This is a genomic window from Maribrevibacterium harenarium, assembly GCF_006385675.1.
Lineage (GTDB): Bacteria > Pseudomonadota > Gammaproteobacteria > Pseudomonadales > Marinomonadaceae > Marinomonas > Marinomonas harenarium.
The window spans coordinates 57672-173014 of record NZ_VFRR01000003.1 but is presented as its reverse complement, the minus strand read 5'-3'; the positions used below and the strand labels follow the sequence as shown (position 1 = coordinate 173014).

The 115343-nt window shown below is 47.4% G+C and carries 110 protein-coding genes, 2 tRNA genes and 1 riboswitch (2 of these 113 cut by a window edge); of the genes, 69 read left to right on the top strand and 43 right to left on the bottom strand.

Annotation, left to right across the window (positions count from 1 at the left end; genetic code table 11):
- The 4 genes from FJM67_RS03105 to traA form a co-directional block, all read left to right on the top strand.
- A protein-coding gene (locus FJM67_RS03105) for a TraK domain-containing protein (RefSeq protein WP_407943553.1) crosses the window boundary here: on the top strand, positions 1-470 show its 3' portion. It extends 430 nt beyond the left edge of the window; 470 of the gene's 900 nt are visible here — the last part of the coding sequence; its start codon lies off the left edge, out of view; it ends in the stop codon at positions 468-470.
- A 2-nt stretch (positions 471-472) separates the two neighbouring features.
- Positions 473-1762 (top strand): TraB/VirB10 family protein, encoded by a 1290-nt coding sequence (locus FJM67_RS03100; RefSeq protein WP_140587208.1) that lies wholly within the window; start codon positions 473-475, stop codon positions 1760-1762.
- A gap of 74 nt (positions 1763-1836) precedes the next feature.
- Positions 1837-2409, top strand: coding sequence for a type IV conjugative transfer system lipoprotein TraV (traV, locus tag FJM67_RS03095; RefSeq protein ID WP_140587207.1), 573 nt, complete (start codon positions 1837-1839; stop codon positions 2407-2409).
- Complete coding sequence (gene traA / locus FJM67_RS03090) at positions 2406-2792, top strand: TraA family conjugative transfer protein (protein WP_140587206.1); 387 nt, start codon at positions 2406-2408, stop codon at positions 2790-2792. The genes traV and traA overlap by 4 nt, the downstream gene beginning before the upstream one ends.
- Positions 2793-2832: 40 nt before the next feature.
- Here the strand turns inward: traA and FJM67_RS03085 are convergent, their stop codons facing one another.
- Both FJM67_RS03085 and FJM67_RS03080 read right to left on the bottom strand, forming a co-directional pair.
- Entirely contained in the window at positions 2833-3339 is a 507-nt protein-coding gene (locus FJM67_RS03085) for a GNAT family N-acetyltransferase (RefSeq protein WP_140587205.1), read from the bottom strand.
- Positions 3330-3596, bottom strand: a complete 267-nt coding sequence (locus tag FJM67_RS03080; protein ID WP_000212004.1) for a type II toxin-antitoxin system TacA family antitoxin — start codon at positions 3594-3596, stop codon at positions 3330-3332. Before FJM67_RS03080 ends, FJM67_RS03085 begins: the two co-directional genes overlap by 10 nt.
- Positions 3597-3964: 368 nt before the next feature.
- Between FJM67_RS03080 and FJM67_RS03075 the strand changes: the two genes are divergently transcribed.
- From FJM67_RS03075 to traN, 7 genes are read left to right on the top strand one after another with little or no spacing between them, the layout of a single operon-like run.
- Entirely contained in the window at positions 3965-4657 is a 693-nt protein-coding gene (locus tag FJM67_RS03075; RefSeq protein ID WP_001963897.1) for a DsbC family protein, read from the top strand.
- Positions 4657-7056: a type IV secretion system protein TraC gene (gene traC / locus FJM67_RS03070; RefSeq protein WP_140587204.1), complete on the top strand. Its 2400-nt coding sequence runs from the start codon at positions 4657-4659 to the stop codon at positions 7054-7056. Before FJM67_RS03075 ends, traC begins: the two co-directional genes overlap by 1 nt.
- Positions 7049-7396, top strand: coding sequence for a plasmid-related protein (locus tag FJM67_RS03065; RefSeq protein WP_140587203.1), 348 nt, complete (start codon positions 7049-7051; stop codon positions 7394-7396). The genes traC and FJM67_RS03065 overlap by 8 nt, the downstream gene beginning before the upstream one ends.
- A complete protein-coding gene (locus FJM67_RS03060; protein WP_181161419.1) occupies positions 7380-7892 on the top strand; it encodes a S26 family signal peptidase in 513 nt (170 codons plus the stop codon). Before FJM67_RS03065 ends, FJM67_RS03060 begins: the two co-directional genes overlap by 17 nt.
- Positions 7893-7899: 7 nt before the next feature.
- Positions 7900-9027, top strand: coding sequence for a TrbC family F-type conjugative pilus assembly protein (locus FJM67_RS03055; RefSeq protein ID WP_235889972.1), 1128 nt, complete (start codon positions 7900-7902; stop codon positions 9025-9027).
- Complete coding sequence (locus FJM67_RS03050; RefSeq protein WP_102887288.1) at positions 9011-10039, top strand: TraU family protein; 1029 nt, start codon at positions 9011-9013, stop codon at positions 10037-10039. Before FJM67_RS03055 ends, FJM67_RS03050 begins: the two co-directional genes overlap by 17 nt.
- Positions 10040-10041: 2 nt before the next feature.
- Positions 10042-13734 (top strand): conjugal transfer protein TraN, encoded by a 3693-nt coding sequence (traN, locus tag FJM67_RS03045; RefSeq protein WP_140587202.1) that lies wholly within the window; start codon positions 10042-10044, stop codon positions 13732-13734.
- A 206-nt stretch (positions 13735-13940) separates the two neighbouring features.
- Here traN and FJM67_RS03040 read toward each other — a convergent pair whose 3' ends face one another.
- Entirely contained in the window at positions 13941-14117 is a 177-nt protein-coding gene (locus tag FJM67_RS03040) for a transposase (protein WP_206975078.1), read from the bottom strand.
- A 260-nt stretch (positions 14118-14377) separates the two neighbouring features.
- Between FJM67_RS03040 and FJM67_RS03035 the strand changes: the two genes are divergently transcribed.
- The 3 genes from FJM67_RS03035 to FJM67_RS03025 are packed head-to-tail and all read left to right on the top strand — an operon-like array spanning position 14378 to position 20501.
- Positions 14378-15343 carry a DNA-processing protein DprA gene (locus FJM67_RS03035; protein WP_219845879.1) on the top strand — a complete coding sequence of 322 codons (966 nt, stop codon included), beginning with the start codon at positions 14378-14380 and terminating at the stop codon, positions 15341-15343.
- The gene (locus tag FJM67_RS03030) at positions 15340-20016 is read left to right on the top strand and encodes a RecQ family ATP-dependent DNA helicase (RefSeq protein ID WP_140587201.1); all 4677 of its coding nucleotides are present in this window, start codon (positions 15340-15342) and stop codon (positions 20014-20016) included. The genes FJM67_RS03035 and FJM67_RS03030 overlap by 4 nt, the downstream gene beginning before the upstream one ends.
- Positions 20013-20501: a hypothetical protein gene (locus tag FJM67_RS03025; protein WP_140587200.1), complete on the top strand. Its 489-nt coding sequence runs from the start codon at positions 20013-20015 to the stop codon at positions 20499-20501. The genes FJM67_RS03030 and FJM67_RS03025 overlap by 4 nt, the downstream gene beginning before the upstream one ends.
- Before the next feature lie 276 nt (positions 20502-20777).
- On the opposite strand, the gene FJM67_RS03015 is transcribed toward FJM67_RS03025, so the two are convergent.
- On the bottom strand, positions 20778-21455 hold the full coding sequence (locus tag FJM67_RS03015) for an endonuclease (protein WP_140587199.1): 678 nt from the start codon (positions 21453-21455) through the stop codon (positions 20778-20780).
- A gap of 116 nt (positions 21456-21571) precedes the next feature.
- Complete coding sequence (locus FJM67_RS03010; RefSeq protein ID WP_140587198.1) at positions 21572-22174, bottom strand: hypothetical protein; 603 nt, start codon at positions 22172-22174, stop codon at positions 21572-21574.
- 366 nt (positions 22175-22540) lie between these two features.
- On the opposite strand from FJM67_RS03010, the gene FJM67_RS03005 reads away from it, so the two are divergent.
- The 14 genes from FJM67_RS03005 (at position 22541) to FJM67_RS02945 (ending at position 33585) form a co-directional block, all read left to right on the top strand.
- Positions 22541-22867 carry a plasmid-related protein gene (locus FJM67_RS03005; protein ID WP_140587197.1) on the top strand — a complete coding sequence of 109 codons (327 nt, stop codon included), beginning with the start codon at positions 22541-22543 and terminating at the stop codon, positions 22865-22867.
- 15 nt (positions 22868-22882) lie between these two features.
- Complete coding sequence (locus FJM67_RS03000) at positions 22883-23302, top strand: single-stranded DNA-binding protein (RefSeq protein ID WP_000795986.1); 420 nt, start codon at positions 22883-22885, stop codon at positions 23300-23302.
- Between the two features lie 79 nt (positions 23303-23381).
- Positions 23382-24200, top strand: coding sequence for a phage recombination protein Bet (gene bet / locus FJM67_RS02995; RefSeq protein WP_000414662.1), 819 nt, complete (start codon positions 23382-23384; stop codon positions 24198-24200).
- Between the two features lie 82 nt (positions 24201-24282).
- A complete protein-coding gene (locus FJM67_RS17465; protein WP_181161418.1) occupies positions 24283-24426 on the top strand; it encodes a hypothetical protein in 144 nt (47 codons plus the stop codon).
- Between the two features lie 60 nt (positions 24427-24486).
- The gene (locus FJM67_RS02990) at positions 24487-25503 is read left to right on the top strand and encodes a YqaJ viral recombinase family nuclease (protein ID WP_140587196.1); all 1017 of its coding nucleotides are present in this window, start codon (positions 24487-24489) and stop codon (positions 25501-25503) included.
- A gap of 208 nt (positions 25504-25711) precedes the next feature.
- Entirely contained in the window at positions 25712-26671 is a 960-nt protein-coding gene (locus FJM67_RS02985) for an AAA family ATPase (RefSeq protein WP_140587195.1), read from the top strand.
- Positions 26671-27438, top strand: a complete 768-nt coding sequence (locus FJM67_RS02980) for a hypothetical protein (RefSeq protein ID WP_140587194.1) — start codon at positions 26671-26673, stop codon at positions 27436-27438. The genes FJM67_RS02985 and FJM67_RS02980 overlap by 1 nt, the downstream gene beginning before the upstream one ends.
- 98 nt (positions 27439-27536) lie before the next feature.
- Complete coding sequence (locus FJM67_RS02975) at positions 27537-28490, top strand: DUF3150 domain-containing protein (protein WP_085627050.1); 954 nt, start codon at positions 27537-27539, stop codon at positions 28488-28490.
- A gap of 61 nt (positions 28491-28551) precedes the next feature.
- Entirely contained in the window at positions 28552-28992 is a 441-nt protein-coding gene (locus tag FJM67_RS02970; RefSeq protein ID WP_032081049.1) for a hypothetical protein, read from the top strand.
- A 69-nt stretch (positions 28993-29061) separates the two neighbouring features.
- Positions 29062-30711 (top strand): VWA domain-containing protein, encoded by a 1650-nt coding sequence (locus FJM67_RS02965; RefSeq protein WP_140587193.1) that lies wholly within the window; start codon positions 29062-29064, stop codon positions 30709-30711.
- 82 nt (positions 30712-30793) lie between these two features.
- Positions 30794-31291 (top strand): RadC family protein, encoded by a 498-nt coding sequence (gene radC / locus FJM67_RS02960; RefSeq protein ID WP_140587192.1) that lies wholly within the window; start codon positions 30794-30796, stop codon positions 31289-31291.
- Positions 31291-31632, top strand: a complete 342-nt coding sequence (locus tag FJM67_RS02955) for a plasmid-related protein (protein WP_140587191.1) — start codon at positions 31291-31293, stop codon at positions 31630-31632. Before radC ends, FJM67_RS02955 begins: the two co-directional genes overlap by 1 nt.
- 91 nt (positions 31633-31723) lie before the next feature.
- A complete protein-coding gene (locus FJM67_RS02950) occupies positions 31724-32797 on the top strand; it encodes a DUF7146 domain-containing protein (protein ID WP_140587190.1) in 1074 nt (357 codons plus the stop codon).
- 89 nt (positions 32798-32886) lie between these two features.
- Positions 32887-33585 (top strand): hypothetical protein, encoded by a 699-nt coding sequence (locus FJM67_RS02945; protein WP_140587189.1) that lies wholly within the window; start codon positions 32887-32889, stop codon positions 33583-33585.
- A 151-nt stretch (positions 33586-33736) separates the two neighbouring features.
- Here the strand turns inward: FJM67_RS02945 and FJM67_RS02940 are convergent, their stop codons facing one another.
- The 3 genes from FJM67_RS02940 to FJM67_RS02930 are packed head-to-tail and all read right to left on the bottom strand — an operon-like array spanning position 33737 to position 37808.
- Complete coding sequence (locus FJM67_RS02940) at positions 33737-35476, bottom strand: GTPase (protein ID WP_140587188.1); 1740 nt, start codon at positions 35474-35476, stop codon at positions 33737-33739.
- Positions 35477-35494: 18 nt separating this feature from the next.
- The gene (locus FJM67_RS02935) at positions 35495-37603 is read right to left on the bottom strand and encodes a GTPase (protein WP_181161417.1); all 2109 of its coding nucleotides are present in this window, start codon (positions 37601-37603) and stop codon (positions 35495-35497) included.
- 4 nt (positions 37604-37607) lie between these two features.
- Positions 37608-37808, bottom strand: a complete 201-nt coding sequence (locus FJM67_RS02930) for a helix-turn-helix domain-containing protein (RefSeq protein ID WP_140587186.1) — start codon at positions 37806-37808, stop codon at positions 37608-37610.
- Between the two features lie 179 nt (positions 37809-37987).
- On the opposite strand from FJM67_RS02930, the gene FJM67_RS02925 reads away from it, so the two are divergent.
- From FJM67_RS02925 to FJM67_RS02915, 3 genes are read left to right on the top strand one after another with little or no spacing between them, the layout of a single operon-like run.
- Positions 37988-38932 (top strand): thioredoxin family protein, encoded by a 945-nt coding sequence (locus tag FJM67_RS02925; protein WP_140587185.1) that lies wholly within the window; start codon positions 37988-37990, stop codon positions 38930-38932.
- Positions 38933-38934: 2 nt separating this feature from the next.
- Positions 38935-40323, top strand: a complete 1389-nt coding sequence (locus tag FJM67_RS02920; protein ID WP_140587184.1) for a conjugal transfer protein TraH — start codon at positions 38935-38937, stop codon at positions 40321-40323.
- Between the two features lie 3 nt (positions 40324-40326).
- A complete protein-coding gene (locus FJM67_RS02915; protein WP_140587183.1) occupies positions 40327-43896 on the top strand; it encodes a conjugal transfer protein TraG N-terminal domain-containing protein in 3570 nt (1189 codons plus the stop codon).
- Between the two features lie 32 nt (positions 43897-43928).
- Here FJM67_RS02915 and eexS read toward each other — a convergent pair whose 3' ends face one another.
- From eexS to FJM67_RS02880, 7 genes are read right to left on the bottom strand one after another with little or no spacing between them, the layout of a single operon-like run.
- On the bottom strand, positions 43929-44360 hold the full coding sequence (gene eexS / locus FJM67_RS02910) for an entry exclusion protein EexS (RefSeq protein ID WP_008843240.1): 432 nt from the start codon (positions 44358-44360) through the stop codon (positions 43929-43931).
- Between the two features lie 57 nt (positions 44361-44417).
- Positions 44418-44951: a FlhC family transcriptional regulator gene (locus FJM67_RS02905; RefSeq protein ID WP_000566753.1), complete on the bottom strand. Its 534-nt coding sequence runs from the start codon at positions 44949-44951 to the stop codon at positions 44418-44420.
- Positions 44948-45247, bottom strand: a complete 300-nt coding sequence (locus FJM67_RS02900; RefSeq protein WP_000210563.1) for a flagellar transcriptional regulator FlhD — start codon at positions 45245-45247, stop codon at positions 44948-44950. Before FJM67_RS02900 ends, FJM67_RS02905 begins: the two co-directional genes overlap by 4 nt.
- Positions 45244-45792 carry a lytic transglycosylase domain-containing protein gene (locus tag FJM67_RS02895; protein ID WP_140587182.1) on the bottom strand — a complete coding sequence of 183 codons (549 nt, stop codon included), beginning with the start codon at positions 45790-45792 and terminating at the stop codon, positions 45244-45246. The genes FJM67_RS02900 and FJM67_RS02895 overlap by 4 nt, the downstream gene beginning before the upstream one ends.
- A complete protein-coding gene (locus tag FJM67_RS02890; protein ID WP_181161416.1) occupies positions 45779-46387 on the bottom strand; it encodes a DUF6475 domain-containing protein in 609 nt (202 codons plus the stop codon). The genes FJM67_RS02895 and FJM67_RS02890 overlap by 14 nt, the downstream gene beginning before the upstream one ends.
- Positions 46388-46427: 40 nt before the next feature.
- Positions 46428-47297, bottom strand: coding sequence for a hypothetical protein (locus tag FJM67_RS02885; RefSeq protein WP_140587181.1), 870 nt, complete (start codon positions 47295-47297; stop codon positions 46428-46430).
- Positions 47298-47352: 55 nt separating this feature from the next.
- The gene (locus FJM67_RS02880; protein ID WP_011788534.1) at positions 47353-47604 is read right to left on the bottom strand and encodes a transcriptional regulator; all 252 of its coding nucleotides are present in this window, start codon (positions 47602-47604) and stop codon (positions 47353-47355) included.
- Between the two features lie 117 nt (positions 47605-47721).
- Here FJM67_RS02880 and FJM67_RS02875 point away from each other — a divergent pair, with 117 nt between their 5' ends.
- From FJM67_RS02875 to FJM67_RS02860, 4 genes are all read left to right on the top strand, one after another.
- On the top strand, positions 47722-48369 hold the full coding sequence (locus FJM67_RS02875; protein WP_000854920.1) for a LexA family protein: 648 nt from the start codon (positions 47722-47724) through the stop codon (positions 48367-48369).
- Between the two features lie 256 nt (positions 48370-48625).
- Positions 48626-50215, top strand: a complete 1590-nt coding sequence (prfC, locus tag FJM67_RS02870; RefSeq protein WP_140587180.1) for a peptide chain release factor 3 — start codon at positions 48626-48628, stop codon at positions 50213-50215.
- Positions 50216-50294: 79 nt separating this feature from the next.
- The gene (erpA, locus tag FJM67_RS02865) at positions 50295-50636 is read left to right on the top strand and encodes an iron-sulfur cluster insertion protein ErpA (RefSeq protein ID WP_456237908.1); all 342 of its coding nucleotides are present in this window, start codon (positions 50295-50297) and stop codon (positions 50634-50636) included.
- Between the two features lie 53 nt (positions 50637-50689).
- Complete coding sequence (locus FJM67_RS02860; RefSeq protein ID WP_181161415.1) at positions 50690-51214, top strand: outer membrane beta-barrel protein; 525 nt, start codon at positions 50690-50692, stop codon at positions 51212-51214.
- Positions 51215-51223: 9 nt separating this feature from the next.
- Here FJM67_RS02860 and FJM67_RS02855 read toward each other — a convergent pair whose 3' ends face one another.
- A complete protein-coding gene (locus FJM67_RS02855; protein WP_140587177.1) occupies positions 51224-52027 on the bottom strand; it encodes a hypothetical protein in 804 nt (267 codons plus the stop codon).
- 64 nt (positions 52028-52091) lie between these two features.
- The gene (locus FJM67_RS02850) at positions 52092-52394 is read right to left on the bottom strand and encodes a YhbY family RNA-binding protein (protein ID WP_140587176.1); all 303 of its coding nucleotides are present in this window, start codon (positions 52392-52394) and stop codon (positions 52092-52094) included.
- Between the two features lie 356 nt (positions 52395-52750).
- Between FJM67_RS02850 and ftsH the strand changes: the two genes are divergently transcribed.
- The 14 genes from ftsH (at position 52751) to pnp (ending at position 67056) form a co-directional block, all read left to right on the top strand.
- A complete protein-coding gene (gene ftsH, locus FJM67_RS02845) occupies positions 52751-54733 on the top strand; it encodes an ATP-dependent zinc metalloprotease FtsH (protein ID WP_235889971.1) in 1983 nt (660 codons plus the stop codon).
- A gap of 34 nt (positions 54734-54767) precedes the next feature.
- Positions 54768-55601, top strand: a complete 834-nt coding sequence (gene folP, locus FJM67_RS02840) for a dihydropteroate synthase (protein ID WP_140587175.1) — start codon at positions 54768-54770, stop codon at positions 55599-55601.
- Positions 55598-56947 (top strand): phosphoglucosamine mutase, encoded by a 1350-nt coding sequence (glmM, locus tag FJM67_RS02835; protein WP_140587174.1) that lies wholly within the window; start codon positions 55598-55600, stop codon positions 56945-56947. The genes folP and glmM overlap by 4 nt, the downstream gene beginning before the upstream one ends.
- Before the next feature lie 99 nt (positions 56948-57046).
- Positions 57047-57787 carry a triose-phosphate isomerase gene (gene tpiA / locus FJM67_RS02830; RefSeq protein WP_140587173.1) on the top strand — a complete coding sequence of 247 codons (741 nt, stop codon included), beginning with the start codon at positions 57047-57049 and terminating at the stop codon, positions 57785-57787.
- A gap of 4 nt (positions 57788-57791) precedes the next feature.
- A complete protein-coding gene (gene secG / locus FJM67_RS02825; protein WP_140587172.1) occupies positions 57792-58151 on the top strand; it encodes a preprotein translocase subunit SecG in 360 nt (119 codons plus the stop codon).
- A gap of 21 nt (positions 58152-58172) precedes the next feature.
- A tRNA-Leu gene (locus FJM67_RS02820) sits at positions 58173-58258 on the top strand.
- Between the two features lie 44 nt (positions 58259-58302).
- Positions 58303-58379 (top strand) — tRNA-Met (locus FJM67_RS02815).
- Positions 58380-58532: 153 nt separating this feature from the next.
- Entirely contained in the window at positions 58533-58994 is a 462-nt protein-coding gene (gene rimP / locus FJM67_RS02810) for a ribosome maturation factor RimP (RefSeq protein WP_140587171.1), read from the top strand.
- Positions 58995-59023: 29 nt separating this feature from the next.
- Entirely contained in the window at positions 59024-60514 is a 1491-nt protein-coding gene (nusA, locus tag FJM67_RS02805; RefSeq protein WP_140587170.1) for a transcription termination factor NusA, read from the top strand.
- 25 nt (positions 60515-60539) lie between these two features.
- A complete protein-coding gene (gene infB / locus FJM67_RS02800) occupies positions 60540-63095 on the top strand; it encodes a translation initiation factor IF-2 (protein ID WP_140587169.1) in 2556 nt (851 codons plus the stop codon).
- Positions 63096-63104: 9 nt separating this feature from the next.
- The gene (gene rbfA / locus FJM67_RS02795) at positions 63105-63491 is read left to right on the top strand and encodes a 30S ribosome-binding factor RbfA (protein ID WP_140587168.1); all 387 of its coding nucleotides are present in this window, start codon (positions 63105-63107) and stop codon (positions 63489-63491) included.
- Between the two features lie 8 nt (positions 63492-63499).
- A complete protein-coding gene (gene truB, locus FJM67_RS02790; protein ID WP_140587167.1) occupies positions 63500-64429 on the top strand; it encodes a tRNA pseudouridine(55) synthase TruB in 930 nt (309 codons plus the stop codon).
- A gap of 87 nt (positions 64430-64516) precedes the next feature.
- On the top strand, positions 64517-64786 hold the full coding sequence (gene rpsO, locus FJM67_RS02785; RefSeq protein WP_140587166.1) for a 30S ribosomal protein S15: 270 nt from the start codon (positions 64517-64519) through the stop codon (positions 64784-64786).
- A 161-nt stretch (positions 64787-64947) separates the two neighbouring features.
- On the top strand, positions 64948-67056 hold the full coding sequence (pnp, locus tag FJM67_RS02780) for a polyribonucleotide nucleotidyltransferase (RefSeq protein WP_140587165.1): 2109 nt from the start codon (positions 64948-64950) through the stop codon (positions 67054-67056).
- Between the two features lie 139 nt (positions 67057-67195).
- Here pnp and FJM67_RS02775 read toward each other — a convergent pair whose 3' ends face one another.
- Positions 67196-68413, bottom strand: coding sequence for a phosphoribosyltransferase family protein (locus FJM67_RS02775; RefSeq protein ID WP_140587164.1), 1218 nt, complete (start codon positions 68411-68413; stop codon positions 67196-67198).
- Between the two features lie 92 nt (positions 68414-68505).
- Entirely contained in the window at positions 68506-70041 is a 1536-nt protein-coding gene (locus FJM67_RS02770; protein ID WP_140587163.1) for an ATP-binding cassette domain-containing protein, read from the bottom strand.
- 267 nt (positions 70042-70308) lie between these two features.
- Between FJM67_RS02770 and FJM67_RS02765 the strand changes: the two genes are divergently transcribed.
- A complete protein-coding gene (locus FJM67_RS02765) occupies positions 70309-71334 on the top strand; it encodes a DUF3080 family protein (protein ID WP_140587162.1) in 1026 nt (341 codons plus the stop codon).
- On the opposite strand, the gene FJM67_RS02760 is transcribed toward FJM67_RS02765, so the two are convergent.
- Positions 71331-71669, bottom strand: a complete 339-nt coding sequence (locus tag FJM67_RS02760) for a hypothetical protein (RefSeq protein ID WP_140587161.1) — start codon at positions 71667-71669, stop codon at positions 71331-71333. The genes FJM67_RS02765 and FJM67_RS02760 overlap by 4 nt on opposite strands.
- Before the next feature lie 215 nt (positions 71670-71884).
- Here FJM67_RS02760 and FJM67_RS02755 point away from each other — a divergent pair, with 215 nt between their 5' ends.
- The 4 genes from FJM67_RS02755 to FJM67_RS02740 all read left to right on the top strand — a co-directional run bounded on the left by FJM67_RS02755 (position 71885) and on the right by FJM67_RS02740 (position 76180).
- On the top strand, positions 71885-72949 hold the full coding sequence (locus FJM67_RS02755; protein WP_140587160.1) for a GGDEF domain-containing protein: 1065 nt from the start codon (positions 71885-71887) through the stop codon (positions 72947-72949).
- A 108-nt stretch (positions 72950-73057) separates the two neighbouring features.
- Entirely contained in the window at positions 73058-74032 is a 975-nt protein-coding gene (glk, locus tag FJM67_RS02750) for a glucokinase (protein ID WP_140587159.1), read from the top strand.
- Positions 74033-74050: 18 nt separating this feature from the next.
- Positions 74051-75526 (top strand): glucose-6-phosphate dehydrogenase, encoded by a 1476-nt coding sequence (zwf, locus tag FJM67_RS02745; RefSeq protein WP_140587158.1) that lies wholly within the window; start codon positions 74051-74053, stop codon positions 75524-75526.
- 33 nt (positions 75527-75559) lie between these two features.
- Complete coding sequence (locus tag FJM67_RS02740) at positions 75560-76180, top strand: bifunctional 4-hydroxy-2-oxoglutarate aldolase/2-dehydro-3-deoxy-phosphogluconate aldolase (RefSeq protein ID WP_140587157.1); 621 nt, start codon at positions 75560-75562, stop codon at positions 76178-76180.
- A 77-nt stretch (positions 76181-76257) separates the two neighbouring features.
- Here FJM67_RS02740 and FJM67_RS02735 read toward each other — a convergent pair whose 3' ends face one another.
- Entirely contained in the window at positions 76258-77163 is a 906-nt protein-coding gene (locus FJM67_RS02735; RefSeq protein WP_140587156.1) for a LysR family transcriptional regulator, read from the bottom strand.
- Positions 77164-77326: 163 nt separating this feature from the next.
- Between FJM67_RS02735 and FJM67_RS02730 the strand changes: the two genes are divergently transcribed.
- Positions 77327-77920 carry an FMN-dependent NADH-azoreductase gene (locus tag FJM67_RS02730; protein ID WP_140587155.1) on the top strand — a complete coding sequence of 198 codons (594 nt, stop codon included), beginning with the start codon at positions 77327-77329 and terminating at the stop codon, positions 77918-77920.
- An 82-nt stretch (positions 77921-78002) separates the two neighbouring features.
- Here FJM67_RS02730 and FJM67_RS02725 read toward each other — a convergent pair whose 3' ends face one another.
- Complete coding sequence (locus FJM67_RS02725; RefSeq protein WP_140587154.1) at positions 78003-80138, bottom strand: Tex family protein; 2136 nt, start codon at positions 80136-80138, stop codon at positions 78003-78005.
- Positions 80139-80325: 187 nt separating this feature from the next.
- Here FJM67_RS02725 and FJM67_RS02720 point away from each other — a divergent pair, with 187 nt between their 5' ends.
- Positions 80326-80724, top strand: coding sequence for an H-NS histone family protein (locus tag FJM67_RS02720; RefSeq protein WP_140587153.1), 399 nt, complete (start codon positions 80326-80328; stop codon positions 80722-80724).
- A 64-nt stretch (positions 80725-80788) separates the two neighbouring features.
- Here FJM67_RS02720 and trmB read toward each other — a convergent pair whose 3' ends face one another.
- Entirely contained in the window at positions 80789-81517 is a 729-nt protein-coding gene (gene trmB, locus FJM67_RS02715; RefSeq protein ID WP_140587152.1) for a tRNA (guanosine(46)-N7)-methyltransferase TrmB, read from the bottom strand.
- Between the two features lie 101 nt (positions 81518-81618).
- On the bottom strand, positions 81619-82044 hold the full coding sequence (locus FJM67_RS02710; RefSeq protein WP_140587151.1) for a flagellar basal body-associated FliL family protein: 426 nt from the start codon (positions 82042-82044) through the stop codon (positions 81619-81621).
- A 128-nt stretch (positions 82045-82172) separates the two neighbouring features.
- On the opposite strand from FJM67_RS02710, the gene FJM67_RS02705 reads away from it, so the two are divergent.
- The 4 genes from FJM67_RS02705 (at position 82173) to FJM67_RS02690 (ending at position 84616) form a co-directional block, all read left to right on the top strand.
- Positions 82173-82664, top strand: a complete 492-nt coding sequence (locus tag FJM67_RS02705) for a disulfide bond formation protein B (protein WP_140587150.1) — start codon at positions 82173-82175, stop codon at positions 82662-82664.
- A 134-nt stretch (positions 82665-82798) separates the two neighbouring features.
- Positions 82799-83269: a sigma D regulator gene (gene rsd, locus FJM67_RS02700; protein WP_140587149.1), complete on the top strand. Its 471-nt coding sequence runs from the start codon at positions 82799-82801 to the stop codon at positions 83267-83269.
- Positions 83241-84224 carry a WD40 repeat domain-containing protein gene (locus FJM67_RS02695; protein WP_140587148.1) on the top strand — a complete coding sequence of 328 codons (984 nt, stop codon included), beginning with the start codon at positions 83241-83243 and terminating at the stop codon, positions 84222-84224. The genes rsd and FJM67_RS02695 overlap by 29 nt, the downstream gene beginning before the upstream one ends.
- 2 nt (positions 84225-84226) lie before the next feature.
- Entirely contained in the window at positions 84227-84616 is a 390-nt protein-coding gene (locus FJM67_RS02690) for a DUF423 domain-containing protein (protein ID WP_235889970.1), read from the top strand.
- Positions 84617-84694: 78 nt separating this feature from the next.
- Here FJM67_RS02690 and tkt read toward each other — a convergent pair whose 3' ends face one another.
- The 6 genes from tkt to FJM67_RS02660 all read right to left on the bottom strand — a co-directional run bounded on the left by tkt (position 84695) and on the right by FJM67_RS02660 (position 92181).
- Entirely contained in the window at positions 84695-86716 is a 2022-nt protein-coding gene (gene tkt, locus FJM67_RS02685) for a transketolase (protein WP_407943548.1), read from the bottom strand.
- A 10-nt stretch (positions 86717-86726) separates the two neighbouring features.
- Complete coding sequence (gene tal / locus FJM67_RS02680; RefSeq protein WP_140587147.1) at positions 86727-87692, bottom strand: transaldolase; 966 nt, start codon at positions 87690-87692, stop codon at positions 86727-86729.
- Positions 87693-87860: 168 nt separating this feature from the next.
- Complete coding sequence (locus tag FJM67_RS02675; protein WP_140587146.1) at positions 87861-88811, bottom strand: D-ribose ABC transporter substrate-binding protein; 951 nt, start codon at positions 88809-88811, stop codon at positions 87861-87863.
- Between the two features lie 91 nt (positions 88812-88902).
- Positions 88903-89955: an ABC transporter permease gene (locus FJM67_RS02670; RefSeq protein WP_140587145.1), complete on the bottom strand. Its 1053-nt coding sequence runs from the start codon at positions 89953-89955 to the stop codon at positions 88903-88905.
- 28 nt (positions 89956-89983) lie between these two features.
- The gene (locus FJM67_RS02665) at positions 89984-91534 is read right to left on the bottom strand and encodes a sugar ABC transporter ATP-binding protein (protein ID WP_140587144.1); all 1551 of its coding nucleotides are present in this window, start codon (positions 91532-91534) and stop codon (positions 89984-89986) included.
- Positions 91531-92181 carry a DUF2291 family protein gene (locus tag FJM67_RS02660; RefSeq protein WP_140587143.1) on the bottom strand — a complete coding sequence of 217 codons (651 nt, stop codon included), beginning with the start codon at positions 92179-92181 and terminating at the stop codon, positions 91531-91533. Before FJM67_RS02660 ends, FJM67_RS02665 begins: the two co-directional genes overlap by 4 nt.
- Positions 92182-92891: 710 nt before the next feature.
- Here FJM67_RS02660 and FJM67_RS02655 point away from each other — a divergent pair.
- From FJM67_RS02655 to derI, 7 genes are all read left to right on the top strand, one after another.
- Positions 92892-94535, top strand: a complete 1644-nt coding sequence (locus tag FJM67_RS02655) for an FGGY-family carbohydrate kinase (protein WP_140587142.1) — start codon at positions 92892-92894, stop codon at positions 94533-94535.
- Positions 94536-94543: 8 nt separating this feature from the next.
- Positions 94544-96073 carry a glycerol-3-phosphate dehydrogenase gene (locus FJM67_RS02650; protein WP_140587141.1) on the top strand — a complete coding sequence of 510 codons (1530 nt, stop codon included), beginning with the start codon at positions 94544-94546 and terminating at the stop codon, positions 96071-96073.
- A gap of 10 nt (positions 96074-96083) precedes the next feature.
- On the top strand, positions 96084-97016 hold the full coding sequence (locus FJM67_RS02645; protein ID WP_140587140.1) for a sugar phosphate isomerase/epimerase family protein: 933 nt from the start codon (positions 96084-96086) through the stop codon (positions 97014-97016).
- A 103-nt stretch (positions 97017-97119) separates the two neighbouring features.
- On the top strand, positions 97120-98070 hold the full coding sequence (locus FJM67_RS02640) for a sugar-binding transcriptional regulator (RefSeq protein ID WP_140587139.1): 951 nt from the start codon (positions 97120-97122) through the stop codon (positions 98068-98070).
- A 490-nt stretch (positions 98071-98560) separates the two neighbouring features.
- Positions 98561-99331, top strand: a complete 771-nt coding sequence (locus FJM67_RS02635; RefSeq protein WP_140587138.1) for a DeoR/GlpR family DNA-binding transcription regulator — start codon at positions 98561-98563, stop codon at positions 99329-99331.
- 2 nt (positions 99332-99333) lie between these two features.
- Positions 99334-100113, top strand: coding sequence for a triose-phosphate isomerase (locus FJM67_RS02630; protein ID WP_140587137.1), 780 nt, complete (start codon positions 99334-99336; stop codon positions 100111-100113).
- A gap of 17 nt (positions 100114-100130) precedes the next feature.
- On the top strand, positions 100131-100586 hold the full coding sequence (gene derI, locus FJM67_RS02625) for a D-erythrulose-4-phosphate isomerase (RefSeq protein WP_140587136.1): 456 nt from the start codon (positions 100131-100133) through the stop codon (positions 100584-100586).
- A gap of 126 nt (positions 100587-100712) precedes the next feature.
- Here the strand turns inward: derI and FJM67_RS02620 are convergent, their stop codons facing one another.
- The 6 genes from FJM67_RS02620 to rpsU form a co-directional block, all read right to left on the bottom strand.
- Complete coding sequence (locus tag FJM67_RS02620; protein WP_140587135.1) at positions 100713-101198, bottom strand: 6,7-dimethyl-8-ribityllumazine synthase; 486 nt, start codon at positions 101196-101198, stop codon at positions 100713-100715.
- An 83-nt stretch (positions 101199-101281) separates the two neighbouring features.
- Positions 101282-101436, bottom strand: a riboswitch (FMN riboswitch).
- Positions 101437-101546: 110 nt separating this feature from the next.
- On the bottom strand, positions 101547-102950 hold the full coding sequence (locus FJM67_RS02615; protein ID WP_140587134.1) for a PhoH family protein: 1404 nt from the start codon (positions 102948-102950) through the stop codon (positions 101547-101549).
- A gap of 152 nt (positions 102951-103102) precedes the next feature.
- A complete protein-coding gene (rpoD, locus tag FJM67_RS02610; protein ID WP_140587133.1) occupies positions 103103-104944 on the bottom strand; it encodes an RNA polymerase sigma factor RpoD in 1842 nt (613 codons plus the stop codon).
- 115 nt (positions 104945-105059) lie between these two features.
- The gene (gene dnaG / locus FJM67_RS02605) at positions 105060-106997 is read right to left on the bottom strand and encodes a DNA primase (RefSeq protein WP_140587132.1); all 1938 of its coding nucleotides are present in this window, start codon (positions 106995-106997) and stop codon (positions 105060-105062) included.
- A gap of 6 nt (positions 106998-107003) precedes the next feature.
- Positions 107004-107450 carry a GatB/YqeY domain-containing protein gene (locus FJM67_RS02600; protein WP_140587131.1) on the bottom strand — a complete coding sequence of 149 codons (447 nt, stop codon included), beginning with the start codon at positions 107448-107450 and terminating at the stop codon, positions 107004-107006.
- Between the two features lie 179 nt (positions 107451-107629).
- Positions 107630-107845, bottom strand: coding sequence for a 30S ribosomal protein S21 (gene rpsU, locus FJM67_RS02595; RefSeq protein WP_055463821.1), 216 nt, complete (start codon positions 107843-107845; stop codon positions 107630-107632).
- 335 nt (positions 107846-108180) lie between these two features.
- Here rpsU and tsaD point away from each other — a divergent pair, with 335 nt between their 5' ends.
- Positions 108181-109224 carry a tRNA (adenosine(37)-N6)-threonylcarbamoyltransferase complex transferase subunit TsaD gene (gene tsaD, locus FJM67_RS02590; RefSeq protein WP_140587130.1) on the top strand — a complete coding sequence of 348 codons (1044 nt, stop codon included), beginning with the start codon at positions 108181-108183 and terminating at the stop codon, positions 109222-109224.
- Positions 109221-109577, top strand: coding sequence for a dihydroneopterin aldolase (gene folB, locus FJM67_RS02585; protein WP_140587129.1), 357 nt, complete (start codon positions 109221-109223; stop codon positions 109575-109577). Before tsaD ends, folB begins: the two co-directional genes overlap by 4 nt.
- Before the next feature lie 90 nt (positions 109578-109667).
- Here folB and FJM67_RS17885 read toward each other — a convergent pair whose 3' ends face one another.
- The 7 genes in view from FJM67_RS17885 to FJM67_RS02550 are tightly spaced (at most 21 nt apart) and all read right to left on the bottom strand, a layout consistent with a single transcriptional unit that may run on beyond the window.
- Entirely contained in the window at positions 109668-110753 is a 1086-nt protein-coding gene (locus FJM67_RS17885; protein ID WP_328591920.1) for a tRNA nucleotidyltransferase, read from the bottom strand.
- 6 nt (positions 110754-110759) lie between these two features.
- Complete coding sequence (gene glpE / locus FJM67_RS02575) at positions 110760-111080, bottom strand: thiosulfate sulfurtransferase GlpE (protein ID WP_140587128.1); 321 nt, start codon at positions 111078-111080, stop codon at positions 110760-110762.
- 11 nt (positions 111081-111091) lie between these two features.
- Complete coding sequence (locus FJM67_RS02570) at positions 111092-111904, bottom strand: symmetrical bis(5'-nucleosyl)-tetraphosphatase (protein WP_140587127.1); 813 nt, start codon at positions 111902-111904, stop codon at positions 111092-111094.
- 8 nt (positions 111905-111912) lie between these two features.
- The gene (gene apaG / locus FJM67_RS02565) at positions 111913-112287 is read right to left on the bottom strand and encodes a Co2+/Mg2+ efflux protein ApaG (protein ID WP_140587216.1); all 375 of its coding nucleotides are present in this window, start codon (positions 112285-112287) and stop codon (positions 111913-111915) included.
- A 21-nt stretch (positions 112288-112308) separates the two neighbouring features.
- Positions 112309-113115, bottom strand: coding sequence for a 16S rRNA (adenine(1518)-N(6)/adenine(1519)-N(6))-dimethyltransferase RsmA (rsmA, locus tag FJM67_RS02560; RefSeq protein WP_140587126.1), 807 nt, complete (start codon positions 113113-113115; stop codon positions 112309-112311).
- On the bottom strand, positions 113112-114113 hold the full coding sequence (gene pdxA / locus FJM67_RS02555) for a 4-hydroxythreonine-4-phosphate dehydrogenase PdxA (protein WP_140587125.1): 1002 nt from the start codon (positions 114111-114113) through the stop codon (positions 113112-113114). The genes rsmA and pdxA overlap by 4 nt, the downstream gene beginning before the upstream one ends.
- A 3-nt stretch (positions 114114-114116) precedes the next feature.
- Positions 114117-115343: the 3' portion of a peptidylprolyl isomerase gene (locus tag FJM67_RS02550; RefSeq protein ID WP_140587124.1), read on the bottom strand. It continues 24 nt past the right edge of the window; the window shows 1227 of its 1251 coding nt (coding positions 25-1251); the start codon falls outside the window, past its right edge; the stop codon is at positions 114117-114119.

Sequence of the window (115343 nt, the reverse complement as noted above, 5' to 3'; positions counted from 1 at the left end):
CGCGTGAAGTCACCTTAGCTATTAATGGTCAGCAGTGGCCTATTAAGGACGTCGTGAACCGAAAAGCCGCCACTTGGGAAACGGCTCAGCCATACGTCGATAGCTTACGTGATTTACTCAGACGCCTTGCACTAAATGAGTTACCACAAGGCTATGACATCCGTTTAGCTGGCCAAACTGACAAAAGCCCGAAATGTTTTCAGCCGGGCTTAAAGTTTGGTTTTAAGCAGGGGCAAATTGTGACGGGACATTACTTCACCGTCTATGTAGGACTGGTTGAAAGCTTTGCCGATGAGCCGATAGAAGCCAGAGAAATAGCCTGTTATGCACCAGATATAGTGGCAAGCGCCTACTGGCCTCGCAATATCTTGTTGCCGGGTGAAAAGACTGAGTTGTATGTGGTTGTTCGCAATCATCGTGAAGAAGCGGTGGAAAGTCTGCGACCTTCGCTTCTTGTGGGAGGTGAATAACGATGAAAGCACAATGGGAACAAATGAGCCCGAACATGAAGCGGGGTCTATCGGTTGCTGGTATTGCTGGTGGTCTCATCCTTATGGTGATGGTGTTTTCACCTAATTCTGACGATGGCTCAAGCAGTCGGAACCGGCAGGAAACGATCCGGCACATTCTTACGGATACCAATACTCGTGATGTTGGGGTCGATAGTTTGGCTGCGAACGTAAAACTACTCAGTGAGCGCAATGAACAGTTACGTCGTGAAGTTGAGCGCTTGCGTCGTGACGTCGATTCAGGACGGCTAAGCCCAGGTTCGCCTTCTATACCAAGTGAGGTCAATGCGGAGTTGGCTCGCCTTCGAGCGGAACTTGATGATGTTCGCGCTGGAGGTGATGCAGCAGTTGAAGGCACAAATAGCCGTTTTGAAGTGCCTTTATCTGCCATGGAATTGCCTAAAGACGAAAAGCCACTGCCGTCTAACCCAGACGACTATTTTGCCAATGCGCCGCTGCCTGATCCGCTCTATCAGCAGCCAGCCAATGGCCAAGGCACACGAGCTCGGGATGTTCCATTGCCGCCAATCACGATTCGTATGATTGAGCCTGAAGTGGTTGTCAAACCAGACGTTGTTGTGCAAGAAGCGCCGCCTTTGTATCTACCGGCGGGCAGCATCATCTCAGGTACTTTGATCACGGGTTTGGATGCCCCTACTCACGAGTCCGCAAGACGCGAGCCTTTTCCTGCATTGCTGAGGATTCAAAAGGAAGCCATTTTACCCAACCGATTTAGAGCGGATATCAAAGAGTGTTTCTTGATCGCCGCAGGTTACGGTGATTTGAGCTCTGAGCGTGCTTATTTGCGAGGCGAGACCATTTCATGTGTGAGAGAAGATGGTGGCGTCATTGAAACACGGCTGGATTCTTATGCCGTGGGTGAAGACGGCAAAGCCGGTATTCGTGGCCGATTAGTGTCGAAACAAGGCCAGCTGGTGGCCAGATCGATGATGGCCGGATTCCTTCAGGGCTTGGCAGGCGCATTTGATGTGAATCCTGTGCCGACGATTCAGACGGGTAATGCCGGTGATACTCAGCTGTACCAGAAAGTCATGAGCCAAGAAGCATTACAAGGCGCTGCGATTAAAGGCACAGGTAAAGCATTGGATCGAGTGGCCAAGTTCTATTTGGACATGGCTGAAAATATGTTCCCAGTCATAGAGGTAGACGCTGCAAGGAAAATTGAAGTCATAGTCACTCGTGGTGCCTCGTTGTCGTTGGCCACTTCGCAAGGGGGAGGTGCAAGAAGATGAAAAAATCCTGCATGTTGCTAACCGATCGAAGTCCGTTTCAGACAATAAGATGTGTATCCAGAGGAGAGTTAACCATGACGACATCAATGCAGAACAACCCAAAGCACCAGTCAAAACAGTGGTCTAAAGCTGGATTACTTTTATTGGCAGTCGGCTCAACCTTATTGTCTGGCTGTAGTTCATTGGGTCTTGGGAGTAGTGAATATGGATGCCCAGGTATGCCTGACGGTGTGCGCTGTTTATCCGCTCGTGAAGTCTATGATCTTACCAGTAATGGGGCAGCACCCAAGACGATTGATGCTGTGGCGACTCGAATTGGTTCTCACTCTGGGTATTCACAATCTGATTTAGAGACAGGACTGCTGAGCCATCCAGCATTACCTGAGACGCAGCAATCTGCACCTATTCGCATTCCTTCAAGGGTGATGCGAATTTGGATTGCGCCTTGGGAGGATGACCGTGGAGATCTGAATTTATCCAGCTACGTGTTTACCGAAATTGAACCGCGCCGGTGGGATATTGGGGTGTCAGCACCTCGAACGGTTTCGCCAGTGCTACGTCCACTTCAGACTCAAAGCGATTCAGCCTCAGCGGGAGCTGATGGTAAGCACGATAACTTGAGTATCTACGGAGAAACTAACGAATGACAAATGCAATTCGCAGCATTCAAACTCAGCGCCTAATGACCATTGGTGCGCTTGGTTTGATGGCGTTAATGATTTCGGAGCCCTCATTTGCGGGCACCGGTGGTGATGCTTTCACTGATGTGTGGGATACCCTAAAAGATTGGACCCAAGGTACTTTGGGACGGATCGTAGCGGGAGCCATGGTTCTGGTGGGTATTGTGGGCGGTATCGCTCGCCAAAGCTTGATGGCTTTTGCCTTGGGCATTGGTGGCGGTATGGGTCTCTACAATACGCCAACAGTCGTTGAAAGTGTCATGTCTGCAACTTTACCTGTTGTTGCCAGCTCTCAAGAAGTCATTGGCACAACAATTCCAGCAATCAGCGCCGTTTTACTGGGCACTTGATAATATAGACGGCTTCTCTTGTGCAAGGGGAGCCGTCATCTCAGTCTATCGACAATGATTTTTCGATATCGCAGATCCTTGCCATGAGTACTAAAGGATCAAACGTCGATTCTTTGAAGCCAAATTTCTTGTAGAACGTTTGCGCACTACCATCAATAGCATGGACTAAGATTCCTGCTCCACCGACAGCGTTCATTGCTTGTACTGAGCGAATGATACAATCTTTTAAAAGACCTGCCGCAATGCCTTGACCTTGATAGGCGTTATCTACTCCAAGCCTGGCTAGAATCACCATGGGAATGAGATCTGGACTATTTCTTCTTAATGAACTGAAAGCTTGCTCTCTGGAAACTGATCCCATGGCAATGGCATAGTACCCGACCACTTGATGGGCGTCAGTGTCATTGACCACATACACCCTCGCGGTTCCCCGCTTTTGACTCTTTAACGCCTGTTTTCTTAACCAAGTATCGAGCTCTTCAATGCCACATTGAAAGGCATTAAGCTGGTGCTCATCAGTGAGGAGGGTTGGTGCACTTATTCCCAAGGCGCTTTCCTCTTAAACAGATCTTTCATACCTTCAAGAGTCTGTGGCTCTGCACGAAGTTCGTTATCAAACGCTTCAAAAGCCTTTGCTTCTAGAACAAAATCCCGCTGTTCTGCCAGTATACTATGCGCTTCATTGAGCGCTGCTTGCTGAATGAACACGGTTCTATCAACTTTTTTTAAACTTGCTGCGGCATCGATGATGTCTCTTACCGATGGCAGTACTCGCATGTTGATTGGGGCTGTCTTTGTAGCCATGACACCATCCTCTGTATATCTATTTAATACACAGTTTAAATGACTTTTCCGTGTAGTCAATGGATATACGAATTGTTGGGCATGAAACTTTGAGAGTAGGTCAGTTTGATTTCGAGGGGATGTCACTCTTTCTGGTTTAAAACATTGCAAAAATTAACACCTAAGGTATGAAAAAAAGGAATCAGCTAAACCAGATGACTTGAGGGGAAGTCTGTAAGGCTGGCAGAATGAAAGCTATACCCTTACAAATAGTGCGTAACAACAAGTGGCACCCTAGCAAGGCATCCAATTCTTCAATCTATCTAACCGAGTCCACATAGGACAACTGCATAGACTGGAGCCTCGATTTACATTAACGAGGACTCCTCATGCGAAAACTATCTCCAATTATTCTGGCGCTTGCGCTGTCTCCTTTGGTTCAAGCTGAACCTGTGTCTGAAGTGTCGCCCGTTGGCAAAATTGACGGCATGGTTTCTTTACCTGTCACGGGTATGAAAGCGGTCGAAAGCAATGGCCGTATTGTTTTCATGTCAGACAGTGGCCGGTTCGTCATTGATGGCACGCTCTATGATGCCTGGTCGAAAAAGCCGCTTACCAGCCTTGAAGAAATTCGTGAAGCGGGTAACACGCTGGACTTAAGCCGCCTTGGCTTAAAAATGGATGATTTGAATCCACTGACGCTGGGTGAAGGCAAAAAGAAAGTGGTGGTCTTTGTTGACCCCCGGTGCCCGCACTGCCATGAGCTTTTGAAACAAGCCCTACCATTAACCAAAGAATACACCTTCCAAATACTCCCTGTGCCAGTGCTTGGTCCTGATTCAGAGCGTCAGGTTCGCCAGCTTGGCTGTGCGCGTGACAAGAAAGCGGCCACCGATGCATTGCTCAATGGTCGAATTAGTAACCTAGAACAGGATGATGCCTGCAACTTAGAACCAATGCAGCGTACTTTGGTGACGGCTCAAATCCTGGGCATTCAAGGTGTGCCTTTCATTGTCGCCAATGATGGTCGCATCAGCCGAGGCCGTCCTTATGACCTTTCTGTTTGGTTGGAGGGGCGTTAATGAAAGCCTCTTTGTATTCAGGGCAACGCGCTTCTGAGCTGTTGCCAGTATTGGCCTATTCCGACGATGAGCAACTGTTTTTCATGGAAGACCAGAGTGTTGGCTTTGGTTTTCTATGTGACCCATTGCCCGGTGGTGATGAGTCTGTTGCAGACAGGGTTAATGTTCTACTCAACAACGACTGGCCAAAAGACACTTTGCTGCAATTTGGCCTGTACGCCTCGCCTGATATTCAAACCGACATTCAGCGAATGATGGGCTTACGGCATCGTCAATCCGATCCATTGCTCAGGGCGTCTATTCGCAAACGTGCGGATTTCCTCGATGGGGGCACGGTTCAACCGATAGAAGAATCGACCCAGACTCAGGTACGCAACTTTCAACTGATCGTCACCTGCAAATTGCCTTTGGAAAATCCTATACCGACGGAGCGTGAGTTGAGTCGAGCATCCGCGCTTCGGGCTTCTTTCTCTCAAGCGCTGGCAACGGTTGGTTTTCGCGTTACTGAGATGACTGACCGAAACTGGCTCGCGGCATTAAGTGCGCAGCTTAACTGGGGAAAAGATGCTTCCTGGCGTAATCCATCACCAATCCGCAGTGAGGCAGATAAGCCACTTCGAGAGCAAGTGTTGGATTATGACCGGGCTATCAAAGTGGATAGTCAAGGTCTGATGCTGGGTGATTACCGAGTTAAAACACTATCGTTTAAGCGCCTGCCTGAGCGGATCTGGTTTGGTCATGCCGCAAGTTTTGCGGGCGATATGATGACGGGCAGTCGAGGTTTACGCGGCAGCTTTTTGCTAAATGTCACCATTCACTTTCCTTCAGCTGAGGCGATGCGATCTCGTTTAGAGACGAAGCGTCAATGGGCGGTCAATCAGGCCTATGGCCCGATGCTCAAGTTTGTGCCGGTGCTTGCAGCCAAGAAAAAGGGATTTGATGTTCTTTTTGAAGCCTTGCAAGAAGGTGATCGTCCTATTCGGGCAAATATGACTTTGACGCTGTTCTCACCAACGGAAGAGGCGTCCATCAGCTCGGTTTCAAATGCTCGAACCTATTTCAAAGAACTCGGATTTGAGCTGATGGAAGACAAGTACTTCTGTTTGCCCATTTTCCTGAATGCCTTGCCATTTGGTGCTGATCGCCAGGCGATGAACGACTTGTTTCGATTCAAGACCATGGCGACACGGCATGTGATCCCTCTGTTGCCTTTGTTTGCAGATTGGAAAGGTACAGGCACGCCAGTGATTAACTTTGTTTCCCGTAATGGCCAGATCATGAGTGTATCCCTTTATGACTCGGGCAGTAATTACAACTGTTGCATAGCGGCGCAATCGGGATCTGGCAAGTCATTCCTGGTGAACGAAATCATCTCCTCCTACCTATCAGAAGGCGGGCAATGCTGGGTGATTGATGTTGGCCGCTCTTATGAAAAACTGTGTGAAGTCTATGACGGTGAGTTCTTACAGTTCGGGCGGGACAGTGGTATTTGCTTAAATCCGTTTGAAATCGTTGAGGACTATGACGAAGAAGCGGATGTACTGGTTGGGTTATTGGCCGCAATGGCCGCACCTACGCAGTCATTAACCGATTTTCAGATGGCCAACCTAAAGCGTCAGACCCGTGAACTTTGGGAGAAAAAAGGTCGTGCCATGTTGGTTGATGATGTGGCAGAGGCCTTGAAAAATCACGAAGACCGACGTGTGCAAGACGTGGGTGAGCAGCTCTATCCGTTTACGACACAGGGCGAATATGGCCGCTTCTTTAATGGTCATAACAATATTCGCTTCAAAAACCGTTTCACCGTTCTGGAGTTAGAAGAGCTTAAGGGGCGTAAGCATCTACAACAAGTAGTGTTGCTTCAGCTTATCTACCAAATCCAACAAGAGATGTACTTAGGTGAGCGGGATCGTCGCAAGATTGTGTTCATTGACGAAGCCTGGGATCTGCTGACTCAAGGTGATGTCGGTAAGTTCATTGAGACGGGTTACCGTCGATTTCGAAAATATGGCGGCAGTGCTGTAACGGTAACGCAGTCGGTCAACGATTTGTATGACAGCCCAACAGGTAAAGCCATCGCTGAAAACTCGGCCAATATGTACCTGCTTGGCCAAAAAGCCGAAACCATCAACGCGCTCAAAAAAGAAGGCCGCTTGCCACTAGGTGAAGGCGGCTATGAATACCTGAAAACGGTTCATACCGTCACTGGTGTCTATTCCGAAATTTTCTTTATTACCGAAATGGGCACCGGGATTGGCCGCCTCATCGTCGATCCGTTTCACAAGCTGTTGTACTCGTCCCGTGCAGAAGATGTAAACGCGATTAAACAGTTAACGCACAAAGGCCTTTCTGTTGCTGATGCCATCTCTCAGTTGTTGAAGGAGCGAGGCTATGAATAAGTTCACGCTTTGGCCATTTATGGCCTCTATTACTTTGTCTATTGCTGGTAGCGGTTTAATGACCAGCTGGCTCTTAATGAAAACACTCGAACCCATCCACAGCCAATTGGCGCTAAGTACGCCCATTGCAGTCGTCGATTTTGGGGAGGCGGTGTTGTCACTGGGCCCCAATGCCAGCGAACAAGACATCGAATCTAGGTTGCTTCAGACCAATCAGCAAATTGAAAAGCTAAAAGCAGCCGGTTTTATCGTATTGGATGCCCAAGCGGTGGTGGGTGCTGATGATTCCGTATTTGTGCCAGTAGGCTCAAAGGAGGTGTCTCATGCAGATACTCCGTAAAAGAATGCCTTGGCGGCCATATCTCATCCGTTTGACCATTCTTGGGTTAATCATGGCCTTGGTAGGCACCTACGCCATGATGCGCTACCGAATAGGTATTGATACCCAGCAAGAGCGCTGCCTGCCTGATACCACGGTGTATCTGATTGACCTATGGAATAAAGAGCCCGTTAAGGATGGTTTGTATGCCTTCCACTCAAAAGGACTCGCTCCGTTATATAACGACGGTACTCGGATGCTGAAACGCCTAACAGGGATGCCTGGGGATGAAGTCAATGTGACGCCTGAGCATGTGCTGGTGAACGGTGCTGAAGTCTCTACCGGCATGGCATTAGCCCAGCGTCTTGGTGTGGCTGAAACAGAATTTAGCCGCTCATTGACGCTGCAAGAAAATGAATATTGGTTTTCCGGCGAGGCTGCAACGAGTTTCGACTCCCGCTATTGGAATGCCGTTAAGCGCGAGCAGATTGTCGGTCGCGCTTGGCCGCTTTGGTAGGAGGTAGATGATGCAAAGACTATGTCTCTTATTTTTGTTGGTTGCTCCATTGTCTTGGGTTCAAGTGTCCTGGGCACAAGAGCCTTTTCTGTTGTCTGACGAAGACAAAAAGATCGTCGAAATGAGCCGCAGCATTTTACAAAGTGCTGTGGATGGTTCATCTGAATTTATCGAGCCTTTTTCACCGATTGAACAACCTGCGTCGCTCAAACACAGCGATGAATGGTTGATATTTGCGTCGTCCTCACTGGGGGATTCCTCACTGAAGCAGCTATTTAAAGAGGCCAGTGCTACCGGCGCTATTGTGTTGTTTCGGGGAATTCCTGAAGGAAAGACCTTGGGGGCGGCTATCCGTGATTGGCATACGCTGATGACGGGGCTTGATCCTGTTCCTCAGGTTCGAATCGATCCGAAAGCCTTTGTGCACTGGCGGGTGACTAGCGTGCCTGCCATTTTCCGCATAGAAGATGACAAGGTGACTGCAAGTGCACTAGGGGTTTACAGCAAGGACTGGTTGCAGCGTCAAATTGAAACAGGCAATACCGGTTCATTGGGTCAACGCGGTCCTATTCATTCGATTTTAGAACCGGATTTGATGCAAGTGGCGATGCAGCGTTTACAGTCGATTGACCTGGGCGCATTAAAGAAAAAAGCCATTGAGCGTTTCTGGTCTCGCCAAACATTTACTGAGTTACCCAAAGCCAGGCAGTATCGGATAAGAATGGTTGATCCAACCATCGTCATGCAGCGGCCACTATTGGATGCCAATGGCCGAACATTGATCCCAGCAGGAACGCGTATTAACCCGCTAAAAGCCTTGCCGTTCACTCAGCAGCTTGTGGTGTTTAATGCGTCGAACGCTGAAGAAGTGGACGCAGTAGCGCATTGGCTTGAGACGCAAGATAGGACACTGCGCCGCATTACGCTTATCACCACGCAGCTCGACCGTGCCCAAGGCTGGAATCGCCTCAATGCGCTCGAAAAGACATTGGATAGTCCGGTTTACCTTCTCAATGACTCGCTAAAGCAGCGCTTTGATCTGCAAGTCACCCCATCGTTTGTTCAAGCAAAGGGGCTCGCGTTTGAAATAGAAGAAATTCCAGCAAAGGAGCTTGTTCATGAAAAAGCTCAATAATACGTATCGTCTGTTGCGGACTCTCGTTGTCATGTTTGTCCTTGGCGCATCTATTCCTGCAAAAGCCGAACTGACCTGCCCAGACGCGGGGTTATTGTCGGGCAAGTTGCTGACGGATGTTTGCTGGTCATGCATTTTTCCTATCCGGGTTGCAGGGCTTCCTCTTGGCTCCGGCAATGTCCCTAGCGGCGCATCAAACAAGTCATTTTGCTTATGTGAAGACAACTTAGGCGTGCCAAGGCCAGGTATTGTTACCAGCATGTGGGAGCCAGCGCGTCTGATTGAACTGGTCAGAACGCCGGGTTGTTCGCCTTCCCTGGGAGGGATTCGTTTACCGTTAGGTGATAGGCGACTGCAAGGTGGTCATGGCGAAGGTGAATACGATACCGGTGATCTCGCTTTCTACCATTACCATTATTACGCCTTTCCGCTTTTGGTCATGCTCGATTTGTTCATGGATGGCAATTGCAATGCTGATGGTTACATGGACTTTGACTTGATGTATTTGTCGGAATTGGACCCAACATGGCTGAACGATGAACTGGCCTTTTTTACTCAGCCTGAAGCGGCTGCCGTTGCCAATCCATTGGCTATTTCGGCTTGTACCGCTGACGCTGCTTCATCAACGCTTGGTAAACCCATCGACCAGTTGTTTTGGTGTGCTGGCAGTTGGGGCCATCTCTACCCGTTATCTGGCCACACCTTAGCCTTCGGCTCATTAGCAGAAAACACCAGCCATTTAGCCGCGCGTGCAATCGCGGCTCAACACAGGCGTGGTCTTGCTAGGCGAACAATGGGGAACAGTGCGCTATGCCGACCTGTTATCGAACCCATGCTGCCGAAATCCCAATACAAGATGAGTATGTTCTTCCCTGTGCCGGAAACTGAAAGTGCGCATGTCATCGGTGAAAGCACCATGAAATGGGGAGAGTGGCGAACAATCCCAGGTGCCGGTGAAGATGCGCTCTACATTTTGTGGCGCTGGCAAGACTGCTGTAACTCGGGAGGTTAACTATGAAACCAACACTTTTTACCCGAGTTTTAGCGGGTGTCTTATCAATCACTATGGCGTGCTTGCCCCTACATGGTGTCGCCGCTGATGTGCAGCGCCAATCCGGCTTAAGCGGACAACAAGAAGGTAAGCAATTGCTGCAAAACTGGACGATGCCCGCACTCAATGGCAATACATTGTCGGTGCCGAATGGCAGTGGTAATGAGACGATTAACTTGCAAGAGCTTTTCCCTGGTATGGATCAGGGCTCATTGGATGTCTTAACGGGCGTTTATGGCTCTGATGCCAGTATGAATCAATTGGGAACACAGCGCCAAGAGAGCATGGCATCCGAAAGTGGCGCTACGGGTGAAGCATTTCGTTCGCTACAGCAAATCAAAGACAGGTCTCGGCCAGATATGGTCAATGATCCGCTTTGGGCATTAACTGATGCGGTTCAAACTGACCCCAATCTATTAACGCAAAGCTTCCCAGGCTGTGAGTCTCAAGGTGAAGGCAGCCCAAATTACCAGCAATGTGACAGGCTCAATACAGCGGTTAACAGCTGCACTATTACTCACGATTACACGGCAGGCATCATTGAGCATGTTTCAGGGCCGATGAACCTTCGCTCTTGTGGTGAAGGGTGTCTTGAAGTTTGGATAGGACGTATTGGCGACAACTACTGGAGTGGCCGTTGTAAAGTGTTTGAACAGGCCATCACACTCAAAGTCGTGAACCCCGATGCGATTACCTCAGCTGTTCTTGAGTACGCCAAATGGGATGACTACATGCAAGTGTGGCTTGGCGACCAGAAAGTCTGGTCTGGGCCGAACAATAACTTTCCACCAGAAACGGCAGGTCGCTGCGAGCTTAGTACCAGTTGGGAACGCAATCCTAATACTGACCTCACCGCCAAGCTAAAAGCGGTAGAGCCCGGTTTAGAAGTGCCAGTAAAAATTCGCGTATCGGTCACGGGTAGTGGTGAGGGCTATGCACGCATTAAGGTGCGCTTTGATCCAACCAAGGTGGTGATGAATGATAGTTGGTCACCACAGTCCTGTATCGAACAAGCAGCGGATATCCCGGCTAAGTTTTCAGACTACAGCATTCAATGCACGGATCAGCCGTCTTCAACCAACGGATGTACGGTGGTCAATGGTGTTTCAGTTTGTGAATCCTACTTTGCCCCAAGCCCAGTGGCTGGCATATCGCCTTTGTGTCGGCGTGTACAAGTGAGTGTGGATGATGAAAGCTATAAGGGGATTGAAAATCAGGCCTGCCAAGTGCTTGAAGCGAATCCTTCCTGTGGATTCATGTCGTCAGAATGTGCCGAGACCAATGATAAAGGTGAATGCATTCGTTTTACCGATACTTATGACTGTGGATTACAAACCAGCGATCCAAAGTGTGTGGTATCCAACCTTATGCCAAGTAGTTTTGAGGCCTGTGAGCCTACTCAGACGATTACGCCATTTACTGAAACCAAGCATGTACCGGATTACCAGGTGTGCGAGAAGATCAGCACGCTTACTCAGTGTCAGTTAGAGCGACGTGTATCCGCTGAAACCCATCAACAAAGCTGGTCCATTGAGCGCGGTTGCTTTAGCTCTGAAACGCTCAGCTTTGTTCCACAGCACAGCGGCACTATGCAAACTGGAAACGCGACACTGAGGATTTTTGATAATCAAAATACTGAGATAAAAATCACCGAGTCGCCGTCCAAGGCAAATGGTTGGAAAACGACACTCTCACTGACGGGCAATAAGGAAACGGTGACTGAGACGAAACCCTCCATTAAATACCCTGAAATGACCTGTCCAAAAGGAACCTTGGTTGGTTCATTGTGTAAAGTCGTCAATGGGTCGATTATTTCGTGGCATGAACCCCAGGAAGTCACTCGTTCCAGATGTGAGTCCGGCTGGAAAAAAGTCGATTTCGATACTTGCAGCCGAGAAGTTCAGAAGTGTTTGGCTCCTGCAAAACTGAGCGCTTCATTGACCTTCTCTGGCAAATACTTAGAGCAAGACGTTGTTCATCAATCAAGTGATCCGGGCATAGACCAATGCTTGATGCAAACGGATCAGTTTACTGCGGTGCAGTGGCAATGTTTGGATACGGGCACAAAACGAATCGACGGGTTAACGGTTGGTAGTGGCGAGTTGGCCAATCTTGGAAGCCTTTATCCAGCGGTTGTTTCGTCTCCTGCTCATTTAACCAGTCGCGGCAGCTCTGATGGACAGGGACTCTCATGCTGGAGGGCAAGAGCAACCTACAATCCTTCGACTGCTCATCCAGAGTTCAACATGGGCAGCTCAGATAGCTGGGTAGATGCCAATGGTAATACGCAAACCATCGTCAATAACGGACAAAACACGACCACCAATACGTGTTCCGCGCTAGAGCAAAACCCAGCCTGCCAGTACGTCAGAACCGAATGCACTGAAGGTGGGGCTGGTCATGAAGGCTTCTGCTATATCCAAAGTTTGGTGTATGACTGTGGACAAAGCGTTGAAGTGCAAAATGCACGAATGGAAACTCAATACAACTGTGAGGGGCCAGTTCGCTGTATGGGCACAGATTGTTTAGAGCCAGAGTCAATCAAGCAGGCTAACTTTGCAGAAGCCGCAGCGATGCTTAATGCGGCGCAGTTTATGACCAATGATATGTCTTGTACGGGAGCTGATGGCCAAGATAACGTTGAGTGTACGGTTTTTAAAGGTAATGCTGGCCAGTGCAAAAAAGCCGTTGGCGGCATAGTGGATTGCTGTGAAAAGCCAAGTGGCGTGTCGTTATCGGATTACATCACGATGATAGTGGCGGTTAACAAGCTTGATACGGCAGTCATGGCCATGAATCCGTCGTCAGCTATCTATGGTTCGTGGAATACGCTCAGGGAGCCAATCACGAGCACTTGGAGTGCGGTCAAAGAGCCTTTTGTGTCAGCATGGGACTCTCTCATGGGAGCTGGGCCATCAACGGCTGCTGGCGCGGGAGCGGAGCAAGCTGCGACTGGCTTCATGCAGGTGTTGACCAACAAAACGGCTGAATGGGTAGGTACGACCTTTGGTTCGGGAGCGCAATCGGCACTGTTTAGCAACGTTGGTGGCGCGGTTGGAGCTGATGGTGTCGTTTCGGGTGGCAACTTTGCATTGGGTGGCGCTGCGGGCGCGGTTCTGAGTACGGTTATGACGGCCTACATGATTTATTCAGTCACTATGATCCTCATTCAGCTTATCTGGAAATGTGAGCAGAGCGAGTTTGAAATGAACGCCAAGCGGGTATTGAAGAGTTGCCACTATGTAGGTTCTTACTGCAAGTCTAAGTTCTTAGGTGCCTGTGTTGAGAAACGGCAATCATATTGCTGCTTTACTTCGCCGCTTTCACGGATCATTCAGGAACAAGTACGTCCGCAATTGGGCCTTGGCTGGGGCAGTGCCAAGTCACCAAACTGTGAAGGTTTGACCGCGAGTCAGTTAAACCAGGTGGATTGGAGCCAAGTCAATCTGGATGAATGGATAGGTATCTTATCGATCACGGGCAACCTACCCGAAGTACCGTCACTGGATCTGGAACGACTCACAGGCTCAGGAAGTACGCTAAACGTTGATGGAAGCCGTCAAAGTGCCGCAGACCGAGCTATTGAAAGGCTAAACGGAATGGATGCTCAGAAACTGCGTCAGGAGGCGACGGAAGAAATTTCGGGGAATAACTAAAAGAAATTACTCTATTAGCGCGATTTTCTAAATAGATGTTCCTAAATGTAGCTCACTGACCTACATTACCGCGAGGCTGCACATTTTCATGCAGTTTAGCTGCAACACCGATGGTACTGAGATGCAAGGCAGCATGATCACAATGCATTGTACCACGTTGATTCTCGCCATATATAGCACAATTAGGGGCACCTATTTAGAGCGTGTTAGTCTTTGCTGTACATATTTTGATCTGCCCGCATAGGGAACCACATGATTGAAAATGCCAAAGCAACGACACTTTCATAATTTATTGCTAATTTTTCATACCGTGTAGTCACTGCTCGGTATTTCTTAATTTTCAGGAAGGCATGTTCAACTAAATTGGGTATCGATATAAACACTAATTTATATCGTCATTGCCCCGACTGCTATTTTTCTCTCCTTGATCGCAGCTGATACCAAATGCAGATGGGATCAAAATACTCATTCCGACAATAATAAACTGCCAGCCCTGATCGAGCTACTAGGTATTTAGTTCAATTCAAAACGCTCTTGCCGTGGGGTATATCTACTTATAGAGATTGACTTTATTGTGTTTTCGGTCTACCACAAGTATATTTGTGGTTAATGGACTAGAATTTGTCGTGTTTTTGGAGTGGATGTGAACATTGTAGATGCTCTTGTTATCAAGAGGTTAATGAACGTTGGTGATGAAACTGTTCTGTCCATCTTAAAGTTTTCAGCGTATAGCGGAGTGGCAACACTCGAAGAACTGGCACAGCACTCCTCCAATCTAAAAATATCAAACGGTAAATCTCGAGCAGCTATCGAAAGCTTCTTAGATACTGCGAACTTCCAAGCTCTCAGGGTCGAAGTACAAGCTGAGATTGATTCGTTCAAAAATAAAGGTGTTGAGATTGTTCTCTTCGGTACGAAAACCTATCCAATTTCGTTATACGGTCTCCCGAAACCTCCTCCTTTTCTATACTGTAAAGGCAATCTGAACCTCTTAGATAATAGGCTTTCATTAGCAGTTGTAGGCACTCGTGAAAACACCCCCAAGGGGGAAACCATAACGATTAAAACTATTCAAAAGTTTGCGACTTATGGCTTCACGATAGTCAGTGGACTTGCACTGGGTATCGATACAATTGCTCATCGTGCGGCATTAGACGCCAAAACACCAACGATTTCTGTTCTTGTCGATGTGGAGTCTATTTCTCCCGCAAGTAATCGGGAACTCGCTAAGGAAATTTTGGACGAGGGCGGACTTCTAGTTGCAGAGAATGCACCAGGAACCAAAGCAATACCTGCGTTCTTTGCTAAGCGAGACAGGATACAAGCAGGTTTATCTACTGCCGTCTTTGCTATTGAAACTTCGATAGATGGTGGGACGATGCACGCAGTCAAATCTGCTATCTCTATGATGCGTCCTGTCTTCGTTCCTGACGCACATAAAGCTAAGTATTCAGATCTTACTATCAAGGCTATTTCAGGAACTCAACAGCTAGTTAACGAAGGGAGGGCGATACCCTACACGAGCGAATCTTATGAAGATATTCGTCTTCAATTAGAAAATATCGCGAGTTCATTTGGGTCGTTGAAAGCAAACGGTGGCCTGCTGTGATAAAGGTCATCGTCCTCGATCTTGATGACACGCTTATTGATACATCAAGCCTCGAACCTCTTCGGTCAGCTGGCCGATGGAGAGACATACCCAGGTACTTTAATGGATGTGTAATCTATCAGGACGTTGTCGGCCTTGTTACAACTGCTCGGTCGGTTGGAATCAAGGTTGCTATCTTCTCGAATGCGCCTTCGAACTACGTTCAGGGGCTACTCAAACACTTCAGTATCACTGTTGATTATGTAGTAGCCTACCATGATGTAACGCACCACAAGCCGAGCCCTGAGGGCGTTACTCGTATTCTCGAGTACTTCGGTGTTAGCGCCGACGAGTCAATTTATTTAGGAGATAGTAACCTAGATCGAGACGCTGCTTCCAATGCAGGAGTTGAGTTTTTCTCAGTAGATTGGGGTTCTGCCTCGGAGATCGATTCGTCACATAAGGGAGTAATCAGTCTCTCCGAGCTTATTGGAAAAAATTCGATGCTGAGCTCTGCAACAACGGGACGTTCTGAGTTAATACAATCTGGAAATAAACTTCATCTGGGATTCTATTTAGATGGCATCAAACAGGAAGTTTGGTCTTTCAAAGATAACAAGAATCCTTCTGTACGCCGCTGGGTTAACAAGACTGTTGAGCTAGCTCCTTCATTCCCAGCCATAGATATTGTTGTCCGAGCGTTAGGTCATGCTGAGCTTAGGGCTGAAGATGGCGATAAAGCATTAGATACATTGGGCAAATCGTTAGCTGTTGCTTTAGGGGCTTCTTACCAACCTAAGATATTAGAGAAAGATCACGTATTAGATAAATCGACTAATTGCACTGCAACACAAAGACTTCACCAGGTCAGAGGTGCCTATAAAGCCGATGTTGATTTAATAGAAGCTAATTCAAATCCGACATTTCTGATCATTGACGACGTATTAACTTCGGGGGCTACAACTGATGAGATAACACGTTGTCTATCTCAAGCTTTTCCGAATTCAAGTATTTACATTTTTACGTTGGTTAAAACTCTCTATAGATTGGAGCTAGGCACTGACAGCCAAGAACAACAACACAATAACCAACTGTTTTCAGATTTGTACAGCCCAATCATCGACTCGCTGGCGAATAAAAATGAGCAATCTGGATATGGCAATCCGAAGTCTAGTAGCAGGCTTGTAAGCAAGAAGTTTTCTGCTAACTACGCGAGAACCAACCATAACTTCATTTTCCATAATCTTCTCCAGTATTCGATCTCGTCTGAAGCAGCGTCTGGTCAGCTATTTGGTGCAATGCAAGTTCTTAAGAACATGCTCCAGAGAGGGAAGCCAACAATAGCCTCGCGGAAACTGAGGAAAGCATTTGGCATTGAACTGGAGCAGAACGTTCTTAATACGCCAGTTCAGGCTCTTGTGTCAGATAAGCCAGTTTTTTGGAATAGATTGATTCGAGGCCACAAAGAGTCTGGAAACTACCCAGCGAAAAGGTTTTTTGATGAGCTGATACCGAAGTATTTCGGTAAGTACATTTTTGTAAAACAACTAATGCTCCCTGAAGTCCAGATTCACGATATGACTCAGGTCTACGTTGAACAATTCCAGAACCGACAGGTAGATTTTTACATTCCTCAAGTTGGTTTAATTATTGAGATAGACGGTCAGCAGCACCAAAATTCTCAGCATTTAGATGAAATGAGGGATGCGTTTACTGAAAGCCTGGGACTGAAGACTGTTCGATTCACTGTTCAAGAACTGGCCTCTGAGAACCAGTCATTTATCAGTAAGATTAATTCGATTATTTCTCAAATTCAGATCGTTGATGGTCTAGAGCGAAATGGTGTCCTAATGCCTCCTAATGGTATTTCTTTATTGAATTACCAAGAGGCTTATGAAAATGGAGTCGATGTTACTGACTCGCGATTGAGGCTGACCTCGGCGTTGCGTTTCCAGATACTGTTATTAGAGCTTCTTGAACGCGGTCAGATCAGACTAGGGGAGTTGAAAAAACTATTCATAGTCAATCGTGATGGAACTGATTTTGCTGAAGCGGCACTGGACGACCTGAACGATTTGTTATCGAATCTCTTTCGTCTCATCGGCATTGAAGAAAAGCGAATTGAGGTTGCGCTGATCGAATCAGATGAGCTTCCGAGCGAACGGTCTGGTAAAAATATATTCATCGACTTCAGCATACTGGAGCGTTATGACGATTCCTTTCAAGTTAACCAAGACGTCATATATTCACGAACGGATTACTTCGATTTCTATCGATACTTCGAAGATTCTGATGCTGCTTCAATAGAAACCAGTCAATTGATTGACTATGACTTTTTCGAGCTTTCATGCAGAAATCCTATTACCTATAAACTAGACCTTAGCCCAGGCAGCGAGCAGCGAGAGTCTCTGAGATACTTCCTCAGCAACTTGTTTCTACCATACCTAGAGGATGTAGATTTCAGGGAAGGTCAGGTTGGTATCATAGGATCTGCACTTTCGAGAAACGGCACAATAGGATTGTTGCCTACAGGTTCGGGTAAGTCAATTTGTTACCAGTTGTCTGCGATTCTGCAACCAGCCGTTAGCTTTGTTGTATGTCCGATTAAGAGTTTGATGTATGACCAGAAAGCCGATTTGGATAGCATCGGTTTCACTCGAAGCAATTTTATTACCAGTGACTTGAAGGCAGGAGAGAAGGCCAAAGTTCAGAGAGATTTCGGACGTGGTAAGTACTTTTTCGTATTCATATCGCCTGAGCGATTCCAAACCCATGCGTTTAGAAAAGAGATGTTGGCTATAGGACTAGATCTCTCATTTGCCTACGCGGTGATCGATGAAGCTCACTGTTTGTCTGAGTGGGGGCATGATTTCAGGACTTCTTACCTGAACCTGGCAAATACAATCGAACGGTTTGCTCCCAGTGCAAGTTATATAGGCCTAACGGCAACAGCATCAGTTAACGTCTTAAAGGATATTCAAACAGAGTTTGATATCCCCGATGATTTTGTCCGTACCCCAATGGACTTCACTCGCGAGGAACTCTCATTCCACGTTATCGACGATAAAGGCCGTAAAGGTGATGCAGTCGTCGAACTTGTTTCTGAAATGGAGGGTAAATGGAATTTCGATGAGGAAGACGGCAATAAGGCGGGGATCATATTCACACCTACCGTCAACGGAGCTAAGGGTTGTCATAGCTTAGCGGGCCGAATTTCAACACTCTTGAAGATGGATGTTAGATATTTCTCGGGGTCGGCTCCGAAAATGGGTGGATTGCAGGGAGAGGCTTTCGATAGGTATAAGCGCCAAGTTCAAGACGAATTTAAAGAAAATAAATACCGCCTACTTACTGCCACTAAGGCATTCGGAATGGGCGTGAATAAGGGGAATATTGCCTATACGATTCACTTCGGAATACCTGGGTCGATGGAGGCCTTGTATCAGGAAGCAGGCAGGGCCGGGCGAGATAAAAAACTATTCAAGGAAGTACCCGCAGATTGCTATGTGCTTCTCACAAAAGAGCCCAATTCAGCTATTCTCGACAAGATTTGGGACTCTAGCACGAATGTCAAAGATCTGAAGGAGTACGTGAAGTCATTGAGTCGCGATAGCGACCTGAACACAAATCTATTCCTGATGACAAACGGCTTGGACACAGTCAATGATGAGTTCAAGTTGATGGCAAACGTATACGAATTCTTTAAGTACAATCAGGAACACAACACGGTGACCATTACTGCCAGACAGTTTGGTACAGAAAAGTTTAAGTTGGAAAAGGCTATCTACCGTCTTTCTCAATTAGGTATTGTCTCTGACTGGGTAATCGAAGACTTTTTTAATGGCACGCTCTATGTCGAGTTCCAGTGCCTATCAGAAGAAAGTTTGGAAAAGAAAATTGAGCATACCGTCAGAAAGTACGATCCTGAGTTCAAGCTCGCGGATGTGTTTAGTAGTGATAACCAGTACTACAAAATTCTCTGCGATAAGCTGAGAAAAGGGTCTATCGATAAATCGCAATTTATCTTTCTTGTTCTTTTACTCTGGTCCTATGACCATTTTGTCTACAACCGTCGCCAGTCACAGAAGAACGTTTATGAACAATGTAGTTTATTCGCTGAAGGCAGGATGCTTGACAAAGAATTTAAGGAGAAGCTTGAGGGTTATTTCAGGCACGACAAGTCGAGCCAACTTCTGCTCAATATGGCTGAGAATTCTGTGTCGGCGAAGATATGGCCATCAGTATTTTTTGAAACTGATGAAGAAGATGGCACGGAACATCTAGTAGGGAGCGAGAAAATGATGATCCTACGAGGTCAGCTTTCTCGATTTCTAGAGTCATACAAAGATAATGCATTCTTGAACTACTTGAGTGGTGTGCTACGACTAGCTTCCGATGAGTTTGATGATGCAGATGGAGAGCGAAGAATGGCAGCGTCATTTGAACGGCTGATTAGTGATAATAGGGATGAAGCACTAGATTTGGTCCGAAAAACTATGCAGCTAAAGCCAATGTTCTCTGAACATGCACGAAGCCGCTTTGCTCGTTTTGTCCATGAGAAATTTGAAGATTTGGATGTTTTAGGGGAGGTAAATGAAGAGCTAGGGGATCCGTACTCCTATCACACTTTGTTAGCTCCACTTGCAAATAGACTAGAAAAACTTACCAGCCAATACAAGGGGATTAATTGGTGAATGACATACAGAAACTACACCGAGTAATCGATTCACTCGAAGAGCAATCGGCGCAAGTGGCCGAGTTTAATGGCCTGTTGAGCGCCGTCAACAATGCAAAAGCTGAGATTGAGGAAGCAAAGTCGACGCTCGCAAGTCTAGTTACTGAACAAGGTGAATTGGTTACAAAGAACTCGAAAAAATTTGAAGAGTTTGACGGTTGCCTGACGTCACTTAATAATCTTCTAGGCCAGATTAAAGATGATCAGTTGAAACTAAGTCGTGATGTGGCAGCCTTGAAGTTCGTAACTCCTGATCAGTTTGAACAAGGTCGCGCAGCAATTGATAGCTGCATTGCTAAACAATTTGCGGAATTGAACAACAAGTTAGAGGCTGAGGCGGAGTCTCAAAAAAGATCGATTAGTGGGCTACGAACTATAGTTGTTTTAGCTATGTTGGTGTTGGCTGGAGGTGTTGGATTCCTAGCTATGAAGATGGTTCTTTAGTTTTCAAATTGTCATTCAGTTTTTTTTTGTAATCAATAAGTTGGAATGCAGAATGGCGAGTCATGGTGTAAACCGTGTAATGTTAGTTGGTAATGGTGATGATCTGTCGCGCCAACGCTCACAATCCGTATCATTACTTCGCGCATCTATTCAGCGAGTTCCACAAACTGACAGTATGATGGTCTGTTAGTGATTTACTGCCGTTGAATGTGATGCTTAACGAGGCTGAATAAGGCCTCACTGGGTAACTTGGCGCTTGCCAGACTGCTGCCTTTATTATTTTTGTATATGATAGTTTTTATTGCCTTGTAAGGCATTAATTCGGTTGTTTCGCTTAATCTCCCATTCGTCAACAGGGTCCATTCTTGACCAAGCTTCAAATAGCTGAGTTTGTTGCCTGCTTAGTCTTAGGCCATATTGATCTCGCATGTAGAAATAAATTCTAGCAATATCACCCTGACGGTTAGCTGGTGGTTCTGCTCGACGGTCTTTGAAAACAACTTCGAAATCACATAGACCATAGGCTCTTGGTTCATTCGGAATCATGCCAAATCGAAAATTTGATCTATCCCCATTGAGTTCTCCTACAGATGGTACAAGGTTATGGAGATCCGACACCATTTTAGAAAACTCAGGATCATTCTTTTCACAGTTCCGACGACCACCATTTTGCCAGCATTGGCGTTGATGGCCAATTTCCCAAGCTGAGACAACGTGCTCCCACTCTAAGCGTTCTCCTCGTTTCGGTTGCTTCCTTGGTTCATATCCGCAAGATGCAGCATCAATCGCACCATCATTGTTATAGCTACATCCACAGTAAAACGTACTCTGGTTGTCTTGGTAAATTTCTCGGGCAAATCGTTTTGCCTGGCTGAACGATGTTGGGTGTTCTGCAAATGCAGGGATAGTGAACAACGCTATTAAGAAGGTAATGAGAAAATTAGTTCTATTCATGTAAATTGGCCAAAAATGACAGTTAAATTCATTTTAATGATTTTGATAGAAAATACAGCAAGATGAAGAGCCCCTTCGAGAGGGGCTGGTTGATGGGAGCCTAGTTGGCTAGTTGGCTAGTTGGCGGGGTTATCTGTTTCCTCTTCAGTGATATCGTCATCGGTTGAAGGCACCGCTTGCTCAACTTCTGCTTCTTTACCCTTAGCTTGGGCTGATTTTCGTGCTCGAATTTCGATATCAATAATGCGTCGTGCAAGTTTGATAATGCGCTGTTGCCATGCGTAGTTGCCATCAACACGTTGTTTGTTGCTAAGCACGCTAGACAACCAGAGTGTGTCCATTGAGATCATCAACGCATCGAGTTTGCGAACTAAGCCGACAAACTGGCCAACCTGAGGCGAGCTGATTTTGGCGTTGAAGGTAATCGGGTCGGTGTAGTCAGGTACTTCATCGATGCCGTTGGACTCCATCAGTTTGTCCAAACGAGCTTGTTCGTTGTCTACCGCTTTAGCGCAATCCTCGATCAACTGGCTAATGATCTGTTCCACTTCATCAATTTCGTTCTCATCGCCAATGATGCGCAAGATGACATCGATTCCGTAAAGCGCACTGACCGTCCGTTTAAAAACACGGTCAACGACACGTTGCGCCTGTAAGCTGTTAATTGTGAATGATTGTTCAAAGATGGGTTTCGAGTAATTGGGTTTTGCTTGGGCCATAAGTTTGCTCCTGATATGACAATAATCAGTCCCTAGCCTAATCCTCTGTGAGGTTATGGCCTTTCAGCTAGGTGGAAGAATTGAACATCTTTCTGACTATCCTGTCTGGATAAGACGGTTACACTGACTATCAAATATTGCTGATCTGTTTCAGTGATATCTGCGCCTGAGAGCATGAGCTCAAAGGAAGCCCGCCGCTGAGTTTCTCAGTGGTACTAAGAGGTAGCTAGCCTCCTTAAACAAATAGCCTGCATGTTTTTACATGCTCAACCATGCGTGCCTTGCGGTTCGCCATTTCACCACCCAACTGGGGGAGTTTTCCCCAGTTGGGGGTGACTCCTTCACAACCTAATTAAGGAGTCACCAATGGAATATATCTTCGGATTTATTATCCAAATCGCAGGCATTATGTTGCTTGCAAAACTGAGCTGGTCGCTTTTGCGATTGGTTGCTCGTCAAAGCGTGCGCCCGTTGCGATTTGTACTTACTCAAATCAAGCGATTGCTCACACCAACACCAAAACGTCGTCCAATGGCAGTGCCTAAAGCTCCTGGTATGCCCCGTTTGACATCTGCGTTTTACAAAGAGCCACATCAGTACGACATGGCTTTACTCGAAATACCAACCTATCTGCGTCGTCAGTCTTCTTTGCCCAGCCGGGTAGAAGCAACTGTGTGCACAGAGTTCAACTAAGACGAGGAGAACATCATGAAAAACCAAGTAACACTCATAGGTTACGTTGGCTCTGAGCCAGAGACGCGAGCCTATCCATCAGGTGATTTGGTGACCAGCATTTCGCTGGCCACTTCTGAGAAATGGCGCGACCGTCAATCCAATGAGCTCAAAGAGCATACGGAATGGCATCGGGTCGTTTTTCGAGATCGTGGTGGATTTAAGTTAGGGCTCAGGGCAAAAGATTTAATCCAAAAAGGAGCAAAGCTTTTTGTTCAAGGGCCTCAGCGCACGCGCTCATGGGAGAAAGATGGCATTAAGCATCGATTGACCGAAGTGGACGCGGACGAGTTTCTGCTTCTTGATAGTGTGAACAAAGCATCTGAGCCATCACCGGCGGATGATGCGGGCTCCCAAACTAATTGGGCACAAACTTATCCTGAACCAGATTTTTAACCGAGCAAAAACGCTTTAACCCAGCCGGGAGTACTTTCCCGTCAGGGGCAGACTCCCACTTTGATTGTCGGAGTCCACAATGGAAAAACCAAAGCTAATCCAACGCTTTGCTGAGCGCTTTAGTGTCGATCCAAACAAACTGTTCGATACCCTAAAAGCAACAGCATTCAAGCAACGTGACGGTAGTGCACCGACCAATGAGCAGATGATGGCGCTCTTGGTGGTTGCAGATCAGTACGGCTTGAACCCTTTCACCAAAGAGATTTTTGCTTTCCCTGATAAGCAAGCTGGAATTATTCCAGTGGTAGGTGTCGATGGATGGTCTCGCATCATCAATCAACACGACCAGTTTGATGGCATGGAGTTTAAGACTTCAGAAAACAAAGTCTCACTGGATGGCGCGAAAGAATGCCCTGAATGGATGGAATGCATCATCTATCGGCGCGACCGTTCGCACCCAGTCAAAATCACTGAGTATCTGGATGAAGTCTATCGACCGCCTTTTGAAGGTAACGGCAAAAATGGCCCTTACCGTGTAGATGGTCCATGGCAGACGCACACTAAGCGAATGCTAAGACATAAATCCATGATCCAGTGTTCCCGCATTGCGTTTGGCTTTGTGGGAATTTTCGATCAAGACGAAGCAGAGCGAATTATCGAAGGTCAAGCAACACACGTTGTTGAGCCATCGGTGATTCCACCCGAGCAAGTTGATGATCGTACCCGAGGGCTTGTTTACAAGCTTATCGAGCGGGCAGAAGCTTCAAACGCTTGGAATAGTGCATTGGAATATGCCAATGAACATTTTCAGGGTGTTGAACTGACGTTTGCGAAACAAGAAATATTTAATGCACAGCAACAAGCAGCCAAAGCGCTCACACAGCCTTTAGCTTCTTAGCGCCACGCATTCATTTTACGAACCCTGGCGGGATTATTCTCCCGTCAGGGGGAAGGTCTCGTCTTTTTTTTGGAGATCTTCCATGACTAAATCAGCCTCACTTTTACGCTTGGTATTGGTTGTTGCCCTTGTCGTAGGTTCGATTCAAGCCGGTAAAGCGGCAATTGATTCGGTTCAAGCAAGTGTTGTTCAGCACCAAACAGCGTTAGCACAAGCTGCAAAGTAACCACTTAACCCTGAAGGGGAGTTCTCTCCTTCGGGGGAGTCTCCCCTCAAAGGAGGCAATATGAAGGTTATCGACTTATCACAGCGTACTCCTGCATGGCACCAGTGGCGCATTGCAGGGGTTACGGCATCTGAAGCCCCAATTATTATGGGGCGTTCACCCTACAAAACACCTTGGCGATTATGGGCAGAAAAAACCGGATTCGTATTACCGGAAGACCTGTCGAATAATCCAAATGTGCTTCGCGGTATAAGGTTGGAGCCTCAAGCAAGGCGAGCATTTGAGAATGCGCATAATGACTTTCTTCTGCCGTTATGTGCAGAAGCCGATCATAACGCAATCTTTCGAGCCAGCTTTGATGGCATCAACGATGCGGGCGAACCCGTTGAACTGAAATGTCCTTGCCAGTCAGTTTTTGAGGATGTGCAATCTCACCGAGAACAAAGCGAGGCGTACCAGTTGTATTGGGTGCAAGTACAGCATCAAGTACTGGTCGCCAATAGCACGCGAGGTTGGTTGGTTTTCTATTTTGAGGATCAACTGATTGAGTTTGAAATACAACGAGACGCGGCGTTCTTAACTGAGTTGCAAGAAACAGAGCTTCAGTTTTGGGAGTTAGTACAGACCAAAAAAGAACCGTCAAAATGCCCAGAGCAAGATTGTTTTGTTCCCAAGGGTGAAGCCCAATACCGCTGGACATCGCTGTCCCGCCAGTATTGCTCAGCACATGCCGAAGTGGTTCGACTGGAAAATCACATTAAATCTTTGAAAGAGGAAATGCGAGAAGCTCAGTCAAAATTGGTCGCTATGATGGGTAACTACGCTCATGCCGACTATGCTGGGGTCAAACTCAGCCGCTACATGATGGCGGGCACGGTGGACTATAAGCAATTGGCCACCGATAAGTTAGGCGAGCTGGATGAACAGGTTTTAGCTGCTTACCGAAAAGCGCCACAAGAGCGGTTGCGTATCAGCACCAATAAGCCAGAGCAGCCCGTTGAAACACCAATCAAAATCAGCCTTGAGCAAGAGAACTTGGTTCTGCCAGGTGACTCACCGAGCTCATTTTACTTTTAACGTTCACTTGGAGCCGATTTCGGCTCCTTTCTCATGCACTTACTTCGAGTGCATCAGAAAGCAGTTTCACTCGTAGCCAATGCTGGGTACGAATGATAGAGCGAGCTGAACTCTTACATACACAGCCATACCACAATCAACACACCACCCGACGGGGACTTCATTCCCTGTTGGGCATGGTGCCTCGTCAAAACAGATGAGGTTTACCATGACTGAACAATCTCCATTTTTGGTTCAAGTGAATCAAGCGTTTAATGTCCCGGCTCCTGATGCTTTCGTTCTGGAAGGATTTAGTGCCGACACTACCCATCCAAACATTCCCGTTCGCAAGGACGAGTATGTTTTTAGAAAAGAAGACTTACGTGACGTATTGGCGTTTTTGTCTCACCCTGACGGTGACGGTTTGTATATTACAGGCCCCACTGGATGCGGTAAGACCTCGCTAATTTGCCAAGTTGCTTCTCGATTGAATTGGCCTGTTCAGCAAATTACTGCGCACGGTCGATTGGAGTTGTCCGATCTTATCGGTCACCACACACTGGTTAATGGCAACATGACCTTTGTGTATGGACCGCTGGCACTGGCTGTCAAGCATGGCCATTTGCTGATCATTAATGAAATGGATCTTGCTGAGCCTGCTGAATTGGCTGGGCTCAATGACATTTTGGAAGGTGCCCCGTTGGTCATCGCACAAAATGGCGGTGAGATCATCATTCCACATAACAAGTTTCGTTTTATCGCTACCGGCAACAGTGCGGGCAGCGGTGACCAGACGGGCTTGTATCAAGGCGTGCTTCAACAAAATTTGGCTTTTCTTGATCGCTTTAGAATCATCGAAGCGACCTATGCAGAGCCTTCTGTAGAGGAAGCCATTCTGGAGAACGTTGCGCCAGGCTTGCCAGAAGTCTTTCGCCGAAAAATGGTGAAAGTGGCTGGTGACATTCGCCGTCTTTTTATTGGGGGCGCGGATGGCGGTGCAGAACTCAGTATCACCATGTCCACTCGGACCTTGGTGCGCTGGGCAAAGTTAACACTTGCTTTTAAAGGCGCTCCTAACGCAGTGGAGTATGCACTGGTTCGGTCTTTGACGGCTCGTGCTGAGTTGGAGCAACGTGAAGCCATTCACCGTATTGCCGCTGATGTCTTCGGTGACCATTGGGAGGATTGATGATGGAAAAGTGCTTTGCTCTTTACCGTTACCGTCATTCTGATGGGACAGCCAAAGAATGGGCCATTTACGTTGGATCAGATAACCAGGAGATTGAAGTTCGGTTTGGAAAAGCAGGTCAATTGTCGCAGCAGCGATTGATTGATTCGACTGATCCTAAGGCTGAAGCAGACCGAAGAATCAATGAGAAAATCAACAAGGGTTATCGATTTGTTGGACAAGTCGGCATTGATCATCAAGGGCGGCCATTTGAACTCTCAAATGCGCTTGATAGCGTCGCGTGCGCCAATAACGTCAGTTGGGAGTTTCGTACTCGCAAGGACGTCAATGGTCAAATCTCGCTGGCGCAAAAAGCGTTGTTCGATATGGCAAAGCTGCTTGAAGCCTATGGCTTGGCTGTTATTGATGATAACCAGGTCAGGATTGGAGAATGGTCATTAGGGTTTTGCAAAAGCGGATTACCTAGTACCAATCAAATCAGCATGGTGTCAGGTGAAGGCGCTGGCATTGTTAACACGGATGATGGCCCGTGGCCATTGTTGCTGTTACTGGCCTTTAAGCGTCAATTACCACCTCTGTGTTCGCTCACAGTAGCGAGTCCTGAAGGGATAGAAGTATCCGACCAACTGAAGTTGGAAAAAGATGTATTGAGGCTATTAGGCAGTGATTTAGAGCGGGTTCGCCCGATAGCTGAAGCACTGGACTTAATGCCTGCGAAAATCGATCTCAACCAATCGTCGCCTGATTCGCAAAATTACTATTTCTGATAGTGATGTTGCCATTAGCGCGTCAACTACTACCACCCAAACGGGGGCCATTGCTCCTGTTGGGAGTGGTGCGTCCCCATCTCGCATGAGGATGCACTATGAGTATTCAAACCCTCGACAAACTTTTGATTTGTCACATCGACTGTTCCATCTGGAGCGGTAGAAAAAAACTAAGGCCTGAAGATTTCAGACTAGCCAATGGCAGCCAACTTCCACCGAAGGATGTTGCCAGCTTAGGGAGTAAAAAAATTTGCGACCCTGAGGCATTGGCGAACTTTGAAAGGCTTAAGAAAGAAGCGCAACGCTTGTGTGAGCAAGTCGGTGTGCGGTTCTTAGGTGGCTATGCCGTCCCTGAAGACCGAATTGATCAGATTGTTCCAGAGCTTGACCGGATCGGTCAGGAGTTTGCGCAGTGCAAGCAGCTGTTCTTGGACAACTATGATCAGGTGACGTTTGACTGGGTTGCAAAACACCCGGAATTTGCAGATGCAATCCGGCGTGCGCTGTCACCCATTGAAGATGTGGAACAACGGCTTCAGTTCGATTATGCCATCTATCGAATGCAACCGGCTGAACAAGCTGGTGGCTTAGATGACAAGGTCAATGGCATGGGACACACCCTCTTTAGGGAGGTGGCTCGTGATGCCAATGAACTGTTTGAGCGTTCCGTTGCAGGTAAGAATCAAATCAGCCAGCGAGCCCTTAATCCTCTGAAGCGGTTAAGAGACAAGTTGGATGGTTTGTCATTCCTGGATCATCGAGTCCAGCCGATGGTCGAAGCGATGGACAATTTATTTGTTCGTCTGCCGAAGACCGGCCCTGTGACAGACAATCTCTATCACGAACTGATGGCGACCATTTTAATTTTGTCTGATCCAGACAAGATGAGAATGCACGGTGAAGGTCAATTGGATATCAGACAACTGATGCCCAAACCTGAACCTAAACCCGCACAGCCAGTATCTGCTCAGCCAGATAACTTACGTGCAATACCACAACCAACCGTCAGACCAAACCTTGGTTCGACTGTACCAAACTCATTTTATTTCTAACGTCCTTGAGGGCATGTTGCCCTGAAGGGCGCATGTCCTCTGAACTATGTAAGAGGAAATTATGCAATCAACCATCCATAACCCCAGCCAACTGAACCAGTTTGAACCGCATTTTCGTGGTGTGACTGATGCTGTTGAAAGTGAATCGATACCAGAAGTGGCGTGTTGTCGAACGTTAGTACAACGGTCGTACTCAACACATAGTGTCGTGATCCCTAAGAACCCTGTGCTGATCGCAGATGCGGACGCACAAGGTGTTTGGTTATCAGCCATGGTATTTGTTCCAAACATGGCATTGCAGCAAGCCGCTTTTGAGCGGGACTGGCTGCAATATCAACACGAGGTGTCTACTCAGTTACAAGACCAGTACGGTCTGACATTGGATGACATCCTGAGTTTAGACCAGCTTAAAACGTCATTTGAGCAGCACGAGAGTCCAGCTCAATTGGTGGCTTGGTTGGGTCAAAAATACGATCTGGATAAGCTAAAAGCACAGGTTTAAACACTTACATTCCCAGCGGGGAAACGCTCCCGCCGAGGGAGTATTCCCCCTAATGATTAGGAGACTCCCATGAATCATCCATTAAAAAACGCACTGCCAATCGTTGCCGCAGCTTATGGCGAAAAGTTTGGTGTGAAGGTGCTTATTCAAGGACAAGATGCGTTTACCGATGGTGATCGGATTGTGATCCCAACAGCAAACCCAGACGACCCACACTATCAACAGATAGCTTGGGGTTATCTGGCTCATGAAGCGGCGCATATTCGGCATACCAACTTTGACATGGTGCAGAAGGCGTCGTCCAAACCGATCCGTAAGGCACTTCTCAATATCATTGAGGACGTTCGCATTGAAAACGAATTGGCAAAGGATTACCCCGGAACCCGGCGCAGTATTTCGCAAGTGATTGAGTACATGGTAGACACTCAGCAAATGTGTGTACCTGAACAGCTTGAGCCTGCATCTAACTTGCAAGCCTGGTTGTTGTTCCGCTTGAGATGCCATTTTCTCGGTCAGAAAGCGCTGACGCCTTTGTATCAAGCTGTTGATGACAGGGTGAGACAACTTTTTCCCGGCGCAGCGATGAGCCGGTTAAGCGCCATGCTGACAGCAGTGCCTAGCCTAGCGTCTACAGGTGAAGTGCTGAAACTTGTCGATGCCATCGTTGCCATGTTGGAAGAAGAATCTCGTCCACCACAGGATGAATCGGATGCTGATAGCGGTAATGACATTGGACAAGCTGCGAGTAATGACAGCAGTAGTGACAGTCAAACCCCAGAAACAGACTCGTCTGCAACAGGGGATGCTGCTGAAACGGGGGATTCTGATAACTCTGCTCAAGCTGACAATTTGCGACAAGCCCTAGAGGCCAGTGCCGCTCAGTTTGAACCTGATACCTTTGCACAAGTGGCAGAAGTGTTGTCGGAACAAGCTGAAGGACATCAGGGCGTCACTCCACTCAGTTTGCCCCAAGCAGAGCAAGCTATGTTGGGTGACGAGGCCATCTTGACCTTGTCAGCGTCTGAGTCCGCTCAAATTCGAGCCCGACTTAGAGGTATGGTTCAGTCTAGTCAGGACAATCGGAATCATGCCAAGAGGCACGGTCTTCGAGTTGCAACCCATCGTCTTGCCGCCTCACAAGCAGGTGAATCGAGATTGTTTATTCAAAGGCAGCCGCGCATTGCGCCCAATGCTGCTGTGCACTTGCTGGTCGATATATCGGGCTCAATGGGTAAGCCCATTGGCGAAGGTAATCGCAAGTACTTTCATGTTGCCAATGAAGCCGCTTTGGCTTTAGCCATGGCACTGGAATGCATACCGGGTGTAGTACCTGCGGTCAGTTATTTTCCTGGGATTCATCAGGAAGTTTCTATCGCGTTATTGCCCAAGCAATCGGTTCGACATCGGGCCGCCTGTTTTGACCAAAAACCACGAGGTTGTACGCCTATGGCACAAGCGATGTGGTTTGCGGCAAACAGTTTGTTAGCGCAAAAACAGAAGCGAAAGCTAATGATAGTGCTAACGGATGGTGACCCAGATGATTGGGCTGCCACGCATGACATTGTTGACCGGTGCAGACGCAGTGGCTTTGAGCTGCTGGGGATCGGGATTCAAACACGCAGTGTTGAGAAATTCTTTCCTCAAAGCATTGTGATTAATGACGTCAAAGATCTAAAGCGTGAGTTATTCGAAGTAACACAACAACTGTTAATTCAGTAACCACATCAATTTTACCACCCTGCGGGGACGATTCCGTCTCCGTCAGGGCATGGGTTCGTCTCCGCTTTTTTTGGAGACCCCTATGAAAAACAAAAAGTTCTTAGCTGGCGAAGAAGCCGGTACTTACATCGTTCCTGAGCAAGTGACTGAAGCAGATATATTAGATATGGCGCTCAAGCTTGCCCGTGGTCGATTGAGTAAAGGTAGCAAAATTGAACAGCCATCGTCGGCGTTCTCATACCTGCAAACACTGATGCACGAGTATGAGCACGAAGTCTTTGGCGTACTGTTTCTTGATACAAAGCATCGCGTCATTCGATTTGAAGAGCTGTTCAAAGGCACTTTAGATGCGGCGAGCGTGTATCCAAGGGAAGTAACAAAGCGAGCGCTAGAACTTAATGCAGCAGCAGTGATATTGGTTCATAACCATCCATCGGGTGATCCTGAGCCAAGTGAAGCTGATAAACGCATTACTCATCGACTCCGTGACGCCTTGTCACTTGTTGATATTCGAACGCTTGACCATGTTGTGGTCGCATCCGAGGGCTGCGTTTCGCTTGCCGAACGCGGTTATCTTTAATGAATGGGCGCATTGCCCATTCTCCTACATCACAAAAGCAGTCCCATCAACACACATCATCACAGCTCGAATTTCTATTTGAGTTTGATGATGCCCCAGTCACTTGGTCTGACACGGAAATCTGGCAGTTACGCGAAGGCATTCTATTGGATGCAATCCGAGTATTGCTGGACGGTCGTGTCAGCACTCGGTTGCGCAAGGATGTGTTGTCGTGGATTCAAAATGACGAAATAGCGCCATTTTGCTTTCGTGTTTGCGCGATGGCTGCGGTTGTCGATCCTGATGTGTTTCGTGATTCCATCATGTGGCTATTAAGACGACATGGTATCCAGCTTGACTAACGTTCCTGCATTAACCAAACGGCTTAATGCAGGACCCAAGCTGACTTTTACCACCAGTGGTAGGAGTCGGCTTTTTACTTAAGGAGGTTATATGGCGTTACCTTTACAAATTGAAACAGTAAGGCCATATCTTAATGGCCAATGGCTTCAAGTATTAGCGGCATTGGTGCCAGAACTTGATGCCGCTATTGCTCGAAAAGGCCGTCATGTGGCTTGTCCTGTTCATGGCGGTCGTGATGGCTTTAGGCTGTTCAAAGATGCTGAATATACCGGTGGTGGCGTTTGTAATACCTGCGGTATCTTTCATGATGGCTTTGAACTGTTGTCTTGGATTAATGGGTGGAACTTTGCTCAGTCTATTGAAGCAATTGGCCAAGTTCTTGGTATTCAATCCGGACAAATACAAGCACCTTCTCGGGCAATAACGCGTAACGCTGTTGATTGGAAGGCTAGAAAGCAGGACGAGGACAAAGCGATTATCCATCGCTTGAATCAAACCTGGGGAGAAACGCTATCTCTTGCAGATACTCGTGCGCAACCAGTTTGGAACTACTTGCATCGTCGTGGCATTGTTACCCGGCTTCGTCCTGAATGGGATTCGGTGCTGAGGTTTCATCCAAACTTGCCTTACCATGATGAAGATGGTCTGTTAATTGATAGCTACCCAGCGCTGCTAGGTAAAATCGTTACGCAGCAAGGGCGTTCGGCCACGTTCCATCGGATCTACCTAAGTGAAGATGGATTCAAAGCGCCGGTTGAAAAGCCTAAAAAGATGATGCCGATACCAAGTGACAGAACAATCACTGGTGGTGCCATTCCTATAGGTGAGCCTGGTGAAGTACTAGGTGTTTCTGAAGGTATAGAGACGGCTTTAGCTGTTACCAGAGCAACGGGACAAACATGTTGGTCGGTTGTGAATGCAACGCTACTGGCTAGGTTTGAGCCACCAAGTAATGTGAAAATGCTGTACATCTGGGCAGATCACGATCTCTCTGAGACCGGCCTGAATGCAGCGAATGAACTCAAGAAAAAAGCCTGGCAAAACGGCATTCTGACACAAGTGTTGATCCCTCCGATACCAACGTCACTTGGCGTGAAAAGTTGGGATTGGAATGATGTGCTGAATGTTTACGGTGCCATGGGGTTTCCTAAAGTTCATATCTGATCCAAGGGGCTTCGGCCCCTTTTTTTGCGCCTTGCATATTTGAAAAAACATGGAGAATGAAAAATAGATAACCAATAGGAGAAACAAATATGATGGTATTAACCCTGTTAACAAAGCAGATTGATGGTGAGTTTACGGTTTACTGGAAGACCGGCCTTCGAAGAGGTGGTGAGCTAAAGGTCGATTTAGGTGAGCAATACGACAAGCTACCTGAGCAGCAAAAGCCAATTGCAGCTGAGGTTTATGCTATTCATCACCTACTGTCAGTGAAAGAGGTGATGGGGAGTAACCGAAGCGGTAATGGGCTTCAAATCCGAGTCAGTAAAGGAGCTATCAAAAAGTTACAGAAACAACGCTCAACTCAGCATTCACTTTACAGCCTGACTAGGTTTTTGCTCACTCGATACCAGGAAGCACAGATCTCGGTAGAGAAGCGGGACGATTGGCTCTCACATTCCTTCGAAGAATACAGCGTCGATAATGCTACCGTGAGAGAAATCGATGAGGTCATCAACGTTCCGAACATTGGACCTGTCGTGGTGACTCGTCATGCACTGGAACGGTTTGTGGAACGGCTTTCAGACGGTGCTCCTAAGCATCCTTGGAAGGCTTTGTATTCTAAGCTGCTTTGCCCGCAGCTAGAAAAATCCAAATTGCCAGAAAAAGTTGCTACCAAAAAGGCAAAAAAATATTCACATGAGGCAGAGCTCTGGTGGCATATGGAGAGCAAAATACACTTTGTTATTGTACCAACTGAATCAATTAAAACGTTGGTTACTGTTTTTTGAAATTAGCTAGAATTTAGAACAGGTTAGCACGTTCCTATACGTGTATGTCAATAGGCGTGCTACCCAAAGTTTAAAAAGCCAAATGAGAAATTATCTTACAATTAATTGTTGATAAATCAACGTTATGATGTCCCGGATAAATTAAGCTCTATTAACCCCATTGACTGTCTACTGAATGAAGGTATTGTATAAGAGACCGTGTTTCTTCAAGCAGAGCCAAAATGTTTTCAAACAGATTGGATCTTACCTCTTGCATGTTTCGTAGTTCAGAGAGCTGTCTATCGACATCCTCTATTTCTGATGATAATGCGCTGGAAACGTAAGTTTGCGTAGCCTGATCATAATGCATTTCAATTACGTGAGCAGCATCATTAAAACCAGCACGGATGGCTGCGCGACTCTCTCTTAAGTCAGACTCTAACTGTGCGGCATCTGCATCCTCTTTGATTTGAAGAACAAATGTTAGAACAGTCCCAGCAACAGCAAAAACACGACCTACATTTGCAACATTGCGCGTCCACTTAACAGCCTCCCATGGCTTAAATTTCTTTCCAAAAAACTTGCCGATGGCTTTTACCGCATTGTGTGTTGCGGTGCCGGAATATTGATTGAGTTTAAAAAGCTCTCCAATAGATCCAGAATTAGGCTTAAAGGAATTTCTCACCAAGAATTCGCCCAGTTTAGAAGACACATCTGATGCTTTTCTCAAGTTAGACATGGTATCTGGTGAAATTGAAGCCTCTTCAATTCGATGCTCCAACCGGGGTAACAGTTCTTTTGCAAGCTCACTATTGGCTATCCCGTCGATCCGTTTTTCGAGGTCATCCATGTGCTTACCAATCACAACTTGAACAGTTTGACCTAATTGTTCGGTGATTGATTGGACACGGTCCTGAGACTTTTGGAGCTCTTGGTCAACAGCCTTTTGGTCAGCAGATCCATTAATCATATCTGAAATCTTTCGACCTTCATGGCGTATCGCAGAACAAGATTGCTGAATTTCTCCCTCTACAGCGCGAGGAATACGATCTTGTGTTTCAACTAATGCCCGCCTTCTTTGCAATAACAATTCTTCAAGAGCATCAACATCTTTGTCGCCGGTTGACTCAGATGCCAAAGCTTCTTGCAGAAGTTGTTCAAGTGTATATAAAGTAGTGCTGTATCTACCGGTTAACCCCTTTTCGCGCACAAAATCATTCAAATTTTCTGTAAAGGAATCTACTCCACCTTTTTTCCATAGTATTCTTGAAATGTCGGCATCATCCTCTGACTTACTTTCCAAGGCGGCTTCTGCGTCAATGAACGATGTACGCAGATCCTCTGGGGAGAATGGATTTAATACTTTTCTTATATCTTCCCTAATCACATTTTGAGCTTCAGGACTGTTACCTTTTGCACATCTTCGCATTTTATTGATAACAAGCATCATTTCATGAGCTTTGTCTCTTTCTATCGCGAGGTTCCGGAAATGTTTGGCGAGGTGAGAGTCAAATAGTTCATTTGTAGTCACAAAAACCAATAGATCTGCGTCCGCTATAGCCCTATAAGTGATCTCATCATGATCTGGCCTCAATTCCGTATGTACACCCGGGGTGTCAATGACCTTGATTCCATTCCAATCATATGAGTGGGTCTCTTCTGTTGTTATTCCTCCTCCAACAGCAATATCTTCTCGACCAGTCAAAACTTTTAGAATACTTGATTTACCTGCACTGTATTGCCCGGCAAAAACAAGATTTATACTGTTTTCGCTATCTAAAACGCATTCCGGAATTCTACTGGAAATGGATTTAACTTTTTCGCTCGGCGCAGAAGATAAAATTTCTTTGGAGCGTTCGAGCAGCTCATTGCCACGAACAGCCCATTCATGTATTTCAAATTTGCCAGTCATAGGTACTAACTCCTTTCATTATCTCATTATATGCAGGCCGGTGAGCTGTTGCGCTAAGCGCACCCGGGATCTTGTTGTCGCATCAAGATCATCCAGCGGTACATGGGCAACACGTATTTTCTCTTCAATACTAATTTTCTTTTTATCACAATTTCTGCCAATTGCTTGCGAGAGGATCGAAAACTGATTTTTTGTATTAATGGCAAACCAGATTTGTTCACCTAAGAGCCTTTCCATTTTTGCATGAACATCACCCGGAAAAGTTGTATTAGGGGCTATTAGTAACATTGTCGCAAATCCGGGAACTCTTGCCACATCAACGATGTGCTCTCCCAGATATGCTGAATCAAGTTGATCAAGAACCTTGTTTATCAGAATTTTTCCAAGATCCTTCTGGCGATCATTCAAAGTCCAGGCCAGAGCTCTTTGAGTATCTGCCAGTTCAAACAAACCTGCTGTTACTGCTCCCAAGTCATGGAGTAGAACATAAACCTGCTTGCTGAGAAGTTCCTGATGGAACCAGTCACCTGTTCCTTTTCTCAGGTTCTTCTCGATTTTATCAATATGATCATAAAGACGTCGGGACAGCTTTTCTCGTGCTCTTCTGGCCTTTTTTTCACGATCATCAAAAAACAATGAAAACAACCACCCAACGGCTCCAACTGCTGCTGCAGCCCACCCAAGTGGACCACTACCGAGAATGAGTGCGGCGATGCCCAGTCCTCCGGCAAGAATATTTGTTCCCCAATTCCAAGCACGTTTGAGGTCGAAGATACTATCCATTTTGATGTGGCGGTCACTTGATAAGTCAGCCACTAAAGAAAGCTCTGACTTTAACTCTCGGGCAATTTCACTAAGTGCTTTTTGGCATTCATCGAGAAGTGCTTTTTGCAGCTTCTCGATTTTGTTCTTTATTCCTATGGACTCTATTAATCTATTCCAGCTTTCACCTGCGGAATTGTTATCGTAGTGATCTTCGGAAAACGCCGGAACTTCTGATCTTAGCTCATCCATAAGCTTTGAAATCTGGGTATTTAATCGTTCAGCGCCCAGTGTCTTGAAGTCCTCCGACCAATCTTGGAACTGTCGTCTTTTCCCAATTAAAACACGACCACTGCTTGAGTTCTGTTCGCTGAATTCAAGCAGTAACTCAGTCAAATCCATCATAGGAGCGACAGCGCCATCGATAAAACTTTTCATTCGAAGAAAGGTGCCTCTACCTGTAACTTCTTGAACGATTCTATTTTCAATGCCACTAAACTTGCTGGCTTTTATTAATTTTCCACGATATTTGGCGTACTCATTCTGTTGAGCTAAATACTGAGAGCGAAGATGGGAGACCACAAATGGTACTCGCTTCCCGGGGATATATTGGTCTGCTAATAGATTGAACTGCGAAAGAATCTGGCCTATTCGTGTTCGATCAAAAGGTTTAGCAGGGTTTCTCAAGAAAAGAATCAAATCATCTTCATCATCCAAGCCAACTTTGACGTTGCAAATACCTAATACTGGCTTACCCAAGCGTCTAACGCGAGCAAGGCATTCTGCTTCCGCAGGTTGTGGTGCATCATCCGTTATCAAAAAAAGAACTAAATCAGCCTGAGTAGCTGCTTTAAAAGCCAGCTCCTCGTCTTCAGTACCTTCGAAGGCTGCCACACCCGGCACATCCGTCACTTCGAGCCCGTTCCAAGAGTATGTACGAACATCCCGGGTTGTCCTTTGTGAACCAGTACCAATGGATGCTCCATTTCCCCGAGTGAGAATTTCCATCAAAGTAGATTTTCCAGCCATTGTGCGACCGAATAATGTAATGGAAAAATGGTCTAAATGTTTTTTTCTCGCCTCAAGATTCTGAGCAGACGATTGCTGTAATGATTCAAGTTCACTCACAACACCTGTGAGTTGAGACTTCAATTGATTGACAACGCCGGGAGTTCTAACAGAACCGTTATCAAGCGACTTCAACGAGTTGGAAAGATTTTCCGAAACACCCTTAATCGCTTTTGCCGTCTCGTTTAGATTGTCTTTGGCAATATCATATCCCTCACGAGCAGCCTCCCTACATTCCTGAAGCGCTTCCTCAAGATCAGAAACCTTGTTTTTTTCATCAATAGCATACTGAAACATACTATCAACACCCCCCTTTGGGGCTGGCATCAATATTCCGTTGCTGCTTCATCCAATCATCAATTTCATCCCGGTCAAACCGCCACTGATTTCCGATCTTCGATGCCGGAATTTCACCTTTCTGCGTCATGGTATAGAGCTTGGTTCGGCTCATCTTCAGATATGCCGCCAGCTCTTCCATAGTCAGCCATTTATTTTCTGTCATAACCGTCATGTCCCTTATATGCGTTGATTACAGCTGATATTGAAAGTTATCAGATGCTAAATAAAAAAAGTTTACCAAATATATTAGTCAGAAACACTCACAATTCCTTCATCTATCTGGCTAATCGCTCTTACGGGGATCTTTAGCATGTTAGCTTTGTGAAATTTCTGGAGCTGACAATGAGAACGCCTTTGTTACCTTGGTTTATCCTATGGGTGACCATCCCAATCATTATTTTCTTTCTATTCATCTTACCCGCCTATGCCAGTGACGAGCCATTCTATCAGCGTGGTCAGGAAGGCTGGTTTTGGTATCAGGTCATTCCTGAACCTGAGCAGCCTGAGGAGCTGATAGGGCCGGAATCTGGTGCGGCAGAGTCGAGTAAGAGCGGGCTAAAGCCTTTCAGTGCTGCCTGGTTTCGTGAGCACATGCAGTCGTTCATGGACAAGGCAATTGATGAGCCGACGAATGAGAACGTCAGAGCCTATCTGTATCTCCAGCGCGTCATGATGGATAAGGGCTCACAGTTTGCTGATGTTAGTCAGCAGGTGGTCATGGGCGATCCTGTTTTGGATGAAATCAGTCGCAGACCCTTGGCGACTTATGCCGCCAATCGGATGGATAGAGAAGCTGGCACTCAACGGGATGTTGCTTTAGGTGAGGTAGCAAAACGAGCTGGCTTGTTCTTCTTCTATCGTTCGGATTGCCCTTACTGCCATGCTCAAGCGCCTATCATCGAATCCATGGCTTTGAACTACGGTTTTGAGGTGTTTGCTATTGCTGTTGATGGCTTGCCTTTACCCGGTGGAGAGTTTCCCAATTACAAAGTTGATTCAGGACAAGCACAATCCTTGTCCGTTACGACTGTCCCTGCCGTGTTCTTAGTTGATCCGCCTAATGTCATCACTCCGATTGGCCAAGGCGCAATGAGCCTTGATGAGCTCAATAATCGAATCATTCTCGCAGCCCATCAAGCCGGTTGGATTGACGATCAAACTTACTATGCCACCAGACCTGTTCAACCCGGCGTGTCACTCGCGATGTCAGCCCAAGAGCTTAACGAAAAGATATTACAGGACCCTGAGTTCCTTGTTCGCTATCTGCGTGCACAAGGAGGGTTATAACGATGAAAAAAGTATTCCGAGTATCGCTAATCGCCTGTGCGATTGGTTTTTCATCTATGAGCCAAGCAAGCTTGCAACAGGAGATGAACCAGTTGTTTGGTTCAATGACCAACACCACTGCGCCAGGTGTATTCGAGAGTCAGCGGCGTGGCGTTATATCTGGTGGAAGTGTTGTTGTTCGTAACAGGATCATGAACGAAAACCTCGTCTCTATGGTGCCTCCGTCATTCCAAGCTGGTTGTGGCGGCATTGATATGTTCGCTGGAAGTTTGTCATTTGTTAACGCGGATCAGTTTGTTCAATTACTTCGCTCTGTTGCTGCAAACGCCAAGGGGTACGCATTCCAATTGGCGCTCAGTGCTATGTGTGAGAAATGCTCCCAGCACATGGAGACACTGCAAAAGAAAATCCAGCAGTTGAACGAGTATTTTGGCAATTCCTGTCAAATGGCTCAGGGAGTCGTGAACGATACCCTGGCTGCTTTTGGTAAAAAGGGGCAAACAGAAGCCAGCATGTTGAGCTCACTTAAAGGGGCTGGAGACGTTTTTACCAGTTGGAGTGAGTCCAATGGTAAGAACCCATATGAGAACGCTTCGAGTGTCGCGGCATCTGATGTAAACAGAACGATTAAAGGTAATTTGGTTTGGCGAGCACTGAAACGTCATTCGGCATCAAGCTGGTTTGCATCGGGGGATGACCGTTTTCTTGAAGCGGTTATGTCGGTGACTGGTTCGATTATCGTTGGTGATTTAGCGAATGCCGCTGATGGCCAAGGTAAAGCCCCAAAACTGACCAGGCTGAATGGCAATAAAGTGACTATTGAGCATCTAATTCATGGCGGTAACGTCGCTATGTACCGATGTGACACAGTGACGCAAGACGGTTGTTTGAACCCGACAATCACTAACGTGACCCTTACCGGGTTATCAACTCAGGTAGAAAATTTACTTCTTGGTACAGGTTCTAGTAACGGCATTATTTTTAAATTTGCTCGAAATACAGGGGCTGCTAGCACCACCGAAAAGGCTTTTATGACCTCGGCTCCCGCGAGCATTGGCGGCATGATTCGAACACTTTCTGCATTAAATGAAGGTGCCGCTAGGTCGTTTGCTTCACGAGCAGCACCATTTATTGCTGTTGAGATGGCCCAAGCATTGGTTGAAGACATGCTCAATGCAGCTAGAAGCACCTCTGGTGTAGAAGATCATGCCTATGCGAAGTTATTAACTGAAGACCTTGAACGTGCACGTCGCCAAATCAATGAGGAATACGCCGCGTTACAGCGAAGATACGGTTCAGAGCAAGAATTGCTGGCGCATTTTAATCAGGTGATTCAGACCATTCGCAAACAGCGTTATTACACCGTTAAATCTACGGCGCTGGGGGAATAGGTCATGTGGGAAATCTATTCCATCGGGGATTCGGCTTTTTTAGAGCAGGTCTTGAACGCTGTCGCGATGATCACTGGTACAGGCGATTTTACTTCAATGGTTCGCATTGGCTTGCTCATTGGGGTATTGATGGTCTCTGTCCAGGCCTTAATGCAAGGCGGTCGTGGGATTAACTTTCAACACGTTTTAGTCTCATGGCTAGTCTTTGCAACCATGTTTGGACCCAGTACCCGAGTGAGCATTGAGGATGCGTACACGGGACAAGTTCGAGTGGTTGATAATGTGCCCATCGGTGTTGCTGCCGCAGGCAGTACGATTTCGACTGTTGGCTTTCAAATCACGCGATTGTTTGAAACGGCGTTCTCAACTCCCGCCATGACGGAATACGGCTTTGCATCCAGTTTACAGTCACTGATTAAAGTGAGAAAACAGGTGATGGATCGCTCGGGGTTGGGTGATGCAAATCGTGTCGCCGGTTCGGACATCGAGCAATCGTGGTTTAACTACATCAAAGAGTGCACCTTGATTGGTATCGACATTGGCCAAAAGAACCTCGATCAGGTGCTGAGTGATCCTAACCCGATGACTGCGATTAGGTTTGATTCGCGCATTTATGGCACGCGCATCATGCTCAGTGGTAGCAGTAGCGATTTGGACTGCACTGATGCCTACAGCCAACTGAAACTCATGACAGAATCAACCTTCATTCCAAGGCTTAAACAGGTTCTGTCGGCCTCATTGGGGACTTCGTCAGCAACGGACACTGATGACGTGATCCGAAATGCACTGAATAACCTTGGTTTGGCTTCGGTTAACACCCAAGAGTACATGACCGCGTCGGTGCTTTTGCCTATTTATGAGCAAAGCGTGACGGGCAAATATATGGATGATCAAGCTTTCACCGCAGCCGTTATGGTTAACCAAGCGATTGAGCAGCGCAATACGCAATGGGCGGCGGAGCAGACCCTGTTCCAAAGTATCGTTCGTCCGATGATGACGTTTTTTGAGGGTTTCATTTACGCCATCACCCCTTTGATGGCCTTTGTGATAGCCCTTGGCCAAATCGGGATGCGAATGGCTGGGAAGTACTTGTTAATCCTGCTTTGGATTCAACTTTGGATGCCTGTCATGGCCATCATTAACCTGTATATTCATTTAACCGTTGCAGGGAAAATGTCGGCTCTTGATGCCTTTGCAGGTACAGAAGTGCCATCTTTTGCTGGGATGATGCAGATGGATTCAGTACTGCAAACCTGGATAGCTACTGGCGGTATGTTGGCGTCGAGTGTTCCGGCGATTTCGCTCATGCTCGTGTATGGCTCAGCAATAACTGCAACCCACTTGGCTGGACGTCTTCAAAACGGTGATGCCATTGATGAAAAGATGGCAAGTCCAGATGTCGCGAAAAATGCCCCGGTAATGCAATCACAGTCAATGTTCCAAAATTCTGCCCTTACGGGTTCTGCGATGACCGGCGCGTCAAACCTACTAAGCAGTTTCTCTGTCGGAAATGCAGTGGGTTCAATGGTCGGCTCTGCAAAAGAATCCATGACTCAGGCAACTCAAGCCTTTAGCCGTCAAGTTGGCAATACCATGAGCCGAACTTTTGGTGAAAAGCTAAGTTACGACAACCTTTCTTCGGTTGGACGTCAGATTGGTTCTTCTAATTCCGCATCTAGCGCCGTTGTTAATCAGGTCACTGATGACCTGCAAACACGGTATGGTTTCGGAGACGATAAAAAAGACGCTGTACGTGGCTTGGTATCGGGCGTGTTATCTGGCGGACTAAGGGTTGGTGGCGATGGAACCATTACTAATCCCGGTGAGAAAGAAGTTGCTGATAAGGGTTTTCTTGGAAGGCTTCTTGGTACGGGCGGCAATGATTCTCCACAGGGCAACTTGCCAGGAATGGATAAGCCAGACTCATCTCGTGTACCAAAACTATCAAGGGTACGAGCAGGCCTAGATTTAGGTGGTAATTTTAGTGGCCAAGTTGAGTCGTCAGAAGGGAGTTCTCGATCTACGACCGCAAATACGCTCACAGGGGAGATGCAAAGCTTGGCATCAAGTGATTCACGACGTGCTGAGTTTCGCGATGCGATGGTTAAGGACCTTTCAGATTCAAGACGCTCTGGCGTTGAGATGTCGTTGTCTAATCAAGACTATCAGTCACTTCAGAGTTCAGCACAAGACGTTATCACGGCATCAAACCGCTTTAGTGAGCTTGATCAGGCCAGCTACAGTCTATCAGGACAAAGGAACACGGATGGTGCGACGTTAACTCGATTAGCAGCGGATAATCCTGAAGTCATGGATTATTTAGGTCGCTATATGAACCAGCATGTTGAAGCAGGTAACCGATTACGTGAAAACCTTCCAATGTATCAGCGCTTGCTACCTGATGATAATCAGGCGTATGTGGCCGCAGCTATGGAGTCTTTAACCTATAGCAACTCCTCGACGCCCGCTGAACGAGACAATGACTATCAAGCAGCAATGACTGTTATGGCCATGGCTACCGGAGCCGATTTACGATCAATTCAGCCACGCTCTAATGAAGGCTTGTCATCAACTGCACCTACTTTTGGTGGCACTCAAAGCCAAGTTGAATCCGGTGTTCTGGGAGGCTATGAGGATGCTGCAAGAGTTCAAACGCAGTTCAATTCGGCTCAATCTGCTTACCAAACCAATCTTTCTGGTGTAGATGGACAGCTGAATGCGCATCAGCAACAAGCCCAGCAGGCCGTAGCTTCTGACACAAGTACCTATCAATCTGGACTAAACAGTGAAGCTGGCTCTCAGTGGCGATCTCGCATTATGGCTGATGATAGCGGAGTCTCTGGTGCTGAAATGTTCTTCAACAGCGCCAGTGCTATTGGTGATTTCAGTGGCAAGCATACTGATGCAGCTCTGCATACCTTGAATCACTTTGGCGAAGACTATGAGAGTTACAAAGAACAAGCGCTTGAAGATCCTGGCTCACGAGGTTTCTTGCACAACGCAACGGTGGCCAGCAAATCAACCTGGGATGGGTTAAAAGCCGCCGTTGATGCCGGAACCTCTTTGGAAAATCCATTGACGGCGTTTAATGATGCATACAGTGGATCGAGTTCGCAGTATGCCTCCGAAGTAAACTGGGGCACTAAGTCTGAAGCCATGTTGGCGGGGGCATTTGGTGCGGCAGTTAACAATCGATATGGTGAGTTCTTAGAACAGTATGCCGATGATTTCAAACAGGAAGCATACAGCGAAGGGCAGAGAATGGGATTGACTCCGATTCAAAGTCAAGTGTTCGCTCAAGCTTTCAATGAAGGTTTGGCGGGACGCGTATTCAACTCTGAAGACTCATCGAGTTGGTCGCCTGAAATGCTAGGTCTAAGGGAGCAAATGCTAAATGAGTATCGTCAAAAGGATGAGAGTGGCGCTTACATTCCTGACAGTGTGTCCGAAGAAGATAAAGCATTTGTGGATAAGCAGATAGCGGTGATCTCAAATGCATCGCTTGCGGGAGATTATGCTCAGAACAACTTGATCGATATTAGGGCTTATAACCAGGCATCAGGAAGGAACTGAAAATAGAAGGTAGCCAGCTTGTGGTGGGCTGGCTATTTTTTTGGCTTTTTGGGATACCTTGGATAAAAGCCATCAAAAAACGAATGGAGCTTATACCAATACCATTTTTCTTCAATGCTCAAAGTTCTACCCGAATCTTTAACTTGGCTACTCAAGAATCTAATTCCAGTACAAATAGCTATGAAAAAGAGTCCCAAACCAACAATTGTCCAACTCGCTTGCCAATATGCGATTGCTAAAAGCATCGTGATGATGGCTATTAGGCCGATGGGGTTACAGGTCGCTTTGAATCCCAAGTAGCCGAAAAAAACGATGGTGCAGATCAGAAATGGCAAAGCCGCTAACTTGGCAGATGCCGTTAATATTTCTGATGGAAAAAAATGAGCCGCAGCCAAAGTCGCCAGAAAAAGTCCCAGTGATATAAACCAGCAGCGTGCTGGTAAAGATTTAAGTAAGTTTGTCATCTTGTTAGTACTCTCAAAGTGCACGGGAGGTGCACAATCAAATCATGCATCAGCATGTTAGTTCTCAAAAAGTGCTCTAGTGGTTTGCTCGGCCATAATCTCACACACAGGACATTTAAGCTGAATGCGCTGTTGAGATACCGTCAAATACAGACTACCGCATCGACAACGGTGTAAGGATGCAAGCTGTGACCTTAAATCACGAGCTAGAACCCAACCTTCATTGATGGTCAGTTTTTTCCATGGGATCTCAGCTGGAAGATCTGCTTCTTCTCTTGCAACCAAGTACGCATCGTAAGCCTTCATCAAAGCATCAATATTTAATTGCTTGTAGACATTGTCACCACCAATATTGACATAAAGCGCCATCAGCAGGGAGCCTTCAACTAATGCTCTTCTGCTTTTGACGATGGCATCAGATTCTGGCAATTGACCAGGACAAGGTGACTTGCCAGTCACTTCTTTATGGAGCCTTCTGATAATGTGGATTGGCAAACCTGTATCGAGCGCGATAATGGTTGTTCGAAATCCGTATTTAATAAGCAGCGAGGCTCGGGTAAACAGCTCACTTTTGGACAGGTTATCAATCATGCATCCCCCTTGTTGTTTAGGGTTGATAATAAATAAGCGATTCTTGGGATACCTGTGCCTTTGCTCTTCACCATCTCAATCAGTTGGCTTTGGTTACCCCTTGGTTGAAACAGCATGAATGATGAGGTCGCCACTCGTTGCAGGTCGTCAACTCCAGCATTAATCAGCGCATCAACCACATCGCGTGTAAGTCCAAAGCGCAAGACCGCCTCTTGTGGATCAATGCGCGCCAATTCCCGTGCTGCGTGTAGGTATGCCAAATTTAATTGATAGAAGTCTTGTTGATTGGTTGTCATTGACGGACCTCCAGTTCATGTAGAATATTGCGATAAATAGAAAGCACTCTTTGCCCATACCAGCGTGCACGCTCTTCGTTCCAGCTGTGATAGCGGCCTATGCCAAGCTCTAAATCGTTTGGTGAAGATTTGATTGCTTCGGCCAAAATACTGGAGCCGACAGTTAGGTTGGTGATGGGGTCTAGCAGTTCTGCTGCTGAGCTCACCCGATGTCCGTGCCAATGCAAATTGATTTGCATTAGGCCAATATCGAGCTGGTATTTTTCACTCTCTTGCAGTGCCTGGCTTAACAGTTGCTCCGCTTCTGTCTGAGATTTGGCGTAGGTTGCGTTTGAACCATTGCGAATTGCGTATGGCCATGGACTGGTCATGTTGAGACCACGATGTGAGGCCGACTCAGCTAAGGCAACGGCGTAGAGCATGACTGGATCAATACCAACGCTTTGTGCTGCTTTTTCCCACTGATAGCCCGGAAACGCATAGACTGAAGTGCTTGCGGACATGGCTATCACTAGGGCAATGGTTTTTGCTTTAATCGTTTTCATTTTTGTCCTCTAATTGATTTCCGAGAAGCGCCTGAATGGCTTTCGGGCTTATTCTTTTCAAAGGCACTGCGCTAAAGTCGGTGATGCCTCTTGTATAAACTTGTGCTGCTTTTGACCAGTCGCCCACGGCAACTGGCGCTTGCATATCAAATCCTTTTTGCTGGTTCTGATGGTCTGCAATACCTTGTAATAGCCTTGGGTATTCACCCACTTCGTCCCGCAACAAGTAAGTCTGGTAGCGTGTTAAAAACTCTTTTTGTTTAAAGGGGTATTCCCTGTCATCTACCTTGCAGAGTTCAACCCATCCCCCCATGTCTGAAATAACGCGGTGAATAAGCGCATCGTCAAACATCACGGATGTCCAAGCGCCAACCTGACGAACAGCCTTGTCAACTTTGTTCCAAGCAACCATGGCTCTTGAACCCGAGTTGCCATCGATATGCTTGATGACGTCAGCGGGCTTTGGAAAAAATTGCCCAGTATCCGGTGATTGAATATGCCGAGTCAGACCGATTCGCACTTCTTCAATGCTATAAGCACGAAGGGCTTCAAATGCGATGGATAGCAATTGTGGTGATACGCTTTTGCCATACATGGTCCAAGCAGCTCCCCAAACTTCAGCAAACTCGCGTTTATCAACCTCCTGCACTTGAACGAACCTCCCGAATACCTGGTCCGGCCCAGCTTTCAGCAATGCGGCGATTGCTTTCTTCAATGTTCAATTGGTGATTGCTGCCCTTTAGGCTCGTCGATGATTGCTGTACTTCATCAATGCGAACGTACTCGTCTTCCCATTGCCGGTTTAAAAGCCAGTTATGTGGCATAGGGGTCTTAGTCCGATCTTGATACTGCAATCGGTTGTCTCGTTGCTCTTTCCAGCGTGTTAGCACTTCCAAGGCGAGTTCATGGTCTTCATTGAGTCCCATGCGTAGCCATTCTTCTTTGGCTTTCGCTTTTTTTTCTTTGCGTATTTGTACATCCCAGAAGTCTTCAAACTGTATGTGGTCAACAGTTTTAACTGTTGGTTTATTGCTTCTCTCAGAGTCATCCGACCGTTGAGAGTCCCTAACCGGGTTGCCATCAGGCATAAACAATGATGAAAATTCTTCTGGTAGCCGAGCTTGAAAAGCGGCAAGAGATTTCAAAAGCGATGCCATGCCAATGAAGTCGGCAGGTACATCTTTAAGCAACCGAAAGGCTGCTTTACCTTGGTTTGGGTTTTCGATTGGGTTGTGCTTCAGAAAGCTCCGAATCAAAGTCCAACCGGATTCCTCGCAACGAAGGAGGAACTGATCTTGTTCTAACTCATTTAGAGCCTTGGCAACCTGTTGCTCATCCCAGTTCAAGTCAGAAGCAACGTAACCAATCGGCAATCGAAAGCAGCCAAGCAAATTACAATGTGGGCATGTAAGCAAATACAGTCCTAGCAACTTCGCTGAGTCACTCCAGGACAAAACGTTTTGCTTTAGCCAAAAGCGGGTATAGACCTTGCCATAATCACGCATGGAGGAACTCGCTTCTGTATTTACGTAAAATGCTGACCATTACTTGCCCTTAATCCTACTGGTTACTGGCTTTCAGCTCGCTTTGGCCTTCGGGATAGATATCCGGTCTTAACTGAGATCGGGTTACCTGTCCTTGCGTAGCTTGTTCGATGGGTAAAACGAATTCAGCGGGAACACGTCCTGATTTATTCAACCAAAACCAGACGTTTTGCTGTTTTGAGTTGATGGCTCGCGCTAATGCTGATTGCCCGCCGACCAAGTCAATGGCACGGCGGAGATGTTTTTGTGTCGTGTTGAACACTTCCATACCGTCTCCTGTTACAATAAAAACTGTTACAAGATTGAATGTTACAGTTTTAACTGTAGATAAGTCAACAGTTAAAATTGTTGAAAGGCTACAGTTTTATTTGTAGAATGCGGGCTTATGAAAACTTTATCCGAACGACTAAACCATGCCTTGCAGCTTACTGGGGTGACTCAGTCTGAGTTGGCTCGTCGCATTGGTATCAAACAGCAGTCGATCAGCCAGATTTGCTCTGGTAAATCGGCTAGGTCTCGTTACACCATGCAGATCGCGGAAGCGCTTCGCGTGAATGCTCATTGGCTCGCCACAGGTGATGGCGAGATTGGCTTGGGGGTCGGTAATGTAGAAGTTGGGCCTGACATTAAGGGAAGAATTCCTCTCATTAACTGGGTTCAGGCCGGTGATTGGACTGAAATAGCGGAGGGATTTGCCCATGAAGATGCTGAAGAGTGGCGTGAAGTCACAGGGAAAGCACATGAGGGTTGTTTCGCACTTCGCGTAAAAGGCGACAGTATGGAAAATCCAAGCGGCAAAAAATCCATACCTGAGGGGGCAGTGATCGTTGTTGATCCCGAGTTACCGTACTCTTCAGGTTCATTGGTTGTTGCGCGTTTGGATGATTCGAAAGAAGCAACCTTTAAGCAGTTGGTCATTGATGGTGAACAGAAGTACCTAAAACCTTTGAACCCGCAATACCCTGCAATACCGATCAACGGCAACTGCACCATCATTGGTGTTGTACGACAAGCTATCATCGATTTTTGGTAGCGAAGGAATTTGTGGTTTAGCCACAGTTGTTCATGAGCTGAAGAAGCAAAGATTGCAAACAGCTACAACTGAGCATTGGCGCACGCTGAGAGTAAATGGTAACCGATTAGATAACCATTGATTGTTTATAAAGTCAAGATCAGCGAAAATAGCGGCCAATTACGATTAACACGACGGATTTGACAAGCGAAGAACTGAAAAGAGAGTACTTCCAAAAGTGTGTACAAATCCGTGTACAAACTAAAAGAATTTATACATGGCAAACCAAGATTTTCTTAATGAAATCAATAAGCGAAGGACCTTTGCTATCATCTCGCACCCGGATGCCGGTAAGACCACCATTACAGAGAAGGTGTTGCTATTCGGACGAGCTATTCAGGTTGCAGGTACAGTGAAGGGGCGTGGCTCTAATCAGCATGCCAAGTCAGACTGGATGGAAATGGAGAAAGAGCGTGGTATCTCTATCACTACCTCTGTGATGCAGTTTCCCTACAACGATTGCTTGGTAAACCTACTGGATACGCCGGGACACGAGGACTTTTCGGAAGACACTTACCGTACGTTGACTGCGGTTGACTCTTGTCTGATGGTGATTGATGCGGCGAAAGGTGTCGAGGATCGTACACGTAAGTTGATGGAAGTTACCCGCTTACGGGATACGCCTATCATTACTTTTATGAACAAACTTGACCGTGATATTCGTGACCCACTGGAATTGCTGGATGAAGTGGAAAATGAGCTGAATATCATGTGCGCGCCAATCACTTGGCCGATTGGTTGTGGTAAGGCCTTTAAGGGGGTTTATCATCTGCATCGGGATGAAACCATTCTCTACAGTACTGGACAAGGTCATACCATCCAAGAAGTGCGTATCATCAAAGGCTTGGATAATCCTGAGCTAGACTCTGCTGTGGGAGAGGATTTAGCTACACAATTACGGGATGAGCTTGAGCTTGTTACTGGTGCCTCCAATGAGTTTGATAAAGAATTGTTCCTGGAAGGAGAGTTAACACCGGTCTACTTTGGTACTGCTCTAGGTAACTTTGGGGTGGATCATATGTTGGATGGCTTGACGGAATGGGCGCCGGCACCAATGCCACGTCAAGCCAATGAGCGCGAAGTCGAAGCGACCGAAGAAAAGTTCACTGGCTTCGTGTTCAAAATTCAAGCGAATATGGATCCAAAACACCGGGATCGTATCGCTTTCTTGCGCATCGTTTCAGGCTCATATCAGCAAGGTATGAAGATGAATCACGTGCGTATTGGTAAGCAAATCAGTATCTCTGATGCAGTAACTTTCTTGGCGGGGGATCGCTCCCGTGCAGAAGAGGCGTTTGCCGGTGACATTATTGGTTTGCACAACCATGGCACGATTCAGATTGGCGACACCTTTACCCAGGGTGAAAGTCTAAAATTTGCCGGTATTCCTAACTTTGCCCCAGAGTTGTTCCGCCGCATTCGTCTGAAAGATCCGTTAAAGCAAAAACAACTGTTAAAAGGCTTGGTGCAATTGTCGGAGGAAGGTGCTGTGCAGGTATTCCGTCCTTTGATTAACAATGACCTAATCGTAGGGGCGGTGGGTATTCTGCAGTTTGACGTGGTCGTTGCCCGCCTGAAAGCCGAATACAACGTGGAAGCTATCTATGAAAGCGTGAACGTGGCTACTGCCCGTTGGGTAGATTGCAGCGATAATAAACGTTTCGAAGAGTTCAAACGCAAAAATGAGACCAACTTGGCGCTCGATGGCGGCGATAACCTTGCCTACATTGCGCCGACCATGGTGAATTTGAATTTAGCGAAAGAGCGCTTCCCTGAAGTCACCTTCCGCGCTACACGTGAACACTGATCTATACTTGACTAATTTACTGGGTTAAGAGGATAATCTTGACCCAAGTCACTTTTTAAGATTAGGTAAACGACAGATCATGGTTGAATCCGCTGACCCAATCTCTTTCACCGATGCTGCTGCGGCAAAATTGAAGAACTTGATTGCAGAAGAAGAAAACGACAGGCTGATGTTGCGTGTCTACGTAACGGGTGGAGGCTGTTCCGGCTTTCAATACGGCTTTACGTTTGACGAAGAGCTGCAGGAAGATGACACTCAAGTGCAGCGCGATGGTGCAACCATGGTGGTGGATGCTCTGAGCTTTCAGTACTTGGTGGGCTCTGAGGTCGACTACGTAGAGAATTTGGAAGGTTCTCGTTTTGTTGTGGCGAATCCTAACGCTTCTTCCACTTGCGGTTGTGGTGCTAGCTTTAGTATCTAATCTCTGGATGGGGTACACTTGCCTAAATTTGTCTGATGTTGGCAAGGAACTCCATGTCTAAATATTTTCTATCGCTGTCGTTGCTGTTAAGTGCGTTTGTTGCTTCAAATGCAGCGGCAGTTTCTCCATTTTCCCTAGGTCTAGGGGTGCAATCTCTATACTTGTCTTCCGTTGAGCGTGGGTTTGATGAGCAGGACTTGGACGTAATAGGTGCGGCTGTGGCGCTGCAATACCATATTAGTGACCAAGTTGCCGTCACCGGGACGAGCTTGCTTGCAAGCAAGAGTTTTGTTGGAAAGAGTTCTAAAGAGCTGTCGACCTCCGCTCACAGCATCGATGTTCAACTACGTACCTCCTTTGGTGTCATTCGACCTTATTTGTTAGTTGGAGTGGGCTACATCGCTACCTCTCCAAGTGTTGCAAATGAGCAGTTTGCGCTGCGTCTCGGGTTTGGTGTGGAACATCCGTTAACAACGAATTTAGGGCTAAATCTTGCGTACACGCTTAATGAAGCCGGTGTGAAAGGTGGCGACAGTGAGAGTTCCACTTTATTTGGTCTGAGCTATCGTTTTCCCTAGTTGATCGATCTAGGCGCTGGTGTCTGTGTTACTGCTGAACTCGATAGAGTCGTTCTTAGTTACTGTTGCCAATTGCGGAATAATGTTACCCACATAGACATACCCGAATTGACTGTCCGCGATCACGATTGGTAGTCCTTGGTGGTCACTATCGAGCCACCATTGTAGTCCGTTAAGACCCTGCCAAGGTGCTTGGTTGTCGCGATGGAGTTCTCGTAATGGATCGGGCTCTCCGTCTTGGTCGACAACAAAGCGCCAAGAAGTAGGTATAGCTTGTAGTATTTCTTCGGTGTAGGGAGTGCGAAGAGCGCTTAAGACGAAGTTATTAGGTAGTTGTTGTAACCACTTTGGTGGTGTACCGCTTGCAGGTGGGCGCAGCTGAGTGAGCCATTCAAAATAGCTACCGTCCTGACCATATACGGGTACGCGCAGCAATTTGCTTGGTGTTTTTTTCTTGCTGCCTAGCGCTTCCAAAGAGTAGGCCTCGCTACTGGCTTGAGGTCGCAGTGGTGGTGTTTGCAGAAATATTTGCCACTGAGATTTGTCATCGGCTATTTGGCTGATGGCGGTGACCTTGGCTTCGGCGTGGTCGATATGGCGCAGTAAATGCTCAATTAGATTAGCTAATAAACTGTCACTACTGGTAAGGGTAAGCGCGCCATTATTATTTAATTCTATCTCGTGGACATCTTTGGCGGCATGGCTAAGTGTTAGCTGATCCTGCTCTACTGTGAGGCGACTGCGATATGCAGTCCGTAGAGATCTGATTTCACTAAAGTCGCGTAACCTAGATGTGGGTTCAATGAAAATCATACTGACTCCCCAAGAAAGTGCCTGATCACTTCGTTATCGTCGTCAATCGAGGGGAGTTGAGAATTTAGCGCAGTAGATTGGATAGCTTTGGGTTTGGTTCGAGCGCAGCGCGGTAGAAAAGGGCGACTTTACCGATAGTCTGTACGGTTTCGCATTTTAGTACCTTGGCTGTTTCTTTAACCAAAGTTTCACGTACGTCGCGATCTACAATGCTGTAACGTACTTTGATGAGTTCGTGGTCTTCTAAAGCACGGTCGATTTCAGCAAAAACGTTTTCAGTTAAGCCATTGCCAGCAACGGTGACGACTGGGTTAAGGCTGTGACCGATGAGGCGATATTGCTTTTTTTGTACGTTTGTTAGGCTCATAGTTAAATTTTCTCATATTAGTTGACCCTCTTTATTGGAGGCGGTCGAGGTTAGGAGATATTATAACGGAATATGCACCTGATTAGGTATGCTGATTCATAGGAAGTTATCGACTTCTGTCTACTTAAAAGAGGAACGAAAGGCTTCTTTTTCGGTCGAACTGGCATACTTAAGGAATCTTTCACTATCGTCTTTGCTTGAGCTGATAGTAAAGAGCGTCACTTAGGTGCGATGCAGGAAGCTCTTGTAATTTCAATGGCTAGTCCCCATTAGGGGTTTATAGCCTAGAATATAGCTTTAAGGTTAACACGGTGAAGCCGACTGCTTCACAAAACTAACCGTTAAGAGGTGTGCTCTTGAACGATATGCTCAAAAATATTTTGTTGTGGTTGGTGATTGCAGCGGTGCTGCTCACTGTGTTCAACAATTTCAATACAACGTCAGATATGAATCGTATTTCATACTCTGAGTTTGTCCAAGAAGTTCACGAGGGGCGCATTGCCCGTGTCGTGATTGATGGCTATACCATCAGTGGTAGCCGAACCAGTGGTGATGGCTTTGAAACCGTACGCCCAGCGGCGGCTGATCCGAAAATTATGGACGATCTGCTGAGCAACAACGTTGTAGTAGAAGGTCGTATGCCGGAGCAGCAGAGTCTATGGACTCAGTTGTTGGTGGCTAGCTTTCCGATTTTGTTGATTTTGGCGATTTTCGTCTTCTTTATGCGCCAAATGCAAGGCGGTGGTGGCGGTAAAGGCGGACCAATGTCTTTCGGTAAGTCTAAGGCTCGTTTGCTACCTGAAGACCAGATTAAAACTACGTTTGCCGACGTGGCTGGCTGTGATGAAGCCAAAGAGGATGTTGAAGAGCTAGTAGACTTTCTGCGCGAGCCGGGTAAATTCCAGCGTTTGGGTGGTAAGATCCCGCGCGGTATTTTGATGGTGGGTCCTCCGGGTACAGGTAAAACCTTGCTTGCCAAAGCGATTGCTGGTGAAGCTAAAGTGCCATTTTTTACCATCTCAGGTTCTGACTTCGTAGAAATGTTCGTGGGTGTCGGTGCTTCTCGTGTACGCGACATGTTTGAGCAAGCGAAGAAACATGCACCTTGTATCATCTTTATTGATGAAATCGACGCAGTGGGTCGCAACCGTGGTTCCGGTATGGGTGGCGGTAACGACGAGCGTGAACAGACGCTAAACCAGTTGTTGGTTGAAATGGATGGCTTCGAAGGTAACGAAGGTATCATTGTTATTGCTGCTACCAACCGCCCAGATGTACTTGACCCTGCGTTGCTACGCCCCGGTCGTTTTGACCGTCAGGTGACGGTTGGCTTGCCGGATATTCGTGGTCGTGAGCAAATCTTGAAGGTTCACTTGCGCAAAGTGCCGGTTGACGATGATGTGGAACCAAAAAATATCGCTCGTGGTACACCAGGTTTCTCCGGTGCTGATCTAGCGAACTTAGTCAACGAGGCGGCTCTATTCGCGGCGCGCTCTAATCGTCGCTTAGTGAATATGGAATTGCTTGAGTTGGCTAAAGACAAAATCCTCATGGGTGCTGAACGTAAATCCATGGTGATGAAGGAAGAAGAAAAGCGCAACACGGCATATCACGAAGCAGGGCACGCTATTGTCGGCTACTTGATGCCAGAGCATGATCCGGTTTACAAAGTGACTATTATTCCACGTGGTCGCGCTTTAGGTGTGACTATGTACTTACCTGAAGAAGACAAGTACAGCTTAAGTAAACGCGGTATCGAATCACAAATCTGTAGCTTGTATGGTGGCCGAATTGCGGAAGAGATTCTGCATGGTTTCGATGGTGTTTCTACTGGCGCTTCCAATGACATCGAGCGTGCTACTAAGTTGGCGCGTAATATGATCACCAAATGGGGCTTGTCTCAAGAGTTAGGTGCCTTTGCTTATGAGGAAGAAGATGGCAATGGTGGCTTCCTTGGTGGCTCTACTGGTAGTAAGGCTAATTATTTCTCGCCAGAAACCGGTAAGAAACTCGATGCGGAAGTACGTTCTGTGATTGACCGCTGTTATCAAAAAGCAACGCAGATCTTGGAAGAGAACCGTGATAAGTTGGATATGATGGCGGATGCATTGATGTTGTATGAGACTATCGATGCGAAGCAAATCAAAGAAATCATGGAAGGTCGCAAACCAACCCCACCAGAAGGTTGGAGTGATCCTAATGGTGGCAGCAAGTCAAAGCCGCAAGCTGAGCAAGATGCTCAGTCCGGGGAAGAAGCGACGCTTGATACAGCCGCCGATCATGATCAGGCAGAGGCTGAGCAAAGTCCTTCACCACAACGACCAACAGGAGAGGCTTAGGCCTCTCCTTCTGTTTTTTCCGTAAAGATAATTTATGTCTGTTATTCAATTTGGACAGAAGTCCCTCGACTTCTGTCGTCCTTTTGTAATGGGGATTTTAAACGTCACCCCAGATTCCTTTTCTGATGGCGGCCGTCATAATACCTTTGAGCAAGCTTTGCGTCATGCAGAGCAGATGGTGAGTGACGGAGCAGCTTTTATTGATGTTGGTGGCGAGTCGACCAGGCCAGGGGCGGCGCCAGTTTCCTTGCAAGAGGAAATGGACAGGGTGTTACCGGTCGTTGAAGCGCTGAACGACCGGGTCGACACGATAATTTCGGTGGATACCAGTTCCCCAGAAGTGATGTTAGAGGCTGCGCGATTAGGAGCGGGCTTGATCAACGATGTGCGAGCTTTAGAGCGTCCGGGGGCACTCGCTGCAGCAGCGGCTACAGGCTTGCCAGTATGTCTGATGCATATGCAAGGAACGCCAGTGGATATGCAAGAGTCTCCAAGTTACAGTGCACTGTTAGATGAAGTTTTGTCTTATCTAATGGGGCGCACCGAAGCTGCTATGGTGGCGGGCATCAATAAACAGCAGATTATTCTCGATCCAGGTATTGGTTTTGGGAAAACCCTAGAGCACAATCTATCCCTATTAAATCAGACTCAGGCATTGTGTGAGTTAGGCCATGAAGTTTTGATTGGGGTGTCCCGCAAAACCATGATAGGCCAAGTGCTAAATGCCAATGTTGATGAGCGCTTATATGGCACCATGGGGGCAAATGCTGCGACCTACCTGAAGGGCGCGCGGATATTTCGTGTGCACGATGTGAAACCCCATGTGCAAATGTTGGAATTAATGTATCGGATAGAGAGTGAATCGTGAAGCGTAAATATTTTGGTACTGACGGAATTCGAGGTGCGGTAGGTAAAGCGCCGATAACCCCTGAGTTTATGTTGAAGCTGGGGTGGGCTGCTGGACAAGTTTTTAAGCAGAAAGACAAAAAAATCCTGATCGGTAAGGATACCCGTATCTCTGGATACATGTTCGAATCTGCTTTGGAGTCGGGTATTGTGGCTGCCGGTGCCGATGTGCGCTTGGTTGGTCCAATGCCAACGCCAGCTATTGCTTACTTGACCCGTACTTTCCGAGCCAGTGCGGGTATTGTCATCAGCGCCTCTCACAATCCTTATACAGATAACGGTATCAAATTCTTCTCCGCCGAAGGTGGTAAAGTGAGTGATGAAATTGAGGCCGAGATTGAGTACTACCTTGATCAGCCCATGGAGGTGGTCGAGTCTAGCTTAATCGGTAGGGCGCGCCGTATTGATGATGCGGCAGGTCGTTATATTGAATACTGCAAAGGGACTTTCCCAATTGGTTTGCAGTTAACTGGTTTGAAGATCATTGTCGATTGTGCGGATGGAGCGACCTATCACGTAGCGCCTAGAGTATTTTCTGAATTGGGTGCGGAAGTAATCGCTATCGGTATCAACCCAGATGGTTTGAATATCAATGAAGATAGCGGCGCAACCAAGCCGGAATTGCTGCGTAAAAATGTTCTCGCAGAGGGTGCTGACTTGGGTATTGCCTTGGATGGTGACGGTGACCGATTAATTTTGGTGGATAAGCATGGCGTCGTGCGAGATGGAGATGATGTTCTCTTCATTATCGCTAATCACCTGATGCGTACAGGTCGTTTCAGCGGCGGGGTTGTTGGTACTCTGATGAGTAACTTTGGGTTGGAGCTGGCATTTTCTGAAAATGGCATTGGTTTTAGCCGCGCTAATGTAGGCGACCGGTATGTTAACGAATTGCTGATGAAACATGGATGGGTATTGGGTGGCGAACCATCCGGCCATATCGTATGTCGCAATATCACGACGACTGGTGACGGTATTATCGCAGCTTTGCAAGTGTTGCGTGCCATGGTGGAAGAGCAAAAGTCTCTGGATGAATTGTTACAAGGCTTTACCAAGTTCCCGCAAAAACTAAAGAATATTCGTGTCGCCGAACGCTTCGCGCCAGCAGAAGAGCCTTCTTTGCAAAAAGCGATCGCCCATGCCAATGATCGGTTAAATGGTCTTGGTCGCGTGTTGCTGCGTGCATCGGGTACAGAGCCTCTTATACGCGTTATGGTAGAAGGCCGAGATGAAGAAACTGTCGATGAGTTGGTCAATTATCTTGCCAATGAAGTGAAAGCCGTTGCTGACGCCAAACAGGGACAATAGATTTATTACCATCTAGTATTTTTGTTGTAAAACGGGTCGCTTGCTCTGGTTTCGGTTTTTACTTAGAATGAGCGCCCACAAAATAGGGGAGGCATTTTCATGGCACGTCGTAAAATCGTTGCAGGTAACTGGAAAATGAATGGCTCTAAGGAGTCAATTAAACAGCTACTTTCCGAATTAGTAGTACATGAAAATGCGGACGTTATTGTTGCGTCGCCTGCGTTGTACCTTGATTACGTTCAAGCGTTAGCGCCAAAAGGTATTTTGGTGGCGGCGCAAAATGTTTCTGATCAAGATTCAGGCGCTTTCACCGGCGAGATTAGCGTCGCTATGCTGCAAGATCTTAAGGTATCCTATTCCTTGGTGGGACATTCTGAGCGCCGCTCTTTGTATGCTGAGGATGATGCGTTTATCGCGGCAAAAGTGGCGAAACTGCTTGAAGCTAAAATGACACCAGTTTTGTGTATTGGTGAAACGCTAGCTGAACGTGAAGCAGGTGACACCTTTGCTGTGTGCCAATCTCAATTGCAGGCCGTGATTGATGTTGTGGGTATCGACGCATTTAGCGATATAGTGATTGCTTATGAGCCAGTTTGGGCGATAGGCACAGGTAAATCTGCTACTTCTGAGCAGGCTCAAGAAGTGCATGCTGATATACGTCAGTTTTTAGCGAATGAATCTACTGTCGTAGCGGAAAAAGTACAGATCCTATACGGTGGTAGCGTGAAGGCGTCTAATAGCGCCGAGCTTTTTGCTCAACCAGATATAGATGGTGCGCTCGTTGGTGGTGCATCCCTTGTAGCAACAGAATTTAATGCCATTATAGAGGCTGCTAAGTAATTTTATGGAAGCGTTAATCTTAATTTTTCATGTGTTGGCTGCGATTGCTATTATCGCGTTAGTGTTGGTTCAGCAAGGTAAAGGTGCTGATGCTGGCGCGTCTTTTGGTGGCGGTGCTTCCCAAACAGTTTTTGGTAGCCAAGGCGGAAGTAGTTTCTTCGGACGCTTGACAGCAATTTTTGCTCTGGTATTCTTTGCCACCAGTTTCGGACTTGCATTTTACGCTTCTGAAAAAGCTAAGACAGTTTCTAGTGGTCTTGAGTTTGTACCTTCAGCAACTCAAGTAGAAGACGCTGTTTCAATGCCTGAGCTTGGTAGTGATACTACGGTGCCAGCTCAATCTGACATCCCTTCTGTAAACTAATACAGAAAAGGTCAACGATTTGCCGATGTGGTGGAATTGGTAGACACGCTATCTTGAGGGGGTAGTGGCCTACGGCTGTGCCGGTTCGAGTCCGGCCATCGGCACCAATCTTGAGTAACTGCACAATACAGAGTATAATGCAGCTAATTGACGCGGAGTGGAGCAGCCTGGTAGCTCGTCGGGCTCATAACCCGAAGGTCGTCGGTTCAAATCCGGCCTCCGCAACCAATTATACACTGTCCAGTGTTAGCGCCGACTAAGTGTCACACAGTCGGTTTAGCATAAAGGCCCCTTAATGGGGTTTTTTGTTATCTGGACACGAAGTAAATGGGCCTAGTGCCCGTTTTTTGTTTCTGCCTATTCGATAATCGGAGAATATCTTTGTCGACTAAATTCGCACAACTGGAAGAGCTTATCCGCCCTGTGGTTGAAGGGCTGGGCTTTGAATTTTGGGGGATGGAATACCTTGCTAAAGGGAAAGATTCCGTACTTCGCATTTTTATCGACACTGATGCTGAAAAAGGTATCGATGTAGAAGATTGCGCTCAGGTGAGCCGCCAAGTTAGCGCAATTTTAGATGTAGAAGACCCCATCAGTGGTGAATACAACCTAGAGGTTTCCTCTCCAGGTATGGATCGCCCACTATACGAATTATCTCAGTACCAGCGTTTTATTGGCTCGGTGGTGGCGCTACGCCTTCGTGTACCATTCGATGGGCGGCGTAAATTTAAAGGACAACTGACTGGAGTAGAAGGGGACGAAGTCGTCCTGCTCGTAGACAACGAGGAGTATCTACTACCGATCGAGTTGATCGAAAAAGCAAACATTGTTCCGCAGTTTTAATTAATTAACCTTTAAGAGAGGCTAAAAGGATGAGCAAAGAAATTCTTTTGGTAGTAGAAGCCGTTTCCAACGAAAAAGATGTGCCCAAACAAGTCATCTTCGAGGCAGTTGAAACTGCTCTGGCCAGTGCTGCTAAACGTCGTTATGAAGGCGACGTAAAAATTCGAGTGTCCATTGATCAACGTACAGGTGAGTACAAAACCTACCGTCAGTGGGACATCGTGCAAGATGAAGACTATTCTGCGCCTGACTCAGAACTTACGACGGATGATATGGAAGAGCAGGGTTTGAATCTCGGCGTAGGTGATATCTATGAAGAAGAGATTGAATCTGAGGAGTTTGGTCGTATCGCAGCACAAACAGCTAAGCAAGTGATCGTACAAAAAGTACGTGAAGCAGAGCGTGCCAAGATGGTTGCCCGTTACAGCGAAAAAGTGGGCAAGCTTGTCCACGGTCAGGTGAAGAAAGTCACCCGCGATAGTTTGATTATTGATCTTGGCGAAAACGCGGAAGCGGTATTGCCGAAAGAAAGTTTGATCAATCGTGAAACGTTCCGTATGAACGATCGCATTCGCGCTTTGTTGTTGGAAATTCGTGAAGATAACCGCGGTTCTCAGTTGATCCTGTCCCGTACCGCTCCGGAGTTCATGGTTGAGTTGTTCCGCCTTGAAGTACCTGAAATTGCCGAAGAAGTGATCGAAATTCGAGGCGCTTCCCGTGATCCAGGTCTACGCGCCAAAATCGCCGTCAAAACTAGTGACCGTCGCATAGATCCTATTGGTGCCTGTGTGGGTATGCGTGGTGCTCGTGTACAGGCTGTTTCCAATGAAATGAATGGTGAGCGTGTTGATATCGTGCTTTGGGACGATAATCCTGCACAATTGGTAATCAATGCCATGGCTCCAGCCGAAGTGGATTCAATCGTGATTGACGAAGACTCCCATTCCATGGATGTAGCGGTTAAGAGCGATAACCTAGCGCAAGCTATTGGTCGTAATGGTCAAAACGTACGTCTAGCTTCCGCCCTGACTGGCTGGTCATTGAATGTGATGACAGCAGAAGATGCTCAGGCGAAGCAGCAAGAAGAATCGCAAAAAATTATCGACCTTTTCGTTGATGCTTTAGAAATCGACGACGATCTAGCTATTGAGCTAGTGGAAGAAGGTTTCGCAACTCTGGAAGAGATTGCTTATGTACCTATGGAAGAAATGTTAGACATCGACGGATTTGATGAAGATTTGGTAAACGAACTTCGCTCCCGTGCGAAAGAAGCGTTACTAAACCAAGCCTTGCAGGCGGAAGAGCAGCTTGAAAGTGCTCAACCTGCACAAGATCTTCTTGAAATGGAAGGAATGGATAACCACTTGGCGTTGGTATTGGCGTCAAAAGGGGTTGTAACGATGGAAGATCTAGCAGAGCAGTCTGTTGATGAATTGATGGAAATTGATGGCATGGATGAAGAACGCGCCGCTGCACTTATTTTGACAGCCCGTGCACCTTGGTTTGCCGAATCTGAATAAAATCTGAGTAACAAGGGGGAACTTAATGACAGTTCAAACCGTAAAGAATCTATCTGAATTGGTGAATACACCAGTCGATAAGCTACTGGCTCAGATGAAAGACGCAGGTCTTCCTCATACGAGTGAAAATCAGGAAGTATCTGATGTCGAAAAGCAGGTATTGTTAAATTACCTGAAACGTCAGCATGGCGAAGAAGGGGCGGGTGAGCGTAAAATAACGCTACAACGTCGCAAAAAGACGACTATTTCTGCGGATGGGGGCAAAACCGTTAACGTAGCGGTGAAGAAAAAGCGCACCTACGTTAAGCGTCCAGATGTAGATGAGGATGTTCGCGCTCAGCAAGAGTTGATTGCTCAACGTCTTGCCGAGGAGCAAGCGCGTATTGAAGCTGAAAAAGCTCGGGAAGAAGCAGAACGCCAAGCTGCTATGGAAGCAGCGAAAGCCAAAGCTGAAGCCGAAGAGCAAGCGCGCCGCGAAGCACTAGAGCAAGCAAAAGCCGCTGAACAAGCGAAAAAGACAGAAATCGTTGAGTCAGTGGACTCTAACGAAGGAGATGACGATCTCGTGAGTAATTCTGAAAAACCACAATCTGAACGTGCAGTCCCAGAGAAAAAAGTGGGTTCTGCTGCACCGAAGAGCAAAAAGACTGCGCCTAAGCCTGAACGTGAGAACGACAAGCCGCGCGGTCGCCACGTGGATTCAAAACGCAATAATCGCGTTAGCTTCACCGAAGACGAAGAGTTTTCTCGTCGCGGTGGCAAATCAAACCGTAAGCTGAAGAAGCCGGCGAAACAAGAACACGGTTTCCAAAAGCCTACAGCGCCAATTATCCATGAAGTAGCGCTGCCTGAGAGTATTACTGTTGCCGAACTAGCCGATAAAATGGCTGTGAAAGGCGCAGAAGTAATCAAGGTGATGTTTAAGATGGGCGCTATGGCAACCATTAACCAGACTATCGACCGTGATACAGCCACCTTGGTTGTTGAAGAAATGGGCCACAAAGTCAAATTCATCGATGAAAACGCGCTTGAAAATGACATGCTTGATTCGATCGACTACGAAGGGGAAGCGATTAAACGGGCTCCAGTAGTGACGGTTATGGGTCACGTTGACCATGGTAAAACCTCGTTGTTGGACTACATTCGTACCACGCGTGTTGCGGCTGGCGAATCTGGTGGTATCACACAGCACATCGGTGCCTACCACGTAGAAACTGATCACGGTATGGTCAGCTTCCTAGATACTCCTGGACACGCGGCGTTTACTGCTATGCGTGCTCGTGGTGCCCAGGCAACCGATATCGTTATCCTAGTCTGTGCGGCGGATGACGGTGTAATGCCGCAAACCATCGAAGCCATCCAGCACTCGCGTGCAGCGGGCGTACCTATCGTTGTTGCTATCACTAAGATCGATAAGCCATCTGCTGACATCGACAAAGTGAAAAACGAATTGGTGGCTCAGGAAGTTGTTCCAGAAGAATGGGGCGGTGACGTTCAGTTCGTTGGTGTGTCGGCTAAGTCTGGTGAAGGCATTGATGAACTACTAGAAGCAGTACTGCTGCAAGCGGAAGTATTAGAACTGACTGCCGTACCAAGTGCTCCGGCGAAAGGTGTGGTGGTTGAAGCCCGTCTTGATCGTGGTCGCGGTTCTGTTGCCACTGTGCTAGTACAAAACGGCACCTTGAAGAAAGGTGATATCGTACTGGCCGGTCTGCAAATGGGTCGTGTACGCGCGCTGTTAGACGAAAACGGTAAGTCTGTTAAATCTGCAGGCCCATCTATCCCGGTAGAGATCCTTGGTTTGGATGGTACCCCTGACGCTGGCGAAGAATTCATCGTTGTGGCGGATGAGCGTAAAGCTCGTGAAGTGGCTAACTTCCGTCAAGGCAAATACCGTGAAGTACGCTTTGCTCGCCAGCACTCTGCGAAACTAGAGAACTTATTCTCTGGTATGGGGCAGGCGGAAGTCGGTACTCTGAATATCGTATTGAAAGCGGACGTTCGCGGCTCTTTGGAAGCTTTGATCAAGTCTTTGACAGATCTAAGTACCGAAGAAGTGAAAGTGAACATTGTTTCTAGTGGTGTAGGTGGTATCACCGAAACCGACGCTACATTAGCGCTGGCTTCTCAAGCGGTTATCTTCGGTTTCAACGTGCGTGCTGATGCCTCTGCGAAGCAATTCATTGAGCGTGAAAACCTGGATCTACGCTACTACAGCGTTATCTACAACATCATTGATGATGTGAAACAAGCCCTTTCTGGTCTACTTTCACCTGACCTACGTGAAGAAATCGTCGGTACTGCTGAAGTGCGCGATGTATTCCGTTCACCTAAGTTTGGCTTGGTTGCGGGTTGTATGGTGCTTGAAGGTACCGTTTACCGTAACGAGAAAATCCGTGTCCTACGTGACAACGTGGTTATCTTTGAAGGTGAGCTTGAGTCCCTACGTCGCTTTAAAGATGCTGTTAACGACGTGCGTCAAGGCATGGAGTGTGGTATCGGCGTGAAGAACTACAACGATGTAAAAGTCGGCGATAAGATCGAAGTCTTTAAGACTATCGAAGTCGCGCGGACCCTATAAGAGATAAATATGGCAGGCGAATTTTCTCGTACCAGTCGTATTGGTGACCAGCTCCAAAAGGAGCTGGCTTCCCTAATACAATTTGAAGTGAAAGATCCGCGCCTAGGTATGGTTACTATTAACGAAGTCCGTGTTGCCAAAGACCTTGGTTACGCGGACGTCTATTACACCGTATTGGGCTTGGATGATGATCAGCAGCGTTTAGCGGATAACCAAGCAGCATTGGATAGCGCCAAGAACTTCTTACGCCATCGTTTGGCTAAAGAAGTAAAACTGCGTATCATGCCTCATCTGCGTTTTCACTATGATGCAACCGTCGTCAATGGTGCCCGCATGTCGGCGCTGATCGACGAAGCAATCCGTAAAGATAACTCAAATCCAACTGACCAAGAGTAACGACTTCTATGGCTAAAACCCAATGGCGCGCCATAGATGGTGTCGTGCTTTTGAATAAGCCACTTGGTTTAAGCTCCAATCAAGCTCTACAGCGTGTCCGCCGTTTATTTCGTGCTGCGAAAGCCGGCCACACTGGGGCGCTTGATCCTCTTGCCAGCGGCATGTTGCCCCTATGTTTAGGGGAAGCCACCAAGTTCTCACAATTCCTGTTGGATGCCGACAAGCGTTATTTGACCCGTATCGAATTAGGGGTTCGTACTACGACTGGCGATAAGGAAGGGGAGATTCTCACGCAAGAACCTGTTCCTCAGCTAAGTGATGACGAATTGGAGCAGCTGCTAGAGCGCTTTCGTGGTGAAATCGAGCAAGTGCCACCGATGTATTCGGCGCTCAAACATGAAGGCAAGCCCCTTTATGAATACGCCCGCCAAGGTATTACTATCGAGCGTAAGCGCCGCCAAGTCACCATTCGCAATCTGCAGGTGATCGAGCGCACCGAGAATACTCTCACGTTAGATATTACTTGTTCCAAAGGTACCTATATTCGCACGATCGGTGAGGATATTGGTGAAGCTCTTGGCTGTGGTGCCCATTTGGATATGTTGCATCGTATTGCTACCGCCGGCTATGACAGCAAGGACATGATGACGCTGGAGCAGTTCGAACAATTGGCTGAGCAGGGCGAAGCAGTGCTTGACCAGCAGTTGTTGCCAGTGGATAGTGCCGTAGCCTATTTGCCGGATTACCAACTCAGTGATCAAGAAGCGGAGCATTTGGTATTTGGACGACTTATTCCTGTAACGGGCGAGTCGGATAATGGACAACTGTTGCGTTTATTTCGTCAAAGTGATGGGTTTTTCCTTGGCTTGGGCGAAATCAAAAAAGGCAAAATAAAGCCGTTCCGGCTGGTAAATACCAGTGAGTTAGCGCGCAAATAGTGTTACACTTTTGCGCCTAGGTTAACTGAAAATATGCTCGGCTAACCTGGATTTTTTTATAGCATATTCCAATTGGAGATTTCGATTATGGCATTGTCTGCAGAACAAAAAGCAGCATTGGTAGCTGAGTTTCAAACTAAAGAAGGCGACACTGGTTCCCCAGAAGTTCAAGTTGCATTGTTGACTAAGAACATCGAAGGCCTACAAGGTCACTTCCAAGCTCACAAAGCTGACCACCATTCTCGTCGCGGCTTGATTCGCATGGTAAACCAACGTCGTAAATTGTTGGACTACCTAAAGCGCAAAGACGCAGCGCGTTACACTAGCCTAATCAAAAAGCTAGGTCTACGTCGCTAAGAACGAAGAGGGCCATAGGAAACTATGGCCCTTTTTCTTTTAATGGCCTCCCCAGGGACAGCCTGTACTTCAAATGTGTTTTGCCTAACAAAATGCATTTGAGTACTGGCTCAAAAGAACGTCTTTGGGAGCATAAGTAATTAAATAGTTAAGGATATTAAGTGACTATTACGACTAAAACTTTTCAGTTTGGTAACCAAGAAGTTACCCTAGAAACGGGCCGTATCGCCCGTCAAGCCACTGGTGCGGTATTGTGTACCATTGGTGACGTACAAGTATTGGCTACCGTTGTTGGTGCGAAAAGTGCTAACGCGGGTCAGGATTTCTTCCCGCTTTCTGTGCATTACCAAGAGCGTACCTACGCGGTTGGTAAAATCCCAGGTGGCTTCCTAAAACGTGAAGGCCGTCCTTCAGAAAAAGAAACACTGACTTCTCGTTTGATCGACCGTCCGATTCGTCCTCTGTTCCCGAAAGGTTTCATGAACGAAGTTCAGGTGGTTGTGACGGTTATGTCTACCAACACTGACCTTGATCCTGATATCGCAGGTATGTTGGCGACTTCTGCTGCGCTGACTATTTCCGGTATTCCATTTAACGGTCCTATCGGTGCAGCCCGCGTTGGCTTCAATGATGAAGAAGGTTACCTGCTTAACCCTTCTAACAGCGCACTTGAAGGTTCTCTGCTAGACATGGTGGTAGCGGGTACCAAAGATGCGGTATTGATGGTTGAGTCGGAAGCACAAGAGCTAACCGAAGACGAAATGCTAGGTGCGGTTCTTTTTGCCCACAAAGAAATGCAAACGGCGATCACCGCGATCAACGAATTTGCTGCTGAAGCTGGCAAACCTCGTTGGGATTGGGCCCCTGAAGCGGTTAATGAAGAGTTGAAAGCTGCGGTAGCTAACGGCTTTGCAGCACAAATCGAAGAGGCTTACACTATCAGTGATAAAATGGCGCGCTACGCTAAGCTAGGCGAAGTGCGTGCTGCTGCGGTAGCTGCTCTAGTAACTGAAGAAGGCCCATTCACAGAAGCAGACGTTACCGGTGCTTTCGGTAAGCTAGAAAAAACGATCGTGCGTCGCCGTGTTATCGAAGGCAAACCACGTATCGATGGTCGTGATAATTCTACCGTTCGTCCGATCGCTGTCGAAGTTGGCCTACTGAAGAAAACCCATGGTTCTGCTTTGTTCACGCGTGGTGAAACCCAGGCTATTGCGACTTGTACACTAGGTACTAGCCGTGACGCACAAATCGCTGACGGCCTAGCTGGTGAGTCGAAAGATAGCTTCATGTTGCACTACAACTTCCCTCCATACTCTGTAGGTGAGTGTGGTCGTATGGGTGGTGTTGGTCGTCGTGAAATCGGTCACGGTCGCTTAGCACGCCGTGGTGTACAAGCCGTTCTGCCTTCTGAAGAAGAATTCCCATACACTATCCGTGTCGTATCCGAGATCACAGAATCAAACGGTTCAAGCTCAATGGCTTCTGTGTGTGGCGCGTCTTTGTCTATGATGGATGCCGGTGTTCCTCTTAAAGCCCCAGTTGCTGGTATCGCAATGGGTCTAGTAAAAGAAGAAGACGGTTTTGCTGTACTAACGGATATTCTAGGCGACGAAGATCACCTTGGTGATATGGACTTTAAAGTAGCGGGTACCGAAGAAGGTATTACGGCGCTGCAAATGGACATCAAGATCGAAGGTATCAATGAGCAAATCATGGATATCGCGCTGAAACAAGCCCTTGAAGCCCGTAAGCATATCCTTCGTGAAATGGCTCAAGTCATTGGTTATGCACGTCCAGAAGTGTCACCGAATGCACCATCTATGGCGACATTCAAGATTGACCCTGAGAAGATTCGTGAAGTTATCGGTAAAGGCGGTGCAACTATCCGTTCTATCACCGAAGACACCGGCGCTTCCATTGACCTAGATGACGACGGTACTGTACGCATTTACGCACCTGATAAGAACTCTTCTGATGCAGCCATGCTACGTATCCACGAAATCACGGCTGAGGCAGAAATCGACAAGATTTACCAAGGTAAGGTAGTACGTTTGGCAGAGTTCGGTGCCTTCGTTAACATTCTTCCTGGTAAGGATGGTCTTGTGCATATTTCTCAGATCGCTGATGAGCGTATCCGTGCGGTAACTGATGTACTTCAAGAAGGCCAAGACGTAATCGTCAAGGTACTTGATGTGGACGCTCGTGGCCGTATCAAACTATCTATCAAAGAAGTTTCTGAAGAAGAAAAAGCGGCATTTGCTGGCTAATCCTCTCAGAACTGATTAGATATAAAAAAGGAGCACCGCGGTGCTCCTTTTTAGTTTGCCCTCATGTCGTCCTAAAATACTTTTTTAAAGTGGCTCTAGACGACACCAAGTAATGCCTTAGGCTCTTCCCCTAGAAAAACTAACGGCTATTTTTTAGCTCTTGTAGTTCTTCGCTAAACCAGATTTTGCGTTTAAAGCGAGGGTTTTTCGATGACATATCGATCTTATACGGGTTAGGCTCGTGAGTTTGTGGTAAGCCAAGAATATTGCATAGCTCTTGAGCTAACCATTTTTCCACTTTTAGCACCACCATCTTTTTACGCAAGCGGCCTTGCTCATCCCGGTTGAGGATGGTCGGTAGGGTATTCAAGGTAAGGATTTCCCCAAGAGCCGGGTGGGCCATACGCTCACGACCCTCATTGCTAGCATAGAAGTGAGAAACCGCAAACACCATGCGTTCAGGGTTAATTTGTTTAAGGAACTGACAAGACTTAATAATCGTTGAGCCGGTACGCACCATATCATCAAACAATACAATGCTAGCACCATCCAGACCTTCAAAGGTGTGCTCACTTTCTTTATGCAAAGTGATGTCGACGCGACGTTCATCGGTACGCTCTTTATCGAGCATGATGAATTTAGCTTTGCTAAGACCTAAGGTATTGTACATTTGCTTCACAAAGTCCCGGGCACCTTTGTCTGGTGCACAAAGAACCAAGCCTTCACCGTCTTCGCCGTAGTTCAGGATATCTGAATTCAACAGGTAATGGGCATAGATTTCGTAAGGGATCAGGTTATGGAAATCCCCTTCGAACACTTCATTAAAGATATGCTGTACCGAATCGGAATGGTTGTGAATGGTCATCACGGTATCCACACCGGAGAACTTTAGCATCTGTGCGTAAAGCTTAGCGGTAAAAGGTTGGCCGTCGAATTTTTTCACGTCCTTGACGTCACGCTCAAAGCTAGTTTTACCTAAGTCTTTGTGGGCACCCCGGTCTTGGGCACTGTAGAATAGGTCAGGTTCCACCAGGATGACACGCTCAGCACCATTCTCTTTCGCAGCACGGGCAATGATGAAGTTTGCCATAGCAAGTTCTTGACGGCTTTGTACGTGGCTGGTGGTACTTACGATAATGACCACTTTGCCTTTAAGCTTGCGTCCGATATTGTCGAAATCGGCTTCATCGGAAATAAAGCGCGGACAAAATTCGGAGTTCATAAATTGCTTCATACTAATGATGTCAGCAATGTCTTCATGCTGGCCCATGGCATAGGCGACATCAATGGCAAATGGGTTATCAGAAGAGTTGCTAACAACGACGACGTTGTTGGACTGACTGGTCGACAAGGTCATGGAATGTCCTTAACAAGGGAGATGGAATTTTTCCCTTAGATTAGCATATTTAGGTGAAGAATAACCCCAGCGTTTCCCTTTCTATGAGCAATTTATAATTGTATGAGTTTGTCCGAATCTAACCAATTTGGCTGATGAGTGACAAATATCAGTGCTCCTTGATATTGGGAGAGGGTCTGCTTCAGTTGTTCCTGACTTTCTAGATCCAGATGGTTGTCGGTTTCGTCTAGGATTAGCAGCCCCCCTGGCGAGAGCTGTGATATTAGTAACAGCGCAACCTTCATCCGTTCTCCACCGCTGAGTGTGGCGCTGGGGAGGAGTGCTCTATCACCTCGTAACCCAATACTGCCTAGTAGGGTTCGAGCAGTGCTGCTATCGAGTGGCGTAGTTTGTTGTAGAAGTTCCACTGGGCATGGATAAGCATCAAGTAAACTCAGGTGTTGATCGAGATAGAGAAAGTCACCATGGAGTTGTATCTCGCCACTGGCTAGGGCTTGTTGACCGACTATACAACGAATGAGAGTCGATTTGCCGCAGCCATTGTCTCCTTGTAAGCGCAGACGTTCCCCACGATCAAGAGAAAATGTCAGCGGTGTGTTGTTGCCAAATGGCAGAATTGCAGCAATAGCATCGAGGACTCGGTGGTTTCCTTTGTCCGCACTGGTAAATTGCAGCGATAGGTTTGAAAGTTGAGTTTGTTGGCTCTGGTATTGCCTGAGCTGTTCTTGTTGTTGCGCCAAGCGTTTCTCACTGAGTCGTTGTTGACTGCCGTTTTTCTGCTGTGCTTTGTCCTGTTTGCGATCCATCACCATTTTGGGTTGACTGCCGTTGGATCGTTTTGATTCACCTTGCTGTTGGCGCTTAAGAGCCTTTTCTTTGCGTTGTTGCTGTTGTTTTTGTTCTCGCTGCCATTGCGCTTTGGTTTGTTCGATCGCTCGAGCAGTTTCTTGTCGTTGCTTTACTAGAAGTTGGCGTAGCTGTGGAAAATCAGTGTGATAGGGAGTGATGCCCGTTTCATCCAAGACTAAAAAACGTTGCATGTTATCGAGCAATACTGGGTCATGACTCACTATCAATACGGTTTTGCTACTTTGCTGTAATTGTTGAATCAACCATTGGGTACTAGAGAGATCTAGGTGGTTGCTCGGTTCATCCAGTAGCAAAATGTCCGCAGTGTGGTTTAGCGCCGCGATTAGTTTAAGCTTGGTTTGCTGCCCGCCACTGAGTTGGGCTATAGGTTGATCGAGGGCGAGTGGTAAATTCGCTTCTGTCAGCCAATATTGGGCGCGGTCATTAATATCCCAATAGTTGGTTAGGGTATCGATGTCTGTGTCCAGTGGTTGGCCGATGTTCACCCGTTGTAGCGCATCGTAGTAGCAACCAAGTCCAAGGGTATCAATCACACGGGCGTTAGGATCTTGGCTCCTGTTGTTCTGCTGCAACCACAGGCAGGAGCCAGTTGTCGATACACCGGCCTCCCCTTGTGCAATACACTGCAATAGAGTGGATTTGCCAATACCATTGCGGCCGACTAACGCCGTGATACCTTTGGTGCAGGAAAAAGAAAGATGACGAAATAGGATGTCGCCATTTGGCAGACAATAATTGAGATCAGCAACGACCAGCATAACACGCTCACTTTGCCCTAAAGATAGGACACACCTTTGTTCAACGAAAAAATAAGTTGGAAGAAAGGCTTAGTTGTTCACGGCGCGTTAAGCTCCTCTGCAAGTGATAAGATGTAATGAGTTTAACAAGACGGCTTTGGAAATAACACCAGTATGGGATAAAGCGTCATTTCCAAAGATAGTTGGGGCTGTGATCAGGATAAGGTAATAGCCCGTATAAGATAGGGCATCTAACAATTGAGAAATAACAGCAGCAGTGAACGGTGGATGAAACCAACTAAAGTGGCGATTGTTAAAGTCTTTTTGATGGCTCTATTTGGTATGGGACTAGTAGCTTGTGATAGCCGTTATGCGCCATTGGCAGCGTTTGACGACTACCAAGAGGCTTTGTCGCGCTCCCAGTGGGTATCTATTGAAGAATCGTTCCCTGCAACGCCCATTCCCCTGCCGGAGCTACGGCAACGTCAATATGTTTTGTCGGAATTTGATGTCGGCCTGCTGGACTTTCTCTCACTGCAACAGTGTGATGTAGGGTTAGTTGCCGGTAAGCGGAATAGTATCTTGGGCAAAGTAATGCCCCCTAGTCAGCGATTGATCTACGAGTTGGAAATCATCCGTGCGATTGAATCCTGTGACGTAATTGATGATGCCTTACATGGTGAGCTGTTAACGGTTGCAGCAGTAAAGCGCCAAGAATTGCCCTTAGCTTATTTCAACAGTCTTTGGGCTGGAGAGGAGGCCAAAGCATTTTTTAGTTTGGCGAATGGTTATATACCCATGTCTCCGGCGCAGTCGGCTTTTCAGCCCTTGATCAGTACGCTTGCGGATTTAACCTTGATTCAGGAGAACTTAGCAACGGTACCACAGGTTTCCAGCGAACGTTTTGAAGCTCACCAAAAGGTCTTACTTGAGAGTGAATATGCAGGCCGTTTGTTAGTGACGATCCAGGGAATTAGTCAGAGCTTGAACCAAGTGACTGCCGCCATAAATCCATTAGCTAACCAGCCAGGCATTTGTGGCGCTCCGTTAACTTTCCTGAAAACACAATTTGAGACCCATTACGTGAAGGTGTTGCAACCTTATATGGCACGGATTCAAACCGTCGCCTATCGTATTTTGCCGGAGTTAGAAAAATTGTTGTCCGCACCCAAGCATTTCCCCACTCCTGAGTGGCAGACGTTCGCTGAACAATTTTCGATGACTACTTCAACCAGCGTTTGGAGTCGCTATCAGGCCGCTTCCCGAGCCCATGCTAAGGCTTGGAGCACGTTATTTAGTCGATGCCAAAGTTAGGCATTTGCGCTAATGCTACCGTTAGGGAGCAGGTTATCTAACGCGGCGACGGCATCGTATGCTGCACTGGCGCCAGTTGCCAAAGGTTCATGGCTGAGGGCTTTGAGCAACGCGATACTCGCCGTTGGATCCCCTTGCATGGATTGGGAAAACTGAATTGGGCGGGTGACGGCGTGGGGTTCATGTTGGTTTAGCGTGTCAGGAGCGGTGCGTAGACTTGGTCCGGGCTGAGTGAACAGACTCATGAACAAGGCGAAGTTGGCACTCCCAGAGACTTTCGTCCCCGGCTTTACCTCATGGGTAAGTTGAGATTCAACAACGTCGCGTATGTTCATACTAGGCACCAAAACAACATAGTGATGTTATCGGCCTATCTCGCTATTCTTTAATTGGCTCTCATACCTTAAATTAAAGATTTTGATGGACGTGGCGTTATTTAGAGTATTCAATAATTCTATTAGCAGTCCAATCTTCGTCACACAAATGATGTATCAATTGGCACCGGCTCAGCTGGAATGAGTGGTTTTAGCGCACCTTAAGGGCTTATCGAATGCACGATATTGATGAGTTGATTGAAAATGTTCGTCAGAATGAGCGTCTCGCACTCAAGTTTTTTGAGATCGAGCGTTGCATCTTATCGATTGGCCGTTGCGATCAGTTTGTTTCAACGCTTACCAAGGAAGTGCAAAACCAGTTCAATGTCCCCTATGTGTGGGTAAATCTAATCAATGAAGCGCCACTTGCCCATATGGTAGAGGCGTTGGAGAAAGTCGCAGGACTGAAAGACCGAGTTTTGTTTACCCGTCGAGGGGCTTTGTTAGATACCATCGGTGCTGGCAGCAAAACGGTTCTGGTCAATACGAGTATTGGGCGTTATTGGGAAGTCATTCCCCAGGCTTATCGCTCTGTAATTGGCTCATTAGCGATTTCACCGCTTACCATTGATGGAGAGCTGGTGGGGCTATTCTGTCAAGGGGATGCCGATACCAGTCGTTATGACCCTACGACTAAAGATACTTTTTTGCTCGATCAGTTAGCGATCAAGATTTCCATCTGCTTAAGTAATGTAACGGCAAGGGAAAAGTTGGAGTATCTGGCTACTCGAGACTCACTCACCGGATTGTTAAATCGCCGCCAGCTAGAATTAATGTTGGAACGTGAGTTTGCGCGCTCTAAAGCGCAGGAGCGAGACCTTACCGCAGTGTTTATCGATTGTGATGCCTTTAAATCGATAAATGACACACTGGGCCACAATTGTGGTGATGAAGTGTTAGAATACATTGCCAAGCGTTTGCTGAAATACGTGCATAAGCAGGGACTGGCATTCCGTTTTGCCGGTGATGAGTTTGTTTTTGTGATGCCGGGGAAGAGCTTGTCGCAAGCGCTCGATATAGCGGAATCGATTCACGATTATCTGCAAGCTAATCCGCTACGTTACAAAAATAATCTTGTTCCTATAACTGTGAGCTATGGTGGTGCCAGCCTGTTGGCTGACGCACCTGCTAATTACAAACAGCTGTTGAAGCTGGCCGATGAACGCCTGTACGACTACAAGAATAACCGCAAACGTTCTGTACCAACAAAAGTCTTCAAGTTTTTGAATAAAATTCGCTAATTTGTAATTTAATTACATTTTAGTTGTTTTTAAACGCCGTAGCTGGTGTTTTTTTCTTTATTTTCGTTGTAAAATTTCAAAAATTCCATTTTAGATTGGATGAATTCAATGTCACATGCCCTAATTGCTGATCTTGGTGGCACTAACGCCCGCTTTGCTTTAGCCGCGATTAACGACTATCAACCTAAAGAAGTCAGAGTCTTGCCCTGTAAAGACTACGAGAGCTTCTTTGATGCTGCCGCGGATTACGTATCCCAATGTAGTGTGGATATGGCCGCGATTGATGCGGTGGTATTAGCCATTGCTGGGCCAGTTAATCAAGCTGTCATCCGTTTTTCCAATAATGATTGGCAATTTACTCGGGCGCAGATCGAGGAATTCTTTGGTGCTGGCAAGGCTGTTGCATTGCTGAATGATTTTGATGCGGTGGGACATTGTCTCGTGGTATTGGGTAACGATGAGCTAGAGCAGTTAGGTGAGCCGTCCACTGTTGATCCGAGTGCGCCATGTTGGGTGATTGGTGCAGGGACTGGGTTAGGTGTTGCTTGCGTTGTGCCTCAAGCTCAAGGCCCTGCGATTGTGCTGCCTGGGGAAGGTGGGCATATTGACCTGTCTACTTGCAATGCGCAAGAGGATGCCATTGTGACCTTTTTGCGTGAGCGCCACCACCGAGTATCTGCCGAGCGTGTGCTTTCCGGTATGGGATTAGAAAATATTTATGAAGCACTGGCCCATCAGCAAGGTCTGAAAAAACGCCTATCGGCACCGGAAATTGGTGCCGCCTTAGCCCGCGGTGATGACCCTATTGCGACGGCAACACTAGAACAGTTTTTCGTCTTTTTAGGTCGTGTGGTCGGTGATTTTGTATTAGCGGTAGAAAGCCGTGGCGGAGTTTACATCGCCGGAGGCATTGTGCCCCGCTATCTTGAACAAATTAAACAAAGTGGCTTTCGTAAAGCCATGGAAGATAAAGGTCGTATGCGTGACTTTGTAGCGCCTATCCCGACCTTTGTCGTGACGTCTGAATACCCAGGGCTGATGGGATGTGCGCACTACGCCACCTATCTTGTGAATCAAGCCTAACCAATTGGAGAATAAACCATGAAGGCCAGTTTAAAAGCCTGTGATGTCGTAATATTTGGTGGTGGTGGTGATCTTGCCATGCGCAAGCTATTGCCAGCCTTGTATCACCTAGATCAAGACGGCCTATTGGCAAAAAATACCCGTATCATTGGTGCTTCTCGCCGGGAAATGAGCGCACAGGATTACCAAGAAAAAGTGCGCGCCGCACTAAACGAGTTTGTGCCCAAAAGTGTCGGGGATGAGAAAACTTGGCCACGCTTTAAAGAGCGTTTGAGTTATGTCTCCGTTGATGCACAGGCAGAGTCAGATTTTGCCCGTTTCAATGAGCATCAAGTCGGTGGCGATGGCAAAGATGTTGTGTTCTATCTCGCCACTTCCCCAGACCTGTTTGGCTCCATCTGTTCTTCTTTAGCGAATCATGGTTTAAACGAAGAGCGTATGAGGGTGGTATTAGAGAAGCCACTGGGGCGGGATTTGATTTCCTCCCGTGCCATCAATGATGAAGTAACGCAAAACTTCGCCGAGAAGCAAATCTTCCGTATTGACCATTATTTGGGTAAGGAAACAGTACAAAACCTATTGGCCATACGCTTTGGCAATACTCTATTTGAGCCCCTTTGGGACAGCGCCCATATCGATAACGTACAGATCACCGTATCGGAAACTGTCGGTGTAGAAGGTCGCTGGGGGTACTACGATAAAGCTGGCGCTATGCGTGACATGGTGCAAAACCACCTGTTGCAACTGTTGTGTCTGGTTGCTATGGAGCCACCAGCGCGCAATGATGCGGACTCGGTTCGTGATGAGAAAATCAAAGTGCTAAAAGCCTTGCGTCCTATTGAGGGTGCTAATGCTTACACTAAAACAGTACGTGGTCAGTATGCAAAAGGCATGATCAACGGTAAGGAAGTGAAAGGCTACTTTGACGAGGAGGGGAGTAACCCAGAATCCCGTACCGAGACCTTCGTTGCCTTACGCGCCGATATCGATAACTGGCGTTGGGCTGGTGTACCGTTTTATCTACGTACCGGTAAGCGTTTAGGGCAGCGTTACTCTGAAATCGTCATTCAATACAAACAGATCCCACACAGTATCTTCAACGATGAAAGCAATCGTCAGCTGCAACGCAACCAGTTGATCATTCGTTTGCAACCAGAAGAGAAAATCTCCTTAACGGTGATGAACAAGGTGCCCGGTGCTGGTGAAGGCATGAAGTTACAGCCGGTGGATTTGAACCTAAGTTTGACCGAGGCCTTTAACGATAAACGTAGTCCAGAAGCTTATGAGCGTTTGCTGCTGGACGTGATGCGCAACGACGCGACCTTATTTATGCGCTATGACGAAGTGGAAGCAGCGTGGAAATGGGTAGACGGTATCCTATTGGCTTGGAGTCAAACCAGCGAGCGTCCAAAAGAATACGCTTCTGGTTCTTGGGGCCCTGCTGCTTCCATGGCGCTGCCGATCAAAGATGGCCGCAACTGGCAAGATTATTAACAACCTTCGTTACGACCATTAAGAGGAATGACCATGACGACTTATACAGCCGAACAAGTAATGACCGCGACCCCAGTGGTACCGGTGATTGTCGTAGACGATGTTGAACAAGCCGTAAATTTAGGGAAAGCGCTTGTTGCTGGTGGTGTACCAGTATTAGAAGTCACCATGCGCACTGAAGCGGCTCTAGCCGCAATCACCGCCCTACGCCAACAGGTTCCTGATGCCATTGTCGGTGCAGGTACAGTGTGCAATCGCGAACAATATATCGCAGCCGTGGAAGCGGGGGCCCAGTTTATTATCAGCCCCGGAGCAACACCGGATCTGCTAACGGTTGGTAAGGAATACGATATTCCATACCTACCAGCGGTTGCGACCATTTCCGATATCTTGTTGGGAATGGAATATGGCTATGACCACTTTAAATTCTTCCCAGCGGAAGTGAATGGTGGTGTGAAAGCGCTTAAAGCCTTCGGCGGGCCATTGCCGCAGATTCGTTTCTGCCCAACCGGTGGTATTGGTGCGAACAACTTCCGTGAATACCTAGCCCTAGATAACGTCTTGTGTGTCGGTGGTTCTTGGATTGTACCAACGGATCTAGTTCGTGCTGGAAAATGGGACGAAATTACAGAATTGGCGAAATCCGTACAGTAATTTGGTAAATTCTGAAAAACGCCTCGCTTGTGGATAACACTGCGGGGCGTTTTTGTTTGCGCTGATTGTCTGGCGCTCTAGTGGCCTTGGGTTTTGCAGCGATTACATTCTTGCTGCAATAGTTCAACGAAAAGTCGAGTCGCCGGTCCGGTGCGTTCCCCTTTGCCGAAGATGGCATACATATGAAAATTACGCTCTACGCCGGAAACAAGAGGCAAGGTTTTGAGGGTTTCACAGGCAAACGCTTGGTGCAAATCGGCTTTGGGGAGCCAAGCAAAACCGACGCCGGATGACACGATTTCAAGGGCGGACTGTACGCTTGATACCGTCCAGCGTCGATCGGCACCAAGCCAGCCTGCATCGGTCGAACTGGTCGAGGAAGAGTCACGAATCACCACCTGTAATTCTTGGCGCAGTCGTTCGTTGTTAATTGGTCCTTCTTCCTCAAACAAGGGGTGAGTTGGTGCCGCTACGGCAATGAGTTCCACATCCACTATTGGATCGGCCAAGTAACCTTTTGGCACCATAGAGCTTAGTACCAAATCTGGGGAACCCTTTGCTAAGGCCTCTGAAGCACCACTCAGGACAACCTCTTTTAACTGTACCAAGGTGCCTTGGCTTTGTGGTTCAAAGTCTTTAAGCGCCCTTAGCAGCGGTGGAGTAGGAAACGCCTGATCTACCACTAATTCAATTTCTGGCTCCCAGCCTTGCCCAAGCGTGTGAGCCAAGTCTTCTAAATCTAACGCTTCTTTGATCAGATGGCGGGAGCGCCGTAGTAGGACTTCCCCTCGCTCGGTCAAACGTGCTTTGCGCCCATCAATAATCAATACTGGGTAGCCTAGCTGTTCTTGTAAGCGGGCAATGGTATAGCTTACCGAGGACTGGCTTTTATGCAGTGCGTCTGCGGCTTGAGCGAAGCCTCCCATATCAATCACGGCTTGTAGTACCCGCCATTGATCCAATGTAACTCGTGGTGCTTTCATGTGTTGCCCCGTTATTAAGGTGAAAACCAAGCTTAAGCATAGTGTATTCGGATAAATTATCACATTATTCGATCAATCTTGTCTAATAAATGCGCTTTTATATCGAATTTACTGCCCTTATTATGGTGTTATTGATTCATAACTCTTATTGAGGAGAGCAAAAATGGCAACTTTATTACGTATCGATTCTAGCGCATCTGGTGATAACTCTAAGTCTCGTCAGCTTGCTGATGCTTTCGTAGCGCAATGGCTAATGAAAAACCCTGGCGGCAAAGTAGTAAGCCGCGATGTGAATGCAAACCCACTACCGCACTTCACTAGCGAAACGCTTGGGGCATTGTTTACTCCTGAAGACCAGCGTACGGCTGAGCAACAAGCTATTGTTGCGATTGGTGATGAGCTAATTGCTGAGCTTGAGGCGGCTGATGTGGTGGCGATCAGTGCTCCTATGTACAACTTCAGCATTCCATCTACGCTAAAGTCTTACTTTGATTACATTGCTCGCGCCGGACGTACATTCAAGTATACTGAAGAGGGTGCTGTCGGCTTGGTGAATAAAGACGCTTACGTGTTTACCGCAAGCGGTAGCTTTGCAGAAGGTGAAGCTTTCGATCATCAAGTACCTTACGTGAAAACCTTCTTGAACTTTATCGGTTTAAATGTAAAAGATACCTTTGTTGCTGGTGGCCAAGCCCTTGGCGAAGAAGGTGAAAAAGCTTTTGTTGCAGCTAAAGAGAAAGTATCTAGCGCGATCTAATGTGGTAATCCGATCCAATCACAAGTTTAATCGTACTTCGAGCCGGCCAAAGTGCCGGCTCTTTTTTCAATGAAATAGGAGGTTAGATTCGTTTCAAGCTAATGCGCTTGCGTTTTACGTCGCACTCCAAGACTTTTACCTTAATTACTTCGCCGACGCGTACTTCTTCCCTAGGATCCTTAACAAAGCGATCCGCTAATTGGGAAATATGTACTAATCCATCCTGATGCACACCAATATCGACAAAGGCACCAAATGCCGCCACATTAGTCACCACACCCTCTAACACCATATCTTCCCTTAGGTCATTAATATCGCTAATGCTGTCGTCAAAGGCTGCATAACGAAACTCAGGTCGTGGATCTCGACCAGGTTTGGCTAATTCTTCGAGAATATCCCTTAAAGTATATTCACCGGCGAGTTTGGCTTGTGGAGCAAGTTTTAGTTGATTAATGGCGCTGGTATTGCCGATTAAACTAGATAGCGGCAATTTGATTTGCTGCGCCATGGCTTTAACGACACCGTAGCTCTCTGGGTGAACTGCGGAAGCATCGAGTGGCTCTTCTCCGTCTCTAATACGCAAAAATCCCGCACATTGTTCGAAGGCTTTGGCACCGATACCTTTTACTTTTTTAATTTGCTCTCGATTAGTGAAGCGACCTATTTGCTGGCGATATTCAAGTATATTTTGGGCCATCTTAAGACTTAATCCGGAGACATAGCTTAATAATGATGGTGAGGCTAAGTTTAAATCCACGCCAACGCGGTTTACACAAGTTTCCACTACCTGTGTAAGGGCTTCGCTAAGATGACTACCTTTTAAATCATGTTGATATTGACCGACACCAATAGCTTGAGGATCGATTTTTACCAGCTCTGCCAATGGGTCTTGAAAGCGCCGTGCAATTGAAACGGCACCACGAATGGTGACATCTAAATCAGGCAGTTCTTGTGTGGCTTCTTTCGATGCAGAATAGACCGATGCACCCGCTTCCGAGACAATCACAGTACGACAATTTAGCCCGTATTGTTTGATTACCTCGTTAGCAAAGGTTTGGGTTTCCCTTGATGCTGTCCCATTTCCTATGACCACCCAGCTAATGCGGTGTTGCTCAATCAGTTTACGTAGCAAAGCCGAGGCTTGCTGGGACTGATTTTGTGGCGAGTGAGGGTAGATGACACCATGATCAATAACATCACCTTGAGCATTAATAGCTGCCATTTTTACCCCGTTGCGAAAGCCAGGGTCTAATCCTAAGGTATTATGCGCCCCCGCTGGAGCGGCCATCAGCAAGTCTTGCAGGTTATCAGCAAAGACCTGAATCGCCTCGTTTTCAGCCTTGTCTTTTAATTGGGCGAGGACATCCGTTTCTAATTTGCCGAGGAGCTTTTCACCCCAAGCTCGATTTAGCCATTGGCGTTTTTGTGATGAGATTTGTTTACATGGCGTACCAAACGGAGTGACTAGATTGGTTTGCTGTAATTGACGTGGAAATTCGTCATGCTCTAATTGTATCGCTAGTTTTAAGATATTTTCTCGTTTACCGCGAAGCATAGCGAGAATACGGTGAGATGCGGCTTTTCTTACCGGCTCTTGATGTTCAAAGTAATCCTGAAACTTCTCCCCCTGCTCTTTTTTACCGCGCATCACTCGGCTAACGAGTAGACCATGTTGTGCTACATATTCTCGCCCAGCCTGTAATAAGGCTGCATTTTCACTGAGCCGCTCTAAAATAATACTCTCAATACCCGTCTCTATGTCCGTCACTGGTAAATCTGACTTAATCTGTTGCTGTACCTGTGTGAGGTATTTTGTATTGATAGTGATGTCCTGCTCCCAAGCTTGTTGGGCAAAGGGCAGTAGACCTTGTTCAATGGCGATGTCCCCTTTGCTTTTACGTGTCTTTTTGAAAGGGGCATAGATGTCCTCTAGCTCAGTTTTGGTGCTGGCTTTTTTCACTGCCTCATAAACACTTTTATCAGCATTCGTTTCTTGTAGGCTCGTCAAAATCGATTCTTTACGTTTTTCTAAATCCTGAAGATAGTTCCAGCGGCTATGTAATTCTCGCAGTGTTTCATCACTCATGCCGCCAGTAGCTTCTTTGCGATAACGAGCAATAAAGGGCACCGTGGCGCCTTCAGAAAAAAGTGCTAAGGTATTTTCAATATATTGAGATTTAAGCTGAAATTCTTGGGCTAGAGTCGCTGAAATTTGCATATTTTGCCTTAAATAACTCGATGCTTTTGAGTTTAATATCGCTAATTTTAAATTATTTGATTAAACTAATGCTGAATTCTTGATTTAAAAGAGTTTATCCGCAATATTTTAATGAGTATTTACACAGCGGGATAGGGAATATACCCATGTGTTTACAATTGTATCTTAAGTGAAGATAGGAGTGAGCATGAGTCTATTAGAAGAACTAGCCGGAAACAAAGCCAAAGCACGTGCTGCAGCAAAAGAACTAAGCATTCCCCAGCTAGAGAACCTAATCGCCGGTTTTAACGATGCCTTAGCTAAGCTAAAAGAGATGGAAGAACAGCGCTTAGCAGAAGAAGCGGAGAAAACCCAAAAAGCAGAACAAATTAGCCGTCTGATTGAGGAAAGTGGCTTAACGCTTGAAGAGATCGCTATCCTAAGCGCCCCACGTACTGCTAACCCTATTAAAGGTAAGACGGTAGCGCCGAAATACCGTATTGAATGGAATGGCGAAACTCACGAATGGACTGGCCGTGGCCGTACACCAAAAGTATTTGCCGAGTACTTCGCTGCTGGTAATAGCCGCGAGAGTGCAGAGATCTAACTTGAAATTCCGTTAGGTGAAATAAAAATGGCTCCCGATGGAGCCATTTTTAATTGAACTAGAGTTAGATCTTTTTGTAGATTAGATCCCATACTCCATGACCTAAGCGTTCACCACGTTGTTCGAATTTAGTCAGTGGACGCCAATCAGGACGAGGGTGATACAAGCCTTTGCCTGCTACGTTTTGATAGTTTTCTTGGGCTTCCATTACTTCCAGCATGTGCTCTGCATAGGGCTCCCAATCCGTTGCCATATGAAAGACTCCATCAGTTTTGAGTACGCCAGCCACTTGTTGGGCAAATAGTGGCTGCACAATACGACGCTTGTTATGCTTTTTCTTGTGCCAAGGGTCTGGAAAGAATAATTGGAAAGTACTTGCTTGGGCTTCGGGTAAACAATCTGCCATCACTTCAATAGCATCGTGACAGTAGACGCGAATATTGGTTAATCCGGCTTCACTTGCCAGCATCATCAGTTTAGCCACACCCGGCGGGTGTACCTCTATGCCGATAAAGTCTTTTTCCGGTGCATTCTTTGCCATTTCCACTAAGGAAGCACCCATGCCGAAGCCCACTTCTATGACAACATCGGATTCGCGACCGAATAATTGTTGATAATCAAGGCGCCCGGATTCTACATCTAAACCATAAATGGCCCAGTTGTTGTCATAAGCTTTTTGTTGTCCTTCGGTCATACGCCCGCCACGTACAACGAAACTGCGAATCGTGCGCTTGTGAGGGGCTTGCTCGTTTGAGGAAGTCGTTTCGGTGATATTGTTGTCTTCTGTTTGCATGGAATTGTATTGTTGGCTGATTGAATAAATTGGTGCCAATGGTAACAAAAATCCATGGGGACGGTGACAACTTTTGCTTGCCACCCCATGAAGCAACCGACTTATTGGGTTACGAAGCTAGTGAAGAGCACATCCATTACCGGTTCCATTCCCGTTTCTTCTTTTAGCGCCGCGTTGATAGCACCGACTGACTCTTTACGAGTTTCTTCCCGGGCGAGTGCGCCGCTAATTTGTTCGCCGGTACGTGAGCTAAGAAACATCACAATAGCATCACGCACGATCGGCATATTGCCCTGAATCACTCCAGCTTGAGTGCTATCTGAGCGCAGGCTAATTCCTGCTTTGATGTAGCGTAGCTTGGGCCCCGGGGCGATATAGTTAACAATGAAATCCGGTTTCAGCTCAATGTATACTGGCATAACGGGTGCCGCTTCATCTTCGGCGTGAGTAAAAGGTGATAGTGCGAGCAACATTGCAAATAATAGGAATTGCGATGCTTTTTTCCCTAAAAGAAGAGTTTGGAACATAACCTGTCTCTCGAATTCGTGACGATAGTCATTATACTACCTGCCAGTGCTTATGGCTGTCAGCAAGGTTTCGCACGAAATCACTAGTTAGCTGTCTATTATCGGCAGAATAATTTAAGGAATATCTCATGGTTGCTTTATTTTCAGCACGTCGTTTCCACGGGGTGATTGCGTTTACGGCGTTTGCGTTACTGAGCGTGGCGTTTTATATGGAGTATGAGATGGGCTTGGAGCCATGCCCTTTATGCATGTTACAGCGTATCTTTTTCTTCCTCATTGGTGTGGCATCACTAATATCTGCCCTGTATCACACAGTTCGTAGTCGTATTATTTGTTCTTGGTCGGTGGTCGTATTTGCTGTGTTGGGTGCCGCTCTCGCTATTCGACATCTATATTTACAGAATTTACCTGCAGAGGAGTTGCCCGCTTGTTTGCCAGGCTTGAGCTATATGGTGGAAGTATTCCCTTGGCAGGAAATTATGCAGGCCATGATCATGGGGACGGGTGAGTGTGGCGATGTATTGTGGACTTTCCTTGGCTTAAGCATTCCTGGTTGGACTCTGGTTGCTTTCATTGGTATGGCGCTGGTCAATGCTTTTATTGCTCTGCGCAGGGCATAATCCGTTTTACCAGAAGCTACAAAATGTATTGGAACTGCTCATAAACGTTACAAAGTGTTATCAGCGGCACCTTGTGAGCAACCAACTATAGGCATATGCTAGTCGAGTAACCTGAAGACGGCGAGGAACAGCTCATGTTAGAAAGATGTAAATCAGCTCAGGAAAGATGGGGTGGGGTGCATACCCTGATCGACCGTTGGTTGCAGCAACGACGTACCCTGATAGAAACCTATATTCGTTTACGAGAGCGAGGGGAATTCACCCCTACCGACACACCTAATATTCAATTATTTGCCGAAATGTTGGTGGATTACGTATCGGTCGGTCATTTTGAGATTTATGAACAGCTCGCCCATGAAGCTAAAGATTTTCATAACGACGAAGCTTTGAAACTATTGCATGAATTGTTACCGGAAATTCAGTCCACTACAGAAATTGTGCTAGAGTTTGACGACAAATACGGTACCAAGGAACAGTGTAATAGCTTGTTGGAAGAATTACCGTTTTCTTTGCAAGCCTTGGCCGTAGTAATGGCAGAACGCTTTGGGTATGAGGATCGACTCATTGAAGAACTCCATGAAGCGCACAGCGAAAAAAGCGCTTAAATCAGTACTAGCAATGGCCAGCTTGGCGCTGGTCGCTTGCTCCGCTCAAGGGCCCAGTAGCACCACTGAAATGGCGGTGCAAGGATTGTATTCGGCTGCGCTCAGTGATGACGGCAGCGCCGCTATAGTTGGCTCGATTCAGCATGGTGGTAGCTACTGGTCAACTCGCCGTGGCGAACGTCGCTATAACTGGAACCATGCCCAAGGGGAATTTACCCCTCTAATTAGCGTGGATATCGACCCAAGTGGCGATTATGGCGTAACCGGTGGCGCCCGTACGATGGTGCTGTGGAATACGGTTACTGGTCAGTCGGCTGGATTTTGGAATACTCCTGGTGATATTAAATCTCTCAAACTAACGCGTAATGGTGATTTTGCATTGGTAGGGATGGATGATCAGACTGCCCGTTATTTCGATGTCAAAAATGGCGGAATCCTACAGACTCTGCGCACCGGAGCGGTGGTCAGAGCGGTTGATGTGTCTGCCGATGGTCGTTATGGCTTGACGGGAGATGACAAATACCAAGTTATCCTGTGGGATCTGCAAACCGGTGAGGCCAAATATACCTGGCAGTTATCGAATAATATCGCCTCGGTAGCCCTTTCCCCGGATGGTACTTACGCCTTTGCCGCGGCTCAACTTGGTACTGCCAAAGTCTGGTCCACTTTAACTGGACGCGAAACCTCCGAAATTAACACCGGTGAGTTACAAAATCGTAAAGTCACTATTAGCCAAGCTGTCTTTTCTAAAGACAGTCGTAATTTGCTGTTAGGGCAAGTCAATCGCCGGGTTAACCTAGTCTCAACGGCAACGGGCAAGGTGCAACAATATTGGGACTTGCATCTTAGAGACACGTTGCGTCCGACAGGTGCCAGTGTGCTAGCTTTGGCGTTCGGCCCCGGTAATACCTACTATGCCATTGGTAGTAATGGTTTTCTAAACGTACTGAAATAAACATGAATCAAATGAAACAACTGACTGCGGTACAGCGTTTGTGGGGCAGCCTATGTGCACTGCAAGCGGGTATCGCCGTTGCCGCAGGGGCATTTGGCGCCCACGGGTTAAAGAATTTAGTCGATGAGCGAGCGCTAGGGTGGTGGCAAACAGGCAGCCAGTACCTGATGTATCATGCTTTAGCCGGTTTGATTGTCGTTGCTTTTATGGGTTATCGAGCAAACTTAGCCAAAGTAACTTTACTCTTTACCTTAGGCAGCATCTTGTTTACCGGAAGCCTATATGTAATGACATTAACCAGTATTACTAGCCTAGGTATGATTACCCCTCTGGGTGGAGTGACTTATTTGAGTGGTTGGGGGTTATTAGCCTACCGTTTGTGGCGTGGCTAGGCGAGATAACCAACTCGTTCTGTCAACCTCCTTTAGTAGTAATACAGAACGAGCCGGTGCGCTAAATTAGCAAGTTTGTTAGTGTCGCTGAGCTTTTATTACTCCCAACCCAGTCTGTACAACGTTTTCTTTAGTGAAACCGAAGAGTTCCATGAGTTTGTCCGCTGGCGCGGATTCACCGAACCGGTTGATACCAATTACTGCACCGTCGATGCCGACAAATTTAAACCAGTAATCTTTGTGTCCACATTCGATAGCAACCCGGGCCCGTATTTTATTGGGCAAGACTTTTTCCTGATAGCTATGGCTTTGCTCGGCAAACTTTTCCGCACAGGGCATGGAAACAACGCGTACTTTAGTCCCTAGTTGGCTGAGCTCTGTTGCGGCGTCGGTGGCTAGCATTATCTCAGACCCGGTGGCGATTAAGATTAGCTCAGGCTCCCCATCGCAGTCTTGCAATATGTAGCCACCTTTAAATACTTCTTCCTCTTGTGCCGCGGTGCGACTTTGTTGCGGCAAGTTTTGACGCGACAAAATAAACGCGCTCGGTCCATCATTGCGCTCCAGTGCGCTAATCCAAGCGGCACTTGCTTCAAATTGATCACATGGACGCCATGTGTGTAGATTAGGGGTGACACGAAGAGCCGTGAGTTGTTCGACTGGCTGGTGGGTCGGTCCATCTTCCCCAAGGCCAATGGAATCATGGGTGTACACATGAATGACGCGTTGATTCATTAAGGCAGACATGCGTACCGCATTGCGGGCGTATTCCATAAACATTAGGAAAGTACCACCGTAAGGAATAAAGCCACCATAGAGCGCCATACCATTCATTATTGCGGTCATGCCAAATTCGCGCACACCATAGTGCAGATAGTTGCCATCTGCATGACTAGGGGTAATGGCGTTAGAGCCAGACCACATTGTTAAGTTAGAAGGAGCCAAATCGGCGGATCCCCCAAGTAACTCCGGTACCCCTTTGCCAAGAATTTGCAGTGCATTCTGGGAACATTTTCGGGTGGCGACCGGAGCATCTAACCTGCGACTGTACGCCAACAGTTCAGCTTTTGTCTGAGACCAGTCTTCTGGCAAAGCTTTTTCTGTTCGGCGTTTAAATTCAGCGTATACCTCAGGAAACGCGTGGGCATATTGAGCTAACTTTTCCTGCCACAACGCTTCTAAGGTTTGTCCTTTGTCGACACTATTCCAAGCATCGGCTATGGGGGCAGGAATCTCAAACGGGTCATATGGCCAGTTCAAGGCTTTCCGTGTTTCGGCAATTTCTTCCTCACCAAGTGGCGCGCCATGACAATCATGGCTGCCACCTCTATTGGGAGAACCAAAGCCGATGGTGGTTTTACAGCAAATTAAAGTGGGGCGTTGGCTATCGCTACGAGCTTGTTCTAACGCTTTAATAATGGCGTTGGCATCATGGCCATCCACATCAGCAATGACTTGCCAATTGTAAGATCGAAAACGGGCTGGAGTATCGTCGGTAAACCAGCCATCAATGTCACCATCAATGGAAATACCATTGTCGTCATAAAAGACAATTAGTTTGCCTAGTTGTTGGGTGCCGGCTAAGGAGCATACTTCGTGAGAAATGCCTTCCATCAAACAGCCATCGCCAACAAAGGCATAGGTGTAGTGGTCGACTATATCAAAGCCGGGGCGGTTAAATTGGGCCGCCATGGTTTTCTCTGCCAGTGCCATACCAACCGCGTTGGCTATCCCTTGACCCAATGGTCCGGTGGTGGTTTCCACGCCTTCGGTATAGCCGTACTCTGGGTGACCGGGTGTTTTAGAATGCAGTTGTCTAAATTGCTTTAAGTCCTCAAGCGCTAGGTCATAACCGCTTAAATGCAGCAGGCTGTATAACAACATGGAGCCATGCCCATTGGATAAAATGAATCGGTCTCGATTAGGCCACTTAGGGTTGGCAGGATTATGTTGCAAATAGTCCCGCCATAGTACTTCAGCAATATCTGCCATGCCCATTGGTGCCCCGGGATGGCCTGAATTAGCCTGTTGAACAGCGTCCATACTAAGAGCGCGAATGGCGTTCGCTAAAGTACGACGGTCGGTGTTTGGCATTGTCATGATGGTTATCCTATTTTGACCAGTTCATTAGCAGTTGTTCTAGTTTGTCCTGAGCCTTGGCAAAGACACGAATACCATCAGCCAATTTTTCGGTCGCCATTGGGTCTTCGTTTAGAGCCCAACGTAGACTCGTTTCTGTGACAGTAGCTTCTGGGTAGGCCTGGCGTTGGTGAGCGGTTGTGATGGCTGGGAAGAAATCGTCAAGATTATCCATGGCGTCCAGTTCAGCTAGTAGGGAGGGGCCAATAGTGAGACGGTCGCAGCCGCTTAGATACAGTATTTCACCGGTATTACGGAAACTGGCTCCCATAACGATGGTTGGGTAACCGTGTTCTTTAAAATGGGTATAAATATCGCGGACGGATTGCACACCGGGGTCGTCACAAGGGTGACTATATGTTTGCCCCGTGTTGTTCTTATACCAATCTAAAATACGGCCTACGAATGGGGAAATCAAAAATGCACCGGCTTGAGCACAAGCAAGTGCTTGATGAAAGTTAAAAATCAGCGTCAAATTACATTTAATACCCTGTTGCTCAAGTATGCGAGCAGCTTGAATACCTTCCCATGTGGCGGCTATCTTGATGAGCACTTTGTCCTTGGAGATACCGATACTGGCGTATTGCTCTATCAAAAAGAGTGCTTTGGCGACGGTTTTTTCGGTATCAAAGGATAGCTTGGCATTTACTTCAGTAGAGACCACCCCTGGCACAACCGAGCTAATTTCTTTACCTAGTAGCACAATCAAACGATCACTCGCTAAGCTAAAGGTGTCCTCATTTAAGAAGTGGCTATTGTTTTGTGCCCAAGTGAGAGCATCGGTCACTAGGGCATCGTATTTGCCGGATTCGATGGCCGCCAAGATTAACGATGGGTTGGTCGTTGCATCTTGAGGTTGGAAGCGTTTAATTTGTTCAATATCACCAGTATCAGCCACCACGATAGAGTGATCGCGTAATTGAGAGAGAGCGGTCATAGTTATTGTCTTTTATATCAATTGTTAGTAGACGAAAGATCAGTCACCAAATTTCGTGCGCATCTCTTCCAATAGAGGAGAGGAAAGCAACATGAATTTGGGGAATGTATAGAGGGCTACGACGGTAGCCCTCACGGGGTTAGTTGAGGGAACTAACCGTATTACGACTTAGTACTCAGACAGTACAAAAGCAGCAGTGTAGTTACGAATATTTTCAGAAGTGATTAGGTAGCAATCAAACAGTTGTTTTTCCACATCCACTCCAGTAGAGCCAGTTTTGATGTAGTTGTCTGCTTGACGTACTGCTTCAGCGGCAAATATCGCCACGGGCTGTAGAACGGTGTACTCCATCTCACCATTCAAAATAGCATTGGCTGCATCTGGGGAACCGTCAAAACCACCTACTTTCACTTGGTCCAGTTTGCCGGCTTCTTTTAGGGCTGCGATAGCGCCGAGTGCCATTTCGTCGTTACCACTGATTACCCCTTTAATATTTGGATTCGCTTGTAGAATAGACTGCATTTTGTTGTAGCCTTGAGTACGATCCCAGTTAGCGACTTCTCGAGCAACTTTGTTCAGGTCTGGGTACTGGCTAAGCACTGTTTCAAAACCGTTTGAACGCGTCGCTGCGTTGTTATCACTTGGTGCGCCGAACAGCTCAACGTAATTACCTGAATCGCCAACGCTTTCCACCCATTGCATTGCGCCTAGTGCAGCACCTTGTGCGTTGTTTGATACTAACTGCGCTTTAGCTAGGCCACTTTGGTTTATTTCTGCGTTCACGATGAATACTGGAATATTAGCGGCAATGGCTTTACGTACCGCACCGATAGAGCCATCAGCGTTTGCAGGGTCGAGAATGATCGCTTCGGCTTTATTAGTGATGGCGGTATCGATTAGCTTACTTTCCGTGTTGGTATCGCCTTTGTGTGCAGATACATTAGCGGTATAGCCTAAATCTTCAGCGGTTTGCTTAGCTACCTGACCCTCTGTGAACCAGTATGGGTTCGATGGGTCGTTGACGATGATGGAGATTAAACCATCAGCCCATGCACTGCCGGCCATTAGTGTTAAGCTAGCAGTAGAAGCAACGAGTAAACGCTTGGTAGTTTTAAACATATCTTGTACTCCGATTTATTATTTTACGAGTTTGCCGAAGCTCGGCGAGCGAATGACGGCACAGTAGAAAGTTACTCTGCCGCACACAGTTCTAGCGACTTTTACCTGATGAGCCGTACTGCAAGCTGTTCAGTAATACCGCCAAAACGATGACTGTTCCGGTGAAGACTGTTTGCCAGTAGGCAGACACACCGATGATGACGAGACCGTCGGATAAATAACCAATGACAAGCGCGCCTAAGATGGTGCCGCGAACCGTACCGCGACCACCTGTTAATGCCGCACCACCGATAACCACAGCTGCGATTGCTGTTAATTCATAGGTTGTACCAGCGGTTGGTCCGGCAGAGGTTAATTGTGAAGACAACACTAGACCTGCTAGGGCAGCACAAATCCCAGACAACATATACACAACGATTTTGACTCGTTTGATAGGAACGCCAGATAAATCGGCTGCTGTTTCATTGCCACCGGAAGCATATAACCAGCGACCGAAGGCGGTGCGGCTAAGCATTAGCCCACACAAAAGGGCGACTGCTATTAGTACCAGTACGCTGATTGGTACACCGGCAAGACGGTTAAAACCAAGCCATTCAAAACCGGTGTTGCCTAGCTCTGGCTTACCGGCGAGTTGGTTGTAAGTCAAACCATTGGTCATCAATAAGGCGATACCACGGGCGACATACATGGTCCCCAAAGTGGCAACGAACGCTGGAACTTTGAAGTGTGCAATCAAGACGCCATTGACGATACCGACAGCGGCGCCAAGTCCACAGGTCAGTAGCACCACGACCCAGAGTGAAGGGTATAAGGTGATGCCCAGAAACTCTAAATTCACACCCTGCATCAAGAAGCCAGCGAATACGCCACACAGCCCAAGTGTAGACCCCACCGACAAGTCGATACCGCCATTCAGTATTACCAGCAGCATACCGATCGCCAGTAGACCGAAGATGGCCACGTGGGAAGACATGATTAAAAAGTTATTCACCGAAAAGTAGTGCGGTGACATAAAGGAAAAGAAGATGATGATGGCGATTAAGGCGAAGAAAGCGCGGCCTTCTAGCAGTAAACGTCCAATATCGAGCTTTTCTTTCTTTACCGGCACGTGCGGGGCCGGTTGGGTTTTAGCCGTTGCAGACATAATAGAGCTCCAATCTTGTTGTTATTTTTTAATGGGTAACAGCTTCACCAGAAGCTGCCATTATTTGTTCTTTGGATACGTTGGAATCGAATTGCGCCGAAATCTTGCCCTTGTGCATCACGATAATGCGGTGAGCGATACTGAGACATTCCGCCACTTCAGAGGTGGAATAAATCACGGCCAACCCTTCCTTGGCTTTTTCAGCGAGCAGTTTAAAAACTTCGGCTTTGGCACCGATATCAATGCCGCGGCTAGGCTCGTCTAACAGCAACACCTTAGGACCAGTAGCCAGCATTTTGCCGATGACAACCTTTTGTTGGTTACCGCCAGACAGGGATCCAATCGCCGCTTCAGGGCCAGAGGTTTTGACAGTGACGGATTTAATCGAATCTTTTATCAGCTTGTTTTCGGCACTGCGGGGGGTCAGCAGCCCCTTGGCAAACTCACCGATGCTCGCCAATGAGAGGTTTTCACCCACACTCATGGTTTGTACTAAACCATCCTTCTGACGATCCTCGGGGACTAATGCGAGACCTGATTGAATCCTTTGTCCCACGCTTAAAGTGCTAATGTCTTGGTCGCCAAGTAGGATGTATCCAGACTTAGGTTTGAGTCGACCGGCGGCACATTCCATAAACTCCGAGCGGCCTGCGCCCATGAGCCCATAAACACAAACGATTTCGCCGGCTTTTACCTCGAGGGAAAGCTTATCCACCACGTTGTAGTGGCCCCCTTTCGGGTCTGCGATGACTAAGTCTTTGACGGCTAATGCGGTGTCGCCAAAGTCATAACCTTGGGGTGGTGTACCTAGATCAAAGTTTTCTCCTACCATGTTGCGGACGATCCACTCCAGATCGATATCCCGACGGGGCGCGTAAGCTGTCATCACTCCATCCCGCAGTACCACCGCATGGTCAGTGATTTCTAAGGCTTCTTCTAAATGGTGTGAGATGTAGACAATGGAAACGCCTTTACTGGTCAAGTCGCGGATGACTTTAAACAGTACTTCCACTTCTGCCGCACTGAGTGCCGATGTGGGCTCATCCATAATTAGAATGCGCGAGTTTTGTGAAATGGCGCGGGCAATCTCGATAATCTGCTGTTGCCCGAGGCGTAATTCCTCAAGGGGCATAAGAGGGTCGATATCTTCCTCTAGCTCCTCCATTAACAAGCGTGTTTGACGCTCTTCCTCGGCAAAGTCCACCTGTCCATTGCGGATGATTTCGCGACCCATAAAGATGTTGTCACGCACGTTGAGGTTTGGAGCGAGACTTAATTCTTGGTGAATAATTGAAATGCCTTTGGCGCGAGCTTCATTGGCATTATGGAATACCACCGACTCGCCATCCAAAATGATGTCCCCCGAGGTTGGTGTGATCACCCCGGAAAGTATCTTCATTAGTGTCGATTTACCGGCACCGTTCTCACCAAATAGGGTGGTTACTTGGCCCCGGTGAATATCGAAATTCACCATTTTTAAGGCGTGGGTGTTACCAAAGGACTTGGCAATATGACGGGCTGATAAGACCACTTCATCTTGTGAAGTTGGTTGATGGTTGAAATCATGGGCTAAACTCATCGTACGCTCACCTCCACTGGCGTGACTAGCCAGTTTTTGGCGTTGATAAGACGAAACACGCCGGTTACATCGATCTCTTGCCCGCTTAGGTTATCTTGATCAAGATTGGCAAGCGTGTCCGCTTTCATAACACGGTTGATAGCCGCACCAACATCTTGGTATTCGATCTGATTCTTAAATTCACCGAACTGAATTTTGCCAGTTGCATCCCGTAAATCTGTGCCATTAATAGCAGGCCCCGTTTGCATCCGCACCGTTTGATTGTCAGGGAAACCGGGGATTTTGATCTTAAATACGCCGGAACGGCCGTCTAATACTTGACCGCTAAAGGTCACAGGGATCACTGGGCCAATGCCCCCGGCAACGCCGTATTGCTGCCCCGCCGCCTTCTTGTCTTCCTTTAAAGCACTCAGAAGTGTCTGCCCATCAACCGCTTTCTCGAGAACGAATGCTTTGATTTCTGGATAGTGAATTTTGGCGTAATTATCCGGTGAAAAGGCTTGTTGACGTAAATCTTCGAGTGAGCCGTTCACTATGACTTTGGTATCTAACACCATAGCGCCGACTAATGCGGCGGCCGCTAAGCCACTCATAGCAATGAGTTTACGTTTTTGTTGGGTGATTTGATTGGAAAGCTCAGTGCCCATGACGCTCTCCTTGTTTGCAACCTAGGGTTGCTGCAGTGGCGTCCGTGGCTGCAGTTTGGCGTGTAACACGCTCTGCAGATGGGAATAGATGCACAGTGATGTTTATCATTGTTATTTTGCTCCGGCAGTTTTCCTCTAGCCCTAAGTGGCAGCATCCGTCGCTACGTTTAATCGTTGCTTCTAGCGCCATTCACTTAGGTGATCTAGCCGAGATCAGAGTTTGTTTTTAGAGGTTTGTTTGATCTTTGCACATAACAATGGGACAAAAGAAAATAGCTGTCAATGAAATTTTTTGCTTAAAAAATAAAAAATATCATTTCATCGTGACGTTATAGGAGTCTGATGCTTTTTTGTTTTCGGTTGATAGAAAACTGTTTATACAGGTAGTTTTTCTGGATAAATGCAATAAATTCAGTTGGTTATGTTGCTATTTTGACCATGTTTTTGAACATCATTGGGGATTATTGAGTAGTTGAAAGATATTTCATTGATTGGAAAATAATCGAAAAACAAGGTTGACAGATACGGGAACCAAAGAAATAATTAACAAAACAAGAAAAATATTTCACCTTGGTTGAGGATTACTGATAACCAAGGTGTATTTCCGAGGTCTGTCATGCTAAGAACAATAAAAAGGGGCTTCATTGTTGCCGCGACTGTGTCAAGGTGTGGAAATATTCCTTCCAACACGCAGTCAGTCGAGGTGCACAATGACTAACCACCAGCCACTTATTATCGGCATCGATGCCGGCACATCTGTTATCAAAGCCGTCGCATTCTCGTTGAAAGGCGAGCAAATTCTCGTCGCATCAGTACGTAACACTTACCACACCACAAAAGAGGGCGCAGCAACACAGTCGTTACAACAGACGTGGTTAGATTGCGCGCAAGCGATCGCTGATCTTGGTAAGCAACTATCTAATTTCCGTGAGCGTGTCGTTGCTTTGGCGGTGACGGCTCAGGGAGATGGCACCTGGTTGATTGATGCTGACGGACAACCCGTAACGGATGCTTGGTTATGGTTAGATGGTCGGGCAGCTCCCACTGTGGCGCAGTTACAGTCTCTAGACGGAGAGAGGTCCCGGTTCGAAGCGACAGGTACAGGATTGAATACGTGCCAACAGGGTGCCCAGCTTGCTCACATGGTACGCCATTACCCGGAATTGTTAGACCAAGCGGCCACCGCCTTTCACTGTAAAGACTGGTTGTACTTCAATCTTACCGGTATCAAGGCGACGGACCCATCCGAAGCCAGTTTTACCTTTGGCGACTTCCGCACCCGCCAGTATAAGGACGAAGTGATCGCTCAGCTTGGCTTGAATGACTATCGGTATTTACTACCCCCTATTATCGATGGCAGTGAAACCACCCATCCGTTATCCCAGTCCGCAGCGGAATTAATTGGCTTAAAAGCGGGGATTCCCGTGTCGTTGGCTTATGTGGACATGGTGATGACGGCGCTAGGGGCTGGCGTTCATACCCAAGACGACAGCGTTTCTTGCTCCGTGATTGGTTCTACCGGGGTGCACATGCGTTCGGTTGCGGACCAAGAAGTGTATCTCAATGATGCCGGTACGGGTTATGTCATCGTCTTGCCGGTTCCAGGAAAAGTGACGCAAGTACAAACCAATATGGCATCGGCACTGAATTTAGATTGGTTGCTAAACGTAGCCAGTGAGCTCTTGGCGGAGTTCGGTATCGACGCAGATAACAAAGCTTTGATTGCCAAAATCGAAGGCTGGCTAAATCAATCTGAGCCGGGGCAGCTTATCTATCATCCTTATATTTCCGATGCGGGTGAACGTGGCCCCTTTGTTGATGCTAATGCCAGAGCCAGTTTTACCGGTGTCACTTATCGACATCGTTATCCTGATTTGGTCCGTGCGGTGATTGAAGGTATCGGTATGGCTATGCGTGATTGCTATGAAGGCATGGGCGGTGCCGCGACCGAATTACGCCTCAGTGGTGGTGCTGCACGTTCGGCCCAGTTGCGCGCTATTTTAGCAGCGTGTGTGGGTGCCGATGTGCGCGTCTCTTTACGTGAAGAAGCCGGTGCTGCCGGTGCCGCCATGATGGCAGCCGTGGCAAATGGCTATTACCCAGATATGAATACCTGCATTGCCGAATGGGTCACCCCTTTATTAGGGCAAAGCGAAGCGGTTGATCCTAACCTTACTCGCATTTATGACAACTTATACCAAGCCTATTTAGAACAACGTCAATCATACCCCCATGTTTGGCAAACCTTAGCTAAGCAGCGTGACTTTGCATGCGCCGCTAATGGTCAGAATTCAACGCATAACAAGAACGACGCAAGTGGGCGAGCCCCCGACTTCTGCGCGAATAATCAATGAGGCACATTATGACAACTGAACACATGCTTGATCTTTTTGTAATTGGCGGTGGCATTAATGGTGCCGGTATCGCCCGGGACGCTGCAGGTCGTGGACTAAGCGTTGCGCTTTGTGAGAAAGATGACCTTGCCCAAGGTACCTCGTCCCGTTCCGGTAAGTTAGTGCACGGTGGGTTGCGTTACTTGGAATATTATGAGTTTCGCTTAGTGCGCGAGGCCTTGATTGAGCGTGAAGTTCTGTTGAATTCTGCTAGCCATATTATCTGGCCGATGCGTTTTGTATTGCCTCATAGCAAAGATGATCGCCCGGCTTGGTTGGTACGCTTGGGACTATTTCTATATGACCATTTAGGTGGACGTAAGCGTTTGCCTGGAACGCGCACATTAGATCTACGACGGGATCCAGAAGGGGCGCCAATCAAAGACCAATATACCAAAGGCTTCGAGTACTCAGATTGCTGGGTAGATGACTCCCGTTTGGTGATCCTTAATGCTTTAGACGCCCAGCAGAAAGGCGCGCAAGTATTGACTCGTACCCGCTGTATCGCGGCTAAGCGCCAACAAGATCATTGGTTAATCACTACAGAAAATGAGTTCACTAAGGAAGTACAAACTTTCCGTGCCAAAGTCTTGGTGAACGCGGCTGGTCCCTGGGTACGTAATATTGTTGATGATGTGGCGCAATCCCAAAGCAGCCGCAATATCCAGCTGGTGAAAGGTTCCCATATTGTTGTGCCCAAATTCTGGGAAGGGCAGCAAGCGTATTTGGTACAGAACCACGATAAGCGGGTTATTTTCATAAACCCTTATGAGGATGACAAGGCGCTGATCGGTACAACTGATATTCCTTATAAAGGCAAAGTAGAAGAGGTAGTCGCCGACGAAAGCGAAATTGAATACCTACTGGCAGCGGTGAATCGCTACTTCAAAGAGAATCTACGCCGGGAGGATGTTGTGACCAGCTTCTCCGGCGTACGGCCATTGTTTGATGACGGACAAGGTAACCCCTCTGCCGTGACGCGAGATTACGTATTTGATTTGGATGAAACAGGCAATGTGCCTCTGTTGAACGTATTCGGTGGCAAGCTGACCACCTTCCGCAAACTATCGGAGCATGCGATCCAGAAGATTGATAAGTTCTTTCCCAATATGGGCGGGAATTGGACTGCAAAAGCTACCTTGCCCGGTGGGGATATTCCTAATGCTGACTTCCCAAGTTTTGTTCAAGCTATGAAGGTGAAATATAGCTGGATGCCCCGTGCGCTATTGATGCACTACGGTCGTCACTATGGCTCCTTGATCCAATCCATCGTGGGCGATGCAGAGAATCTAGTCGGGTTAGGTGAGCATTTTGGTGCCAATTTATACGAAGCGGAGGTGCGCTATTTGGTTGCTAATGAATGGGCACTGACGGCGGAAGATGTGTTAACGCGCCGGACTAAAGAAGCGCTGCATCTTAGTGCCGAACAGATCCAGTATTTTGAAAGCTGGTTCAACGCACAGTTTTTACAGACTGACCTAAATCGTAAGATTTCGTAGGAGTACCACCATGCCATTAACCCTAGGTTTGAATACCAATCCACTGGTGAACCGGTTTGCTGATGTGGATGATTTGATCGATACCGTGGCTCACGACATTAAAATTCGTGATTTGCAGCTGACCCATGAATTTATTAACCCAAGCTGGCCGGCACAGGTAATCCGTCGCCTGACTCGACAAATGGGGGCGGCATTAAAGCGCACTGGGGTGCGGGTGACGTCGGGAATGACAGGCCCTTATGGACGCTTAAATCATTTTGGTCACCCTGACGCAGACGTGCGCCGTTACTATGTTGATTGGTTTAAAACCTTTGCTGATATTACGGCAGAGCTTGGAGGGAACGCTGTCGGCACGCAATTTGCCATCATGACCTATCAGGATTTTGATGATACAGCTCGCCGTGAAGAGCTTATCCAAATAGCAATCGACTGTTGGGCCGAGGTGGCTGAGCACGCCAAGCAAGCGGGATTAGACTACGTCTACTGGGAGCCGATGAGTATTGGTCGTGAGTTCGGCGATACCATTGAGTCGGCTATGGCATTACAAGACCGCCTCACGGCTGCGGATATGGCACTACCTATGTGGATGATGGCCGATATTGATCATGGTGACGTCACGTCAAACAATCCAGCGGACTATGACCCCTACGCTTGGGCAGAGGTGGTGCCGCCGGTTTCCCCTATTATCCACATTAAACAGAGCTTATTGGATAAGGGCGGTCATCGTCCTTTTACCGCGGAGTTCAACCAAAATGGTCGCATCCAGCCGGAACCTTTGCTGCAAAGTTTGGCAAAAGGAGGGGCCCGAGACAATCAGATTTGCTTGGAGTTGAGCTTCAAAGAGCGAGAACCGACTGATCGACAAGTGGTTGACCATATTGCAGAGAGCGTAGCTTTCTGGGCACCACATATCGACAGTGGTGTGCAAGATTTAAATATTTAAACTATACCGGCTCTTTTTGGTTACAATACGCCAGCCCGCCAAGGAATTTATAAAGCGTGGCTGTCTGTAACCATTTGTCAGATATGGGTAACAAGGGGTCATTATGAAAGACAAATCCAAACATCTTGATTCAGATGACTCTTTGGCCATCCGAGCGGCTTGGCTTCATTACGTTGGTGGACTAACTCAAGCCGCGGTGGCAAAACGCCTCGGTCTGACCTCAGTAAAAACACACCGTTTGATCTCCAAAGCCGTTGCGGAAGGCGCGGTGAAGGTGTCTATTGATGGCGCCATCACGGATTGTGTTGCTCTGGAAGACGAACTTATCGCCAAGTTTGGCTTGAGCCACTGTATTGTGGCGCCAGATTTAGGTGAGGAAGGTATCCCTTTCAAAACCCTGGGACAAGCTGGTTCCACTTACCTACGTAATATTTTGACGACGCAAACCGATATTACCATCGGCTTGGCTCTTGGTCGTGCGCTAGCGGCTGTCGTTAATCAGTTGCCACGCATTGAGACGCCGAGTGTACGGTTCGTCTCTCTGCTGGGTGGTTTGACTCGGGATTACTCAATTAACCGAGATGACGTACTCCACTGGATTGCAGCAAAAACAGGTGCTCCTTCTTACACCATGCCAGTGCCCTTATTGGCTAACTCGGTCGAAGACAGAGAAGTCTTATTAGCGCAGAAAGGCGTAAAAGAGGTTTTTTCCATGGCCAATAATGCGGATATCAAAATTATTGGTATTGGTACGGTGGCGCAGACAGCGCAGTTGGTAGCTTCCGGGCCGATCAAGCCAGAAGAGATTGTTGAGATTGCCCGAGCCGGTGCGGTAGGGGAAGCAATGGGGCATTTCTTTGATGAGCAAGGTAAGGTAATTCAAACTTCACTGAGTGCTCGTATGTTATCGGTTTCTCTAGAAGGGAAGCAGGGGGAAGTGACTGCCATTGCTGGTGGGGAAGAAAAGGTGGAGGCCATTCGTGCGGTTTTAAATGGCAATCTACTGACTGGCCTTATCACCGATGAAATCACTGCCAAAGCTATTCTTCAGTAAACGGGTAAACAGAACTTATCAACTTACCGATCACAGATCCTAGCTGTGATCGTTTTTCTTCACAGCTGTTACTAGCAGAGAAAAAAGTCGCCCGGTATGGGTGATCAAAATGATGCTACCGGGCGCAAACCAGTCGAGGAGTGCCCAATGAAACTTGTCTTCTTTACCGCAAAATATGTGATTTTGTGATAAATCACATATTTGAGTTAGAAAATCACACCTTCTTCGATTAAAAATGACTAATTTTCGCTCTTAGAGTGTGATGAATTTGGTTTCGTTGGTAAACCCATGGGACTAAAAATGATAGTCTAGTCGAATATTTCTGCCTATTTTGGCAAAAACACTTAACTAAAACCTCAAAGCCGCTTGGGTAAAATTAACTTAACATCAAAAATCACAAAATAAAATAAAAAATGTTAAAAATAACTTTAAAAATGTGATTTATGCGGTTATAACATACTCAAGAGGTTTGTTATCTCGGTAGGTATCTATGAAACGTGATGAGCGCAGACAGCAAATTATCGATCTCCTGGTTGAACTAGCTAGCGTGGACTTAGAGGAATTGTCGCTACGCTTCGGCGTATCGAAGATGACGATCCACCGGGACCTAGACGAATTGGAGGCGGCGGGATTGCTACGCAAAGTGCGTGGTGGTGCTACCATCGAAGCAGGGATGCAGTTTGAGAGTGATTTTCGTCTGCGTGAGCGCCAAGGTAATTTGGCAAAAGAGGCAATGGCCGCCGCCGCGTTGGAACTGGTCGAGCCGGGTATGACCGTAATGGTCAATGACGGCTCTATGGCAGCGGTGTTGGGAAAGCAGTTGGTGACCAAAAAGCCGCTAACTATTATCACTAACAACGCAGCCATTATGCAGGCCCTCCAAGGGGAGTCAGGAATCGACCTGATTGCTCTAGGAGGACAGTATTCGGCTAAGTTTAACGGCTACTTTGGCGTATTGACGGAACAATGTTTGACCAGCCTAAGGGCGGATATTGCCTTTTTATCTAGTCCAGCTGTTTCCGGTTCTCAAGTGTTTCATATGGATGCAGACGTTGTACGGGTAAAGAAAGCTATGCTGGGCGCCGCAGTAAAGAAGTGCTTGTTAGTGAATCATTCCCGTTTTGACCGAGTAGCACTGCATGTTTTGGCAAACCTCGATGACTTTGATTGGGTGATTACCGATCAACCGCCAGCACCAGAAATTAGCCAATCATTAGCGGCATCTGGTATTTCGTTAACTATTGCCAAACCATTGGAATAACCATGACAACAAGCAAGCAATTTTGGGTAGGTACTAGCTGGAAAATGAATAAGACATTGGCTGAAGCAATGGCTTTTGCCGAAGGGATGCGAGCTGACGATAGCAATGCTGTAGACGCTATTCAGCGCTTTGTGATTCCACCGTTTACCTGTGTGCGAGAAGTGAAGTCACTACTGGCCGCCACTCATGTCAAAGTGGGTGCTCAAAATATGCATTGGGCTGATCAGGGTGCATGGACGGGGGAAATTTCACCGCTAATGCTAAAGGATTGTCAGCTAGATATTGTTGAACTGGGTCATTCTGAGCGTCGCGAGCATTTTGGTGAAACCAATGAAACAGTGGGTAAGAAAGTCGCTGCCGCTGTGTCTCATGGTTTGATACCGCTCATTTGTATCGGTGAAACATTAGCTGACAAGGAGCGTGGTATTGGCCCTCAGGTTCTTGCTGAAGAAGTTCGTGGAGCATTGCAATATCTAACAGAAGAACAAAAGTCAGCCCCCATCTTGTTTGCCTATGAGCCCGTTTGGGCGATCGGTGAGCATGGGGTGCCAGCTTCACCTGAGTACGCTAGTGACCGCCAAGGAGAAATCTCAGCGGTTATCGAAAGTGTTCTTGGGCGTCGCGTGCCTTGTTTGTATGGTGGTTCGGTGAATCCTGAAAACTGTGAAGAGTTGATTGCCTGTGAGCACATCGATGGTCTTTTTATAGGCCGCTCTGCTTGGAATGTTGAAGGTTATATCAACATTCTCAATAAGTGTGCTGCAGTCATCGAGCAAAACTAAATTAAGAGGTATTCATCATGAAAATAGCAATTGCAGGTGATAGTGCAGGTGAAGGCTTGGCAAAGGCCTTGGTTGAGCATTTGAGCAGTCAACATGAAGTGGCAGATTTGTCCCGTTTAGACGATGGTAGCGCCGATACATACTACGCCCACTTATCTGAGCGCGTCGCAAAGGCGGTGCTAGATGGCGAATACGACCGCGCTATTTTATGTTGTGGCACGGGAATCGGTGTGTGTATCGCAGCGACTAAAGTGCCGGGTATCCGTGCTGCACTCACCCACGATACTTATTCTGCCGAGCGTGCAGCATTGTCTAACAATGCTCAAATTATCACTATGGGGGCTCGTGTTATTGGGCAAGAGTTAGCGAAATCCATCGCCGAGGCATTTTTAAATCAAACCTTCGACGAAAAAGGTCGCTCGGCTGGTAACGTTGACGCCATTAATGAAGTGGATCGTAAATACCACGGCTAGGCTGGTCGCGACGTAATCCGGTGGAAAGGCGATACAGAGCGGCTCAAAAATTCGCTCTTACGCTTACTAAAAAAGGCATGCCCAGCATGCCTTTTTGCGTTTTATCTGCTATACATTCGCAGAATATTAGTGTGCGGTAACGTTGCCCTTTAAGCGCATGGCTTCGTGGGCTGCGACGGCAAGTTCTTGGCCTTTTTTCACGAAGTGACGAGTGAAGTACTGGATGTGCTCTTCGTGCTCGTGAAAGTGGTGAGGCGTCAATACAGCTGTGAGCACCGGCACGAGCGTTTCTAGCTGCACTTGCATTAGGCCGGAGCATACCGCCTGTGCGACGAAGTCGTGACGATAGATACCACCATCTACCACTAGGCCGGATGCAGCGATAGCATCATAGTGGCCTGTCTTAGCCAATAGTTTCGCTTGTAGTGGAATCTCGTAAGCACCGGGTACGGCGATTACATCAATCTGATCCGCTTGGTAGCCAAACTCAGCCAGTTTAGCCGAGAAGCCTTCTAGGCACTTTAGCACTATATCTTGGTGCCAAGAGGCATGGATAAAGGCGATTTTTTTGCTTGTAATATCGAAAGTTGAATTCGTTGAGCTCTGATTCATAACTAATACCTAAAAACAATTAAGTGAATCAGGGCGAACGCGCAGGTACGGCCACCAGATAAAATCTGGCAACGGAGTGAGCTACACGTTCTCTACCATCCGGACTATCACCGTCGGCTCTGGAATCACACCAGATCTGCTGTCCTTGAGTTGCATAAAGCGACTCAAGCGCTCGCGGGCTTTGGGGTCTGACCCCATTACCGCCGGTAGGGAATTTCACCCCGCCCCGAGAACGAATGCTATAAAAGCTAGGCTAATTTAGCGGCTCCACTGGGCAGGGTCAAACCGTTTTCGCGTAAATGTCATTAATATGACATTTGACTAAACTTCTGGCGCAAAGGCGCAATATTAGAGGTTTTCCTCGGCAAATTCCGCCAGACGGCTGCGTTCGATACCGTTTACATGCATAACGCTGGCATATTTAAAGGTCTTGGCTTTTTCCACCAAATAAGTGAGTCCAGAAGTCAGCGGCGTAATGTATTTGTTGTCTATCTGTGCCAAGTTACCGAGTACAATAATTTTGGAGTTTTCCCCCACTCGGGTGACGATAGATTTTAGCTGGAATTGGGTCAGGCCTTGAGCTTCGTCCACTATGATAAGCGCATTGTTGAATGAACGACCACGCATAAAGTTTAGGGATTTAAACTGAATGTTGGCTTTTTGCTTCACATATTCAATGCTGGACATGGAGTGCTCATCGTTACCATGGAGCACTTCCAAATTGTCATCAAATGCGGCCAGCCAAGGCGCCATCTTTTCTTCCTCTGTGCCGGGTAGGAAACCAATATCCTCAGCCAAGGGTGTGGTAGAACGGGCAACGATAATCTTGTTGTAGCGTTTTTCTTCCATGGTGACATGCAGGGCATAGGCGAGAGCGAGCAGGGTTTTACCAGAGCCTGCTGGCCCCGTCATGACCATCATATCGGTATTTTCATGGCGAAGTAGGTAGAACGCCATCGCCTGTTCTAGATTGCGTGGCTGAATGCCCCAGAATTGCTGATGCATTAACGACTGGCGATTCACGTCTAGTAGGTAAACAAACTCTTGGTCGATGTTGACCACAAAGCCTACAAAACTATCGGCATCGGTGATAAACATATTGAGATACAAAGTTGGCAGCTCGGTTTTGGCTATCTTGTGTACTGTGTGTTGGCCATGATTTTCTGTTTGGACGTTTTCAATATGATCCCAAAAATGTCCCTCAACTTGTACATAACCCTTGTTGAGCAAATCAACATCGTCCAAAACCTTATCTTTACGGTAGTCTTCCACCCGTTTTAAACCGGAACCTTTGGCCTTAAGACGCATATTGATGTCTTTAGTCACCAAGCAAACCGAAGACTTAGGGTGGGTGGCTTGTAGACTTAGGCCCACATTAATAATGCGATTGTCGTTAGCATGGGCTTGGCTAGTGTTAAGAAACGGAATGTTGTCCGTATGGGTGATCTGCTGGTCAGGGTAGATAGCCAGCATGCCTTTGCCCGAGTTGTCGACTTCATCACTTTGATCCGCCGCACGGGGAATGGGCACTCCTTCGAGGAGCTTTTTCGGAGAAGCGTCGCCGACAATGCGGTCAATCATATTGATGGCAAGGCGCGCTTCGCGGCTCACATCCTTATCGCGACGGTCTTTAATAATGTCCAGTTCTTCCAGAACCGTCATAGGGATCACGACTTTGTGTTCAGCGAAGGCATAGATTGCTAGCGGGTCGTGTAATAGCACATTGGTATCAAGAACGTAGATCTTATCCATGGTACGACTCCTTAAAGGACAAGCGGTATCCTCTGTTGTTATGTAGTGCTCACTTTCAGTGTAAGTCATAAATTATGAAAGGCGAGTGACAGATACATAAAAAAACACCGCCAGGAGGCGGTGTTTTTAAGGAGTAGTGCGCGTAGTGAGGATTAGTCGTCCAAGAAGCTGCGCAAATGTTCAGAGCGGCTTGGGTGACGCAACTTGCGCAGTGCTTTGGCTTCGATCTGACGAATACGCTCACGGGTTACATCGAACTGCTTACCGACTTCCTCTAGGGTGTGATCAGTGTTCATATCGATACCGAAACGCATACGCAATACTTTCGCTTCGCGGGCGGTTAGGCCGGCTAGCACCGTAGTAGTCGCCTCTCGTAGACCTTCGATGGTTGCTGTATCAATTGGAGATACCGCGCCATCGTCTTCGATAAAGTCACCAAGATGGGAATCTTCATCATCACCGATAGGGGTTTCCATAGAAATCGGCTCTTTAGCGATTTTCAGTACCTTACGGATTTTATCTTCCGGCATATCCATACGTACCGCCAATTCTTCCGGCGTCGCTTCACGGCCCATTTCCTGCAACATTTGGCGGGAAATACGGTTTAGCTTGTTGATCGTTTCAATCATATGCACCGGAATACGAATGGTACGAGCTTGGTCGGCAATCGAGCGGGTAATCGCCTGACGAATCCACCAAGTGGCATAAGTTGAGAACTTGTAACCACGGCGGTATTCGAACTTATCGACCGCTTTCATCAGACCAATGTTACCTTCCTGAATTAGATCAAGGAACTGCAGACCACGGTTGGTGTATTTCTTCGCAATGGAAATAACCAAACGAAGGTTAGCCTCCACCATTTCTTTCTTGGCGCGACGAGCGCGAGTTTCGCCAATCGAAATACGGCGGTTAATCTCTTTCAATTCCGCAATAGAGATAGCGGTATCTTTTTCGACGCCACGTAGCTTACGTTGGCAACGATTAAATTCCGCTTCGTTTTCCTGCAATGCGGCAGCATAGCTAGCACCAGAGTCAATTTGCTCTTGTAGCCAGTTGGTGTTGGTTTCGTTGCTTGGGAAACGCTTCAAAAACTCGGTACGAGGCATACCTGCTTTGCGTACGCAAAGTTGCATAATCAAGCGCTCTTGCTCGCGTACCTTGTCCATGCGTGAACGTACACGATCAATCAAGTCATCGAATAATTTAGGCACTAACTTGATGGGTGCGAAGTGCATGCTGAGCTCTTCTTGCTTGGCACGTACGGCATCATTGTCACGGCCGTGCTCGGCCATGAGTGCTTTCAGCTCTTCGTAAATGCGCTTGATCTCAGTGAAGCGCATAGCGGTTTCTTCAGGATCTGGGCCGCTATCGGTTTCTGACTCTTCTGAGCTATCAGTATCATCATCGTCTTCATCGCTATCACCAGCATCTTCGTCGATTTCTTCTACTGTTTCTTCAGCATCATCAAAGACTAACTCTTCACCGTCACCATCGATAAAGCCGCTGAAAATATCGCTTAGGCGACCTTCTTCTTCTTGGACTTTAGCGTAAGTGTCTATGAGTAGATCGACGGCGCCAGGGAAGTATGACAGTGCCGCCATTACTTCACGGGTGCCTTCTTCGATGCGTTTGGCGATGGCAATTTCACCGGAGCGTGTCAACAGCTCGACGGTGCCCATTTCGCGCATGTACATACGCACTGGGTCGGTAGTACGGGTAACATCCCCTTCTACGGCAGCTAGGGCAGCAGCGGCTTCTTCAGCGGCTTCATCGTCGGTAGAGTCGCCTTCTTCCATCAGCAGACTTTCTTTGTCTGGGGCGTACTCAGATACCACAATCCCCATGTCGTTGATCATGGCGACGATTTCTTCTACCTGCTCTGGGTCAGAAAGGTCATCTGGGAGGTGGTCGTTAACTTCAGCAAAAGTTAGGTAACCTTGTTCTTTACCTTTAGCGATCAGCTCTTTGAGGCGTGACTGTTGAGTGTCTGGCATTCGACAACCTATCGTTAGAAATTCGTTTGGGGAATTAGCAAGCCGCGAATGATAGCAAAATCAATAAAATTTATCCAGATATAACGTCGATTTTTGTCTGAATTGTAGGCAGTTTTCAGCGCTTTTTCTGGCGTAATTGATCCATTAAATTACGAAGTTCTTGCTGCGATTCACTAGACTTAATGGAGTCGTTACCACGGCTTTTCAACCGGTTAATATGAGAAGTTAAGCCGAGCTTACTTTCATAGTAGTGCACTAAGTCCGACACTTCCTGTTGCGCATCTCTAATGTGCAACTTGGTGGCTGCATCTGGATGGTTGAGTAGTTGGTAGAGTTGCCCTAAGAGGTTCTCATCCCGCAAGCTGGCAAGTAAATGTCCACCATTGTGGTTAGGGTGTTTCGAGAAGTATCGCCATACCTTGCCGAATAATACCCGTTCCACATCCTCTCCTTGAATTAACGGCTCAGGTACGTCGATATGCTGTGCTACTTCAGGGTAAAAAGTCAGGCAGAGGGTGCCATGGGCGATGCGCGACAATGGCTTGCTAGCTGGCGCAAGAGGGAACTGGGTACGCTCAGACTGGTCGCCGCGTTTTTTCCATTTGTTACCGTTAGAGCTGGATTTAGGCGTATATCCAGTCGAAGTGGGAGGTGCGTAGTCATAAGGTTCTGCGTCATACTCCCGTTCGGCAGGGTAATAGTCACTCTCTTCGTACTGGGCTGGCGCGCTGTGATATGGCGTGGGTAAGGGGGCTGGCGCAGCTCGGTTTAAGTCTTCTTGGCTCAGCCCTGTCTGCTCAGCTAGCTGGCGTAATAAAATAGAATGTAGGGTGACGTCGTGAGGAATACGCTCGATCAGCCCCATCGCTAATTGGGCAAATTGTGCTTCCCCCTCTTCATCATTGAGAGTGATCTGGCTTCTAGCATGTTCAAACAACACATGGGCCAAGGAACTGGAATCATCTAAGCGCTGATAAAAGTCTTCTTTGCCGTTTTTGCGTACTAAGGAATCAGGGTCTTCACCCTCGGGCAAAAACAAGAAGCGCACTTGCTTACCATTTTGCATCACCGGCAAGCTAGCCTCTAAACCGCGAATGGCTGCGGCGCGCCCGGCTTTATCCCCATCGAAACAGAGGGTGACTTTATCAACCAGCTTGAAAAGCTTGCGCAAGTGTTGGCTATTGATCGAGGTGCCAAGGGTGGCTACCGCATTGGTGATGCCGTATTGAGCCAGCACGATAACATCCATATAGCCTTCAACCACAATGATGTGGTCGAGTGTTTTGCTGTTCTGTTTGGCTTCATACAGACCATATAGCTCTTGGTTTTTTTGGAAAACCGGCGTCTCTGGGCTATTTAGATATTTGGGTTTTTCATCGCCAAAGGCGCGTCCACCAAATGCAATGGTGCGTCCACGGGTGTCGCGGATGGGGAACATAATGCGATCGCGAAAACGATCATAGTAATGGCCGGGATTGTCCTTCTTCTCGATCAGCATTCCCGCCTGGAAAAGGTTGATCTGATCTTCCGCTCTTTTGCCTGCATGTTTAAGTAAGTTGTCCCAGCCCGGCGGTGCGAAGCCAATGCCATAGACTTTGGCAATCTGGCCAGAAAGCCCCCGTTCTTGGGATAGATAGCGAGTTGCTTTGGCTTTGTCGGAGTGGGTGACTAGCTGCTGCTGAAAGAAAGTAGCAGATTCCGCTAGGCAATTGAGCAAACCGGCATTTTGTTCGTAGCGATCAGGTATGCCTTGTTCCCGTGGCACTTCCATACCAGCGTCTTTGGCGAGCAGTTCGATGGCTTCGACGAAGTCGAGGTGATCATGCTCCATCACAAAGGAGATAGCGTTACCGCCAGCACCGCAACCAAAACAGTAATAAAACTGCTTGTTGGGATTCAGACTGAACGAAGGGGACTTCTCATTGTGAAATGGGCACAGGGCAGAATAGTTTTGCCCAGTTTTTTTTAGGCTAATACGGGACGCCACCACATCGGTGATATCGGTACGAGCTAGTAGCTCGTCGATAAACTGGTCTGGAATGCGCCCCGCCATAGATAATTACCCGAGTAGGGCTTTCACCTGTTTGCTAACCACGCCCATATCGGCACGGCCTTGTACTTGAGGTTTGACAATTGCCATCACTGCGCCCATTTGCTGCATGTTGCGAGCACCGGTTTCTTCGATAGCAGCTTTCACAATGGCGCTAACTTCGTCTTCGGTCAGTGGTTGTGGCAAGAACTCGGCAATCACTTCCATTTCTGCTTTTTCAATATCGGCAAGGTCTTCACGGCCGCCGTCGGTGAATTGTTGGAATGAGTCTTTACGCTGCTTTACCATCTTGTCCAAGATCACCAGAATGCGAGCGTCGTCTACTTCAATACGCTCATCCACTTCCACCCGTTTGATTTCAGCTTGAATGGTGCGAATGATGGTTACGCGAGCTTTCTCTTTGGCACGCATGGCGGTTTTTAGGCTATCGGAAATGTGTTTTTTCAAGTCAGACATTGCTCGTTCCTATAATCAAAGCGAAAAGGTCTAAATGCTGGAGGGCAATACAAGAGGCAAGTATTGAAACAAAAAAAATCGGCTAGGTGTAGCACCCAGCCGATTCTTTTAGGTACTTGTTGATACTACGCGCTAGGTGCGCTGTTCAACAAGCCGACGTTTTACTAGGTTATTAAATCCTAGTACAAACGTTGGAATTTCTTCTGCTCACGAGAAACCTTCTTCGCGTGACGCTTAACAGCAGCAGCTGCAGCACGTTTACGTAGAGTAGTTGGTTTTTCGTAGCATTCACGACGACGAACTTCAGCAAGGATACCTGCTTTTTCACAAGAGCGCTTGAAGCGACGTAGAGCGATGTCAAATGGTTCGTTGTCTTTAACTTTAACTGCTGGCATGTCTTATTACCTTTCTGTTTTAACGTTTAAAATACCAAACGGCGCTGGATCATACCGACTTTTGTAACGGATGCCCAGATATAATCTACCGAGAGTGTTAGGTCGATTTAGTGAGTGACGAGCTCGGTGTTTGGGTTCTCAACAAGGGGTGTCCGTAAGGACTAAAAATCACCTGCCTTTTTATTTAAACGGTAAAAACGCGCGAGATTATACTGGTATGGACTGCTGTTGTCTAATTAGAAAAGCGTTTTCGCCATGGAAAACCAGCCGAAAACAATGCGTGGCAAGGACTGCTCAGGTACAATAGAGGCAATTTACGAACTAACGAGAGCGCCATGAAAGTACTGGGTTTAGAGACTTCCTGTGACGAGACGGGTATCGCTATTTACGATACTGACCAAGGCCTATTAGCCCACAAGATTTATACGCAAGTTGCACAGCATGCCGAATATGGTGGTGTGGTACCAGAATTGGCTTCCCGTGATCATATTCAAAAGACCTTGCCGCTAATAGAAGAAACCCTTAAAGCGGCCGACTTAACCAAGCAAGATTTGGATGCCATTGCCTTTACCTCCGGCCCTGGCTTGGTCGGTGCTTTGATGGCAGGTGCCACGATTGCTCGGTCGTTGGCTTATGCGCTGAATATCCCAGCGCTCGGGGTACATCATATGGAAGGTCACTTGCTGGCCCCCATGTTGGAGGAAAAACAACCTCAGATGCCGTTTGTCGCCCTGTTGGTATCCGGTGGACATACCCAGTTGGTGCGGGTAGATGGGATTGGTGAATACAAATTACTGGGCGAGTCCTTGGACGACGCCGCGGGTGAAGCCTTTGATAAAGCGGCCAAGATGATCGGCTTGCCATACCCAGGTGGTCCGTACATTGCTAAGTTAGCGACCCAAGGTAACCCTGATGCCGGTATTCAGTTTCCTCGACCGATGACGGATCGCCCGGGTTTGAATTTCAGTTTTAGTGGATTGAAAACGGCGTTTTTGACCGCGGTTCATGATGCCCTAGATCGAGATGGATTCAATGATCAATTTCAGGCAGATGTGGCGTTGGCGTTCGAGCAGGCGATTGTAGATACCTTAGTGATTAAGTGTCGTCGAGCCTTGGAACAGGAAGGTTTAACCCAATTAATAATTGCCGGTGGCGTGAGCGCCAATAAACGCTTGCAGCAGCAGTTACAGATTCAGCTAGCTAAGGTCGGGGGTAGCGTATTTTACGCTCGGCCTGAATTTTGTACTGATAATGGCGCCATGATCGCTTTTGCTGGGGCACAACGTTTACTCGCTGGACAGAGCTCGCCACTGAACTTATCGATTCGCGCCCGGTGGCCTTTAGCAGAGTTAGACCCCATTACAGAGGGAACAAAATGAACGATATTGTCTTTATCGAAGGATTGCATGTCGATGCGGTCATTGGTGTTTATGACTGGGAAAAAGTTATCCTGCAGCAGTTGGTGTTTGACTTGGAGATGGAGCACGATAACCGGGTGCCTGCCGCTACCGACGACCTGAGCAAAACGCTAGACTATGAAGCGATTTCTAACTTTATTCGTGATTACTGTAAAGAGAACCAGTTTGAATTGATCGAGACCTTGGCGGAGCGCCTTGCGGCGGCCTTGATCGCTCAATTTTCGTTGTCTGTGATCACCATGACGTTGCGCAAGCCCAGTGCTGTGCCAAGCGCTAACGCAGTGGGCGTCAAAATCCGCCGTTGTGCCGTTTAGGCTATAAATAAACTTATCGTCAGTCTCGATCATTATCGCGACTGACGACCTCCCCACCACGGCATATAGTTTGGCAACTCGCTTAATTTTCTAGCAGATCAATACCGAATCTAAACGACCGAGTTTTTCAATACGAGCTTGTTGCAACGCTTCACCAAGCTCGGCGCCACTTAGCCCCTGCTGCATAAAGGCTTTGGCGCTGATATCCGCAACAGCGCTGCGTAGGCGTTGCCATTCTGCTTCTGGAATGCCCGTGAGTTCTGCCAAAACTTTTACTAGTTTGGCAAAGGGCTGGGGGCGTTTTACCGCGCCGGTTTGTCCCAGCCACTTTTCCCAAACATCGGCAGGCAGTGGTATCGGCATACTTTGCACTACCTGGTTCACTTGCTCACTCAGCCAGCGGTATTGATTTGGCGCTCGGAGTAGATGATGTAAGTTGACCAGCTCATCTTGGGGTATGGTGGCGGTTAAAAAGGCCCATTTCTCCTGGCAGTCGAAGGTAGTAGGAGGGGTGCTAAAATGTGTTGGCCACCCGGGAAATAGCTGAGCTAAGGCGTCGATTTCTTGCAAAAGCTGGAAATAGCGCTGACAGTGATCGCTACAGAGAGCCGTTTCGGTTTCACGCCAGACCCGCTCTGGAGTAAGGTGGTTGAGTTCACCGTTGTGTGCCATATGGCGCATCAATTCTAAGGTCTGGGGGGCTACTTCAAAGTCAAATGCCGCGAAGCGAGCTAAAAAGCGTGCCACCCGCAGCACTCGCAACGGGTCCTCGATAAAGGCCATTGAAACGTGGCGCAGCATACGTTGCTGTAGATCTTTTTGCCCGCCATAGGGGTCGATTAGCTGTCCTTGATCATCCTTGGCAATGGCATTAATAGTGAGATCACGACGTAATAAGTCTTCTTCCACCGTGATCTCAGGAGCAAAATCACAGGCAAACCCAGTGTAGCCTTGGCCTTGTTTTTTCTCGGTACGGGCAAGAGCGTATTCTTCCTTGGTTTTTGGGTGCAAAAACACCGGAAACTGCTTGCCAACCTGTTGATAGCCTTTGGCAAGCATTTCTTCTGGGGTGTGGCCTGTAACCAACCAATCCCGATCTTTTACCGGTAGGCCGAGTAGTTCATCCCGAACAGCTCCGCCCACCAAATAAATGGCTTTATTCGCTGATTGCGTCACTGGCAATTAGCCAATTTCACAATGATCTGGGTACATGGCACTCCATTGACTGAAGCCGCCATTCAGAGAATAGACTTGTGAAAAGCCTTGCTCCGCTAAAAATTCGGCAGCCCCTTTACTGCTGTTGCCGTGGTAGCAGCACACCACAACCGGAGTGTCTTTCGCCGTCGTCTCAATAAAGGCTTGCACATTATCGTTGTTCAGATTCACTGCATTGGTGATGTGGGAGCTAGCATAGCTACCACCATCACGGATATCTGCGACCGTGGCGCCTTCTTGAATTAGGTTCAGGGCATCATTCACATTAATACAGGTATAAGTATTCATAGTGGGTCTCGTTAAAGTTGGCAGGGAGTAGCAAAACGTTGTTCATCTTCTAAGCGCAGGGCAGTCAAACTACCACCCCACACACAGCCAGTATCCAGTGCATGAATATTAGAAATAGGGGCTTGGCCTTCTAGGGCTGCCCAGTGCCCAAATACGATACGACATTGTCTATCGATCCGTCGAGGAAATTCAAACCAAGGGGCATAGCCCTTTTTCGCGGTGGTTGGGCCTTCTTTGGACTTGAGATCGAGCTTGCTGTCTGCTGTGCAAAAACGCATGCGAGTGAGGTAATTGGTGATGGCTCTGAGGCGCTCTTGTCCAAGCAGCTGAGCATCCCACTGGTCGGGCTTATTGCCGTACATGTCACTCAAAAATTCGTCCACTCGATCAGAGCGTAAAATGCTCTCGACTTCCCCGGCCAGGGATAGCAAATCGGTTAGATCCCAGCAGGGTGGTACGCCGGCGTGAGTCATCACGGTGTTTAACTCAGCATCATAGTGACACAGGGGCTGCTGACGTAGCCAGTCCATTAATTCGTCCCGGTCGCTGGCTTGTAGAATTGGGCCTAGAGTATCGTTTTTCTTCAAATGGGCGTGACCATGAGCAACTGCGAGCAGGTGTAAGTCATGGTTGCCAAGTACCACTTTAGCGTTACCACCAAGGGCTTTAATAAAGCGTAATGTGGCGAGCGATTCTGGGCCTCGGTTAATGAGATCACCAGCAAACCACAAGCGGTCTTGTTCCGGTTCATAGCCAATATTGTCTAGCAAAGTCATCAGTGGCGCAAAACAGCCTTGGATATCACCTATTACATACGTTGCCACGATAACTCCTAGTGGATCTGGTTCGGAACACTCAGGGTGAAAGGGGCGATGGGAGCATCAAACTCATCACCATTGTCGTCACGAAAACGATAGCTGCCTTGCATTACGCCCACTGGCGTCGCCAGAATCGTGCCGCTGGTGTAGTGGAAGGATTCCCCCGTTTGCAGATAGGGTGTTTCACCAATCACACCTTCCCCTTTGACCTCCTGAACCTGTTCTTCGCCATTGGTAATGATCCAATGACGTGACAGTAGTTGTGCTCCCATGGTGCCGCAGTTGGTAATGCTTATATGGTAAGCAAAAACATAGCGCTGTTCCGCTGGGACAGATTGACTCGGTATAAACTCCGTACGTACGGAGACAACAATATCGTGATCAAGCATCATGTATCGAATAACCCGTTTTTAATGGGAAACGCTTTGGCGGCGGCTGATGTAGTTGGCGATGGCGACAAAGTCCGCCACATCTAAACGCTCGGGACGCAAGCTTGGATCAATCGCAAGCTGTTCAAAGTCCTCGGCGGTTAGCACCCCTTTGTAATTATTGCGCAGTGTCTTACGACGTTGCTGGAAACCAATACGTACCGTGTCTTCTAGTGTTTTCAGATCATCAGCAACGACTGGGAGTTCCTGGTGTGGTGTCATGCGCACAATGGCTGAATCTACCTTTGGTGGCGGATCAAAGGATTCTGGGCCAACAATAAATAACGAATCCACGCGGCAGTAATATTGTGCCATGACGCTTAGGCGACCATATAAATTGTCACCGGGGCGAGCGGCTAAGCGATCAACCACTTCCTTTTGCAACATAAAGTGCATGTCGCTAATCACCTCGGCCTGACTCAACAAATGGAAAATCAGCGGTGTCGAGATGTTATAGGGCAGGTTACCAACAACCCGTATTGGACCGCTTTGCGCCAGCGCCGAGAAGTCAAACTTCATGGCATCTGCTTCATGAACGGTCAGCTCTGGGTAGCGGAACAGGTTAACTCGCAAGATTGGAATGAGGTCTCGATCCAGTTCGACTACGTCCATTTTCTTGGTAACGCTGATAATGCCTTCGGTTAGGGCACCTTTACCGGGGCCGATTTCCACAATATGTTGCCCTTCCTTTGGCGCGATACAGGCGACGATACGGCGGATAATACCGGCATCGTGTAAGAAGTTTTGTCCAAAGCGTTTACGGGCTTTATGTGGTTGATTTTTACTCATGAATTCATTTGCTTGCTGTTATTGGCCATATCAATGGCGTGTTGAATGGCAACGGTTAGGCTGCCCGAACTTGCTTTGCCGGTGCCGGCTAAGTCTAAGGCGGTGCCGTGATCGACCGATGTACGGATAATGGGCAATCCCAAGGTGATGTTTACCGCGTTACCAAAGCCAGAATACTTTAGCACAGGTAACCCCTGATCATGGTACATGGCGAGCACGCAGTCGGCGTTCTTAAGGTATTTGTCCGTAAATAAGGTATCCGCCGGTAATGGGCCAACTAAATCCAGACCTTGGCTGCGCAACTTTTCCAGCGTTGGGATGATGACATCAATTTCTTCACGACCTAAGTGGCCATCTTCACCGGCGTGGGGGTTAAGGCCGCAGACTAAAATACGTGGATGGGTAATGCCAAAACGCTGTTGCAGATCTTTATGTAAAGCCAGTGCGACGCGCTCGATAGTATCTGGCGTTATTGCGCCGGGGATATCTTTGAGTGGTAAGTGAGTAGTCACTAAGGCGACACGCATGGCTTCGCTGGCTAACATCATGACCACATGGGGGCTATCACACAGTTGCTGGAAAAACTCGGTATGACCAGAAAAGTGGGTGCCGGTTTCGCATAAAATCCCTTTATGTACTGGTGGGGTAACCACAGCGTCAAAGTGACCATTTAAACACCCACGTCCGGCGATACTCAAAGTAGACAGTACATAAGGGGCATTGGCCACATCAAGTTTGCCGGGGACACAATGGTCTGCCGTAGAAACCGGTAACACTTGCAGTACACCGGGTGTGTGTGGCTCAGCGAAATCGGGGGCTTCTAGCCATTTAACAGTGACGTTTTTCCCCAACAGCGCAGCACGGTCTTCTAACATATCAGGGTCGCCGATAATCACTGGACGTGCGGCCAATTCCCCTTGCAAGGCATCAATAATAATATCTGGGCCAATACCAGCGGGTTCCCCAGAGGTAATGGCGATGATAGGCAAAGTGCTCATAACTTACTGTTTCACATCTAAAAAGGCATCGGCGCGTAGCTCTGATAGCCAGTTATCGAGGACAAAATCACGCTTTTGAGCGATCAATGCTTGTTCTGCTTGGGAACGTTCCACCTGGTTGCTGATATCCTGTTGACGGCGACCATCGACCACCAAAATATGCCAACCAAATTGGGTACGGAATGGGGCAGCAATTTGCCCTACTTGGGTTTGTGCCATCACTTGCTCGAATTGCGGTACCATAGTGCCCGGTGCAACCCAGCCTAGATCCCCACCTTGTAGGGTAGAGCCTTGGTCTTCGCTGTAATCCCGCGCTAGTGTAGCGAAATCTTCCCCAGTGAGGGCGCGCTGGTAGATGGCTTGGATTTCGGTGCGAGTGGCGTTGTCATCTCGAACTTCATTTGGACGCAATAGAATGTGGCTGACTTTAGTTTGCGTTTGCAATGCCGCTTTATCGGTACGTTTTTCGCTGACCCATAGTAAGTGGAAGCCCGCATTACTTTGTAATGGACCAATTAACTTGCCGGTAGATTGTTGTAGCGCTTCGGTAAATAAACGGGGTAACTGATTCAAGGGGCGCCAGCCTAAGTCGCCACCTTGCAAAGCAAACTGGCCGTCAGAATTGGCAATGGCTTGATTAATAAAGTCTTGCTCGTTGTTGATCTTGCCCGCAATTTGCTGAATTTTAGCTTGAGCTGCTGTTGGGTTGGTGGCGCGAATCACAATATGACGCAGACGGTATTCGTCGTTGGCGCTGGCAAGTTGGCTAGTGGCCAGGTAATCGTCAATTTCCTGCTCGGTGATAGCAATACGCTGGCGCACCACCTGCTGTTTGGCTTTGTTAATCAGAATTTCCTGCTCAATCTGATCCCGATAGCGTGGATAGGCAATGCCTTGATTGGCAAGCATTTGTTGGAATCCGGTTAAGTCGGTGCCAAACTTATTTGCCATATTCATAATGGCGTTATCCACTTCGGCACGACTGATCTGAATACCTTGCTTGCGGGCATAATTAGCTTGCAGGGCTTCTTCAACCAGTTGGTTCAAAATCTGCCGTTCGATGTCTGCCGTTAAGGCACCGCCAGGAATTCGGTCACGAATCACCAAAAAGCGGGTTTGAATATCGCTTTCTAGGATGGGTTTGGCATCCACAATGGCGGCAATACCATCTAATTTTACTGGCGCCGACTGAACCGGTGACACGGATAATAAAAGAGCCAGCGTCGCTGT

Excerpts from the sequence above, each read along its gene's own strand:
- FJM67_RS03100 (WP_140587208.1), top strand. The coding sequence starts at position 473 with ATGAAAGCACAATGGGAACAAATGAGCCCGAACATGAAGCGGGGTCTA.
- traV (WP_140587207.1), top strand. The coding sequence starts at position 1,837 with ATGACGACATCAATGCAGAACAACCCAAAGCACCAGTCAAAACAGTGG.
- traA (WP_140587206.1), top strand. The coding sequence starts at position 2,406 with ATGACAAATGCAATTCGCAGCATTCAAACTCAGCGCCTAATGACCATT.
- FJM67_RS03080 (WP_000212004.1), bottom strand. The coding sequence starts at position 3,596 with ATGGCTACAAAGACAGCCCCAATCAACATGCGAGTACTGCCATCGGTA.
- FJM67_RS03075 (WP_001963897.1), top strand. The coding sequence starts at position 3,965 with ATGCGAAAACTATCTCCAATTATTCTGGCGCTTGCGCTGTCTCCTTTG.
- traC (WP_140587204.1), top strand. The coding sequence starts at position 4,657 with ATGAAAGCCTCTTTGTATTCAGGGCAACGCGCTTCTGAGCTGTTGCCA.
- FJM67_RS03065 (WP_140587203.1), top strand. The coding sequence starts at position 7,049 with ATGAATAAGTTCACGCTTTGGCCATTTATGGCCTCTATTACTTTGTCT.
- FJM67_RS03060 (WP_181161419.1), top strand. The coding sequence starts at position 7,380 with ATGCAGATACTCCGTAAAAGAATGCCTTGGCGGCCATATCTCATCCGT.
- FJM67_RS03055 (WP_235889972.1), top strand. The coding sequence starts at position 7,900 with ATGATGCAAAGACTATGTCTCTTATTTTTGTTGGTTGCTCCATTGTCT.
- FJM67_RS03050 (WP_102887288.1), top strand. The coding sequence starts at position 9,011 with ATGAAAAAGCTCAATAATACGTATCGTCTGTTGCGGACTCTCGTTGTC.
- traN (WP_140587202.1), top strand. The coding sequence starts at position 10,042 with ATGAAACCAACACTTTTTACCCGAGTTTTAGCGGGTGTCTTATCAATC.
- FJM67_RS03015 (WP_140587199.1), bottom strand. The coding sequence starts at position 21,455 with ATGAATAGAACTAATTTTCTCATTACCTTCTTAATAGCGTTGTTCACT.
- FJM67_RS03010 (WP_140587198.1), bottom strand. The coding sequence starts at position 22,174 with ATGGCCCAAGCAAAACCCAATTACTCGAAACCCATCTTTGAACAATCA.
- FJM67_RS03005 (WP_140587197.1), top strand. The coding sequence starts at position 22,541 with ATGGAATATATCTTCGGATTTATTATCCAAATCGCAGGCATTATGTTG.
- FJM67_RS03000 (WP_000795986.1), top strand. The coding sequence starts at position 22,883 with ATGAAAAACCAAGTAACACTCATAGGTTACGTTGGCTCTGAGCCAGAG.
- bet (WP_000414662.1), top strand. The coding sequence starts at position 23,382 with ATGGAAAAACCAAAGCTAATCCAACGCTTTGCTGAGCGCTTTAGTGTC.
- FJM67_RS17465 (WP_181161418.1), top strand. The coding sequence starts at position 24,283 with ATGACTAAATCAGCCTCACTTTTACGCTTGGTATTGGTTGTTGCCCTT.
- FJM67_RS02990 (WP_140587196.1), top strand. The coding sequence starts at position 24,487 with ATGAAGGTTATCGACTTATCACAGCGTACTCCTGCATGGCACCAGTGG.
- FJM67_RS02985 (WP_140587195.1), top strand. The coding sequence starts at position 25,712 with ATGACTGAACAATCTCCATTTTTGGTTCAAGTGAATCAAGCGTTTAAT.
- FJM67_RS02980 (WP_140587194.1), top strand. The coding sequence starts at position 26,671 with ATGATGGAAAAGTGCTTTGCTCTTTACCGTTACCGTCATTCTGATGGG.
- FJM67_RS02975 (WP_085627050.1), top strand. The coding sequence starts at position 27,537 with ATGAGTATTCAAACCCTCGACAAACTTTTGATTTGTCACATCGACTGT.
- FJM67_RS02970 (WP_032081049.1), top strand. The coding sequence starts at position 28,552 with ATGCAATCAACCATCCATAACCCCAGCCAACTGAACCAGTTTGAACCG.
- FJM67_RS02965 (WP_140587193.1), top strand. The coding sequence starts at position 29,062 with ATGAATCATCCATTAAAAAACGCACTGCCAATCGTTGCCGCAGCTTAT.
- radC (WP_140587192.1), top strand. The coding sequence starts at position 30,794 with ATGAAAAACAAAAAGTTCTTAGCTGGCGAAGAAGCCGGTACTTACATC.
- FJM67_RS02955 (WP_140587191.1), top strand. The coding sequence starts at position 31,291 with ATGAATGGGCGCATTGCCCATTCTCCTACATCACAAAAGCAGTCCCAT.
- FJM67_RS02950 (WP_140587190.1), top strand. The coding sequence starts at position 31,724 with ATGGCGTTACCTTTACAAATTGAAACAGTAAGGCCATATCTTAATGGC.
- FJM67_RS02945 (WP_140587189.1), top strand. The coding sequence starts at position 32,887 with ATGATGGTATTAACCCTGTTAACAAAGCAGATTGATGGTGAGTTTACG.
- FJM67_RS02940 (WP_140587188.1), bottom strand. The coding sequence starts at position 35,476 with ATGACTGGCAAATTTGAAATACATGAATGGGCTGTTCGTGGCAATGAG.
- FJM67_RS02935 (WP_181161417.1), bottom strand. The coding sequence starts at position 37,603 with ATGTTTCAGTATGCTATTGATGAAAAAAACAAGGTTTCTGATCTTGAG.
- FJM67_RS02930 (WP_140587186.1), bottom strand. The coding sequence starts at position 37,808 with ATGACAGAAAATAAATGGCTGACTATGGAAGAGCTGGCGGCATATCTG.
- FJM67_RS02925 (WP_140587185.1), top strand. The coding sequence starts at position 37,988 with ATGAGAACGCCTTTGTTACCTTGGTTTATCCTATGGGTGACCATCCCA.
- FJM67_RS02920 (WP_140587184.1), top strand. The coding sequence starts at position 38,935 with ATGAAAAAAGTATTCCGAGTATCGCTAATCGCCTGTGCGATTGGTTTT.
- FJM67_RS02915 (WP_140587183.1), top strand. The coding sequence starts at position 40,327 with ATGTGGGAAATCTATTCCATCGGGGATTCGGCTTTTTTAGAGCAGGTC.
- eexS (WP_008843240.1), bottom strand. The coding sequence starts at position 44,360 with ATGACAAACTTACTTAAATCTTTACCAGCACGCTGCTGGTTTATATCA.
- FJM67_RS02905 (WP_000566753.1), bottom strand. The coding sequence starts at position 44,951 with ATGATTGATAACCTGTCCAAAAGTGAGCTGTTTACCCGAGCCTCGCTG.
- FJM67_RS02900 (WP_000210563.1), bottom strand. The coding sequence starts at position 45,247 with ATGACAACCAATCAACAAGACTTCTATCAATTAAATTTGGCATACCTA.
- FJM67_RS02895 (WP_140587182.1), bottom strand. The coding sequence starts at position 45,792 with ATGAAAACGATTAAAGCAAAAACCATTGCCCTAGTGATAGCCATGTCC.
- FJM67_RS02890 (WP_181161416.1), bottom strand. The coding sequence starts at position 46,387 with ATGTATGGCAAAAGCGTATCACCACAATTGCTATCCATCGCATTTGAA.
- FJM67_RS02885 (WP_140587181.1), bottom strand. The coding sequence starts at position 47,297 with ATGCGTGATTATGGCAAGGTCTATACCCGCTTTTGGCTAAAGCAAAAC.
- FJM67_RS02880 (WP_011788534.1), bottom strand. The coding sequence starts at position 47,604 with ATGGAAGTGTTCAACACGACACAAAAACATCTCCGCCGTGCCATTGAC.
- FJM67_RS02875 (WP_000854920.1), top strand. The coding sequence starts at position 47,722 with ATGAAAACTTTATCCGAACGACTAAACCATGCCTTGCAGCTTACTGGG.
- prfC (WP_140587180.1), top strand. The coding sequence starts at position 48,626 with ATGGCAAACCAAGATTTTCTTAATGAAATCAATAAGCGAAGGACCTTT.
- erpA (WP_456237908.1), top strand. The coding sequence starts at position 50,295 with ATGGTTGAATCCGCTGACCCAATCTCTTTCACCGATGCTGCTGCGGCA.
- FJM67_RS02860 (WP_181161415.1), top strand. The coding sequence starts at position 50,690 with ATGTCTAAATATTTTCTATCGCTGTCGTTGCTGTTAAGTGCGTTTGTT.
- FJM67_RS02855 (WP_140587177.1), bottom strand. The coding sequence starts at position 52,027 with ATGATTTTCATTGAACCCACATCTAGGTTACGCGACTTTAGTGAAATC.
- FJM67_RS02850 (WP_140587176.1), bottom strand. The coding sequence starts at position 52,394 with ATGAGCCTAACAAACGTACAAAAAAAGCAATATCGCCTCATCGGTCAC.
- folP (WP_140587175.1), top strand. The coding sequence starts at position 54,768 with ATGTCTGTTATTCAATTTGGACAGAAGTCCCTCGACTTCTGTCGTCCT.
- tpiA (WP_140587173.1), top strand. The coding sequence starts at position 57,047 with ATGGCACGTCGTAAAATCGTTGCAGGTAACTGGAAAATGAATGGCTCT.
- secG (WP_140587172.1), top strand. The coding sequence starts at position 57,792 with ATGGAAGCGTTAATCTTAATTTTTCATGTGTTGGCTGCGATTGCTATT.
- nusA (WP_140587170.1), top strand. The coding sequence starts at position 59,024 with ATGAGCAAAGAAATTCTTTTGGTAGTAGAAGCCGTTTCCAACGAAAAA.
- infB (WP_140587169.1), top strand. The coding sequence starts at position 60,540 with ATGACAGTTCAAACCGTAAAGAATCTATCTGAATTGGTGAATACACCA.
- rbfA (WP_140587168.1), top strand. The coding sequence starts at position 63,105 with ATGGCAGGCGAATTTTCTCGTACCAGTCGTATTGGTGACCAGCTCCAA.
- truB (WP_140587167.1), top strand. The coding sequence starts at position 63,500 with ATGGCTAAAACCCAATGGCGCGCCATAGATGGTGTCGTGCTTTTGAAT.
- rpsO (WP_140587166.1), top strand. The coding sequence starts at position 64,517 with ATGGCATTGTCTGCAGAACAAAAAGCAGCATTGGTAGCTGAGTTTCAA.
- FJM67_RS02775 (WP_140587164.1), bottom strand. The coding sequence starts at position 68,413 with ATGACCTTGTCGACCAGTCAGTCCAACAACGTCGTCGTTGTTAGCAAC.
- FJM67_RS02770 (WP_140587163.1), bottom strand. The coding sequence starts at position 70,041 with ATGCTGGTCGTTGCTGATCTCAATTATTGTCTGCCAAATGGCGACATC.
- FJM67_RS02765 (WP_140587162.1), top strand. The coding sequence starts at position 70,309 with ATGAAACCAACTAAAGTGGCGATTGTTAAAGTCTTTTTGATGGCTCTA.
- FJM67_RS02760 (WP_140587161.1), bottom strand. The coding sequence starts at position 71,669 with ATGAACATACGCGACGTTGTTGAATCTCAACTTACCCATGAGGTAAAG.
- FJM67_RS02755 (WP_140587160.1), top strand. The coding sequence starts at position 71,885 with ATGCACGATATTGATGAGTTGATTGAAAATGTTCGTCAGAATGAGCGT.
- glk (WP_140587159.1), top strand. The coding sequence starts at position 73,058 with ATGTCACATGCCCTAATTGCTGATCTTGGTGGCACTAACGCCCGCTTT.
- zwf (WP_140587158.1), top strand. The coding sequence starts at position 74,051 with ATGAAGGCCAGTTTAAAAGCCTGTGATGTCGTAATATTTGGTGGTGGT.
- FJM67_RS02740 (WP_140587157.1), top strand. The coding sequence starts at position 75,560 with ATGACGACTTATACAGCCGAACAAGTAATGACCGCGACCCCAGTGGTA.
- FJM67_RS02735 (WP_140587156.1), bottom strand. The coding sequence starts at position 77,163 with ATGAAAGCACCACGAGTTACATTGGATCAATGGCGGGTACTACAAGCC.
- FJM67_RS02730 (WP_140587155.1), top strand. The coding sequence starts at position 77,327 with ATGGCAACTTTATTACGTATCGATTCTAGCGCATCTGGTGATAACTCT.
- FJM67_RS02725 (WP_140587154.1), bottom strand. The coding sequence starts at position 80,138 with ATGCAAATTTCAGCGACTCTAGCCCAAGAATTTCAGCTTAAATCTCAA.
- FJM67_RS02720 (WP_140587153.1), top strand. The coding sequence starts at position 80,326 with ATGAGTCTATTAGAAGAACTAGCCGGAAACAAAGCCAAAGCACGTGCT.
- trmB (WP_140587152.1), bottom strand. The coding sequence starts at position 81,517 with ATGCAAACAGAAGACAACAATATCACCGAAACGACTTCCTCAAACGAG.
- FJM67_RS02710 (WP_140587151.1), bottom strand. The coding sequence starts at position 82,044 with ATGTTCCAAACTCTTCTTTTAGGGAAAAAAGCATCGCAATTCCTATTA.
- FJM67_RS02705 (WP_140587150.1), top strand. The coding sequence starts at position 82,173 with ATGGTTGCTTTATTTTCAGCACGTCGTTTCCACGGGGTGATTGCGTTT.
- rsd (WP_140587149.1), top strand. The coding sequence starts at position 82,799 with ATGTTAGAAAGATGTAAATCAGCTCAGGAAAGATGGGGTGGGGTGCAT.
- FJM67_RS02695 (WP_140587148.1), top strand. The coding sequence starts at position 83,241 with ATGAAGCGCACAGCGAAAAAAGCGCTTAAATCAGTACTAGCAATGGCC.
- FJM67_RS02690 (WP_235889970.1), top strand. The coding sequence starts at position 84,227 with ATGAATCAAATGAAACAACTGACTGCGGTACAGCGTTTGTGGGGCAGC.
- tkt (WP_407943548.1), bottom strand. The coding sequence starts at position 86,716 with ATGACAATGCCAAACACCGACCGTCGTACTTTAGCGAACGCCATTCGC.
- tal (WP_140587147.1), bottom strand. The coding sequence starts at position 87,692 with ATGACCGCTCTCTCTCAATTACGCGATCACTCTATCGTGGTGGCTGAT.
- FJM67_RS02675 (WP_140587146.1), bottom strand. The coding sequence starts at position 88,811 with ATGTTTAAAACTACCAAGCGTTTACTCGTTGCTTCTACTGCTAGCTTA.
- FJM67_RS02670 (WP_140587145.1), bottom strand. The coding sequence starts at position 89,955 with ATGTCTGCAACGGCTAAAACCCAACCGGCCCCGCACGTGCCGGTAAAG.
- FJM67_RS02665 (WP_140587144.1), bottom strand. The coding sequence starts at position 91,534 with ATGAGTTTAGCCCATGATTTCAACCATCAACCAACTTCACAAGATGAA.
- FJM67_RS02660 (WP_140587143.1), bottom strand. The coding sequence starts at position 92,181 with ATGGGCACTGAGCTTTCCAATCAAATCACCCAACAAAAACGTAAACTC.
- FJM67_RS02655 (WP_140587142.1), top strand. The coding sequence starts at position 92,892 with ATGACTAACCACCAGCCACTTATTATCGGCATCGATGCCGGCACATCT.
- FJM67_RS02650 (WP_140587141.1), top strand. The coding sequence starts at position 94,544 with ATGACAACTGAACACATGCTTGATCTTTTTGTAATTGGCGGTGGCATT.
- FJM67_RS02645 (WP_140587140.1), top strand. The coding sequence starts at position 96,084 with ATGCCATTAACCCTAGGTTTGAATACCAATCCACTGGTGAACCGGTTT.
- FJM67_RS02640 (WP_140587139.1), top strand. The coding sequence starts at position 97,120 with ATGAAAGACAAATCCAAACATCTTGATTCAGATGACTCTTTGGCCATC.
- FJM67_RS02635 (WP_140587138.1), top strand. The coding sequence starts at position 98,561 with ATGAAACGTGATGAGCGCAGACAGCAAATTATCGATCTCCTGGTTGAA.
- FJM67_RS02630 (WP_140587137.1), top strand. The coding sequence starts at position 99,334 with ATGACAACAAGCAAGCAATTTTGGGTAGGTACTAGCTGGAAAATGAAT.
- derI (WP_140587136.1), top strand. The coding sequence starts at position 100,131 with ATGAAAATAGCAATTGCAGGTGATAGTGCAGGTGAAGGCTTGGCAAAG.
- FJM67_RS02620 (WP_140587135.1), bottom strand. The coding sequence starts at position 101,198 with ATGAATCAGAGCTCAACGAATTCAACTTTCGATATTACAAGCAAAAAA.
- FJM67_RS02615 (WP_140587134.1), bottom strand. The coding sequence starts at position 102,950 with ATGGATAAGATCTACGTTCTTGATACCAATGTGCTATTACACGACCCG.
- rpoD (WP_140587133.1), bottom strand. The coding sequence starts at position 104,944 with ATGCCAGACACTCAACAGTCACGCCTCAAAGAGCTGATCGCTAAAGGT.
- dnaG (WP_140587132.1), bottom strand. The coding sequence starts at position 106,997 with ATGGCGGGGCGCATTCCAGACCAGTTTATCGACGAGCTACTAGCTCGT.
- FJM67_RS02600 (WP_140587131.1), bottom strand. The coding sequence starts at position 107,450 with ATGTCTGACTTGAAAAAACACATTTCCGATAGCCTAAAAACCGCCATG.
- rpsU (WP_055463821.1), bottom strand. The coding sequence starts at position 107,845 with ATGCCAGCAGTTAAAGTTAAAGACAACGAACCATTTGACATCGCTCTA.
- tsaD (WP_140587130.1), top strand. The coding sequence starts at position 108,181 with ATGAAAGTACTGGGTTTAGAGACTTCCTGTGACGAGACGGGTATCGCT.
- folB (WP_140587129.1), top strand. The coding sequence starts at position 109,221 with ATGAACGATATTGTCTTTATCGAAGGATTGCATGTCGATGCGGTCATT.
- glpE (WP_140587128.1), bottom strand. The coding sequence starts at position 111,080 with ATGAATACTTATACCTGTATTAATGTGAATGATGCCCTGAACCTAATT.
- apaG (WP_140587216.1), bottom strand. The coding sequence starts at position 112,287 with ATGCTTGATCACGATATTGTTGTCTCCGTACGTACGGAGTTTATACCG.
- rsmA (WP_140587126.1), bottom strand. The coding sequence starts at position 113,115 with ATGAGTAAAAATCAACCACATAAAGCCCGTAAACGCTTTGGACAAAAC.
- pdxA (WP_140587125.1), bottom strand. The coding sequence starts at position 114,113 with ATGAGCACTTTGCCTATCATCGCCATTACCTCTGGGGAACCCGCTGGT.